The sequence below is a fragment of the Priestia sp. YIM B13486 genome, from assembly GCF_042787865.1.
Classification (GTDB): Bacteria; Bacillota; Bacilli; order Bacillales; family Bacillaceae_H; genus Priestia; species Priestia megaterium.
Window position 1 is genome coordinate 499277 of sequence record NZ_JBHZOZ010000003.1, and the last position, 114041, is coordinate 613317.

Consider the following 114041-nt stretch of genomic DNA (forward strand, 5'->3'; position numbering starts at 1 on the left):
ATTCAGACGATTGTAGAAAGCGCACAGGCAGCTTCCACATCAAGCTATATTCAAGCGTATTCCATTATTGGAGTAAAAGATAAAGAAACGAAGCGAAAGCTTGCTCAATTAGCAGGAAATCAGCCTTACGTAGAAACAAATGGACACTTCTTTGTATTTTGCGCTGACTTTCATCGTCATGATGTCATTGCGGAAATGGAGAAAAAAGATTTATCGACAGCGCTCGAAAGCACAGAGCAGTTTATGGTAGCTATTATTGACGTTGCCCTTGCTGCGCAAAATGCAACACTTGCTGCTGAATCAATGGGACTTGGAGCTTGTTACATCGGAGGTTTGCGTAACGAATTAGAAGAAGTAAGCAAATTGTTAAAACTGCCTCATCATGTAATTCCGTTATTTGGTCTAACGGTTGGACATCCAGCGGGTATTACGGATAAAAAGCCGCGCTTACCATTTAAACATGTGTATCATGAAGAAACATATGAGCCGAACGATGAGCAGACGAAAAAAGAATTAACATCGTATAACGAAGAAATTTCTGCTTATTACAACGAAAGAACAAATGGCAAACGCCAAGACACATGGACTGGTCAAATGGCCGACATGCTTTCCAATCCTAAGCGTATGTATATGAAAGAATTTGTTGAAAAGCAAGGATTTAACAAGAAATAAAAAAAGCTGGGACAAAAGTATTTTAGCCGAATTGAAAAGCGAACCGCTAATCAAAATTTTTGATTAGCGGTTCGCTTTTTTTTGTTATAAAAAAACTGAATATACCCGTTAAATGATCAATAAAAAAGAAGAGGCATAGCCAGCAATGGTAGAGAAATTTAACTATTTTAGTAAAAACAACAATAAAAAGCAGTAAAAAGTAGAAACGTTTCATCATATAGCCAAATTATCAGAAATATTACGATTAAATGTTCTGTTTTGTTAAGTTTTGTAATAAAAGTAGCATGGCTCTGTAACGGCTGTGAAATGTGAGGATGATATCATTCAATCATTGAGTAAATAAGGAGGTATTCGTAATGAAAAAATTTATATTTACTCTAGGAACAACAGCAATCCTTTCAGCAGGATTTGTAGGTGCAGCTTCTGCTTCTACAAGCGGAACGTATCACGTAGAAAAAGGTGATACGTTATGGAAAGTCGCTCAAAAGCACAGCGTGAGCGTAGACGAGCTAAAAGATGCAAATAACTTAACATCTAATATTATTTATCCAAATCAAGAATTAAACGTAGCTACTATAAAAGAAATGACGCACAAAGTTCAGCAAGGAAACACATTATGGTCCATCAGTCAGCAATACGGCGTGACGGTAGATCAAATTAAAGAATGGAACGGACTGAAGTCAGATTTAATTTATCCTGGCGAACAATTAAAAATTCAGTCTCCAAACGGCCAAGCTCAGCAATCAAGTCCTTCAGTAGCCCAAGCTGCTCCAGAAGCTCAGCAAGCTCAAGCGCCGGCTGAACAAACTCAAGAAGAACAGCAGCAAGCTCAAGCTGAACAAACTCAAGAAGAACAGCAGCAAGCTCAAGCTGAACAAGCCCAAAAAGAGCAGCAGCAGGCTCAAGCTGAACAAGCTCAAAAAGAGCAGCAGCAAGCTCAAGCTGAACAGGCTCAAAAAGAACAGCAGCAAGCTCAAGCTGAACAGGCTCAAAAAGAGCAGCAGCAAGCTCAAGCTGAACAAGCTCAACAACAACAACAACCTGCTGAATCGTCACAACAAGCCAGCGGCAAATCAATGACAGTTGAAGCAACTGCCTATACGGCTAATTGTGCTGGATGTAGCGGTACAACTGCTACAGGAGTGGATTTAAAAGCAAATCCAAATCAAAAAGTAATTGCTGTTGACCCTAGTGTTATTCCATTAGGTTCGAAAGTTTATGTAGAAGGCTATGGTGAAGCTGTAGCTGCCGATACAGGTGGAGCAATTAAAGGCAATCGAATTGATGTATTCGTTCCTGCTGAAGGTGATGCTCAACAGTTCGGAAGAAAATCTGTTAAAATTACGGTTATGAACTAAGAAGTTCTTTATAAAATTGCTAGTCTAGTATAGAAATACATAGCTAGTAAAGCAAAAGAGGTGCCTTATGGCACCTCTTTTTACTTTATAATACGCTTTGCGCCCGCATAGCTGTTTTTCCAGTACGCTGTTGAAAGTGATTGCGTTTTAACGCCGTTGCTGCTGACATAAATGAATTCTTGTTTGTCTAGGTAAATTCCTACGACTGAAACGGATTTGCCGTTTTTAAAGAAAACTAAATCTCCAGCCTGGAGGCTGTTTTGCTTTACGTCCGTGCCGCTTTTATACTGATCTGCTACTGTACGGGGGATAGAAATATTTGAACCCGCGTTTTTATATACATACTGTGTGTACCCTGATACATCAAAACCTTTTGGTGTCGTACCCCCATATTTATATGGCTTTCCAATTAGCGTTTTAGCATACGATACAATTTGCTGCTGTTTTGCACTAACAGAAGTTTGAGGTGCTGGAGCCGGCGAAGGTGCGCTTGCACTTTTCACTTTCAGCACTTGTCCAACTTTTAACGCATCTGTTTTTAAATTGTTTAATTTTTTTAATTCAGCTACCGTCATGCCGTACTTTTTAGCAACTGCTGTCAGCGTGTCTCCTTTTTTCACCGTGTAGGTGCCATTGCTATCAGCCGGTGTAGATGGAGCTGTTGGTGAAGGTTGAATATCTTCATCAAGCAAATAACTCATATTTGCGTTAAACGTTACTTTTCGCTTCGTTTTATAGCTCTTCGCTTTTTGCTGAAATTGCGTATTGTATGCGTTGATTTCTTTTTCGAAATTTGCAGAGATCTTATTAAATTCCGCGTCACTTACATCTCCGTACGCATAATCTTCAAGATCCACAATGTAATTATAAAGAGCAATTAAGCTGTCGTATAAATACCCTTGAAGCTGATCAGCTTCCGAATTAAGATGATTCATCGCGTAATTTTTATCAGTCTTTGTTAGAAACTGGTCAATTTGATCTGCAAGCTGATCATATGCAGCTAACGCTTTTTCGTCATCTTTTATTCCTTCAATTTCTTTTAGCTTTTTTTCTACGGTTTTATAAAATGGTGCGTAATAATCTGCTAGCGAATTAACGTCTTTTTGATAAACGCTGACAGAAGAAGCAGCATAAGCAGAGTGACTAAAAACAGGCGTTGTCACCGATGCTCCTACTAAAACGGATGCTGCTATAAATGGTACAAGTAGTTTCTCTTTTTTCATTTGTAAAGTCCCCCAAATATCCAAATAATAGTATAGCAGATAGATTATACTATATTAGGTTATAAAAGAACTAGTACTTTTCCTTTAATTTCATATTTTTTAGCAGTTTGCGTACCTGATAGAAGATAATCTAAGGAACAAAGAAAATATGTGATACAATGTACAAATATTCAGTTAAAAAGGAAGTGTACGATATGCAGCAATTTATCAAAGAAATAGCGCGCGGAAAAAGGGGATCAACTGACTTAACGTATGAACAAGCAAAAGAAGCAGCTCGCTTAATCGCTTCTGGACAAGCTACGGATGCTCAGATCGCTGCTTTTTTTATCGCGGAACGTATTAAAACTGAAAATGCAGATGAACTATTGGGATTCGTTCATGCTTTTCGTGAAAAAACAAAAGAAATACCGCTGTCTCAGCCGTTAAAAGATAAATCAATTGATTTTGCAAGCCCTTATGCAGGGAGGAATTCATTTTTTGCGACCATTCCTGTATCAATTTTATTAGCTGAAAGAGGTGTGCCAGCTTTTTTACACTGTACAGAAGCGCTTCCTCCAAAGTTTGGAACAACGATTGAAGACGTACTTCATTCATTACAGATCCCTCAAGCTCAAACGATTGAAGACATCGGTCATGCGTTTGAAACGTTAAAAATTGGCTTTGTAAATGCCGAAACAATCTCTTATCCTCTTAGCCGCATCAAACAAGTTCGTCATGAAATTGGTGTAAGGACACTTATTAATACGGTTGAAAAACTACTAAACTTATCGAATGCTTCTTCTTTAATGATGGGAGCTTTTCACCGTACGGCCATTAATAAGATTGTGCCTATTTTTGCTTCTCTGCATTTCAAACACGTATACGTGGTACAAGGGATAGAAGGATCAGAAGATGTACCTGTACATAGAAGCAGCTTTGTTTTTACGATCTCAGAAGGAGAGATGGAGTCGTTTATTGTCAATCCAAAAGAATACGGACTGTTCGTGGAAGAAGAGCACTTTGAAAAGAAAATAAGTGTTGAAAAACAAGCGGAATATGTGACGCGCATTCTGGAGGGTGAATCTTCTTCCGAACTGACTTACGTCTATAATCAAGTAGTATTAAACGCTGGCTTGCGCTATTATCTATTTGGTTATGAAGCTTCTATTGAAAAAGGAGTAGACTATGCAAAACGCCAGCTAGCTGAAGGTTTGGGCTGGAAACACCTGCAGAAGTGGAAAACACAAGCGATTTCAGAAGAGTAAAAGGTGAGCAAACATGCTCATCTTTTTTTATCGGAAGAGATAAATTCTTTGTTTTTTGTCAGAAAATTTACTATAATTAGTTATGTATTTGTGTTAGAAAATATCACATTTGATGTTAATTAGAAAATAGATTAGCAGAAAGGAAGCTTTCATTGAAACTTACGTCGAGAGAACAAGAAAAATTAATGATTGTCGTAGCTGCAGACTTAGCAAGACGCCGTCAGACAAGAGGATTAAAACTTAATTATCCCGAAGCAGTAGCTATTATTACATATGAAATTATGGAAGGAGCTCGTGATGGCAAGACGGTAGCACAGCTAATGCGAGAAGGGACCAAGATTTTAAAACGAGAAGATGTAATGGAAGGTATTCCAGAAATGATTCATGATATTCAAGTGGAAGCTACCTTTCCAGACGGAACCAAGCTCGTCACTGTGCACGATCCAATTCGTTAAGAGGAGGGGAAGATATGATTCCAGGAGAATATTTCTTAAAAAAAGACCCAATCACATGTAATAACGGTAAGAAATCAATTAGCGTGACTGTAATCAACAGAGGCGATCGACCTGTTCAAGTAGGGTCACACTTTCATTTTTTTGAAGTGAATGCTGCGCTCGAGTTCCCACGCGAAGCTTCGCTTGGCTATCATTTAAATATTCCGGCCGGCACAGCCGTTCGTTTTGAACCAGGTGATGCAAAAGAAGTGGATCTCGTTGCTTTCTCCGGAACAAGAGAAATCTACGGTCTTAACAATAAAACAAACAGATCGCTTTCTGATAGAAAGGAAGATGTATAAGATGAGTTTTCAAATGTCGCGACGTCAGTATGCAGATATGTTTGGACCAACCGTTGGAGATGCTGTTCGTTTAGCAGACACAGAGCTATTTATTGAAATTGAAAAAGATTTCACCACGTACGGAGATGAAGTAAAGTTCGGCGGAGGAAAAGTCATTCGTGACGGAATGGGGCAGCATCCTCTTGCAACACGAAACGAAGCAGCGGACTTAGTGTTGACAAATGCAATTATTCTTGATTATACAGGCATATATAAAGCAGATATTGGAATAAAAGATGGACTCATTCAAACTATCGGAAAAGCGGGCAATCCCCTGCTGATGGATGAAGTAGACATCATCATTGGTGCGAGTACAGAAGTGGTTGCAGCAGAAGGGGAAATTGTAACCGCCGGCGGTATTGATGCACATATTCATTTCATTTGTCCGCAGCAAATTGAAACTGCTCTTGCCTCTGGCGTGACAACAATGATTGGAGGAGGAACGGGACCGGCTACAGGAACAAAAGCGACAACTTGTACACCCGGAGCTTGGCATATTGAACGAATGCTTGAAGCTGCTGAAGCATTCCCAATGAATATTGGCTTTTTAGGAAAAGGGAATGCAAGTGCCAAAGAGCCTTTAATTGAGCAAATTGAAGCTGGAGCGATTGGACTAAAGCTTCATGAAGACTGGGGAACCACAGCATCTGCCATTGATACAAGCTTACAGGTAGCAGACGAGTACGATGTTCAAATTGCGATTCATACAGATACTTTAAATGAAGGCGGCTTTGTCGAAGATACGATTGCAGCGATTGGCGATCGAGTCATTCATACCTATCATACTGAAGGAGCTGGAGGCGGACATGCACCTGATATTATGGAAATGGCAAGCTTTCCAAACGTGCTTCCATCATCAACTAATCCAACAAGGCCCTATACTGTCAACACGCTTGAAGAACATTTAGATATGCTCATGGTATGTCATCATCTTGATCCCTCTGTACCAGAAGACATCGCTTTTGCTGATTCTCGCATTCGCAAAGAAACGATTGCAGCTGAAGATATTTTACACGATTTAGGTGTATTCAGTATGATTTCTTCAGATTCTCAAGCAATGGGACGTGTAGGCGAAGTAATTACAAGAACGTGGCAAACAGCTGACAAAATGAAAAAGCAACGAGGGAAACTTGATGGTGACAGCGAAGTTGGCGATAACGCACGTGTCAAACGCTATGTAGCTAAATATACGATTAATCCAGCTATTGCTCATGGAATTTCCGAATATGTAGGATCAGTAGAAACAGGGAAAATGGCTGACTTAGTCCTATGGGAGCCAGCTTTTTTTGGAATAAAGCCTGACTTGATTGTAAAAGGCGGTTTGATTGCACACAGCTTAATGGGAGATCCTAATGCTTCAATTCCAACTCCACAGCCGGTTTTATACCGTCCGATGTTTGCTTCTTATGGAAAAGCAAGAGCTAAAACATCTCTTACGTTTGTGTCAAAAGCAGCGTACGAGAACAAAGTGGGCGAGAAACTGGGGTTGCAAAAGCTGCTTAAACCGGTCAAAAATATTCGTCAATTAAAAAAAACAGATATGAAGTTAAACGGGGAAATGCCTAAAATTGAAGTTGATCCCCAAACGTACGAAGTAAAAGTAGATGAACAAATGATTACATGTGAAGCAGCAGAAGTTGTGCCTATGGCGCAGCGATACTTTTTATTTTGAGGTGAAAGAAATGGTAATCGAAAAAATTATCGGAAATATGGCAACATTAGAAAAACGGGCTCCGCATATAGAAAAGGTATATATCGAAAGTGATCACTTAGTAAAACGCGTTCAACGCGTTGTAACAGATCACGGTAAGGAACTAGGAATTCGTCTAAAAGAAAATCGCGAGCTCACTGATGGCGACGTGCTGTTTATGGATGAAAGCAATATGATTGTTGTTCAGGTGGTGGCAGACGATATTTTAACCATTCAGCCGATTAATATTCAGCAAATGGGAGAAATTGCTCATCAGCTTGGCAACCGACATTTGCCAGCACAGTTTGAAGGTGGAGACATGCTCGTACAGTACGATTATTTAGTCGAAGAATTGCTTCAGCAGCTTGATATTCCCTATAAGCGCGAAAAAAGAAAAGTAAAACAAGCTTTTAAGCATATCGGACACAGTCATGACTAATTCATTGCTTTCGCTGATTCAACTATGTGATTCAAATTTTCCATCCGGTGCATTTTCACATTCGTTTGGTTTTGAAACGTATATTCAGCAAGATCAAATTTGCAACACAGAAACCTTTCAAGAAGCGCTTCGTACATACCTTGATGTTCAGCTGACGTATACGGACGGCTTAGCATGCAGACTGGCTTATGAGTATGCGAATCATGACCAGTTTAACGAAATTATGAGAGTGGATCATGAATTATACGCTCTTGCTTTGTCAAAAGAAACAAGAGAAGGGACAAGACGCGTGGGCCAGCGCATGTTAAAACTTTGCTTAGAGTTATTTCAAGGCTCTTATTTAGAAAAATATATGAGTGAGGTAAAAGCAAAGAAGGCGTATGGACATCCTGCTGTTGTATTTGCATTAGCCAGCCTGCAGTTGAACATTACAAAAGAAGAGGCAATTTTAAGTCACTTGTACGCTAGCATTTCTTCGTTAATTCAAAATGCTGTTCGGGGCATACCGATCGGGCAAACCGATGGGCAAAAAACGCTCGTTCTTTTTCAGCCGCTGCTGCAGCACGCACTTCAGCATATTTTACAAGCAGATCAAGAGGAATTTGGTGCGGTGACACCAGGGTTAGAAATTGCTCAAATGCAGCATGAACAATTGCATGTACGATTGTTCATGTCATAAAAAAGGAGGGAAAGCCTTCTAACAATGAAGGCGTAAAAATGAATGCAATTAAAATTGGAATTGGTGGACCTGTTGGTGCAGGGAAAACAATGTTAGTAGAACGATTAACGCGTGCACTAGAAGGACAGCTAAGCATGGCAGTCATTACAAACGATATTTATACAAAAGAAGACGCGCAATTTCTAGTAAAAAACAGTGTTTTGCCAGAAAATCGTATCGTAGGAGTAGAAACAGGAGGATGTCCTCATACGGCCATTCGAGAAGATGCATCTATGAACTTTGCTGCGATCGATGAGTTAGTGGAACGTCACCCCGATGTTGAACTTATTTTTGTAGAAAGCGGAGGAGATAATTTAGCCGCAACGTTTAGCCCAGAGCTCGTTGATTTTTCGATTTATATCATCGATGTAGCACAAGGGGAAAAAATCCCGCGTAAAGGCGGTCAAGGAATGATTAAATCTGATTTATTCATTATCAACAAAACAGATTTAGCCCCGTATGTAGGAGCCAGTTTAGAAGTAATGAAAAAAGATACAATCCAAGCAAGAGGGCACAAGCCTTTTGTTTTCACCAATTTAAAAGAAGATAAAGGGCTCGACCAAGTAATAGAGTGGATTAAAAAAGAGGCCTTTTTAATCGGCCTTGAATCATGAGCTACACGGGTTATTTAGAGCTTCGAGCAGAAAGAAACAGCGAGCGAACCATTATTAAAGATACGTACCATTACGGTGCTTTTAAAGTTGCCAGACCTATTTACATGACTCCTGAATCCCCTTTTGTTTATATGCTTCACGTAGGTGGAGGATACGTAAGCGGAGACAAATATAAAACGATGATAACGGTAGAGAAAAATGCCCAGCTGACGGCTACTACTCAATCTGCGACAAAGGTGTACAAAACACCGAACGAAGCTGTTTTACAAGAAACGTGTATAACCCTTGAAGAACAAGCCATCATGGAATATATACCAGACCCGCTTATTTTGTATGAAAATGCTGCATTTTTCCAAGAAATAACGGTTCGTATGGCACAAAACGCTGCTTTGTTTATGTGTGACAGCATCACCCCGGGGTGGTCGCCGGATGGGCAGCTGTTTCAATATACCTCTATGCGTTCCAAGCTTAAACTGTATGTAAACGAGCAGCTGAAGGTATACGATCACTTATACTTGAAGCCAGAAAGCCATTTGCGCGGCATGATGAAAATGGAAGGGTATACTCATTTTGGATCGATTATCATTGTTCATCCAAACGCCGACGACGCATTTATAGCGAAAGTACATCAGCTGTGCGAAGAGGTTGGCTGTAAAGTAGGAGCTTCCGCACTTCCGATCCCTGGATGTGCTATTCGAATATTAGCTGCTAGTACACAAGAAGTTGAAGACATAATCGCTAAAGTATACGGATTGTTCCGACAGCATTTACTAAAAGCTGAAGTATCACTTTTGCGTAAGTATTAAAGAGGCTGGGACAAAAATATGTTAGTCGAAAGAAGATCCGAACGAGCTGGATTCTTAATGGAGAATCAAATTCGTTCGGATTTTTTTATTGGTAGGGTGAACGTAGGTTTCCTGTATGTAGCTCCTTCTAGCCGTTGATTAAAGGGCAAAGCGACGTCTTGCCCAGAAATAAACAGCTGTAGAACAGGCAGTCCAGATCATTTATCATACTTGTTCATCTTTAGATTGAATTGTTTTCATTATGTCTCATTCGCTTTTAGAACCACAGGCTAAACAATCCGTCGCTTACACCTAAATTATACATATAATAAAGGCCAAATATAATGCTGACAGCGCCTGTTACCTGCATCAAGCAGCGGTTTAACGTCACTTGTTTTTTAGTTGTAACGAATGGAATCCCAATAACCGTTGTAAATAACAGCATGCCAAGACAAGTGCCGATTCCAAAAATGATAATGTACAGAGCACCTTGCCATACGTGAGTAACGGTGCTCATCGTTAATACAACCATAGCTGCGCTTCCCGCCAGTCCATGAACAAAGCCAATGCCCAATGACTTTAAGTAAGACGTTTTTTCGTGATGCGTATGTACTTGTTTTTTGTAAGACAGAAACGATGTGAAACCGAGGTAAACGAGCATAATTCCCACTAAAAATTCAAGTGACATGCTCATACGTTCAGAAATACTGCTTTTTAACACCATTAAAATCATGCCAAAAATAAACAGCGTAAGCGTATGGCCAATCCCCCAGTATACTCCTGCAAGCGAAGAGCGCCACAGTTTTTTACTTTTTGAAGCAATGGTTGATACAGCGATAATATGATCTGGTTCTAGAGCATGCTTGATTCCTAAAAGAAACCCTAGTATTAAAATTGAAAAAAAACTTGTTTCCATGTCAGCTTTCTCATCCTTTCGTACGTATAAAACTAGTATATCGTACGATTTTGTTTTAATAAACAGAAAATTCTAAACAAAAATGTCTGGTCGAATAGCTAAACCATTTATCAATTTACAATAAGTTACAAATATTAAAGGAGATGTAGTATAAAAATTTTACATTTACAAAAACTATGAGTAAATTATTGTGAGGTTGATAACTATGGACAAAATTTCTACTGATATCATGCTGTGGAGTTCTTTTATACGTCAAAATGTTAGGACAGAACGTGACTAGACTAGAAGCTCTTTTATGGAGCATTGCGTTGCCGGGCTTTGGACAATTACTAAACAAAAAACATATAAAAGGAATTTTGTTTATTGTACTTGAATTTCTCATTAATATGGGCGCAAATTTTAATGAAGGCATTCGCTTAAGCTTTTTAGGAGAAACAAGGCAGTCCCTAGAAGTAATGAACATGCAGTGGTTAATGTTTTATCCATGTTTGTATTTTTTTGCAATTTGGGATGCTGTTAAAGAAGCAGAAAACGGCGCATCGAGATTTACATTTATTCCTTTTGTCTCCTGTGCTTATTTTGTTACAGTAGGCATTATGTATTCTTCAGTAACAACCATCAACGGTGTTTTTATAGGACCAATTTGGCTTCCTATGCTGTCTGTTATACCTGGACTTGTTGTCGGACTCATTGTCAAAAAGCTATTAGAAGTGTATATACATAAGAAAAAATAAACGTCATTACAATCTATACATCCGTAGATTTTAATGGACGTTTATTTTATTTTTGTTTATAAATAAGTAATAAAGTCTCTTATTTAGGGAACGTACTAACAGTGGCTGTTTTTACATAATTTTAAGAGAGCGCGGACTATTCATAAAAAAGAGCACATTGAAAATGGAGAGAATGGGTACAAGCTTATATAATAGCACTTTGACAAAAAGAAGCTGGAGAGAAGGTGGATAAAGGATGATCACAAATGGTATTTATCGTTTTTTTCTTATCTGGTACGTATGCGGAGTCGTCTTGCTTTCCTTCGATTTGCTGCCTTCATGGTTAGAATGGGCAAACGCGGTCTTTTTACACTTGAGCAGTCTTCTTGCTCTTATTTATCTAACTAAAGCTTATGGAGTAAGGCGGGCACTGCTCGTTGCGATATTTGTGACAGGCGCATCTATTTATATCGAAAGTCTAGGTGTTAAGTATGGATTTTTATTTGGATCCTACGATTATGAAAGAGATTTTGGCGCCAAAATTTTAGGTGTTCCTCTGACCATTGGTTCGGCTTGGTTTATGGTTGTGATTACAAGCAGAATACTAGCTTTAGGAATTATGAAACGTATGGAGCTGCCGTTTATTGTCCATGGAATTGCCTATGCAGTCATTAGTTCGCTTTTTGCTGTTATTATGGATTTGGCTATTGATCCTGTTGCCTATGTTGTTAAACAATATTGGGTGTGGGAAGGGGACAGCTTTTATTATAATATTCCTTTATCAAATTTCTCCGGCTGGTTTTTATTGTCTTTCTTCATTCAGCTGGTCGTATATTTCTTTTTAGCTAAGTCTCCTAAAGAGGAAAATCCGGTGTGGGAAAAAAGAATGGTATTTTTGTATAGTGCAGTTGTCATGATGTTTGTGATTGTAGCGTTAGCAAATGGCCTATGGCTTGTCGTATGTCTGACGATGATTCCTTTTCTTATTCTTTATATTGTGTATAAAAAGGAGACTCGCTTATGATTTACCCGAAGAAAAACTCAATATTTGAGCGATTTTTTCAACTGTTTGTCACATATCAGCTTAAAAAGCAATTTTATCGTATTCATTTACATATAGAAGGACTCCCAAAAGATAAAAAAATTTTATTAATTGCTAATCATTCCAGCTGGTGGGACGGTTTAGTGACATTTTATTTAAATAACGCGGTATTAAAAACAGATCTATACGCTATGATGTCCGAACAAGGAATGAAGGATTTTCCTTTTTTTCAACGAATCGGAGCTTTTTCAGTAAATGCAGCGTCCCCGAAGCATACGGTGGAATCGTTAAGGTTTGCCAGTAAGCTGTTAGAAGAGAAAAAAGCGGTGCTTATTTTTCCCCAAGGAAAAGAAGAGCATCTTGAAAAAAGACCGTTAACTTTTTCTGAAGGACCTGCTTTTCTTCTAAAGAAGCATTCTGACGTTGAAGTTATTCCCATTACGTATTATTATACGTTTCGCCATGATCAGCGACCGGAGCTTTTTATCTGGATAGGGCAAGCTGTTTTTTACGACTCGGCTAAGGCAAGAGAAGAGATAACCAACACGCTAGGCGGTACAGTCACTGCTCAGCTTGATCATCAAAAACAGAAAATAATTCAAGAAAACGATGAGGAATTTACGGTTTTATTAAAAGGAAAAAAGACGCTTAGTGAATGGTTAACGTGGTGGAAAGCGAAGGTGAAAGAATGATTTACTATATGCTTTTATTTATTTTTATGCTGCTTTTAACCATTGTAAATATTCAAGCAATGCCTAAATTAAAAAGATACGAGCTGGATTCCAAAACACCTCAGCCTCTCATTTCTATTTTGATTCCAATGCGAAATGAAGAACGAAATGTAAAGCGAATCATTTCCTCTATTAAAGGATTAACGTACAGCAATCTAGAATGTGTCATACTAGACGATCAGTCCACAGATCAAACACGACCACAGCTGTTGAAAGAAATTCACGGCGATCCGAGGTTTACCATCATAGAAGGAAAAGAGCTGAGAGAGGGCTGGGTCGGAAAAGTTCATGCCTGTCACCAGCTGTCGCAAGCTGCAAATGGAGACTATTTATTGTTTGTAGACGCAGATGTAGAACTAAAAGAACGTACACTAGAACATACTTTAGCCACAGCACAAGCGACAAAAGCCGCTCTTTTAACAGGTTTCCCTCGTTTTCCCGTAAAAACGTGGTTAGAAGCATTGGTTGTTCCGCTTCAGCATGTGGTTGTTTTTAGTTATTTACCGGTTGTCGTAGCTAATCGTAACAAGATGAGCAAAGCTTCCGCGGCTCACGGTGCTTTTATGTTTATAAAAAAAGAAGCTTACGAGGCCGTAGGAGGACATGAAGCCGTCAAATCTTCACTAGTAGAAGATGTCCACCTAGCCCAGCTTTTTAAGCAAAAGAAACACCGCGTCATTTTAGCGAATATTACCTCTAATGTTAGCTGTTATATGTATGAAACAACAGAAGAAGTATGGAACGGTTTTGCTAAAAACATCTTTGTAGGTCTGGGCCGCTCCGCTAAAGCAGTTTGGATACTAAGCGTTTTTTTTGCCTGTTACTACGTGCTGCCGCTTCCTTTTTTTATAGCAGGAATATTCACAGGCAACATGCTTTGGATTCTGCCTTTTTGCATTATGCTTTTTCAGCGGTTTTTAATTGACCGGTCGGCTCAGCAAAAAGGGCTTTTATTTTGTACGATGCCCGCGTCGGCAATTGTGCTGATGCTGCTGATGAATCATTCCATGAAGCGTGAACGAAAAAAGCAGGGATATGAATGGAAAGGAAGGCATTATCAATGAAAAAAGTACTAATAGTTGGGGCAGGATTAGGCGGATTAGCTGCAGGAGTTCTTCTTCAAACAAAGGGGTTCGATGTCACAATTGTGGAAAAAAACGAGCATGTAGGCGGAAAAATGATGCCTGTGCAGCTAGGAGAATATTCTTTTGATTTTGGGCCTAATACCATTACAATGCCCGAAGTTTTTCAGTGGTTATTTGAGCAAGCGGGTGAACGTCCAGAAGACTATATGCCTCTTGTCAAACTAACGCATCATACGAATAACTTCTTCACCGACGGCTCCCAATTTTCCATGTCTATAGATGAAAGAAAAATGATTCAGCAGCTTGAACGTCTCGATCCCTTTGCTGCGGAGCAATACCCTGCCTATTTGAAAGAAGTAAAAAGAATATACGACATTGCAAAAAGCCAATTTTTCTACCGGACATTTTCATCGTGGAAAGATTACACAAACCCTTCTTTATTAAAAGCATTGCTGCAAGTAAGGCCGTTTGAAACAGTAGATACGTTTCATCAGCGTTTTTTTCGAAACGAAAACATTCGAAATGCATTTAATCGATATGCAACCTATATCGGATCTTCACCTTATACATCACCCGCTACGTTTTCATTGATTGGACATTTAGAAATGAATGATGGGGTGTACTATGTAAAAGGAGGAAACCCTAGAATTGCAAAAGGGCTGGGACATGTGTTCCAAAAAGCTGGAGGGAAGCTGTATACAAACTGCAGCGTTACTGAAATAATCGTAAAAAATAAACGGGCTGTCGGAGTAGAAGTAAATGGAGAAGAAAAGATAGACGCGGATATTGTTATTGTGAACGGCGACTTGCTAAAGGCCTATCCGGCACTCGTAAAAGAACAGGATAGACCTCATTTTAAAAACAAAAAAGCAGCTGAATTTGAGCCTTCTATATCAGCTTATGTGATCATGGCAGCTGTTAAGAAGCGCTTTTCTCAGCTGATTCATCATCAAGTGTATTTTTCTCAAGATTATAAACAGGAATTCTATGAGCTATTTCAGCAAAAAACGCTTCCAACCGATCCCACCATCTATATTTGTAATTCTTCATATACCGATAACACGGTAGCTCCTGGTGATAATTTATTTATTTTAGTGAATGCTCCTGCTGTGAAAGAAGAGAATCAAGAAGAAATGAACGCTTACAGAGAAGTTGTCTATCGCAAGCTTTCTCAGTTTGGTTTAGATATCGAGTCTTCGCTTGTACATGAGCGAATTGTTACTCCATATGAAATTGAACAAACGTTCGGTGCATTTAAAGGTGCTTTGTACGGCGTGAGTTCAAACCGGAAAATGGATAGTTTTCTTCGGCCAAGCAACGTCTCAAAAGATGTTAAAAACTTATATTTTGTAGGAGGAACGACTCACCCTGGAGGAGGGTCTCCTATGGTCACGATTAGCGGCATCAATGTAGCTATGCTTATTTCATCTTCCTAATTGATAAATCAGGATTGTCAAAAAGTTTAGTTTTTTGGTACTATAAGAAAGTGCAGAGGCTGTTAACCTGCTGTTCTTACGGATGGAAAAAATGAAAAAACATGTTACATAACGAAGTTGAAAAGGTGATTACATAACTATATGATTGTATTTACGTGTCTTATTATTATCATAAGCATTATCCGTCCGTACTTGGAAAGCGTGACTGTTAAGCGAATTGCTTCAGAAGGCAAAAAAATTCGCTACTACAAAGAACAGTTCTTTTTTTATGTGCTAATTTTACTATTTTATATTGCGGTGATGGTATACCATAAGGTTCCAATTTCTATGTTAGGATTACAGGGAGTATATCTCGATACGATTCATCGCACGGCTCCGTATCCAGCGTGGATTGAATATTTGCTGCTTTTAATCTTTGCTGGCTTTATCATTCTGTCCATTATGCTTCAATGGATGAAAGATCATGGAGAAACGGTTTTTGTGGAACAGGAAATGCCCACGTCAATTGAGGCAACCGTTCCTAAAACGGAAAGAGAGCAAAAGTGGTGGCTAGCATACAGCGGTATCTCCAGCTTCGTAGAAAGCACCGTTTATTTTCCTAGCTTTTATTTATATAGTCACTATATATTAGCCATTGAAAACACATGGGTATTGGCCGTTTTAATTGGTATTGGTTATTTCCTATCACAGCTAGCTTTCCAGCTTGACCGTTTAAGTGTCCAGACGCTGTTAGTTGGTATCGGGCTAGGCGCTTTATTTATCATGACGAAGTCAGTTGTCATTATAATCTTGTACTATGGCTTTAGCTTTTTGATTTATGATATTTACCAGCAAGATCGCAATCTAGTAAAAAGCACAGATGATCACTAAGAAACAACACGGCATAAAGCTGTGTTGTTTCTTTTTTTTATAATTTATAAAAAAAGCTTGAAAAGCGCTTTCAATAGTCTTATAATTTAGATAAATCGATTTACTAAACCGGTTTAGTAAGTGGTTAGTTAGTATAATAAGAAAGGTAGGTCGATTTATGAACAGTATCATTATCCCGTTAAATGCATTTGAAACAACAGGCTTTCAGCACGCCATGATTGGAAAAATACATGAGCAGCAAGTACATGGAGTGGAAATTAGAAGAGAGTTAATGAAAAAAGTAGATCAAGAGATTGCGCTTATTGCTGAAGAATTAAAAACATGTCCACTTTTTACAGTATATTCGGCTCCAATTGAACTGTGGAGAGAAAATGGAGAGTTAAACACACAAGAATTAAAAGTTATTCTTGAAGAAGCCGTATCACTTGGCGCTCAGTGGGTAAAAGTTTCTCTTGGTTTTTATCAGCCCCAATCGCCTATGGCAGATTTACAGCAGCTATTAGAGGCATTTCCAGCTTTACGTCTATTTGTAGAAAACGATCAAACCAGTCACGGAGGCAACATAGCATCTCTCCACGCATTTTTTGATAACGCTTACGAAGTTCCTGTTTCCATGACGTTTGATATTGGTAACTGGCTCTACGTAGATGAACAACCCCAGGAAGCAATCAAAATGCTAAGGTCATTTGTGGGCTATATTCATATTAAACACGTCATAAAAAGCAGCGGAAAGCTAGTGACAACCGCTATATCGAACGATTCAAATGAAATGTGGAAAGATATTTTGAAAGGGTTTTCTCATTCGATTTTTAAAGCTTTAGAGTTTCCAATCGATGAACCGGAACAAATCCCCGGCTTCATTTCATTGGTGCAAGCAGCAGAACAGGAGGAAGTTCAATGAATTCATTAGACGTTATTACCTTCGGAGAAGCAATGGCGATGTTCATGGCAGAGCAGCCGGGACCGCTGCATGAGATTAAGCATTATACGAAAGAACTGGCCGGAGCAGAAACAAATGTAGCAATTGGTATCGCTCGTCTCGGTCTGCGCGCAGGCTGGGTGAGCAAAGTCGGCAACGATCCTTTCGGTACGTTTATTATGAAACGGCTACAAGAAGAATATGTCAACACCGATTGTGTATTAGTAGATAGCGAGCATGCAACAGGCTTTCAAATTAAATCAAAAGTGGAAGTGGGAGACCCGGAAGTTTGTTACTTCCGAAAAAATTCAGCAGCCAGTCACTTGCACTCCAGCGATTTTAATCAAAACTATTTTTTAGCGGCAAAACATATGCATATGACAGGCATACCGCTTGCTGTGTCAGCAAGTATGCGCGATTTTGCTCTACATGCACTTACATCGATGAAAGCAGCTGGAAGAACAGTTTCCTTTGATCCAAACCTTAGACCTACTCTTTGGGCATCGAAAGAAGAAATGGTTGTTACAATCAATGAAGCTGCTAAACAAGCAAACTACGTTCTGCCGGGTATTGAAGAAGGAAAAATCTTAACCGGCTACGAAAACCCAGAAGACATTGCTTCTTACTATTTAGATGCAGGCGTAGAGCTTGTCGTTATTAAACTAGGTGAACAAGGAGCCTTTTTTAAGACGGCTAAAGAGCAAGGAATGGTTGAAGGAATAAAAGTGAAACAAATAGTGGATACAGTCGGAGCAGGAGACGGTTTTGCAGTAGGACTGTTAAGCGGACTTCTTCAAAATGATTCTCTTACTCAGTCTGTAAGGAGAGCAAATGCTATTGGGTCATTAGCTGTACAAAGCCCTGGAGATAACGACGGATATCCAACTGAACAGCAGTTGCAAAGATATATGGAATCCCAAAAACAAGGAGTGAAGTGATAATGAAACAGCAGCTAGCAAAAAAAAGATGGCTTCGGTTAATTCCTATCGTATTTATTACGTATAGCCTTGCATATTTAGACCGTGCAAACTATGGGTTTGGAGCAGCGGCAGGACTGGCAGAAGATCTTCATATTACGCCAGGTATTTCGTCTTTATTAGGGTCGCTCTTTTTCTTAGGTTATTTCTTTTTCCAAATTCCAGGCGCTCACTATGCTGAAAATAAAAGCGCCAAAAAGCTGATTTTTTGGTCTCTGATTTTATGGGGAGCACTTGCTACAGCTACGGGTATGGTAAGCCACGTCGGATTTTTGTTTGTTATTCGGTTTGCTTTAGGAGTGGTCGAAAGTGCCGTTATGCCTGCTATGCTAGTGTTTTTAAGCCACTGGTTTACAAAAGCAGAACGTTCTAGAGCCAACACGTTTTTAATTTTAGGAAATCCGGCAACTGTTCTTTGGATGTCTATTGTTTCTGGGTATTTGCTAGAATCGTTTGGCTGGAGATGGATGTTTATTTTAGAAGGTTTTCCAGCTGTTATTTGGGCATTTTTATGGTGGAAACTAGTAAACGACGAGCCAAAAGATGCAGGCTGGCTGTCGAAAAAAGAAAAAGCAGATTTACACGATGCGCTGCAAAAAGAACAAGAAGGAATCAAACCTGTTAAAGGCTATAAAGAAGCTTTCAAAAATCGTACTGTCATTTTATTAAGCATTCAATATGCTTTATGGAGTATTGGCGTCTACGGATTTGTTATGTGGCTGCCGTCTATTATTAAAGCAGCGCCTAACATGAGTATAGTGAAAACAGGTTGGTTAGCGTCCGTTCCTTACGTATTAGCAGTTGTATTAATGTTAACGGTTTCATATCTATCAGATAAGTTTTTAAAACGAAGCGCATTTGTATGGCCGTTCTTATTAGTAGGAGCGCTTGCTTTTTACGGATCTTATTTAGTTGGCACAAGCAACTTCTGGCTTTCCTTTGCTTTACTCGTTATCGCCGGAGGAACGATGTACGCTCCGTACGGACCGTTCTTTGCGATTATTCCTGAAATTTTACCGCGTAATGTTGCCGGAGGAGCAATGGCTTTAATTAATAGCATGGGCGCACTTGGTTCATTTGCCGGTTCTTATATTGTAGGATTTTTAAATGGATCAACAGGAGGATTTGGCGCTTCCTATATCTTTATGGCAGGATCATTATTCCTTGCGGCAGTTTTAACCATTGTTGCAACGAAAAAGCCAAGAGAAGTTCAAAGTGTAAAGCCAGTCGAAACAACGGCTTAATGTAACGATAAAAAAGGAGAATTGAGATGCATATTGAGAAAATTACAAGTAGCGGTATTGTAGCGGTCATTCGAGGAGCAAGTGCTGAGCGAATTATTCCACTTGCCTACGCATTAAAAGAAGGCGGAGTAACAAACCTAGAAATTACAATGGAAAACCCTGCTGCCGTAGAGGTTATTAAAGAGTTGAAAAATGAATTTGACGACTCGATGTTTATTGGAGCAGGAACTGTTCTAGATGAAGAAACAGCACGAATTGCTATTATGGCGGGAGCGTCATTTATTTTTTCTCCTACGGTTAATGAACGAACAATTAAAACGGCTAAAAGATACGGTGTCATTAGCGTTCCGGGCGCTTTTACACCAACTGAAATACTAACAGCCTATGAATGCGGTGCAGATATGATTAAAGTCTTCCCGGCAAGCGTAGTAGGCCCCGCTTATTTTAAAAATATAGCAGGACCGCTTCCTCATATTCCATTAATGCCAACAGGGGGCGTTACGGCTGAAAATGCAGGAGCTTATATTAAAGCTGGAGCAGCTGCTATTGGGGCAGGAAGCACATTAGTGGATGGAAAGCAGCTTCCAACTCCTGAATACTTACTTCAAGTAACAAAGGAAGCGAAGCGTTTTACTAATGAAATTCAAGAAGCTAGGCTTGCGTACGCTTAATAAATAAAGCCTTCTGCTAGCAAGAAGGCTTTTCCTTTTTCGTTTTTTTCGTTTACACTAGGAGTAGCATAATTTTAGGGATTGAATGAAAAGGACGGATTATGATGCAAAAAGTTACAATGCTGGACGTTGCAAAAGCAGCAAATGTCTCCAAAAGCACCGTATCACAATACATTAACAAACGGTATGAATATATGGGCGAAGAAACACGAAAGAAAATTAAAGAAGCGATTGATACACTCGGCTATCAGCCCAATTATCTAGCAAGGAGCTTAAAACAAAAGCGAACGTCAATGATTGGGATTATTGTCGCGAATATTATGCACAGATTTTCTACTGAAGTCATTCGTGCAATTGAAGACTATTGCCATTCACAAGATATACATGCCATCATCTGTAACGCAGATGATGACCCTGATAAAGAAAAGAAATATATTAATATGTTAAAAGCAAAGCAAGTAGATGGCCTTATTTTATTTCCAACGGGAGCCAATACTTCTCTTTATGAGCAGATGATCAAAGAAGAATATCCGGTTGTTATTATGGATCGCAAAATTCATGATGTAAAAGGAAAAATTCCATCCGTAGTGGCGAACAACCAAGAAGCCACAAAACAGGCTATTTTGCATCTCCTCGAGCTTGGACATAAGCATATAGCGATTATTACAGAACCATTAACTATTACACCCCGGATTGAACGTGTAGAAGGGTACAAAGAAGCGTTAACATCAGCCAATATGCCTGTAAATGAATCCATGATTATCAACTGCAAAAAAGCGGACATGCAAAAAGCGCTTGAGAAGCTATTTGCAGCAGATAATTCGCCGACAGCGCTGCTTGCTGGAAACGATTTAGTATTCATTGAAGTGCAGAAATTTATTAAACAACACGGATTTAATATCCCAAATGATTTATCTTTAATTGTTTATGATAATATTCCTTACGCAGATGTAGCAACGCCTGCTGTTACGACGATTTCGCAGCCAGCTTTTGATATGGGAACAAAAGCAGCAGATTTACTTATTAAACAAATTTTAAAGGAAAAGATAGCTTATGAAGAGTACCAGTATGAGTGTGAATTAATTATTCGAGAAACAACTTTGTCGCATTAAACTAAAAAGAGCGCCTATGGCGTGCTCTTTTTAGCTCATCAAAATATTGGTTTTTTTTACGCAGCTACTAAACCGGTTTAGTAGAAAGTGAGGAGAAAAAATATGAAGATACAATTAGCATTAGATCGTGTCACAATTGAAGAAGCTATTATCCTTGCCAAGCTGGCAGAACCCTCTGTTGATTGGATTGAAGTAGGTACATCTCTTATAAAAGAGTATGGAATTGAAAGCATTTATAAAATCAAACAGGCATTTCCGCACAAAACGATTGTAGCAGATATCAAAACGATTGATAACGCAGAGTATGAGTTTACAATGTGCTACCAAGCAGGTGCAGATATAGCAACAGTAATGGGCGTATCACCTTTACCCACGATAGAGACGTGTGCAAATGTAAGCGAAAAATGGAATAAAAAAATGATGGTTGATTTACTAAACACATCAAGCAGCTCGCAAAAGCAAGTAGGTATTTATAGAAACGCTATTTTTTGCCATCATATCAGCAAAGACGAGCAAGAAAAAGAAGGAAAATCGCTGAGTCAAATAAATTTGCGGCAGTATTTTCATTCAGAGGCGCAAATGGCAGTGGCAGGAGGAATTAATCCAGCCTCAGCAGCGTCCTTACTTCACATGAAAGCGGACGTCGCGATTATTGGATCAGCGATTACAAAAAGTGCGGATGTGACAAAGGCATCTGCTGAATTTCAAGACTTATTTATGAGCAGGGGGAACGTATAATGACAAAAACACAAACGATCTTACATGAAATTACGACCGTAATAAATCACATAAAAGAGCCGCAAATAGAAGAAGTAGCGTTTTCACTTTACCAAGCGAAACGAATTTTTGTTATAGGCGAAGGCCGCTCTGGGCTAATGGGCAAATCATTTGCAATGAGACTGATGCATTTAGGTGCGACAGTATATGTTGTAGGGGAAACCATTACTCCTTCGATTGCAGCAGGTGACGTGTTGGTGGCCGTATCTGGTTCAGGAAAAACACAGCAAGTGGTGAGTGTAGCGAAAAAAGCTAAAGAAGTAGGATGTTCAGTTATCGGCATTTCAGCTAGTACAGAATCACCGTTAACTGCTCATACCGATGAGCTGCTGCACATTCCCGCTGCAACCAAATACCGAAGCGAAAATGAAGCAGCTTCCATTCAGCCACTTGGCTCGTTATTTGATCAATGTGCTCACGTTGTATTTGATACCATTTGTTTAGAATACGGGAATTTGAATCACACGGATCATGAACAGGCATTTAAGCAGCACAGCAATTTAGAATAAGAGGAAAGAGGCTAGAACAAAAGTAGGTTATTTAAAAGAAAATCCGAACGATGAATCGAGATTCTTCATAAAGAATCACATTCGTTCGGATTTTTTCATTGGTATTGATGAGCGTAGGTTTCATGTGTGTAGTTGCTTCTAGCTGTTGATTGAATCGATGTAGTTATGTCTCACTCTCTTTTGATACAGGTAAGTCGAAGTCTGAACGTTGACTTCACTTCAAAGTAAATAACAGCATTTTTATGCTGAAATTGCTATAATATACAAGCCGGTACATATACTAAGGCGACTGAAAATAAAGGAGTTTTGATTAATGACAAAAATAAAATTAATTTCACATAACGATTTAGACGGGGTAAGTCCAGCACTATTGGGTCGGTTAGCGTTTGGCGATGATAACTTTGATTACAGCACGGTAAGCATTGGCCGCATCAATGACACAGTGACACATTTTATTGAAGAAGAAAACGATGGAGACACAGCTTTATACATAACGGATATTAGCGTAAATGAGGAAGTAGCGGAAAAATTAAATGAGCTGGTAAAAAAAGGCCAGAAAATCACTCTTATTGACCATCATATCTCTGCTCTTCCACTAGCTAAGAAATACGATTGGGTTCATGTTATTGCAGAAGACGAAAACGGTAAAAAGACGGCAGCTACATCTCTTTTCTACGACTACTTAGTGCGCAACAACATGCTCCAAAAAACGGCGTTGCTTGATGAGTACGTAGAACTTGTGCGCTTATTTGATACGTGGGACTGGTTCCATGAAAATAACTTGAAAGCAAAGCGTCTTAATCACCTATATTATCTAATCCCGCATGAAGAATTTAAAGAAACCATTCTAGAAACGCTTCGTGAATCATACCATACTGAAAATCAAGAATTTACGTTTACGGACAAACACGAAATTTTACTAGAAGCAGAAGAAAAAAAGATTGAAAAATACATTTATGATAAACAAAAACAAATCATAAAAGAAAGGGTTGAAATTGATAACACAGCGTACAACGCAGGGATTGTATTCGCAGATACATATCAGTCTGAGCTAGGAAATGCACTGTGTCTAGAAAACGAAGATATCGACTTTTCCGTTATGGTGGACATGGGACGCCAAAAGATTGGGTTCCGTGCAGTAAAAGACGAAATCAACTTAGCAGAAATTGTTGGGCATCTTGGAGGAGGAGGTCACCCAAAAGCTTCTGGATGCAAGTTAACGGCTGAAACGTTTGCTCTTTTCGTCACGGATCACTTGTTTAAAGACGAAGAAAAAAGTGAATAAAGCGTATAAGGAGGAGATGATATGTCGTTTAAAGATTTAGTTGTTGTTGTCACCGGAGCTGCGAACGGAATAGGTAAAGATGTATCCCGCGCATACGCGAAACAAGGAGCAAAAGTGGTATTGGCAGATGTGGACGAAACTGAAGGAGAGCGTCACGCAGAAGCTATTCAAAGACAAGGCGGAGAAGCCATTTTTGTGAAAACAGACGTCCGAAAAGAAGGCGACATTTTAAATCTCGTTGAAAAAACGGTCAGTACGTATGAAACGATACATATTTTGATTAATAATGCAGGCGTTTCCCGCTGGAAATCACCGTATGAGCTAACCATTGATGAATGGGATGACATTATCAGTACGAACCTGCGCAGCGTGTTTCTATGCTCTCGCGAAGCAGCTAAGGTGATGAGAAAAAACGAAAGCGGAGGCTCCATTGTAAACTTAGCTTCTACGAGAGCTACAATGTCTGAACCTCACACAGAAGCCTATGCGGCTACAAAAGGAGGAATCGTTGCTTTAACTCATGCACTTGCCATTTCACTTGGTGATGACAACATCACAGTAAATGCTATTTCTCCAGGATGGATTGAGACATCTGACTACGATGGCCTTCGTGAAATCGATCATACGCAGCATCCGTCTAATCGGGTGGGAACGCCAGCCGATATCTCAAGAGCGTGTATGTATGTAACAAACGTTGAAAATGATTTTGTAACAGGAGCTAACCTCGTAGTAGACGGGGGAATGACGCGAAAGATGATTTATGAACATTAAGCATTAAGCATCTACGAAAAAAGACTGCCGTATTTAGCAGTCTTTTTTCATATAATCATGAAAAGAAAAAGATAATAATTTTTTCTTGACAGAACAAAATAATCATTGTAAAGTAAGTTACATAAAGTAATTAAATTTCAATTAATATTTTTTTAGTTTAATATCTCGAATTAGAGATATAAGAATTCATTATATCTTGTTTATCTCCTTTTGTCAGGGGGAAGGGTATAAACATGCAATTTAAGCTTAAAAAAACAAACAATTAGGAGTGTGGAAAATGGGTTTTTTAGATAAATTATTTGATAAATCAAGTGATCAACAACAGGTTGGAAAAGATTTTTATGAAGCAATTAAAAACCGACGTTCTATTTATGCAATTGATAAAAATGTAAAAATATCAGAAGAAAAAATTGAAGAAATTATCAACTTTGCGGTGAAACATACTCCTTCAGCATTTAATTCCCAAAGCGCACGCGTAGTCGTTTTATTTGGCGAACAGCATGATAAAGTATGGGATATTACGAGAGAAACGCTTCGTAAAATTGTTCCAGCTGAAAATTTTTCAGATACGGATCAAAAAATGAACTTATTCGGAAGCGGCTATGGAACAGTTCTTTTCTTTGAAGATCAAGAAGTAGTGGAAGGGCTCCAAAAGCAGTTCGCATCTTACAGCGAAAATTTCCCGGTTTGGTCTAACCAATCATCAGGCATGCTGCAGCATGTGATTTGGACAGCGCTTGAGCTCGAAGGCCTAGGAGCAACATTACAGCATTACAATCCATTGATTGACGATGAAGTAAAAGCAGCTTGGAATATTCCAAGCTCATGGAAATTAATTGCCCAAATGCCATTTGGTAATCCTGTGTCACCTGCGGGAGAAAAAGAATTTCAACCGCTAACTGAACGTGTAAAAGTATTTAAATAAGCAAAATAAGAGGTACGGACAAAATTATTTTAGTTGAAGCAAAATCCGAACGATGAATCGTTCGGATTTTTTCATTGGTACGGCAAGCGTAGTTGTTGCGTATGTAGCTGCTTCTAGCGGTTGATTTCGTTATGTCTCAGCCTCTTTTTTTTCAACAAATAGTTTGAATATTCTTTTATGTTTAACCTAAGAAAAATGCGGTTAAATAGGAGGAGTAGTCCTCAAATCTTCTGTGGAATTTATGCGCTATACATAAGCAATTCAACGATGTTTTACAAAAAAATAAAGTTTTTAACTTGGTTTTTTAGAGAATATTTGTTAACATATCCACTTGTGAGGTCTTAGTAAGAGGAGGATGATGTAAAGAATCCCATATCGGACGCAAGGGCGTAGATATGTGGAGTGGGAATTTTAAAGGAGGATTTTATGTCTGATCAAGGAAATCAAGGAAAATTTAAAAAATCAATATCGTTACTTGACCTAACGTTAATTGGGATGGGAGCTATTTTTGGTTCCGCCTGGTTATTTGCGGTTAGTAACGTAGCGTCAAAGGCTGGTCCGGCCGGAAGTTTTTCGTGGCTGATTGGCGGAGTCATTATTTTACTTATCGGTTTAGTGTATGCTGAACTTGGAGCAGCGCTGCCGCGTACCGGTGGAATTATCCGTTATCCGGTTTACTCACATGGTCATTTAGTGGGTTACTTAATTTCATTCATTACCATTATTGCTTACACAAGTTTGATTGCCATCGAGGTAACGGCTGTACGTCAGTATGTTGCGTTTTGGCTTCCTGGTCTAACTAAACATGGTTCTGAATCGCCTACTACAATCGGCTGGTTATTTCAGTTCGCGTTATTAACGCTATTTTTTATCATTAACTACGTAAGTGTAAAAGCATTTGCTAAGTCAAATGTCATTATATCTGTGTTCAAATATGCGGTTCCTCTTACAATTATCGTCGTGTTGGCTTATCACTTTAAATCAGCTAACTTTACAACTGGCGATTTTGCTCCGTTTGGTTTTAATGGTATCCAAGCAGCCATTTCAACAGGTGGCGTTATGTTTGCTTACCTAGGACTTCACCCTATTGTTTCTGTAGCCAGTGAAGTTAAAAACCCGCAGCGTAATATTCCAATCGCGCTCATTATCTGTATTGTACTTTCAGCGATTATTTACACAGCACTGCAAGTATTGTTCATTGGTAACATCCCGGCTGATATGCTATCAGGAGGATGGGGAACAATTCAAGAGCAATTCTCTTTACCATTTAAAGATATTGCACTTATTTTAGGCCTTGGCTGGTTAGTAACGCTTGTTATTTTTGATGCTATTTTATCACCAGGCGGTAACGGGAACATCTTCATGAATACAACTTCTCGTTTAGTTTATGCGTGGTCTCGTAATGGAACATTATTTAAACGTTTCTCAAAAGTAGATAAGAAAACAGGAATTCCACGTGCGTCACTATGGCTATCATTTGGAATGTCCGTATTCTGGACACTGCCATTTCCTTCTTGGGAAGCGCTAGTAAACGTATGTTCAGTGGCACTTATTCTGTCTTATGCGATTGCGCCAATTTCAGCTGCTGCATTCAGAGTAAATGCAAAAGACCTTAAAAAACCTTTTAAATTAAAAGGCATGAGCGTTATTGCTCCTGTTTCATTTATTTTCTGTTCATACATCGTATATTGGTCAGGGTGGACGACAATTTCTTGGCTGCTAGGATCACAGCTTCTAATGGTTGTTATCTACGTAGCGTTTAAGAAATACGTACCAACTGACGTTGTAAAATTTGCACAGCAGCTTAAATCTGCTTGGTGGCTAGTTGCTTATTATATTATTATGCTTGTTATCTCTTATCTAGGTTCATTTGGTGGAGGACAAGGTGTGCTAAGCAACCCGCTTGACTTAATTTTAATTGCCCTTGTTTCACTTGGTATTTTCTACTGGGCGAAATACACAGGTTTACCAAAAGCAGTTATCGATACAGATGATTAATAAAAAACACGGCATGAATTCATGCCGTGTTTTTTATTTGTAGAGCTACTTACTCTATTTATTTATTTATCAAACAGCCATGTTTTTAAAATAGCAGCATACTCACGAAAGTAGGCTTGAAGTTTAATTGAATTTGGTGTTTTTGCACCTAAAGGATAAACGTCAAAGCCTTGACGTTTGGCAATAATAGAGGCGCGAAATAAATGAAAATCACTGCTAACAAGCACGACTTTTTTGTGTTGAATATCAACTTTCTGTTTAGTAAAAGTAAAATTCTCAAAAGTAGAAGTTGACTGATTTTCTTTTATAATTCGATTCTTCTTAATTCCTTCTTTCCGCAGAAAACGATAGGCTGCCTCTGCTTCAGAAATTTCTTCATCGGATCCTTTTCCACCCGTTACGATAACTTTTGTTTGTTGATTGGCTTGTAAATAAGATAAGGCCGTCTTTACTCGTTCTTTTAAACTAGGAGACATTTGGTCACCATCTACTTTAGAACCTAAAACGAGCACATAATCTGCGTTTTGTGGAACAGGCTTGTGAGCAGTTTGATACATACAAAAAGATATGATTGCTATATAAAGAACAAACACGCTGATAAAGACATAAATGATTTTTTTCTTCAACTGTGAGCACCTTCCTAGCTATTCCATAAGATGTTTGGAAAATAATTGTTATTATAGCATACGAGACCCAAATAAGTATAAACACAGTAATATATAATAATAGAAGAAAATCGTTATTGTGAATGGGTATAAAATTCGTTACAATAAAGAATAAATGATTTTAAAAGTGCCTCTAAGGAGGATAATAGGGAAATCGGTGTAAATCCGGTGCAGCCCCCGCTACTGTAAATGTGGATGAACCTGCAAAGACCCACTAGTCAAGCTAGGAAGGGTGCAGAAGTAAAATGAAGCATAAGCCAGGAGACCTGCTTTTAAAAACCCCTTATTTTTCGGTGGGAGAAATAAGTCAAGACAATGTGTTAATGAGCGCATGACCAAACCTTGACTTCTACAGTTAAGGTTTTTTTATGTGGTAGGGAGTGGAAAAAGTGAAAAAAGGAAAACCGCTTATGATTCAAGGAACGCACTCAGACGCTGGAAAAAGCATGATTGCTACAGCATTTTGCCGTATTTTTAAAGAAGACGGCTATCAAACTGCACCGTTTAAATCGCAAAATATGGCGCTTAATTCATACATTACAATGGATGGAAAAGAAATTGGCAGAGCGCAAGGAATTCAAGCAGAAGCGGCTGGAGTAGAAGCAACAACCAATATGAACCCTATTTTAATTAAACCTACTCGTGATCATGAATCTCAAATAGTTGTTCACGGAAAACCGCTACGTAATATGTTTGCTTTTCAGTATCGGCAAGAATTTTTTAATGAAGGTTTGAACGTTATCACGGAAGCTTATAAAGAGCTTGCCAATCATTATGATCGAATTGTGATTGAAGGCGCTGGAAGTCCTGCCGAAGTCAATTTGAACGATCGGGAACTCGTAAATATGCGCGTTGCAAAAATAGCAGAAGCGCCTGTTGTGTTAGTAGGAGATATTGATAAAGGTGGCGTTTTCGCGAGCCTAGTGGGTACTCTTCAATTGCTTCCAGATGAACACAAGTCTAGAGTTATCGGAGTGTTAATTAATAAATTCCGAGGAGATTTAGAACTTTTAAAACCAGGGTTGAAGTGGTTTGAAGAATACACGGGTGTTCCGGTTCTAGGAGTTATTCCTTATATGAACAACGTGGAAATTGATGCGGAAGATTCGTTATCACTTAGAAATTACTCAACGCTTGTGAATCCCTTAAAAGAAATTGATATTGCGGTCATCTCGTACCCGCGCATCTCAAATTTTACAGACATCGATCCTTTAAGCTTAGAAGAAGACTGTCACGTGAGGCTTGTAACCAAGCCGTCGCAATTAGGTACGCCTGATTTAATTGTTTTGCCAGGAAGCAAAAATACGATTGAAGATGCTCAGTTTTTACAAGAAAGCGGCCTGGATCTAGCCATTAATCAAGTCTTGAACACAACGAACGTTCACGTCATTGGCATCTGCGGAGGATATCAAATGCTAGGGGAGACAATTACAGACCCTGATGCAGTAGAATCTCGGATTGAATCCATTAAAGGGCTTGGCTTGCTTCCGGTGGAAACCGTTATGACAACCAGCAAAAAAACAGAAAGAGTTTCTGGGTATGTCCAGTTAGAAAATGAAAGAGTTTCGATTGAAGGCTACGAAATTCATATGGGAAAGACGGTTTCTAAGAGCACCACGAAAGCTTTTGCAGTGGTAGAGCATGAAAAAGAAGGAACGGTTAAAGACAACGTTATTGGCACGTATGTTCATGATGTGTTTCATAACGATTCTTTGCGCAGAGCTTTGCTTAATCAAATTCGTAAACATAAAAAATTGCCGCCTATTACGGACACATTCAACAGTCGCCTGCAAAAAGAGGAGTCTTTTTCAAAAGCAGCAGCATATGTGAGAGAAGCCGTAGATATGGAAAAGCTGTATCAGTTAATAGACAACTATAAAAGTCCGGAGCAAACACAAAAAGTATAGCTTGTAGAGGCTTTCGCTTGTTTTTTTACCGAGAACTTTAGTACGCTATTCTACGTTGCCCAGTTCAACAGTCTAGCACTCGTAACAAATAAAAGATGATTGTTTCCAACTTAATGCATGGTGGAAGCATGGTTTATGGACAGGAAAATGAATGGTTAATGTAATATAAAACATCACGCCTCGTTTCCTAGAGGAGCTGAACGTATTGATTTTTAAACGTATTTTTTTAAACAAAGCATCTATTTTATACATAGTCAGTTTATTTATTGTATGTACTTCGATAATTATGGGCGTATTTATTGGTACAGTTTCGTTAACCGTAGGAGATACAATCAAAATTATTATTGGCCACCTTACCGGGCTATCCTTATATCACGGTCCGGAAAACATGGATTTAATCATTTGGCAAATTCGTTTTCCAAGAGTACTGGTGGCATTTTTAGTAGGAGCTTCACTTTCAATAGCAGGGGCTGCCTTTCAAGGGCTATTAAGAAACTCGCTTGCCGATCCTTATACGATTGGGGTTTCCTCAGGTGCAACCCTTGGCTCTGTCATGGCAATTTATTTTCATTGGAGTATTTTTGGTTTGTCTATCTTCACGCTGCCTGTAGTCGGCATTGTATCTGGTTTTATTACTCTTCTTTTAGTTTTTGGTATTACGAAACTCGCAAGCGGCAATTTGGCCAATGAAACCATCATCTTAGCGGGGATTATTTTATCATCCTTTATGAGCGCGCTTATTTCATTAATTGTGGCTCTTTCTCCCGAAGAAGATGTAAGGCAGGTTTTATATTGGCTAATGGGAAGCGTATCAATGAGAGGATGGTCTCATATTCAAATTTTAGGGCCGTTCTTTTTGTTTGGTACAATTATGCTGTTGTTACATGTAAAAGAGCTGAACGGCTTAGCATTTGGCGATCAATCCGCTCAGTTTATGGGAATAGACGTAAAGAAGAAAAAAAGAATGATTTTAATAGGTGCATCCGTATTAACAGGGGCTGCGGTATCAGTATCTGGGGCAATTGGATTTGTTGGCTTAGTTATCCCCCACGTAGTTCGTCTCGTAGCGGGAGCTAATCATAAGCATGTACTGCCGCTTTCTATTTTAATTGGAGGAAGTTATTTGGTTTTAGCAGATTTATTGGCACGAACGATATTAGAACCTCGTGAACTGCCGATTGGAGTTGTAACCGCCTTAATTGGTTCGCCGATTTTTACCCTGCTCCTTGTAAAAGAACGTATGCGGAAAAGAGGAATATCATGATTGAACTATATAATGTGACAGGAGGATACGATAAGCAGCAGCCGACCGTTCGTGACATCACGTTCACCGTAGACAAAGGTTCTTTTGTCGCTTTACTAGGACCAAATGGAAGCGGGAAAACAACGCTTATTCGCTTAATTATGAATGTATTGACCATTCAATCAGGAGAAGTGAAGGTGGAAGGAAAGTCAGTGAAGGCTTATTCACCAAAACAACTGGCGCAAAAAGTTGCAGTCATGACGCAAGAAAATCAAATTGGGCTAGAATTTACGGTTCAAGAAATTGTTTCACTTGGACGTTACCCTTATCAGGCAAAAGGATTGTTTAGCACTGTATCAGCACAGGATGAAGAAGTGGTGGAAAGCGTGATGAAATTAACAAACGTCTGGCACTATAGAAATCATACTTTTCAATCGCTAAGCGGTGGAGAAAAACAGCGGGTTTTACTGGCTAAAGCACTAGCGCAAGAACCTGACTACTTACTTCTTGATGAACCAACGAATCACTTAGATGTAAAACATACAATGGAACTGCTTCAGCTGTTAAAAACTTTACAGCAGGAAATGAGCTTGACGGTTCTGGCCATTTTGCATGATCTCAACATTGCCTCGCTGTTTGCAGATAATGCCGTGTTACTGAAAGATGGAAGAGTAGAAGAAACGGGGATGGATGCCATTTTTCAGGATGCAGCTACGTTAAAAAGAGTATATGGCGTTGATTTGCATGTATTTCACCATCCTGCTGTGAATAAGCGACAAATTGCTTTTGTGCCGCCGTATCAATATCCAGAGACGGACTTCCATGAGTTGTATAAGTTGCAAAAGGAACCGGGCAAGCTATGTTTATCCTTTGTTCGTCCTTTGAGAACTCTTTCGCTGGGTTCCAATGAAACAGGTCTAGACTGGTGTCAAGAAATTGTTCAACAGCAAAGCAGTGCTAACGCGGCGTGGAAATCTGCGTCTTTATCTAGTTATGAAGTTCGCTTAAAAGACGATAAAGGTTACTCGTGGCTGGCTGTGCTGACACATAGACAAAAAGAAAACGAAGTAAATATTGTTCTACTAACAAATGCGCCGTTTTCGGACGGGAACTTACTTCATGCTGCGATGAAGGTAATTGAGTACCGGGCTTTCTTAGGAAAAACAGGACGTATTGTTGTAGCATCATCTCATCATAAAGAAGAAAATCAAGAAGAAATTTCAGAGTTCTTGATGGAACGCCTCCAAAAAGAGCTACAACTATTTATGGAAACAAAAATGACCGATAATTGCTTTAAATAAGCAGTAGCGGTCATTTTTTATTCTTCGGAGTGATCATCAGATTTTTCTGTTTCACCTCCTGAACTCATCGTTGTTTCAGTTGTATGTTCATCAATCTTTTTTTCTTTTAGCTTAACAGAAAACAAGTCTTTGACTTCTTCATCTACTTGATCAGAGTCAGCGCTGTAAGTAGTGCCGATGTTTAAGTGACCGGTCAAATCTTTAATGCCTAGCTGGCCGAAATTATTACTAAGATCAATTTTGTCTAACAATACTTTTTCGACCATGATTTTTTCAACAACAATGGACTGCTTTGGCTGAGTTACTTCATCAATCTTTTTGTCAAGAGTTTTCACCATCTCATATAAGGCTGTATTAGACGATTCTTCCTTTAACGCAGAGAGCTGTTTTTGAATAGCTTCGAAATTAGGAGCTGACTGCATAGCCGAGAGTAAATGAGCTGTTTGCTCGTGCAGTTGAGACAGTGATTGAATAAGGTGAGCTGATTCATTTAATTGCTGATGAAGCTCTTCTATTTTAGGGATCGCGTCGGTTAAACGCGTCACTTGATCAATAATTCCCTGCAGGTTCAGCGCTGAATCTATCGAAAGAGCAGGCTTTGTGGATTCAGCTTCAGCAGAGGTCTTAGGCTCCATTTGGCTAGGCAACTTCTTTGGCTGTTGAGGGGTTTTTTTTAGATTAGACTGTTTTTTAGCTTTCATCTTTTCCGGTAATTCTTTCCGCTTTTGATTAGAACGTTGGTCTATGGGACCTGCTTTTTTTTGAGTTGGAAGGGAAGACGGGTTTATTTTACGGACTGTTTCAATTTTAGGCGATTGTTTAAACCACTTAGAAAACATGAAATTCCCTGCCTTTCATGCTACGTATAGTTCTGCACAATAAATTACAAATCAAATTTCACATGCAAAAGACCATCTTTAAATGATGCGTGACACGGCGCTTCCCCTACACCAGGCGGAAGGATAATTGATCGTTGAAACGTTCCTTCACGTCTTTCTTTGTGAAGAACATTTGCATCCTTCACGGTTAAAAGAGATGAACCGGATATGTGTAAAGTATTTTCATGCATGGTTAATTCGACGTCTGTTCGTTTAGCACCGGGTATTTCAATTACAACTAACAGTTGATTTGCCCATTCATATACATCAATTAAAGGATAATCTCGGTACTCATTTACAATTTGAGGAGAAGCATCTGCTTCCGTATCATTCTTTTCTTCATGATCATCATCAAAAATCTTTTCCCAAAATTTCGTATGGTTTTCTTCTTGTAACGTTTCTGCCCACTTTTTAAATTTTCCGTGATTCATATTTGTCACCTTCTTTAAAAAAATAAAACAAGGCCTTTTGCAGCTTTCTATTTTATATGTATGCATGAAAACAGAAAAAAACGTCCACTTTAATCTAAATCGTGGACGTCTATTTGAGACATAGGAATATTAACATGTTTAGGCATCCGGATTTCCAACACTCCGGAACGATAGATGGCGCGTGTGCCTTTTTTACGAACCGAACAAGGAAGCTGAATTTCTTCTTTGAAGGATTCTTCTCCATCTATTCCTTCAATCGTACACACATATGGCGTATGATAGACTTTAATGCTTGATACAATATCGCGGTTAGGGATTTTTAGCTGCACAATGCATTCATCTAATGTATTGATGACGTTTGAATCAAATCTTCTTGGCTTTTGTCCATGACCTTCAGTTCCCATATCCTGCTGTTCTTTCATCATGTCTTGGGCTTGCTTAAAGAATTCATTTCCTTGCATAAAATCCGGAAAAGAATGGGACATGGTAGAAGAAATCATTTGCTGAATATACTTATTCATGTCTTTAGATGCCATTCCTTTTGGGATATTTTCCATCATTCCTTTAAAAGGAGACTTTCCAAATGGAAACATATTTACACACCTCCTTGTAATGTGCCAAGTAAAACGACAAAATTGTTAAAGCTAAATTTGATTTCCAATTGGAGCTGAAGGGTTTGCAATTTGATCTTGATCACTTACATCAGGATCTAACACGCCCGTATTCATTTGAGAGCAAGTAGGAGAGAAGTTACCTAAAGAGAAATTCGCTCCGTTAAACTTGGAGTTCGCCGTGTGACTGTTTTGAATCGTGGAACCAAAATCAATATTTGCGTTTTGCGTGACACCGTTTGTTACGATATTAAAAACGTTAATTTGAAGAGGCATAAAGAGACTCCTTACTGTTTTTATTCATTCTACTCCAACGGTCTATTGCGTTCAGAGAGAATGTATTCACCGTTTGTCGTCATGCTGTTGACAAGCATTGCCCTATATCACTGCTGATAACCATTGACATGATCAACGTTTGCAATATCTGTTTGGTCATTTGTATCAGGATCGATATAAATGTTTCGCATTTTCGAGGAAGCAGGTGAGACATCGCCATAAGAAGAGTTCGTACCAGTGGATTTTGAATGAGCCGTGTGACTGTTATGGAGTGCTTCGCCAATGTTGACAGAACCGTTGCTTGAGATACTGTTGATCTTTAAATTATAAATGTTAATAACACTTGGCATACGCTCTCACCCTTTTCTATGGTTGATTAATGTATCCTATGATGATAAGTGCCTAAACGTTCACAATTCCTCATAACTAAAATCGCCTTTTCCGATTGAAGGAAAAAGCGATTGAGAGAGGATTACTTAATGATATGATGGGCTTATGAAATGGGTGCAATACGATAATTCTTTTTTTCTAAAATGTAAGAGATGCTTTGTTGGACAGTGGAAAATGTTCGCCAATTAAACTGAAAATCTACAAGCGAAAGAGCCATTTTTGAAGAAAGACCAACAATAAGGCAAGTGGTACCAATCAAACGCAAAGCATCGTGAAGCGTGTTAATATAATAACCGTGTTCTTCATCTAACGAATGAAGGGAAGATAAATCAATAAGCAAATAGCGCGCCTGTTCTTTTACAACTGCCTCCAATACCGTTTCAGTTAGCTTCTTACCACGTTCTATATCCATCTTACCGGTAATGGGCACAGCTAAAACCTCGTCCCATATTTTTAATAAAGGTGTGGACAAATCCTCAATTAACCGTTCTTTTTCAAGCTCTGCTTCGGCTTGATCTGTAAAGTCTAATAGCATAAGCAAGTAGCCATAACGCTCGCCGTCTTTTGTATCAATAGGGTGAATCACAGCTTCTGCTACGTATTGACTGCCAATCGTTATACGCGTTCGGTAGGTTGTATGAAGAGAGGTGAGTAATTTTTCCGCTTCTTCAGAATTGGAATGAAAGAAGTCCATATGCTTTCCAATTAACTCTTCGATATGAGATAACTGGTAGATTGGGAGTACTGGCTGGAGTGTTTCAATTGCTCTTGCATTCATCCACTGCACACGATAGTCTTTATCTGCAATGATCATGGTTTCTTGAATATTTTCTAAAATCAAATGGCCATTAAGCTTTTGTGGAAGTCGTCCAATTCCATTCATTCTCCATCTCTCCTTATGTGTGTATTAAGTTTATGTACATCTACTTTATATTTTACAGTGAAAAGAATAAAGAAGGCTATAAGAAATTTATTAACGTGTATAGGGATTATGGTATGTAAAAAAACGTTGGAGTAAGCACTCGATTCAATTAAAAAACTCCCCTGTGCAAAAGGGGAGTGCACCTTACTCATATGATTTAATAAAATCAACGTTGTATTTTTCAACGCTTGATAAGTAGGAATCTCTAAATGATGAATCAGGCGTATACCATGACTTTTCATAAAAATAGGCTTGAAGATCTTTCGATTTAAATACATACCCATGTCGCGCATAGATTTCATTTCGAGCTAGCCTTAGTTCACTCGAGCTCAAACTGCTAATATCACTATAGCTTAATTTGTAAGAATCCGAACCAGCAAGAATATAAGAGCTTGAAGTAGCATAAGAGCGCGGCCCAGGCACGATCACTTCTCGTTCTTTTATGACGGTTTTTTCCTTTTCGACGGGCGGCGTTTGTATATTTAACATAATACTTTCTTCACTTTGAATAGTGTAGGGACTGCTTTTGAACGTTGTGCCGTCTTTTTGCACTTCTGCATGAACAGTGACGCTTCCATCCGTGGCAACAGGCCCTATTTGTGATGAGCTATTCACCTGCAGTCCCGTGCTTTTTCCATTTACGAATAAAATAGCGTCATCTCTATTCGATGAGATTGTAACGTAAGCCCCTTTAAATACCACAGATATATTTTCTTCTTTTTGCCGGTGAAAATTTACAGTGGTTTGGTCTGTAAGTTTTCCATAAGAGCTTTCATAAGAAGCCGTAAGCGGGTAATTCCCAATCATAAAAGGCCCTATTTTTTGCGTTTGATTCTTGGATATCGATTGTTTTGTATCATTGACTGTAACTGTTGTATCCTCTGGCGTGGTGAGGGAGATATAATATGATGACGGCACAACCACGTACTGTTTTTTGAAGAGTAGTGAATGTTTCTGTTCTTTTATTGTAAAGTAGATACTCGATTTATTTTTTAAATCAGTTTCAACGTCTCGTAAAATAGAACCATCGGAAGTTGCGTCTAACAGAGCTTGAATAGATGTGTCATTAATAACTATAGTAGACTGCGAAGAGTCTAATAACTCTCTTAACACAGCTGTATCTTTCGATTCTAATGCCTCAATAAAGCGGTCAGCCGTCTTTTCTTCTGAGCCAGCGAAAAAGAAATAAAATACAAAAGTTAAAAGAAGGATAAGCGCAATACCCCCGCCAATATACCAGCTCTTTTTATGCTTAGCTGCAGCTGGGGACACGGTGAAAGAAAAGCCGCAGTTATTGCAAAATAATTGGTCTGTGCTTGCACTGGCCCCGCATTTTGGACATTGATTCATTCACACCATTCCTTTCTTTTTATTCCATTAAATGTATGGAATGCGTAGGTAAAACAGACCATTAAATTGGAAAAAGAATAGATTCAACAAGAAAGATAAACACACCAAACATGCACAGAAAAGGCGAGGTATGCTATGATAAGAACTATATATTAATCCGATAGGGACACTCTGTCATATAAAAAGGAGATGAAGCAAATGAGTGTTTCATTTGTAAATAAAAATCAAGAGTCTACGTATGAAAAATTGCAGCCTCTAGTCGAAAAATTTAAGAAACGAGCTTTTAAAATAGATGAAGAAGGTACGTTTCCCTTTGAAAATATTCAAGAGTTAAAAGAAGCGGGCTATACACGTCTTTCTCTCGAAAGCAAATATGGCGGAGATGAATTACGCCTTTATGATTTTTTATTATTTCAAGAATTAATTGCTCAAGGAGATGCTTCTACGGCTCTTAGTATTGGATGGCATATGGGGATTACAATGGACTTGCGTGAAAAAAAGCCTTGGAATCAGCAAATTCTCGATTTTATTTTTAAAGAAATAGAAAAAGGTGCACTTATTAACACCGCTGCTACTGAACCGAAGACGGGAAGTCCTACTCGAGGAGGAAAACCGGAAACGACAGCCGTAAAAACAAAAGAAGGCTGGCGAATCAATGGCCGAAAAACATTCACTACGATGTCTCCAGTGTTAAATTACTTTTTGGTAAAAGCAAGCATTGAAGGTGAAGAAGAGATCGGCTTGTTTTTAATTCCTCGTGAAACAAGCGGACTTTCAATAGAAGAAACATGGGATATGATTGCAATGCGCGGGACAGGAAGTCATGATCTTGTGCTAGAAAACGTCGATATTAAACACGACTTTCTTGTTGAACGCCTCAGTGGTTTTAAAAAGAATGAGCCAAGCGGTTGGCTGCTTCATATACCAGCTTGCTACATGGGTACAGCCATCGCAGCAAGAGATTATGCTGTCGCATTTGCTGCAGAATATTCGCCTAATAGTATTGAAGGAACGATTAGCGAGCTGCCAAATGTGCAGCGTTTAGTAGGAGAGATGGAACTTGAACTTATGCAGGCGCGTCACTTTATGTACAGCGTGGCAAGTAAATGGGATGAAACCGGCGACCGATCAGCATTAGCGGGAGAGTTAGCAGCTGTCAAACACGTAGTGACCAATAGTGCCTGTACGGTTGTCGACAAAGCAATGCGCATAGTGGGGGCGAGAAGCTTGCAGCGCAGTAATCCGCTGCAGCGCTATTATAGAGACGTACGTGCTGGGCTTCACAACCCTCCAATGGATGATATGACGATTATTAATTTAGCGAAGCAGGCGTTTGCTAGATAAAACTTAATAACATGTTAAATGATGAAAAACTGCTTATTATAGGCTATTCTATAATAAGCAGTTTTTTCGTTGCAAGAGGAGGAATTGAAGATGAAGTCCGTAAGAGAAATTCAGCTGACACCCTATAATATCGCGTGGGAAAAGGAATTTTCAAAAGAAGCTGCCACCTTAACAACTATAATGTCAGCTCAAGTTTTAGAGGTTCATCATATCGGAAGCACTGCTGTTCCCGGCCTAAGCGCAAAACCGATTATTGATTTACTTATTGAAGTGAAAGATATAAAGAAAGTAGATACATATAATCAGAGGATGGAACAGTTTGGTTACGAAGCGAAAGGTGAAAACGGCATAAAAGGAAGACGATACTTCCAAAAAGGCGGAAATCAAAGAACGCACCATGTTCATATTTATGAAAAAGGTCATCCAGAAATTAATCGGCATATATGGTTTCGAGATTATCTGCGAACTCACCCTGATACAGCAAAAGAATACGAAACGTTGAAAATAGAACTAGCGCATCGCTATCGCTTTGAACCAGAAAAATATGTGGAAAATAAAACGAATTTTATTCATAAAATAGACGTGCTAGCTTTAAAATGGAGAAAGGGAAGCAGCAATAGAAATAGGAAAGATGATCTTAGATAAAAAGGAGGAACGAGCTTGACTCCAGTTCTAAATCGACAGCCAAATACAGGAAAAAAGAAAAAAACAATATGGATCAGCCTGATATCCTTTGTTATTCTTTGTTTTGTACTTTGTACGGCAATTTCTCTTTATGTAGGCATAAGCCTGACAAAACTAGATAAAAATCCTGCTGTGAAAAATCCTGGTGATTACGGCATGCACTATAGCAATCAAGTATTTTTGAGCAAAGACGGAATAACCCATTTAAAAGGATGGATGATTGAACCAACGGAACAGCCAAAAGCGACCATTATTATGTCACATGGATACGGAAATAACCGTGAAGCACAAGGAGCTGGCTTTCTGCCGCTGAGTAAGGAATTTGTAAAAGCGGGATATCGAGTAGTCATGTTTGACTTTAGAGATTCAGGAGACTCAGAAGGAGATCAAACGACGATTGGTGTAAAAGAACAGCTCGATTTATTAGGCGTTATTCAGAAAATGAAAGAAACAACAAAAGAGCCAATTGTGCTCTACGGCATTTCAATGGGAGCAGCTACTTCTTTATTAGCAGCTTCTCAAGAGGACGACGTAAAAGCGGTGGTAGCCGATAGTCCTTTTAGTGATTTAACCTCTTATTTAAAAGAAAATCTATCTGTATGGTCTCATTTACCAAACTTTCCGTTTACACCGCTAACAATTGCTATTCTTCCTGTTATTGCAGATGCAAATCCTGCTGAAGCTAGTCCTATAAAAGCAGTCGAGCATATTTACCCTCGACCAATTTTATTTATACACAGCACAGGAGATACAAAAATTCCTTACACTGAAAGTGAAAAAATGGCTAAAACGCACCCGGATGCTTTTCACTTCTGGAAAACTGATAAAGCAGAACACGTGCAAAATTATCATGTATACAAAAAAGAATATGTAAAGCGCGTATTATCTTTTATTGAGCAATCGCTTTAAAAAAAAGAGGCTGGGACAAAAATATTTTAGACGAAATGTAAAACGAACCATTGATCAAGACTTTTGATCAGTGGTTCGTTTTTTTGTTGGGACAAACGTAGATTTCATGTGTGTAAATCTTTCTAGCAGTTGATTGGAGGGCAAGACGAAGACTCCTGCGGGAAAAGCGGAACAGGTGAGACCCCGCAGCGAAAGCGACGAGGAGGCTCAACGGCCGCCCGCGGAAAGCGAAGCCTTGCACGGAAATCAACTGCGGTGTCTCAAGCAGTTCAGCTCATATATCCCATTTGTTCATCTTTAGATGGGATTCATTCCGTGATGTCTCAACCTCTTTTAGCCGTTGATTTTACCTTGTTCTATAAGCTCAGCATATAAATTACGAAGAATGTAGGTTTTATAACTTTCTAGCTTTCTTCCATCAATTTTAGAGATATTGGCCGCTTTTAACTGCTGAACAAACCAGCCCTTGGAATACATATGAGCCATCGTTAACCACTCCTTTAAAAAGGTGCACTCTAAATAATTAACTATATTCATAAAAGGAAATAAAAAGAAGTGAACGAAGCAAATGAATTGACGTTCATTTTTTACAACGTTATACTGCTCTACAGCTACATAAAAGGAGGAAATGAAAAATGAGTGAACAGTATATAAACGTAAATGGCGTTAAACTGCACTACATAAGCAAGGGACAAGGAGATCTTATGCTATTTCTTCATGGGTTTCCTGACTTTTCGCATATTTGGCGACACCAGATAGATGAATTTTCTAATGATTTTCACACAGTTGCTTTGGATTTAAGAGGATATAATCTATCTGAAAAGCCAAGCGGACTGGAATCATACGAAATTGATGTGCTAGTAGAAGATATCCGCCAAGTGATTGAAGGTTTAGGATATAGCTCCTGCACGCTAGTTGTACACGACTGGGGAGCAGGAATCGGCTGGACATTTGCTTATCGCTACCCTGAATATGTACAAAAATTAATTGCTTTTAACGGTCCGCACCCTTATACATTTATGCGTGAGCTTAGAACAAATAAAAATCAGCAAAAAGCAAGTGAATATATGAAATGGTTTCAAAAACAAGAAGCACAGGACTATATGGAACGAGATAATTTCTCAGGTTTGCGTAAGCTTGTGATCGACCCAGGTGTAAAAAAAGGATATCTAACAGCTGATGATGTTCAAGCATACATGAACTCTTGGGAAAATGGATCTGTGCTGTCCATGCTAAGTTATTACCGCAACTTAAAGATTTTCACAGAAGAAGACCTTCAAAGAAAATCTTTGTTTCCGTTAGAAGAAGAAGTGTTACACATCCCGGTACAAATTATTTGGGGAAATCAAGATCCTACTTTTATGCCTGAAAACTTAGATGGTATTGAAGAATATGTACCAAACATATCTGTTCACCGATTAGCTGAAGCATCTCATGCTCCTCAGCATGAAAAGCCACAAGAAGTCAACGACGTGATGTGGAATTTTTTAAATAAGTAAAGATAAAAAGAGGCTCAGACAAAAGTAGTTTAGTTGAAAGAAGATCCGAACGATGAATTGAGATTCTTGATGGAGAATCCAACTCGTTCGGATTTTTTATTGCGCAGGTTTCATGTATATAGTGGCTTCTAGCTGTTGATTGGAGAGAAAAGCAGAAGGGAGGAGGCGCAGGAGCGTAAGCGACGAAAAGGCTCAGCGGCTGCCTGCAGAAAGCGAAGTCTTGAACGGAAATCAACAGCGGTGTTAAAAGTGATTCATACTAACTCATTTATCCCATTTGTTCGTCTTTAAATTGAATATATCTTGTTCTGTCTCAATTTCTTTTTCTGTTAAATTTAAAATATTTATTCAAAAAGTGATCCAAATGAAGAAGGTGCTCGTTAGGTAAGTAGAAAAGGAAGGAATTCTTAAGAAAAGGCGCTTAAAAACTTTTTTCAAAAAAAGTGATCTAGCTGAAGAAGGCGTTCGTTAGATAAGTAGAAAGGGAAGGCATTCTTCACGAAGATGACATTAAAAAAATTTTTAAAAAGAGTGATCCAACATCACTCAGCGATCGTTTAGTAAATAGAAAGAGAATACTTCCTAAAAAGGATCATTAAATGCGAGGGAACATGAAAGTTTAATATATAGAATATTCAAAATCTTCAATCCATTTAATGGTTTAAGATGTAGTAAGAATGAAAAAAGTGGCGTACATCAACTAAAAATGAGGAGAGTGGAAAATGATGAAATTAAGTAAAAAATTAATGATCCCTGTACTAGGAGCTTCACTATTGATGCCGACTATTGCAAATGCGGAGGAAGCAAAACCAACGGCAGTAACAAAAGCTTCAGATCTACGAGCGAACTTAGACTACCTATTATCTGAACACTTTACGCTTGCCGTTGCCGCTATGACAACAGCCTATGACGGTTCTAAAGATGCTGACGCTGCGTTCAAGGCATTGGATCAAAACGCCGTCGACATGGAGCCAGCCATTGCTTCTATCTATGGTGATAAAGGAGCGGCTGAATTTGAACGAATTTTCAGAGAACACAACAATTACACAGATGATTTTGTAAAAGCAACAAAAGAAAACGACAAAGAAGCCATGGCGGAAGTAGATAAAGAAGTAGATCAATTCGTGAATGAATTTGCTAAGTTTCTAAGCACTGCTACGGAAGGTAAACTACCTGAAGATGCTGCAAAAGAAGCGCTTCGTGTGCACGAAGATCAAGTAAAAGAAACGTTTGAAGATTATGTAGAAGGTGACTATGAGGCAGCCGCGAAGACATACCGCGAAGGATATCAGCAAATGTTTGCAATTAGTAAAGCGTTATCAAATGCAATCGTAACGCAAATGCCCGATAAATTCGACAATACAAAAGTAGATACACCAGCAGCAGATTTACGTTCTTCATTAAACAGCTTAGCAGCAGAACATTTTGCTCTAGCAACAATGGGAATGGAAAAAGGGTTTAACGGTTCAAAAGATTACGACTATGTTAGCTGGTTAGAAAATGCCAACACAGCAGATTTTAAAGCTGCAATCGGCTCAGTATATGGGGATGAAGGAGCTGCACAATTCGAAAAAATTTGGCAAGGAGATCACATCAATGCCCAAGCTGAATTAGTAAGTGCACAAGTAAAAGGCGATGAAGCAGGAGAAAAAGCTGCAAAAGATAAGCTCCATAAATTCGCGCAAGAATTTGGTACATTCTTAGGAACAGCAACAGATGGAAACCTTCCAACTGCAGACGCACAGGCAGCTATAAAAGCACACGAGGATACGGTTATTAAAACATTTGAACAATATGCATCCGGTGACTACGCTGGAAGTTATGATACGTATCGCGAAGGGTATAAATTAATGTTTGGTGTTGGCCAAGCTTTAGGTGAAGCAATCGTAAAACAAAACCCCGATAAGTTTGCTGAAACAGCTATGCCAACAGATATGCCGAAAACAGGTATGGGCGGGGCATCTGAATCAACGATGAACCCACTAACAGCGATCTATATTGCACTAGGTTCGTTAGCTGTGTTAACAGCTGGAGTGATTTTACGCAAGAAACCAGTAAGCAAATAATATTTTTCTCCTTTTCCTTATGATTTACAAGTCAAGAGTCCTGAAAAAAAGAAGAGAGGTTGTTCTCTCTTCTTTTTTATAAACAGCTGTGAAATGAGGTGACGATGTGAAAAAAGCGATTGTTCTCGCCTACTGTATATTAAGTTTAGTCCTCCTTGTTAGCGGGGGACTATATTTTAAAGAACAAATGGTAGAAGCAAAAGAAACAAAGCAACAGGCTGCAGCTAAACACAAAGAAAAAGAAGCACAATCAAAGGATCTAAAAAGCCGGGTAACGCTTGAAGAAGAATTTGCTGTACTAAAAAAGCATAAAACAGAAGCCAAACAGTTAAACAAAGAATTTAAAGGAATCATCCCTGAAAAAGTGTCCATTCCTGCTGTTCATGTGGAGGCTTCAATTGAACAAGTAGGAGTATTAGACAGCGGTGAAATGGCAGCTCCATCTACAGAAAATGGAGTTGCTTGGTTTGAACCAGGAGCTAAACCTGGCGTAAAAGGAAATGCTGTATTAGCAGGACACGTAGACAGTAAAACCGGACCTGCCGTCTTTTACAACCTAAAAAACTTAAAAAAAGACGATGAAATTACCGTCAGAGATGCACAGGGGACCACGCTTACTTTTGTTGTTAAACGTATAAAAAACTATCCGCGAGATAAGGCACCTCTAAACGAAATTTTTGGGTACAGCAACAAACGTAATTTAAATTTAATTACCTGCACAGGCACGTTTGACCGTGCGGAAGGAACCCATCAAGAGAGGTTAGTTGTCTATACAGAACTAAAAGCTGACCAAGCAAAAGAATTGGAGCGTGAAGCAAATGCACCACAACCTCCTACACATGTAAAGATGAGCGGTGATTTGCTTACGTGGTACGCGGTACGAGAAGGTAATATTATCGGCTATCGCATTTATAAAAAGAATCCAGGCGGAACATTTGTCCATATTGGCAGCGTTTCGGAATTTGAGCGAAAAAGCTTTGCTGACTCCGACGCATCTCAAGCTCGTTACTATGTAACAGCTGTTAATGAGTCAGGAAAAGAGTCCGCTCCGTCTAGTATAGCGAAATAACAAAAAGCTCTCTTCAAACGGAGAGCTTTTTGTTATTTTTGATTGTCGATTAAAAAGATATCTTCTGCCTTTCTATTTATCTAAATGCTATTAGTTTTAATAGATAAATAAAGATTCCTCAAAAATAATACTTGAATAATATAAATATTCAGATTATTATGTACTAATAGTCTTTTTGGTAATTAAAAGGAAAAATCTAAAAAGAATCTAAACGAAAAAGGAGCGAAAGTATGGCACAACCTAATTTGCAAACAGAGCAAAAATCACATCCAACAACCTTTCTAGATAAACTATTAGGAAGAGTAGAAGCATTCGGAAACAAACTACCTGATCCCTTTATTTTGTTTGTATGCTTAGCGCTTATTATCGTAGTAGCATCTGTTGCTATTAGTAGTATGGGAGTAACGGTGGTCCATCCCGGTACTAATAAGACTCTTCCAATTAAAAGTTTGTTGTCGCACGAAGGCATTCAGTATATCTTAACATCGATGCTGACCAATTTCACTGAATTTAAGCCCCTAGGACTTGTACTTGCTATGATGCTTGGGGTCGGACTTGCAGAAAAAGTAGGTCTGCTTGAAGTGGCCATAAAGAAAACGATTTTAAATGCTCCAAAAGCTCTTATTACATACGCCATCATTTTTACAGGAATTATGGCCAACTTAGCCGCAGATGCTGCTTTTGTCATCGTGCCTCCGCTTGCCGCAATGATTTTTTATACAGTAGGAAGGCACCCGCTTGCTGGATTAGCAGCAGGATTTGCTGGGGTGGGATCAGGCTTTACAGCGAATCTTATTATATCCGGAACCGACGGATTGTTATCAGGCATTTCTACTGAAGCTGCTAAAACAATTGACCCAAGCGCTGCTGTCAGTCCTGCAGCAAACTGGTATTTCATGGCGGCTTCTGTATTTGTTTTGACCGTTATAGGGGCGATCGTCACCGAAAAGATTGTAGAACCTAGGCTGGGCAATTATAAAGGAAAAAAACGCAATGATTTTGGTGAAATTAGTGAGGTAGAAGCAAAAGGGTTAAAAAACAGTATCGTTGCTACATGTATTTATGTCGCTGTACTAGCTGTTTTCTTATTTTGGCCCAACTCTCCTCTACGAAATGAAGACGGTGGAATTGTTCCATCTCCTTTTTTAGATGGTATCATTCCGATCACGCTGCTGTTTTTTGTGGTAGTTGGCTCTGTTTACGGAATAACAGTAGGAAAAATCAAAAGTTCTAGAGATGTACCTGCTTATATGACTGAGTCGATGAAAGATATGGCTAGCTATATTGTCCTTATTTTTGCAGCTGCTCAATTTATCGCTTACTTTAATTGGACTAATATTGGAACGTGGATTGCAGTAGAAGGAGCGGATGCATTAAAAGCACTAAATCTAACTGGACTTCCAGTTGTGGTTGGTTTTGTATTTTTAACTGTTGTTCTAAGCCTTCTTATTTTTAGCGGCTCCGCTCAATGGGCACTAGAAGCACCTATTTTTATTCCATTGTTCATGCTGTTAGGCTACAACCCTGGATTTATTCAAGCGGCATACCGAATAGCGGATTCTTCCACGAATGTAATCACTCCTTTAAATCCATATATGATTGTTATTTTAGCCTTTATGAAAGAATACGAGCCTAAGGCAGGACTTGGCACAATTATTTCACTTATGCTTCCTTATACTCTAGCTTTTTTAGGGATTTGGATTGTTATGTTGATTATTTTTGCTGTATTCGGTATTCCTCTGGGGCCTGGTGTATATATGTATTTGTAAAGAAAAATCCTCTTCTACTTCAAGAAGAGGATTTTTTTATGTCAGAAACTCTAACACAAATAAAAAATAGTTCAGCTTATGTGTACGTGGAAGAATACATAAGAAAAAGAAAACAGTATAAAAAACAAAAGTTTTCTGAATAAATTTGCAAAAAGTAGTTGCTAAATACATATAAATCAAATATGATAGTAAACATAACAAAAGATGTTATATAATCTAACATTAAATTTAGGGGTTATTTATTCGTACTTAAGGGGGAAATCATCATGCAAATGGGCGATTCAGTATTTATGTTTTTTTCAGCATTATTGGTTTGGATTATGACACCAGCTATTGCATTGTTTTACGGGGGCATGGTTCGAAGTAAAAACATGTTAAGTACCGCGATGTATAGCGTAGGTTCCTTAGCTGTTATATCCGTTCTTTGGATAGTAGCAGGCTATTCGTTAGCTTTTTCGACCGGTGGCAATGCTTTTATTGGTAACTTGGACTGGGTGGGATTAAAAGGAGTCGGGTTCACTCCAAACGGGGACTACAGTGCTACGATCCCGCATAATATGTTTATGATGTTTCAGCTGACATTTGCTGTACTAACAGTAGCTATTATCTCTGGGGCTTTTGCAGAGCGCATGAAGTTTTCAGCATTTATCTTATTTGCTATCCTATGGTCATTATTTGTATATGCACCAGTTGCACACTGGGTTTGGGGAGTTGGCGGATGGCTTCGTGAACTAGGAGCTATTGACTTTGCCGGAGGAAACGTCGTTCACATTTCGTCAGGTGTAGCAGGATTAATTCTAGCTCTTGTTGTTGGAAAACGAAAAAATGCCGATGCCGCAGCACCTCACAATTTACCGTTAACTCTTTTAGGCGGAATGCTGATTTGGTTCGGGTGGTTTGGTTTTAACGTTGGAAGTTCTTTAACTATTAACAGCGTTGCAATGACGGCTTTTATTAACACGAATACAGCGGCAGCAACAGGAATTATCGGCTGGCTTGTAGTAGAGTGGATTATCAATAAAAAACCTACGCTGCTTGGAGCCGTTTCGGGAGCGATTGCTGGACTTGTAGCTATTACACCAGCTTGTGGATTCGTTACACCGTTTGCCTCTATTGTAATTGGTTTTATCGGCGGTGCAGTTTGTTTCTGGGGTATCTTCTCACTTAAAAAGAAAATCGGTTACGACGATGCGTTAGATGCATTTGGTCTTCACGGTATTGGGGGAACATGGGGAGGTATTGCAACAGGTTTATTTGCCACAACTTCTGTAAATGACGCCGGTGCGAATGGTTTATTCTACGGAGATCCAAGTCTACTTTGGAAACAGCTGGTTGCTATCGTAGCAACATACCTATTTGTCGGTATTGCTACCTTCATTATCGTTAAAGTGGTTGGATTAATCGTATCTCTGCGTGCGACACAAGAAGAAGAAACACTTGGGCTTGATATTACGCTGCACGGTGAAAGAGCGTATCACGAATCGAATATGTAAAAGGGGTGGGCACAGTGAGTGATGTTTTAACGAAAATTGAAATTATTACACGCCCTTCAAAGTTTGAAGAGCTTAAGCAAGAACTGGCGAAAATCGGCGTTAGCGGTATTACAGTTACGGATGCACTGGGGTGCGGGTTGCAAAAAGGTATTACAGAGCTTTATAGAGGCGTTAAAAAACAAGACAACATGCACGCACGAATTAAAGTAGAAATTGTGGTGTGCGAAGTTCCGGTATCTGACGTTGTTGATAAAGCAAGAAAAGTACTAAATACAGGTCAGCCTGGAGATGGGAAAATATTTATCTATGAATTAAAAAATGCGATTAAGATCCGAACAGGGGAAGAGGGATCACAGGCATTACGAAATAATAGTTAAAGTCGGGGAGAAGTAGAAAACAAAGGGTCACATAAAAGAGGCTTGGACAAAAGTATGTTAGCCAAAGTGAAAAACGAACTGTTAGTCAACATGTTTGATTAACGGTTCGTTTTCTTTGTTATGTTAAACATACATCTGTTTCGTTCCTTCTAGCAGCTGATTGGAAAGAAAGGCGAAGACTCCTGTAGGAAAAGCGGAACAGACGAGACCCCACAGGAGCGCAAGCGACGAGGAGGATCAGCGACTGCCCGCGCAAAGCGAAGTCTTGCGCAGAAATCAATGGCGGTGTCACAAGCAGGTCAGCTCACGTATCTCATGTGTTAGCCTTTAGATTGGATTCATTTCGTTATGTCCCAGCCTCTTTTTTAGGTTAAATAGGTGCAAAGCATGTTTTCGTAGGGTGACATGCTTTTTGTTCCATGTACTAGCCATTGGGCGAACGCTTATGATGAACCCTACTATGCTTATGCTAGATGAACCTTCTATGGGGCTTGCTCCTATCATTGTAGAACAAATATTCGAAATCATTATGGAGTTAAATAAAAACGGCATGACGATTTTACTCGTTGAACAAAACGCTTATCAAGCGCTGCAAATCGCGCACCGAGGCTATGTGATTCAAACGGGAGAAATTATTCTGCAAGGGAAAGGATCGGAATTAATTCATAATGAAAAAATAAAAGAAGCTTATTTAGCTTAAAAAAACAAACCGCATCGCGTTTTAACGCTGCGGTTTGTTTTTGTTCACAAGGGATGATTTGGATAAAGCAGGTAAGCATTGCTATTATCTGGTTTAGTTTCTTAATTAAGTAGGGAACGTTTAAAATAAGATTATTGAATAAGTGAGTAATTAGGCAACCCCCTAGATGAAAGAAATGATTCAATTTAAAGCTTTTTTATAAAAAACAAAAAAAGTTGAAACTTTTTTCATTAAAAAACGTTTATAAAGTAATAGAAAAAAATGGGTACGGTTATTTACACTCAAAAAGGAAGTGAGAGCGTGGCGACGCTGAAAACTAATTATTTGACTGACTTATGCTTAATCTATAGAGAAAGTCAATTTTATGTACTGCAAATACCTAGTTTCTACAAAAAAATGGCTAGCAAATACTTTCAGTTTCAGCCTCAAGAAAAAATTATCGCGTATTTACACAGCTCTTTTATAGCAGGCCTAGATAAAAGGGGAATTTGCTTTACAGATAAGGGGATTTACTGGAAAAGCAGAGGGATGAAAAAAGGAAAAATGTTATGGGAAGAGTTCGCTAACATTCAATCCATTACCATTCGAAAAGAAGAAATGATTTGTTTTAATGACGTGGAGAAATTTCAAGTCAATCAAAACGATTACTCTGCTAGAAAGCTAGTATCTCTATTAAAAAAAATCAAGAAATTTATTCGCACTCATTCCCATGAATATATGTGTCAAGACTATATATATCCGTGTGTATCCTCAAAAGAATTAACTTCTATTTGTTCGTCTTTTCAAATTCATCAAACCCCTGATCCAAAAGATGTGTTGTCGGTAGAAGGACAGCTATGTGAAGAAGTTGAAAAAGAGATGCGAAACAGGCTCTACTTACCTGCTAAAGAAAAAATTGTAGCTCATTTAAATACATATCCTCTTCAAAAAACCGAGGGGATTACTGTTTGTTCTAAAGGAATTTATTTCTCAAAATCTTTTAAAACAGTTTACTACCCTTGGCACTTATTTCGCCACGTGAGTATCTCAGTGGAAACCGAGGAATTAAAAATTGCCAAAAAACATTCGTTATCTCTCAACTCAGCTGCCGTGTCAAGCGGGGAAGTAATGCTGTTTCTGAAACAGATTAAACAGCATGTGCAGGCTTTGCATGAAAAAGAAGTCGATATTAAACAAGATAATAAGTTTGCATGGAAAATGTTAATTTAAAAAACAGGTTACGCGTTACGCGTAATCTGTTTTTTTTATTTTGTAGTTCTTTAGAATCATTCATTTGGAATATTGAAAGACATCATACAAGTAAACAAGACTAGAATATTGGAAGTTAAGAAATTTTTTCCATGACTATAAGGTTAATTTTACCAAAATCTCTTTCCTGTTTGGATAATTATGCTAAAATAGAGCTCGAGTTTATTTTAAGGAGCTGACAACAAGATGGAACGTAATTATTCAATTGATTTTATTAAGTTTTTTGCTACAGTGTTTGTGGTTTGTATTCATGTTAATCCATCACATGACGATTTCTTTTTAGGGAACCAGGAAAATGTGCTAGATGTCATTGTTGACACATTTGCACGATTCGCGGTTCCTTTTTTCTTTATTGTATCAGGTTATTTGTTTATGAATAAAATCCAAAAGCATCCAAAGCCTTCTGCATACTTAAAAAAATACACGTGGAATATTTCAAAGCTTTATGCATGTTGGTTCATCTTTTATTTATTGTTTGGTGTAGTTCTGCGCTTATTTCAAAACCACGGAACATTAGTAGAACGAAAAGGTGCAGTAGCTGATTATTTAACATCATCCATCACATTCAAAGATATTTTTTATTATGGAAGTGACACAAGCGGATTTCAGCTTTGGTACTTGATTGCATTAATTTGGGCTGTTGTCATCGTTTTCTTATTTCAACGATGGAAAAAGATTGGCTTATTAATGTTTATCAGCACCGTATTATATGTAACTGGGTTATTTGGGCAGTCTTATTCTTTATTTTTTCAACTTTCTTTTCAAACGAGAGATGCCCTGTTCTTTGGTTTGTTCTATACAGTATTAGGAGCTATGTTTGCCCTTTATGGTAAGCAAATTCTGTCAGTATTAAACGCAAGGCCAACGATTTATTTAGCCAGCTTTTTTGTGTTTTCAGCGTTAGAGATCGTCGAGCGTTACTGGTTGGTTAATATCCAGCATAGCAAGCCCGGAGACTACTTTATTTCTACGATTTTTTTATCGGCATCATTGTTTTTATTCGTATTGAGCAGTCCAAGTCTTGGCAAAAACTCATTTTTTTCAAAGGTTGGGAAAAATTCAGTTGGCATTTATGTAGTGCATATATGTATATTAAATGAGACCTATCGATTGCTTCGTTCTATAGATTCTTCTTTCTTTACGAATAGTGTCGTTGCCTACGTACTCATCGTTCCAGCAGTTTTTTGGTGCTCGTACTATTTATATAGAGGAATTCAATGGACAAAGGGAAAATTACATGTAAAGCCGCACAAACATTCATTTACAAAGCTACAGCATAAATAAAAAGAGCTGGCTAACTAAGCCAGCTCTTTTTATGATGCAATAGCGTACAAAAGCTGCCTTTGCAGTTGAGGGGATAAAGAAATATTTTGATACAATTCGTAAATATGATGTTCGTTCCGGTGATAACAAATCCAATCCTCGTATGTTCCTTTTAAGAAGATGCGAAAAAACACGATTCGCTTATTCGTGCCGCCTGTTTTTAATTCAATTTTCAAATCATCTGTTTCTAATGTATACTGTACTGTAGAAGAGGAAAGAGCAAGTTTAGTTGTTTTTTTACTTGTTTTAATGAATTCGGCAAGTTCAATGATCTTCATTTTTTTACCTCACTCTATTGTAAATTAGGGGTATCTTATACGTATGATGTGGACAAAGAAAATAGAATCGTTTTTTTATAGTTTAGAAGAATGATCTTCAGCCCCTTCGTTAAGGGATTTGTATAAAAGGTTGACGTTTTCTTTGAATACAAATAAAATGCATATTAAGAAGTATTTCCCTCATTGTAACTACAGAAAAAGAAGAATTAAGGGGGCTCAATATGTTGACTGACTTAGTTGTAAGTCAAAAAGTAGTCAAGGTAAATGAATTTACTGTTGTAGGAGTGCCTATTCGAACAGATGAACCTGTGGAAGAAACGGGCACAGGTCTTATTCCCGAGCACTGGCAGACTTTTTATAAACAACAGTTAGCTAATAAAATTGCCAATAAAGTAAATGGTAATACATTTGCTCTTTATACAGAATTTGAATATGATCAAAAAATGGATTTTACATTTGCTCTCGGATATGAAGTTTTACCCGGCGGCGAACTGAAAGATGATATGAGAGAGTTCATCATTCCAGAAGGTGAATACATGGTGTTTACAACAGCTGTTGGGCCAGCTAGACAGGTAGTCGTAGAGGCTTGGGCTTATATTCGGGAGTGGGCTAAAAAAAATCATCGTGCCTATAAAATAGATTTTGAATTATATGATGAACGCTGTATTGATCCTGAGTACAGTCAAGTTGATATTTATGTTTCAATTTAATAGCTATTTTTGCTAAGTAGTTAAGATGCAGAGAAACGTTTTTGCTGCGTTCTTACTTTTAACGATAGGAATAAAAAGGGGTTTAGCGAGAGTGATCAGCAACGATTTATTACAAGCTTTAAAAGACGGATATAAACAGAGAATTAAATGGGTACTTATAAGTCAAATGGCACTGTTCATCACCGTAGCAGTCATACTTGTATCAAATTTTGTCACTAAATTTTCGTTTAACCAATTAAGCTTTATTTTTGTTTTGGTTAGTATAAGTTCGCTGTTATCAGGGGTAGAGCACGTATTGTTAAAACGTGAGAAGTGGCAATGGATTTTTGATTTTATTTTAGCTGCTTTTTTTATTGGTTTATCTATTTTTTTACACCGTTAAAGCGCCTGGTTCAGCGCTTTTTTATTTTGAGCAGCTCCGCACGCAATTTTCGGGCCTTTCTAGTATAAACAAAACAAAAATAGGTATTTATGACGAAAATAGTCAGAAAATTTAGTAAAAAAGTCTTGTATCTTGTCTTTATTTCGATTATGATAAGTTTACATCCTTCGTATTCACTTCTTTGGATGTCAGTACCTCTATTTTTACACTACAGAAAAGAGGTGAAGTCATTTCTTCAGTTTTCCTGCTAGCCTGCATACTAACCCTTTTAGCTATTTTATTTAGTAGCAACTACCCTCAAAATTAAAGGAGAGATCCACGCTTATGTCAAAAGCCCCTGTAAAAAACGAAATTGAACTTCAACTATCTGAAACGCACTTTTTTCAACTGCTTGATTTGATTTATTTAGGTAACTGGATGGTCACAGCATGTTCTGGAGTAAAGATGAGCATGCACAAGAATATACGGATGTAGAAAAACAAATGTTTTCTCATGCAGAGCCTTTCCTTGAAAAAGGACCTTTTCACACGCTAAACAGTGAGGTTATGGTTTACAGAAGAACATGAAGATTCTCTTCAAGATATTATTGGAGAATACGATAACGAAGTGTTTTGGGAAGCGCTAGCCTATCGCATGGCTAAACGAGATGTGATAGAACAAATAGGACCCATTAAAGAAATAAAAAATGAAGTTTTTATGCAAATTTTTCATCGAGAAATGGAGTATATACGAGAGTTTGAGACAAATGGAATTAAACGAATAACCATACCTCCTTTGCAGTAAAGGAGACAAATCGGCTTTCAAATTTGAAGGCCGATTTGCTGTTAAGCTGAAGCTTTTCTATTCCGTCTGAGAGGCGGGAAAGATCGGTATGTAAAGCTCCGCCATAACCATTCACACGGACCGTAATAGAAATAATAAAGCCACCACTTATTAAAAAAAAGCTGGAGTGTATATATAATAAGACAAATAATCGTGCTTTCTGTTAAGGTAAGAGTTCCGTATAAACCAAAGGCTCTAACCATCCACAGGCAAATTAAAGTTTGGCTAAGGTAAGTTGTTAATGCCATTGTTCCACTATACTTAAAAAGACCCAGCATCGAAGCGTAAGGAGAAAATTGCAGGAATAACAGTAAGGTGGTAAGATAAAAAAAACATAGAAAAATGCCGCTTAAACTTGTAAAAAGGTGAATGGCCGCCTGCTGATAGAGTCCATATTTTAAAATTTCTAGTTTTAAGATAGCGAGAATGATAGTTAAAGTAAAACCTGCCGCACCTGTTATTAACTGAATTTTCTTAAAAAAAGAACGATTTTGTTCGATACTATGTACTAATTCTTTTTTAGCAGTATATAAGCCAAATAAAAACATAGAAAATACGGGAAAGATAGAAAACGGTAGATTTAATAGCATAGGTACCACTTCAACATTCAAACGATAAAACAGCCAAGATAAATAGTCTGCTTGCCTGTAGGTAGATAAATATTGGACTAAGGCATGTTCATGTAAAATCTTATACTCCAACTGAGCCTCCTGCAAGACGTGGGCTGGAATAAAAAACTGCATGCAAGCCAAAAGATAAAAAAAGCATAGCAGGCCTATTGCCGACAGCAAAATCGTCTTGGTTTTTTGATTATAAAAAAACAACAATAAAAAACCGCCAATAGCATACACATGCAAAATGTCTCCATACCAGAAAAAGACAAGATGAAAAAGCCCGATTAATAGCAAAGAAGCCATTCTTCTTGACCATAAAGCAGCGGCAAAGTAATGCTTTTCTTCAGCTCTACGCAAAAAGATTCCGCATCCAAGTCCAAATAAAAAAGAAAAAATCGTAAAAAACTTTCCTTGAACAAACAGCAGCAGGAATAAATCAATATAAGCATCGATTCCTTTATATTCATAAGGAATATCGTACATTTGAAAAATAAATATCGGATAAGCAAAAGCAGGGATATTTACTAAGAAAATGCCTAGCAAAGCAATACCCCGAATAATATCAAGAACAACAAGGCGTTCGTTAAGGGGAAGTGGAGAAGGATTCATCACTGTCGCTCCTTTTTGTTAGATATGTACATCTTAACACGACAGTGGCAAAAAAATAGGTGGGAATATAAAAAAATAAGCGGAAAGATTCATAGCTTTATGAACAAAAAAGTTGGATAATAATGGTATGGTTATCCATATCAAATACGAAAGGTGGAGAAAAAGATGAAAACAGCACTTGTGTTAGGTGGAACTCGTTTTTTCGGAAAAAATTTAGTCCAGACATTGCTCTCTAAAGGAGTTAAGGTTACGTTAGCAACGCGAGGTAAAACCCCAGATGATTTCGGCGACCGAGTTGAACGGATTTTTCTTGATCGTGTAGAAAAAGATTCTGTAATCGAAACAACACGAGGAAGAAAATGGGATGTTATCTTCGATCAAATATGCTATTCTTCACACGGCGCAGCTGTGGCTGTTGAAGCTTTTCGTCATAGTACGAGTCATTATGTACTCACCTCGACTCTTTCAGTATACGGTTCTTTAGAAAAAACGTGTTATGAAGAAGATTTTGATCCATACAAGTATCCTATTTCATATACACGCCGTGAAAATATTTCCTACCAAGAAGGAAAACGCCAAGCTGAAGCGGTATTTTTTCAAAAAGCACCGTTTTCGGTAACGGCTGTCCGTTTTCCAATTGTAATGGGAAAAGATGATTATACGGATCGCTTACGTTTTCACGTAGAAAAAATTATGCATGAAGAAGAAATTGGTGTACCGGCTATTGAAGCAGAAATGAACTTTATTTCACAGGAAGAAGCCGGTGAATTTTTAGTCTGGTGTGCAGAGCAGAAGCTAAAAGGGCCGATTAACGCTTGTTCAAATGGTACTATTTCACTCAAAAATTTATTTTCATATATTGAACAAGCAGCGAATAAAACAGCAAAAACAACCTCTCGTTTAACAGATGAAAATAGTTCTCCTTACGGAGTAGATCATTCTTGGACGATGAGTAATGAAAAGGCTAGCTTTTGGGGATATTCATTTACAAACCTGCAGGACTGGCTGCCTTCATTAATCAAAGCTTTCGTTGAAAGCGAAAAGAAAGTACCTTTAAGTTAAGAAAAAACAAAGACTGCACCGTTTAGCAGTCTTTTTGCTGTGACAAGCAGAACATTTTTATTTTATACATAAAAAGGGTACGCTAGGTACACATCATTATATAGAAGGAAGAAGGATAAACTATGGCAAAACATCACTTTCATTTGCAAGCAAATTGGCCAGGAGGCCGAAATGAAGTAGGTACAATTGAATCAGGACAATTAAAAACAAAAATTTCCATTCCACCAGAAATGGACGGGCCAGGAGTGGGAACAAATCCAGATGAAATGCTGCTAGGGGCAGCAGCCACGTGCTACATCATCACGCTTGCAGCGATGTTCGAAAGAAGCGGAATCCGTCAGGAGGCTTTAACGATGGAATCAGAAGCTATTGTGGACGTAACGAATGGTGTATTCACATATGAAAAAATTATTCACAAACCTCACGTTATCATCACACCTGAACTTACGGCTCAAGAAGAAAAAATCAGTCGACTTATAAAAAAAGCAGAAACATCCTGTATGATTTCAAGAGCCATTCAAGGAAATGTTGAGATTGAATTAGAGCCTCAGCTCACAGTAAAAGCGTAATGAGTTCATTACGCTTTTCTTATGTTTATTTCTAAAAAAAGCACATTTAAGATTGTAAAATACTCAAATTTGAATATAATAATTTAAGTAGCTATCATTTCTGTTCATCAAAAAGATGACGTGAAAGGAGGAACTGAAATGGTTTCATCAGAAAAAAATATTCGTTTTATCGTAGCAGGATTGCTGCTCGGTATTTTTATGTCAGCCATGGATAATACCATCGTAGCGACGGCTATGGGGAAAATCATTTCTGATCTAGGTGGGTTAGATAAGTTTGTTTGGGTTACGTCCGCCTATATGGTTGCCGTGATGGCAGGTATGCCGATATTTGGTAAACTGTCTGATATGTACGGCCGTAAACGGTTTTTTATTTTTGGATTGACGGTATTTTTACTTGGATCTGCATTGTGTGGCCTAGCGCAAAGCATTGTGCAGCTAAGTATTTACCGGGCGATTCAAGGAATTGGAGGAGGAGCGCTTCTTCCGATTGCTTTTACTATTGTATTTGATATTTTCCCTCCTGAAAAACGCGGGAAAATGACGGGATTATTAGGTGCCGTTTTTGGCTCAGCAAGCGTATTTGGTCCGCTTCTTGGTGCATACATTACGGAATACATCAGCTGGCACTGGGTGTTTTATGTGAACGTGCCGATTGGACTTTTATCGTTATTTTTTATTGTGCGCTTTTATAAAGAATCAAAAAGTCATAAAAAACAAAAAATTGACTGGGCTGGTGCAGCCACTCTTGTAATTTCAGTAGTTAGTTTAATGTTTGCTCTTGAACTTGGAGGGAAAGAGTACGATTGGTCTTCTCCGCAAATTTTATCTCTTTTTGCTATCTTTGCTGTGGCGCTATCACTCTTCTTTTTTGTGGAAAAACGCGCGCAAGAGCCGATTATTTCATTTTGGATGTTCAAGCGCCGTTTATTTGCAACATCACAAATTCTCGCTTTCTTATACGGAGCAACGTTTATTATTTTAACGGTATTTATTCCTATTTTCGTTCAAGCTGTTTATGGAGGTTCTGCTACAAATGCAGGTTTAATTTTAACTCCTATGATGTTAGGCTCGGTAGCAGGAAGTGCTATCGGCGGGATTTTTCTCACAAAAACAAGCTTTCGAAACTTAATGATTATGTCCGTTTTTTCATTTGCAGTAGGAATGTTTTTATTAGGAACAATGGAACCTGATACACCTCGTTGGATGCTAACGGTATTCATGATTTTGACTGGGTTTGGCGTAGGATTTAGCTTTTCTCTTTTACCAACTTCGTCAACGCATAAGCTGGATCCACAGTTTAGAGGTTCTGCCAACTCAACGAACTCATTTGCACGTTCTTTAGGAATGACGCTGGGAGTTACGATTTTTGGAACGATTCAAAGCAATACATTTACAAATGAGCTGCAGCGCAATTTTCAAGGTATGGGAAATGGATCACAAGGAGCATTTTCTCAAATAGGAGATCCGAGTGCAGTTTTTCAATCAAGTGCAAGAAACAGCATTCCGCCTCAAATATTAGATAAGATTGTTGATGCTATGTCTACATCGATCACGTATGCATTTATGCTTGCTCTTATTCCAATTGCAGTAGCTATCATTACTGTCTTTTTAATGGGAAATGAACGAGTAGAAGTTCCCCCTAAAAAGCGGGTAGAAGCTAAGGAACCTGCAGCTCAAAAATAGAAAAAGCACGAAGATGTTCGTGCTTTTTCTACTAAATAAGATGCATGTCAAGAGGTGAAAGGTGTTATGAGTGTTAAATTAGTCATATTGGGTTTATTAATGGAAGGAAACAAGCACCCTTATGAAATTCAGCAAACCATTAATGAAAGACAAATGAAGCACTATATTAAACTGGCAAGCGGCTCTTTATATTATGCTTTTGATACGCTTGAAAAAAATCAGCTGGTGAAAGTAGTCGATGTGATTCGAGAGACGAACAGACCTGAAAAGACCGTTTATTCTATTACGGATGCAGGAAGAGAAGAATTTGAGCGCCTTTATTTTGAACAGCTATTAAAAAAAGAGCATATGCATAGACCAGTTTATGCTGCGCTTTCATTTACTTCTTACGTCGATCAAGAAAAAGTGGCTTCTGCTTTAGAAAAAAAGATTGAGGAAACGGCAGCTTATTTAGAAAAAATGCAAAATTTGTACCAAGTTAAAAAGGTGGATCATTCCATTGCAAATCTGTCGATCATTATGCGCACGATTATGCATTTGAAAGTAGAACTAACTTGGTTCACTCATTTACTCGAAGCGGCGAAAAGCAACAAGCTTACAGAAGTAGATGATGGTTATTTTGAAGACGTTGAAAAAATCGTAGATGAGTTTTAAAAAAGAAGCAAAACGCTGCTTCTTTTTTTTAATAGTCATAAAACATATTTCAAGCAATTTAATTTTGCCAAAAGCTAGGTCAATAACAATTAATTAACACCTGATTCGACCTTTAATCAGCTTTACTTATAAAACGCTTTCAAAAAGTAGTAAGACTATTAAAAAAGTAAAAAAAATTAAAGAAATATAGCGATTTCATTTTGATTGACGAGTAAAAGAGTGGTAAAATATAAGCAGATATCAGATACACACGCAGTGAGGTTTATCACTCGTTGTAAAGATGTCAGACGATAAGGTAATCGACATTCAAAATGGAAAGATTGTTGAGTACGACAATTATTATAACTCGTTGGGGGTTTTATCATGGGTAACGAAACGTCGAATAGAGGGGAGCCTTGGCAAGGATTTTTGGGTCCGAACTATGGCTATGTATTAGAACAGTATGAGTTATATGAAGAGCAGTCAGATCTAGTAGATCCAGAGTTAAAAGAATTATTTGATTATTGGGGTGCTCCTCCATTAAACGAAAGCGAGCAGGTTCAGCAAGCTGAATACGCACAGGCTGCACCTTCAGCTAACACATCTAAAATTGCATCGGCTATTAAGCTAGCGGAAAACATCCGTGCTTATGGTCATCTATACGCATCAATTAAACCTCTTGAAAGCGAGAAGAAAGATCCTGTCTTGCTTCACTTGGAAGATTACAATTTAACGCAAGAAGATTTGAAATCAATTCCGGTTGATATTTTATGTACGAATGCGCCATCACACGTCAAAAATGGTTTAGACGCAATTAACTATTTAACAGATGTCTACACAAAAACCATTGCGTTTGAATTCCATCACGTACATAACATGGAAGAGAATAAGTGGCTGACTGATATGGTCGAGTCAGGTGCTATTTTCCAACCTCTTTCAAATGAGAAAAGAACTTCTGTATTAAAGCGTTTAACAGAAGTAGAAGGCTTTGAACAATTTTTGCACCGTACATTTGTCGGACAAAAACGCTTTTCTATTGAAGGCGTAGATATGTTAATTCCACTTGTAGATGAACTGATTGCACGCTCAGTGGAAACAAGCCCAAAAACGGTTAATATCGGGATGGCTCACCGTGGACGCTTAAATGTATTAGCACACGTATTAGGCAAGCCGTATGAAATGATTTTTGCAGAATTCCAGCATGCACCTAACAAGGAATTAGTTCCTTCAGAAGGTTCAATCGGTATCAACTACGGCTGGACGGGAGACGTAAAATATCACCTGGGTGCCGACAAACAAATTAAAGCAGAGAACACAGTTCGAGCTCGTTTGACATTGGCTAGCAACCCTAGTCACTTGGAGTTTGTTAATCCGGTTGTGGAAGGGTTTACAAGAGCAGCTCAAGATGAGCGTGATGTGAATGGATACCCAAAACAAGATGTAAAAAAATCGTTCGCGATTTTAATTCACGGAGATGCTGCGTTCCCTGGTGAAGGTATAGTACAAGAAACGCTGAACTTAAATCAATTGACTGGTTATCAAACAGGTGGAACAATCCACATTATTGCTAACAACATGATTGGATTTACAACAGAAAGCGTCGATTCTCGTTCAACGAAATATGCAAGTGACTTAGCAAAAGGATTTGAAATTCCAATTGTTCACGTAAATGCGGATGATCCGGAAGCCTGTCTAGCTGCTGCTTACTTTGCTTATGAGTATCGCAGACGTTTTAACAAAGATTTCTTGATTGATTTAATTGGATACCGTCGATTTGGCCACAATGAAATGGATGAACCGTCTGTAACGCAGCCGAAGATGTATGAAATTGTGACAAAACGTCCAACGGTTCGTGCTATGTATGCAAAGCAGCTTGAAGAACAAAACGTAATTCAAAGCGGCCAAGCAGATCAAATTAATGAAGAATTACAAGCGAAGTTAAAAGCAGCTTATGAGAAAGTACCGCCAAAAGCTGAAAAGCAACATAGAATTATGGAAATGCCACAAGCAGTCTTCAAAGGAATTTCAGATATTGATACATCGGTTACAAAAGAAGAGCTGTTTGAAGTGAATCAAGAGCTGGTGAAATACCCTGAAGGATTTAACGTATTTCCAAAACTTGATCGCATCTTATCTAAACGTGCCAAAGCGTTTGAAGAAAATGAAAGCGTAGATTGGTCATTGGGTGAGGCATTTGCATTTGCTACGATTTTAAGAGACGGCACGCCAATTCGTATTACAGGCCAGGATTCTGAACGTGGTACGTTTGCACATAGACATCTTGTTCTTCATGATCATAAGACAGGGGATGTTTACTCACCACTACACGCAATGAAGAACGTAAGCGCTTCCTTTGATATTCGTAACAGTCCATTATCAGAAGGATCCGTTCTTGGATTTGAATACGGCTATAATGTATTTGCTCCGGAAACGCTTGTTCTTTGGGAAGCACAGTTCGGTGATTTTGCCAATGCAGGTCAAGTTATTATTGACCAGTTTATTGCAGCAGGCCGTGCTAAGTGGGGACAAAAATCTGGAATGGTCTTATTGCTGCCACACGGCCATGAAGGTCAAGGACCGGAACACTCAAGCGCTCGTCTAGAACGTTATTTACAGCTAGCTGGTGAAAACAACTGGACAATCGCAAACGTAACAAGCGCTGCACAATACTTCCACTTACTTCGACGACAAGCTGCCATTTTACAGCGCGAAGAAGTAAGACCGCTAGTAGTTATGACACCAAAAAGTTTGCTTCGTAATGCTTTTAGTGTGTCAAACCTTGAAGAGTTTACAAAAGGCTCTTTCCGCTTAGTAGTAGAACAGCCTGGATTAGGCAAAAAAGAAGATACAGTTGAACGAATCGTTCTGTGCAGCGGAAAAATCAGCAGTGAATTAACGGAACGCCTAAACAAAGCAGAAGATGATAAAGATTGGCTACACGTCCTTCGTCTAGAACAAATTTATCCGTTCCCAAGACGCGTAATTGCTGAAATCTTTGCTCGCTATAAAAATTTAAAAGAGATTGTCTGGTTACAAGAAGAGCCGGAAAACATGGGCGCATGGAACTATGTAGAAGATCGACTGCGTGAAGTAGCACCAGAAGGAGCTACGGTTGACTACATCGGACGCACAAGACGCTCAAGTCCAGCTGAAGGAGATCCAACAGTTCACAGACAAGAACAAGAACGTATTTTACAAGATGCATTAACTAAAAATGAAATTGCTAACGACGTTGTTACACGATAAGGAAGGGGAATGAACCATGGGAGAGATTAAAGTACCGGAATTAGCAGAATCAATTTCTGAAGGAACAGTTGCACAATGGCTAAAACAAGTAGGAGATTTCGTTGAAAAAGGCGATTATATCGTTGAACTTGAAACAGATAAAGTTAACGTTGAAATTACTGCTGAAGACTCTGGTGTACTAACGGAACTTCTTGCTGGCGAAGGCGACACAGTGCAAGTTGGTGAAACAATTGCACGTCTTGAAGCGAAAGAAGGAGCTTCAGCACCAGCAGCACCAAAAGCTGAAGAAAAACCAGCAGAGGAAGCACCAAAGCAAGAAGCGGCTCCAGCTCAGCAAAAAACTGTTGAAGAAGTAGCGCCAGCAGCTGAAGCGCCTCAGCAAGGAAATCAAAAACAATGGCTAATTGCTTCTCCTGCAGCTCGCAAAGCAGCAAGAGAACGCGGGATTAAGCTAGATCAAGTGCCAACTACTGATCCTCTTGGCCGTGTGCGCAAACATGATATTGATTCGTATGCAGACCAAAAATCAAATGAGCAAAAGCAGCAGGCACAAGCAAGTAAGCCAGCTAACCCGGTATCTCCGTCTCCAGCGGCAAGTGAAAATAGCGATAAACCTGTTGAACGCGAACGTATGTCACGTCGTCGTCAAACAATTGCCAAACGTCTCGTTGAAGTTCAGCAAACAGCGGCTATGCTAACAACGTTTAACGAAGTAGACATGACTGCTGTTATGGCTCTTCGCAAACGACGCAAAGACAAATTCTTTGAACAGCACGACGTAAGACTTGGCTTTATGTCATTCTTTACAAAAGCAGTAGTAGCAGCACTTAAAAAGTATCCATTATTAAATGCTGAAATTCAAGGAAACGAGTTATTAATTAAAAAATTCTATGATATCGGTATTGCTGTGTCAGCTCCAGACGGTCTTGTTGTTCCAGTTGTACGTGATGCTGACCGCAAAACATTCGCTGGTATCGAAGGATCTATCGTTGATTTAGCGAAAAAAGCGCGCGACAACAAATTAGCATTAAAAGATTTACAAGGTGGAACGTTCACAATTACAAACGGCGGCGTATTCGGTTCATTAATGTCTACACCAATTTTAAATGGACCTCAAGTTGGTATTTTAGGAATGCATAAAGTTCAGCTTCGTCCGGTAGCAATTGATGAAGAGCGTATCGAAAATCGTCCGATGATGTACATTGCACTTTCTTACGATCACCGTATCGTTGACGGCAAAGAAGCCGTAAGCTTCCTAGCTACTGTTAAAGAACTATTAGAAGATCCAGAATCTTTATTACTAGAAGGTTAATAAAAAGAACCTGCTATTTTCTTAGAGAATAGCAGGTTCTTTTATGTTCGTTTAATGCCTGCAACATAAGCAGGACCCAAAAAAGTCATGCTAGCGAGTGTCAGGGCCATTTCTCGCGGTGACTGCTTCATACCTTGTTCTAACCAGTGCTGAATAACTCCAAGATGCGCTGACGTTACGTAAGACATTAAATGTTCAAGTGGAACAAGCGGAGGCGTTTTATTATCCATAAGTTCTAATTTTTCGAGCATATTGGTTTTCATAACTTCTTTAATTTTAAGATGAAAGCCAGGATTTCCTTTTGGACCAAGCATAACCTGCATAAAAGGTGCATTTTCTTGAATATATTCAAAAAGTGTAATAATAAACGGCAAAGGCTGTTCTTTTAAATTAGCAGACACAATCTCATTGGGATTTGCTTTTTTGATAAATTCTTTTATCTCTTGAATAACTTCATTTTCGCTTTTTTCAAGCAAATCGTATTTATCTTGGTAGTGTAAATAAAAAGTTCCGCGATTAATATCCGCTTTTTTCGTCAAATCCCTGACCGTTACACCTTCAAACCCTTTCTCTTCCATTAATTCTGTCAAAGCATCTCGGATAAATCTTTTCGTTCGAATAATTCTGCGATCTGTTTTTGAATTCCCCACAGCTTTTAAACACCTACTTTTTTCTTTAATAATGAACAGTTATATGCTTTGTGTTAAGTAATCGACATTCCCGCTATTATTGCATATTGAGAATACAGGTAAATTTATTATAATTTACATAGTGATCACTAATCAACATCATGTACATTATCTTTTCGTTAACGTGTATATCCTTAAAATAAAAAGGAGAGATCTACATGAAATTAGGTAATCAAAAGCTTATATATTTTTCACCAATTATAGTAGTAGCTGTTATTTTTATCTTTATTCTAACCTTAATTCCTTCGGCAAGCTCAGCACCTAAGAATTTGCCAATCGCATTCGTAAATGCTGACGAAGGAATGACAGTTCCAGCAAAGGGTAATGTAAATATAGGAAATCAAATCGAACAAAATACGAAAGGGGCAAGTACCGAACAGTCTTCGGTTAAATGGATCTTTGTCTCAAATACTAAAGAAGTTGAAAAAGGGTTAAATAATCAACAATACTACGGGGCGCTTATCATTCCAAAAGATTTCACAAAAAAACAGTCGACTCTTCAGACGGCTAAGCCTGATGCACCTGCTATTAAATTATTAGTGAATCAAGGAATGAATACAGCTGCTTCAATCCTAGCAAGTCAGGTGCTAAACGGGGCAGTTGATAAGATGAATGAAAATATGCGCTTGCAGCTAGTGAAAAGATTTGAACAAAACGGAACGCAACTAAGTGCAAACCAAGCATTAGCACTCGCTGCACCGATTCAAAAGACAGTGATAAACGTAAACGAAACAGGGACTCATAGTGTCAACGGAAATGCCCCCGTTTCATTATTTCAGCCGCTGTGGATGGCAAGTATAGCCGGTGCTGCAATGGTCTTCCTCAGCCTTCAAAAAATCACGTTTTCTTCTCGTAAAGAGAAAATCGTTAACCAAGTAGGATTCGTAATCATCGGGGTTATACTTGCTTTAGCTGCTGGTTTTGGGCTTGTGTGGCTAGCTGAAGTAGTTGGAATAAGCGTTCCTTCATTTTTGGATACAGCACTATTCTTAGCTATTGCTTACTTCAGTTTTTTCACCTTGATATCAGCCGTACTTTCATGGCTAGGACTAAAGGGACTCCCGATTTTCGTTATTGTTCTATTTTTTGGCGCACCTTTGCTTTCAATGGCCCCAGAAATTATGCCTGATTTTTATAGAGAGTGGATTTATCCATGGCTGCCGATGAGATTTATGGTAGATGGCGTAAGAGAACTATTTTTCTTTGGAGAACATCTGACATGGAATCCTTCTGTATCTGCTCTAGCTCTTATCTCTTTAATAAGTTTGTGTGCTCTGTTTGCTTCTGCTTTACCTGCATCTTCTGTAAAAAAAGAGGAGTCTCGCTCAATATAAAAGATACTGTAACTGAATGAAAAGGAGAGATGATGATGAATCCACAAATCCTAATCGTTGGTGCCGGCCCTACTGGCCTCGTTATGGCCTATAATTTAGCCAGACATAACATTCCTTTTCGAATTATTGATAGAAGCGACGGACCTGGGCAAGCCTCCCGGGCAATGGCTATTTTACCGCGAACACTTGAATTTTATCAGCAGTTCGGTTTTGCAGATGAAGTCATAGACAGCGGGATTAAGATGGAAGATGTATACGTCCGAGTGAAGAATAAAATAAAAGCAAAAGTTCATTTAGGATCTTTAGGAGAAGGATTAAGTCCTTTTCCTTTTGTTCTTACATTTCCACAGGACGACCACGAGCGGTTTCTGCTTGAAAAATTAAAAAATTTTGGGATCGAAGTAGAATGGAAGACGGAGTTACTATCTCTAGCTGAACACGGAGAAGAGGTAAAAACTTTATTAAAAGCACAACAAGAGGAAACCGCTTATTTTAAGTATATTTGTGGATGTGACGGAGCACACAGTACCGTTCGCAAGCAAATGAAGATAGAGTTTAAAGGAGAAAAATATAAACAGCATTTTTATGTGATGGATGTTCACGGCTCTGGTGAAGTGATGAAGGATCAAAAAATCAGTATTTCATTTAGCAATGAAGAATTTTTGATTTGTATGCCCGTTAGAAGTAAAGGAACGTATCGAATGATCGGCATTATTCCTTCAACTTTTGGGGGGCAAAACGATGTAAAAGCTGAAAACATTTACGCTTTTATTCAACGAACATTTGGTGCTCAGGTTGAGGGTATAAATTGGTTCTCGACATATCATATCCATCACAGAGTAGCAAGTCGTTTCCGACAGGGGCGTATTTTTCTAAGTGGAGATGCAGCCCATATTCATAGTCCTGCAGGGGGACAAGGAATGAACACAGGAATTGGAGATGCAGTCAACCTTTCATGGAAATTAGCAGCTGTCCTTCAACACAAAGCGGCACTTTCCATATTAGATACATACGAAGAAGAAAGGTTGCCTTTTGCAGAGCTGCTTGTAAATACAACTGATCGCGCTTTTAAGCGAATGGTGGCACGAGATAAAACGAGTCAATTTTTTAGGAAGCATATCTTTCCGCCTGTACTATCCTTTTTATTTCGTTTCCCTTATCCCCGTCACAAAGCATTTACGATTTTATCTCAAATCCGCATTAAGTATCGAAATAGTGACTTAAGCAGCGGGCAAGGGACAAATGTGCAAAGTGGTGATCGATTACCTTATGTAGAAGGGAATTTTGAATCTTTACAGTCTTTAAACTGGCAAATACATGTCTATGGAACAGCAGCAGAGAAGCTAAAAAAGAGCATGCAAGAAAAAGACTTCTCCTTGCACGAGTTTTCTTGGAACCCTTACTTGAAGAAAGCAGGGCTTCAAAAAGATGCTCTGTACGTTATTAGACCGGACGGATACATTGGTTTTATTAGCAGCGAGCAGCGTATAGATCTGCTTCATCAATATTTGAATACGCATAAAATCCTTCCTTTTACAAATGAATATTAGATCTAAAAAAACGCCATCTTATATGGTGTTTTTATTTTTGTTTACAATTTCGAAACAACTTGGAGATGTTTTTGGGAAAGCTGTTTGATAAGATAGACGAATAGAAATATCAAATGAAAGTACGTGATACATTGAATAAAAAGATTTTAGTAGTTGATGATGAAAAAAGTATTGCTACAGCGGTATCCTATGCTTTCAAGCGCGAAGGATATATTGTAGACACCGCATCTGACGGTGAAGAAGCACTTGAAAAAGTAAAAAGCTTTCAACCTGACGTGATGATATTGGATGTGATGATGCCGAAATTAACCGGCTATGAAGTATGCCGAAAACTTGAGAATCGAAGAGGAATGGGGATTATCTTGTTAACGGTTAAAAATGATATCGTCGATAAAGTTCTAGGCTTAGAGTTAGGCGCAGATGATTATATGACCAAGCCTTTTGACGTAAGAGAACTTGTAGCTAGAGCTAAAGCACTTGTTCGGCGAATGGAAAAAAATGAAGCTCCTGAAGCTGTGGGAGAAATCACGGTGGGAAAAGTGAAGGTGAACTTAATTCAGCGCACGTTACATGTTGCCAATGAGTTAGTTAAGCTTACACCAAAGGAGTTTGATCTTATTGCTTTATTACTTGCCAATTTAGAGAGAGTGTACACACGAGAAGATTTACTAGATCTTGTCTGGGGAATGGATTATGCAGGCGGTACACGTACGGTAGACATTCACATGCAGCGCCTTCGAAAAAAAGTAGGAGAAGCAGAACCTTATTTGCTTCAAACGGTATATGGGGTTGGGTATAAAGCGACAGCAGGGATCAATGAATGAAAATCAGCCTAAAAGCTAAGATGGGACTCGTTCTTGCTTTTTTAATTATTTTAACAGTAACCGTACTGAGCGTACTTGTGTTAAAAGGAATTGAGACAAATCAGCGTGATCAGCTAGAAAGTGAACTTATTCAAAAAAGCAAAGCAGCGGAGCAGACGATTCATCAAAGTTATTTAACCGGTGACCCGTCTCTGAATACAGATTCTTTTCTTCAGCAAAAAGGACAGCGCCTTGCATCTTCGATTGCATCACAAAGCGGAATGCAAACAGTCCTATATAATCAAAAAGGACAGGAAGCAGGAAGCTCTATTCCCATCGGCCAAAAAGATGTGGATGTTTCTGATACGCTTAGCTATGCTTTGAAAGAAAAAATAGCCTATCAAATCTCGGGTTCTTCCCTTATTTACTTCGCACCTGTGTCAATCGATAATCAATTTATTGGAGCCATCCGTTTTGACCATTCCCTAAAAAATAATCAGCAGTTTATAGCTGATATTAGGCACTTATTTCGTATGGGAGGAACGATTGCAGCAGCAGCAGCTTTTTTAATTGGCTACGCTTATTTTTATCGCATTGCTTCGCTCATCGCTACCCTTCAAAAAACTTCACAGCAGATTCGAAAAGGCCATTATTTGACTGATGTGCCGTTTAAACGACGCGATGAACTTGGAGAGCTTAGTCAAGGCTTGTTTTTTATGAGTACGTCGATTGAAAAAAATATCGATCAAATGAATGAAGAAAAAAGAAAGCTTGAATTTGCTATTTCGAAACTGCAGTCTCTTGAACAGCAGCAAAAGCAGTTTATCGGTAACATCAGCCACGAATTTAAGACGCCTTTAACATCGATCAAAGCTTATGTTGACTTACTTGATATGTATCGAGATGATCCTCAGCTTATGGAAGACGGCGTGCAGAATATTCGTAAAGAAACGAATCGCCTTCATGAAATGGTAGATAAAATCTTAAAGCTTTCAGCGCTTGAAAAATATGATTTCGAGCAGCGACCAGAGCAAGTTGAATTGAAGCGGCTTCTAGAAGACATATGCGATCGTATGAAAGGAAAAGCAGCTAAATTTGATTTGACTCTTCATACAAATATCAAAGAAGCAGTTGTTTGGGCTGATCGTGAAAGCTTAATACACATTTTTATCAATTTAATTGACAATGCTATTAAATATAATGAACCAGGCGGAAAAGTGGAAGTAACGTCTTACACTTTAGAGAATTCTATTATTGTGGATGTAGCTAACACCGGAATAGGGATTCCACCCGAAGCAGAAGAGAAATTATTTCAACCATTTTTCACCGTAAATAAAGATCGGTCGCGTTTATCCGGAGGTACAGGCCTTGGCTTAGCATTAGCCAAAGATTTAACTGAAAAACAAAAAGGCGTTATCAAGCTGCACCATTCTGACTCTAAATGGACGATTTTCAAAGTGTCGTTTCCTTTGAAAACAGAGAAATGAGTTAGCTAAAAGGAGTGAACCGTTATTGAAACGGTATAGATTAATGATATGTATAGCAAGCACTTTTCTTATTTTAACATCATGCGGACAAAAAGAAAGCCATAGAGAAACCGTTGAAAAACCCGACAAGAAAATTACTGTATTGGACCAAGTAGATAAAAATGGAAAAATAGAAGTGAAAGATGTTCAGGATATTAACGGCGTAAGGGCGTTTCAATTTTTAAACGAAAACACAATGATCGTTAGTAAAGAAAATAAACAATTTCGTTCGCACGATTTCGGTCCCAAAGAGGTATATGCACAGAATTTAGCTACTTATAATCTAAAAAACAAGTCTACTTTTGTGTTGCATCCAAGCAATGAAATTCAACATGCGGCCAAGCTTTCTCCAAATGGTGAATATCTTTTTTATAAAGTAGCAAAAGGCGAAGATACATTTGGTTATATAATGAACCTTCAAACAAAAAAAACGGTTAAAATAAAGAATGTTCTTCTCTATCCATCAAGCGGAGAGTGGCTTAATAATTCAGAAGTAATGTTTATTACAATGGAAGGAAAGCTTTCTAAAGCAAATATAAAAGGAGAAGCAGAACCTCTGTTGCACAGAGACGATCGAATCTTAGATGCAGTTAAAGGAATAGGTGGTATTTATTATATTGGTGTAAACAACCAGCTTTTTTTTCTTCATAACGAACAGACGGACCCTGAAAAAATCCGAGATAATGTGATTTCGATTATCCCGTCTCCAAACGGAAAACAATTAGCGCTCGTTCAGCAAAAAGATGCCCAAACGAGAACGCTGTCTATCACAGATTTAAAAGGATCAGAGGCCTTTCAGCTTGCTCTGTCCACTCAAATTTTTGGCGTAAGCTGGTCTCCCGACGGTTCGAAATTAGCCTATAACTTTATTTCTGAAAAAGAGGGAGATAAAGGGATATTCATAGCAGATGGATTAACTGGAGATGTTACACACTTAAACGTAAATTTAGACTATGCCGCTGATCAGCTTGCTTGGAGTCAATCAGGAAATAAACTAGTTGCATCGAGCTTTACGCAAAATCAAGTTCATACGTATATTATCTTTTTGAAATAGACTGCTTAGGCAGTCTATTTCTATTTTTTCACACCTTGAATTTTTTTAAGAGTGTTTACAAGTTTGAAACAACTGAATAACAGACAGAAACATTTATATTTTATCCTTTCTGTATAGGCTTTTGTAGCGCATCAAAAGCCGTTTGAAAGGAGTAAGACATCATGAAATACTTTTTATTTATTTGTTCTTTAGCTTTTACGCTGATGATAGCAGGGTGCGGAACAAGCAATTCTTCATTAAAGCCTGCCAGAGAATTCACAAAAAATGGACAGGCTCAAAAACTAGAAAGCTCATCAGCTTTTCCAACTTTAACGAAACCTAATGTAGACGAAACAGTGGTAATAGCCAATCCAGGATCGATTACGGCTTTAGTTAATAAAAAGCATCAGCTTCCTGAATCCTATCAGCCTTCCGATTTAGTCTATGCCGACGTTCCGTTTATCTTCAACGAAAAAATAGAAAAACGAATGCTTAGAAAGCCTGCAGCACAAGCGCTTGAAGAACTTTTCGGAGATGCTGAAAAAGAGGGAATCAGCTTACTTGGTGTATCCGGTTATCGATCTCACGAGCGTCAAAAAGAGCTTTTTGCATTTTACGCAAAGCGAGACGGAGAAGAACAAGCACGCACCTATAGCGCCTACCCTGGAACAAGTGAACACGAAACGGGACTAGCAATCGATGTCACGGGAGGAAGTGGAATGTGTGCTGCCGCAGACTGCTTCGGTGCTACATCAGAGGCTCATTGGCTTTCAAAAAATGCGTATCACTACGGATTCATTATTCGATACCCTGAAGGTGAAGAACAGGTTACCGGCTATAAATACGAACCATGGCACCTTAGGTATGTAGGGAAAAAAGCAGCCGCATCCATTTTTAATCAATATGCAACGTTAGAAACCTATGCAAGTAAGAAAAAAGCTTAATCAAAAGTTCTATAACTGGAGAAAGGAGGAAAGAAAAATAAAAAGTCAGGTTTATCACTCTCACATATGATACAAACTGATACTATAACATGCTTGCTATAGAGGAAGGGTATCGATGTATAAAGATATTGCGATTGAACTGATATGTGGATTTTTAGCGCTATTTATTATGCTGAAGCTTTTAGGTAAGACGCAGTTTGCTCAAATCACTCCGTTTGACTTTATTACCACGCTCGTCCTGGGAAATATTGTGGGGGACGCAGCTCTTGAAAAAGGAGTAGAGCTAACTGAAATTCTTTATAGTGTTTTGATTTGGGGGCTTCTGATCTACGCAGTGACAAAGCTATCTCAAACCTTTACAGGATTTAGAGGGATTCTTGAAGGAAAGCCTTCAATGATTATTTATAAAGGGAAAATCCTTTATAAAGAGCTTAAGAAAAACAACTTGGACTTGAATCAGCTTCAGCATCTAATGAGACAGCAAGGGTATTTTTCACTGTATGAAGCAGAATACGTCATTTTAGAAACAAATGGAGAGGTGAGCGTCGCTCCTAAACATGAATTCGGCCCTCCGACGAAAAATGATTTAAACATCCCTTATTCTCAAACCAATTTACCGATTGCTTTAATCATGGATGGAAAAGTAGTGCCTGATAATTTGAAAGAAGCAAACGTAGACGAAAAATGGTTAAAAAAACAGCTTGCAATCAAGAAAATTAAAAAATACAGCGAAGTTTTTTATGCTGAATGGCAGCAAGAGCGAGGACTAGAGATAACAAAATTCTAAAAACCCTTTCCTTAAAAGGAAAGGGTTTTTAGCTTTCTTTTAATAGCTTAGCAAAATCTTCAACCGTTGTAGAATACGTGACATACAGACGGGGAATAAGATAGTTTTCATTCTTTTGTCCGCTTTCAGTGAAAAATTTTGGAATTGTTGAAAGACCAAATGTATAATTCTTTTTTGTTTCTTCCACTACACGGCTATTGACCTTTCCGTAAGGGTAAGCAAGAGCAATAACGGGCTGGCTCGTAATGGCTTCAATTTTCCGTTTTGAATTACCTAGCTCATAGGATAAATTTTTCGTCTTAGTTAAATCCGGATGAGTAGCAGTATGAGACTGAATAGAAAAAAATCCTGAATCAACAAATTTTTTTAAATCCGCTGGCGACAAACGGTTGGGACGGCCGATAAAATCTGAAATCACAAAAATTGTAGCCGCTGGATGAAATTGAGTGCTGGCTGCTCTTTGAAAAATGGGCAAGATAGTAAGATTATTTTTATATCCATCGTCAAATGTAATAAATATAGGTTTTTTCACACGCGTTAGTTCCTGCCATTTTTCAAATGTTAGCGGCGTATATCCTTGCTTTTTAAGATAAAGAAGTTGTTTCTCAAAATTTTCAGGCGTCACATACAGTTCTTTTTCCCCGTGGCCTGTGTAGGTATCAATAGAATGGTAAATCAATACAGGCACTTTCACTTGGCTAAAAGCGGGGGAAGGGAAAATAACAGTTAGCACTAAGATAACAAAAACCGAAATTTTTCTCATAACAATCCTTTCTGTTGCACAGTGGTGACGAGACTGTTTTAGTATGTCAAAAGAAAAGGAATGTATAAGCCAAGCTTTCTTTTTTACAAATATAAGCCTTCTTTTTTAAATATTTTATGCAGAACCAAGTGCTCAGCAGAGTTCACAACTGCAAACTGTTTTTTGGAAAGAGAATGGGGAGAAAAACGCATTAACTTAGTAAAGTCTGCCGGCAGCGTAGTAGATGAAACATCAGTAGAGAGTATAGGGGCAGACAAAGGTGTTTTCGAGCCGATGTGAAACCCCCAATCTCCAAAAGAAGGAATAATGGTGTGGTAGCTCAACGTATAAAACTGAGAAGCTTTCATCGTCTTATTAATGCTCCAAAAAACGATAGGTGTGTCTCTAGGAGAATTTGACTGACATACGACCAAGCCGCTGCGCGATAGTGAACGGTGGAGAAGTGCGTAAAATTCTTTTGTATAAAGAGCACTTATTTTTTCGTTAGTAGGATCAGGAAAGTCAATAATGATGATGTCATAACACGCTGAATTCAAAGAGAGGTAGTCAACAGCATCTTGAATATGAACGGTGACACGAGAATCTTCAAATGAGCGTTGATTTAACTTCTTTAATTCTTCTACATTCATCGCAGCATTTACAACGTCAGCATCTATTTCCACAAGGTCTATTTCTTTAACTTCTTTATATTTAAGGACTTCTCGTAAAGCTAAACCATCTCCACCGCCTAGAATAAGAATGCGGTGAGGACGTAAGGAAGCTGCAAAGATAGGGTGTACAAGAGCTTCATGGTACGCATGTTCATCCAATGAACTAAATTGCAGCTGTTCATCCAAATACATTCGAATATCCGATGCTTTAATCAGCTGAATATCTTGAATACGGTTTTTTTGATGAAACAAAATGTCATGCTGGCCTGATAAGAGTTGCTTTAGACTAATGTGATCTGAGTCATCTCCACGATTGAGAAGACGAGTGTTTTCAGCATGCTGACGATTTTTTGTTGGAGTTTCGGCGTATTGAATTCCGCGAGAAATCGAATACACAACAGCTTTTTTTGAAGCTAATTGCTTCAGCAACGCATAACCGATTTCAATTATTTTTTTGTCTCCGCACGTATAAAAATCTAATGAAGCGTAGTTTTCCTCCGGCCACGTATGAATAGACAAGTGAGAGGTAGCTAATACGAGAATGCCTGTAATGCCTTGGGGCATAAACTGGTGAAAATAACAGTGCAAAACTTCCATCTCTGCATCTAGTGCAGCTTCAACAAGAATTCTCCTTAAGAGTGAAGGGTCGTTTAATATCACTTCATCGCATTCGAACGCATCCATTAGCAAGTGTTTGCCTTTAATATCCACTACTTCAGCCTCCTTTTTGAGCATTATTTTCACTATCTTATGAAACTTTTTCAAAAAAGGAAACGTAAGCATGTTATTTTATGAATATTTTCGGAAAATAACAAGTTATCTTCCCATAGAAAAGAAACTGGGACAGACGTATTTTCTATGGGAAGATCCGAACAATCAATCCAGATTCTTAACGGAGAATTCAACTCGTTCAGATTTTTTCATTGTGATGGTGAACGTAGATTTACCGTATGTAATAGCTGTTAATTGTAAGGCAAGGCAAAGCCTCCTGCGGGAAAAGCGGAACAGGTGAGACCCCGCAGGAGGCTAAGCGAAGAGGAGGCTCATTGGCCGCCCACGGAAAGCGAAGTCTTGTGCGGAAATTGACAGCACTAGCTTACTTATCCAATTTGTTCGTCTTTGCATTGGATTGATTTCGTTATGTCTCAATCTTTCTACTCTTTATCAGTATTAAACCAGCCTTTTCGCTTGAACCATAAAATTAACCCCAGCGTTATCAGTCCCATGAAGCCAAGCACAAAGAAATAGCCATAGTGCCACTTTAGCTCAGGCATATTTTCAAAATTCATTCCGTATACGCCAACGATAAAGGTAAGGGGGATAAAGATAGATGAAATAACAGTCAGTGTCATCATGATTGAATTCATCCGGTTTGAATTAAGAGAAAGATAATTATCGCGCATATCAGACGTCATTTCCCGATTTGATTCAATCATATCGGCTAATTTTAATAAGTGGTCATAGACATCTTTAAAATACCTTTTTTGTTCAGGGTGAACATCTAGGCGTTCAGAATTTATAACACGGTACAACAAATCGCGCATAGGCAGAATAGTTCTTCTGATTTTTAGCAAATCACTTCGAAGTTTGAATACATCTTCCATTAAAACAGAAATGGATTTTTTTGCATCTATGTTTTCTATATCATTCAGCTCATCTTCAATCTGATATACAGTGGGGAAATATTCATCTACCACTTTATCCATCACAGAATAAGCAAGATAGCTTATTCCTTTTTCTTGAATCAAAGGTGTATGAAGCAACTTTTCCCATACTTTATCAATTGCAGCTGACGGGTGAAAATGAAAAGTAACCATATAATTTTCGCCGATAAAAAGGTCAACTTCTTCAGCTTCTAACGTTTGACGATTTAACGAATGAAGGACAAAAAAACTGTATCCTTCATAATAATCGAGTTTTGGGCGCTGCAGAAAATGAAAGCAATCTTCAATCGCTAACGGATGAAAGTGAAAGGATGATTGAAGCAGCAGCGCTTCTTCTTCAGAAGGGCAGTTAAAGTCAATCCAATAGTACTGAATAGAGGGATCGTGAATCTGATCTAATTGTATATGTTTCACAAGTTTGTCATCGTTCGTAAGAGCTAACGTTCGTATCATTTGAAAACTCCTTTGTGTTTTTATAGCTATTTTCAATGTAGCATAAAATCATAAACTACACGTATTTAAAAGAATAATTTTCTTTCTTCTCTTTTCATAAAACTAGTAAGGGTGAAAAAGTTGAATTATAATGATAGTAGTAGCTGGTATGGAAAGGGGAATCGTTTTGAATAAAAATGAAGCACTTCGAATGTTTTTTTTAAAACATGCAGATCAACTTACGGAAGAATGGTATGAAAGCATTGAAGACAATGACCCAGAATCGGTTTATGCATCTACTCATCCGGAAGTCATTTCAGTATTAAAAGATCAAAATAATGAATTCCATTTATACATAGCCGATGTATTTATAAAAAGTGAAAAAGAATTTTTTGATTCATTTGAAACGTGGATTTTAAAGATTGCGGAAGACGGAGAGCATGTAAGAACGCCTATTCATTATATTATTCGAGAATTTTTCCGAGTTAGAAAACAGTATTTAACGTATTTAAATCAATTTGTAGAAGAGTACGAGCAAGATATTACGCAAGAAGAACTAGACGAATGGAACGAACTGATTGTACGCGTATTTGATATCACCGTTTATAAATTTGTAGAAGAGCACCATCAGCATTCAAAGCGGTTGCTTGAAGCACACAAAGAGCTGATCAATGAGCTGAGCTCGCCAGTTATTCCATTAAGCGATCATATTGCGATTCTTCCGCTTGTTGGGGATATCGACACAGCAAGAGCGCGCCGAATTTTAGAAAATACGTTAACTCGCTGCGCTGAACAGCAAGTGAATCACCTTTATATTGACATTTCAGGAGTAGTTATTGTTGATACGATGGTTGCTCATCAGATTTTCCAGCTGATTGATGCATTAAAATTAATAGGTGTAGAATCAACTATCTCTGGGGTACGTCCTGAAATCGCGATTACCGCTTCTCATTTAGGTTTATCGTTTGAAAATATATCAACAAAATCAACCCTTGCTAACGCGATGGCTTCACGTATGAGGAAATAAAGAAAACAAGAATTACTTTTAATTCTTGTTTTTTTTATTCCAATTCATACTTGACATATAGGTTAAAGAGGTATTATGATTTTACTAATTTAATAAATAAAAAGAGTCGTATTACATACGCTAATATAAAAATGCATCTCTATAATTAGCGGACAAGAATTAAACAAACAATATGAAAACGTTTTATATAGAATACGAGAATATTTAGGAGGAAATAGAAATGAACATCTTATGGTTTTTCCCTACAGCAGGCGACGGACATTATCTAGGCACAACCGAAGGAAGCAGAACAAGCGACATTCACTACTTAAAGCAAATCGCACATGGACTGGATTATCTAGGATATGACGGCGCTTTGTTGCCTACTGGTTCAAATTGTGAAGATTCATGGGTGATTGCATCGGCACTTGCTTCCGTTACGAATCGGCTGAAGTTTTTAATTGCACTTCGCCCGGGTGTAATGTCTCCAACACTTTCAGCACGGATGGCTTCGACATTTGATCAAATGTCAAACGGCCGACTTATGTTAAATATTGTGACGGGAGGAGATCCCGTGGAGCAAGCAACATACGGCAACTATTTAAGCCACGATAAACGCTATGAGTTAACAGATGAATTTTTAACGATTTGGCGAGATGTAATGGAAGGAAAAAAAGTGGATTATAAAGGAGAGCATGTTGATGTAACAGGTGCGTATATTCCATCGCCTCCTGTCCAAAAACCGTATCCTCCGCTGTACTTTGGCGGGTCTTCTCCAGCAGGAAAAGAAGTAGGAGCAAAGCATGCAGATGTATATTTGTTATGGGGAGAACCGCCTGCGGTGATTAAAACAAAAATTGATGAGATGAAAGAAAAAGCTGCAAACGAAGGCAGGGACATTCGCTTTGGTATTCGCCTGCACGTTATTGTAAGAGAATCGGAAGACGAAGCGTGGGAATCTGCAGATAAATTAATTAAACATGTTAATGATGATACGATCAAAGCGTTTCAAGATAAGTTTGCCTCATTTGACTCCACTGCCCAAAAAACACAGTCAAGTTTGCACAGTGGCACAAAAGATAGAGGTGCACTGGAGATTGCTCCGAATCTATGGGCGGGAATTGGCTTAGCACGAGAAGGTGCTGGAACTGCTCTTGTTGGCAGTCCTGAAATTGTAGCGGATCGGTTAAAAGAGTACAAAGAGCTAGGAATTGATACGTTTATTTTATCAGGCTACCCGCATCTAGAAGAAGCATATACGTTTGCTGAGCTAGTATTTCCACATATTCAAAAAGAACGAAGCAAGAGATAATTCTTGCTTCGTTTTTTTAAATCGCAAAAAAATAAATACCCCAGTTGACTTATAGGAATTATAGGTGTACTATAAAGATAGTTCATTTAGTCAGAAAATTTGTGGTAAAGGGTGAAGAAAATGGAACGTTATGACGTAATTCAAGGCGCAGAATCTTTTTATTATAAAGGCAACGACATTGGTATACTTGTTTCTCATGGATTTATGGGGACTCCTCAAAGTATGGAATATATCGGAAAAGAATTAGCTAAAAAAGGTTTTACTGTGTACGGTTTGCGACTAACGGGACATGGTACTCACTACTATGATATTGAACAAACAACGTATCAGGAATGGAAGCAAGACTTTTTAACTGGGTATCAGCGTTTGAAGCAAGAATGCCGTCATGTATTTATTTTGGGTCAGTCCATGGGAGGCACTCTTACCTTTCATACAGCAAGCCAAGGATTAGACCTTGACGGAGTTATTGCAATTAATCCGGCTATGACGTCCATTCCTTCAATGGAGCCTTATCGCTCTCGTCATACGCCTCGTTATTTAAAAGAAGAGCATCCTGATATTAAAGATCCAAACGTACATGAAATTACGTACGATAAAGTGCCCGTGCGCTCTATGCGTGAGCTGCTTTCTTTAATGGATGAAACAAAAGAACGCTTATCTTATGTAACGTGCCCGGCTTTAGTACTAACATCAACAGTTGATAACGTAGTACCGCCTGAGAATTCAGCTTATATCTTAAACCATATTCAATCAGCAGAAAAAAGGCAGCACATGCTTCGAAACTCTTACCATGTTGCGTCGATGGATTTTGATAAAGACACAATTGTTGCACAAACGGCACAGTTTGTACAAGCAACAGTTGCCAAAAAAAAAGTGCATGAGCGAATTTTTTAATTTTTAAATTCGCTCCGTTTCTTTTTTACTTCAAGTAAGATAAAATGAATCTTGAATGAAAACAAAGGAGTGTACATACATGATTCATTTAGAATGGAACGATCGTCCAACCATTAAACAAGTAAAATGCATACATACAGATGCAAAAAAATTCGTGGTTGAAAATATCTTAACAGCAGGAAAAACATATGATGTGAAAAATGAAACAGAAGAGTTTTATTTTGTTGTTGATAACACTGGCCAAGTCGGCGGCTTTTATAAAGAATACTTTGAAGGCTAAACAAAAAATCATCGTCTCGGCGATGATTTTTTTATTGCAATAATTACTTGGAGCTTTTCTTAATGAAAACGAATGAACATACTTTTAAAGAGAAATTCCATATATCTAATCATTTCGAAAAAAAGCTTTATGATAAAAATAGGATGTAAGACCTAAAATCTTCCGTTTCTTGTTCTGATTAAAAGGGTAACTGACTATAAATACCCATGACAACAATTATTTTACAATGTAAAATGAAAGCGACGCTTAACAGAAAAAGGAAAAGAGGAGGTCATACGATGAAAAAGCGTAATACAGCAGCTTTTACATTTTTAGCATGGACAGCTTTTATTACAGCACTATTAGCTATGTTTATAGGAATTTATACCTTAGATGCATCATTACCGGTAAAAGGTTATTATGCCGTTGGAACTTTATACTTAACAATGTCTGCTTTTGTGCTCCAAAAAACCATTCGTGATAACGAAGAAGATACGGCGCACGAACGCAAATATGACAAAGCAGAAGAAGAATTGTAGAGCTGAGCGTTGGTATTATAAGGTTTTACTTTATTTACCTGCGGAATTAATCCTTTTAAATCTTTGTTGATAAAAACACGACATAAAACAAGGCAACTTCCGTCATGTATTAAAAAGATACGTGAGGGGGTTGCTTTTTCTTTTGCGCCAAAAACGAAAATTAAAAAGAAATAAGATACGTAATTCTTTAATTACTATTGAGGATGCTAAACAAGTCGTTATTAAAATAAAAGCCCTAGAAGGAATGTCTAAAATAACTATCCACTTATACGATTTAGTTTTTAATGATCTAAAGCTTTATTTCGGAGAAAACAAAATGCTACATGACATAGAAGTAAATGAGGCGAGAGAGTTTTTAAGTTGGCAGTTAAATGAAAAAATTCTTCATGAAAATAGTAATATACGTCAAATCAGTACCAAAGGATTGAAGCCTTCTTCCGCAAATACTTATTTGATCAAGTTACGTTCTGCTTTCAGTTTGCTTATTAAAGAGGGGTTCTTAACTAAAAATGTGTTTCATGAGATAAAAAATATTAAGTTTCCTCAGAAAAAGGTGAAAACATTAACAGCAGAAGAGATAAAACAAATATTAAACTCTTTTAATAAAGACTACTATAGTCAATTTCGTTCGTATGTCGCTCTACATACGTTGTTGGACTCCATGGGGCGTGTAAACGAAGTTTTACATTTAAGAGAAGAAGACATCGACTTTGAAAGACGTTCTATTACGTTTCAAAATACAAAAAGCAATAAGTTTCGCATCGTTCCTATCTCTAGAAAAACGGTAAAGTTGTTGCAAGAATTAATTGTAGAGAATAAAGAGACATTCGAATCCGAGTATATTTTTCTTACAAATCACGGTAAGAGATTGTGCGCAGATACTTTTAGAACACACGTGAACCGTATTTTAAAAGAAAATAATATAGAAAAGCAGTTTCATCCGCACCTATTGCGTCATACAGCCAGTGAGATGTTTCTTCGCCAGTCGGGGAATATACGAGTTCTACAACAGATTTTGGGACATGCAGATTTGACCATAACGAGTAGAATTTATGCACATGTTCTTGACTCAACGATTAGAGATCAACATGATAAATATTCGCCAATTAATTTAATAGATGAATCTACGAAGAAGGTTGTAAAACGCCATAAAAATAGAAAAAAATAAAAAAGAGGACATCTGCACAAAACAGACGCCCATCTAATCAGCAATTAAATGGTAACGAAAAAAGCGTAGGAAGTCAACGCTTATTCAAGTGTGGCTATAAAACCAAACATATGTGCCTATTTGTCCGTTTAACAGGGGAGAATACGATATGAAAAAGAAAAAAGGTATCACAATTATCGCAAGCGAACAAACATATAGGAACCTGTCGCCTTTTAAAACGATTGACCAGCTTAACGAAGCAGTACGTCATTATAGAGAACAATTTTGCGATCAGCTAAATAAAACGCAGCTTTTGGTATTAGATGTATTGAAGTGTCATTCGGCGAAGTATACAGGTGTTTCATTTCTTACGAAAGCCAGCATTGGTAAGTTAGTAGATAAAAGCCGTGCGACAATTATTCGAGTCTGTAAGCATCTAGAAGAGCTTGGAGTTATTAAGCAATACGATATGAAACGTAGCTCAGATATGCAGCAGACGGCTTGTGCAATCGTTATTCAGCCGATTATAGAGCGAGTACAAGAACAAACAAAAATCGATAATGCAACACAAGAAGCAGCCGAAATGCAACACCAAAAAACACTACATAAAACAACAAATAATAATAAAGCAATACGTAAAGAAAGCGTAACTAATAAAGCAATTCCGATGCCTAAATTTATTCCTAGCGAATTTGCTGAACTAGCATCGCTATATTACAACGATACTAAAACGGTATTTGAACTATGGGGGAAGATTCGACTTGCATATATTCATAGCAAAATCGATCAGCCTTTAGAGGAGTTAACTTCTGTAGCAGTCGTAGCCTTTCGTGAATCTATTGCAGCTTTTAAATTGCGTAAATTACGTAAGGAAAGCTCGTTAGACTCATTGCGAGGATACCTTTACGGGACAATGCGTAAGATGTTATTCGACTATGCGGTTAAAAGTAATCCTAATAATTCTTTTAATGTATTCTCTACTATATGCACTATATAATAGAAAGCGATTTTTTATGTGGAGATATTACTGACATTATTTAAATCAAAAGGAAAAACCCTCTCTTGCAATGAGGGTTATCTATAAAGGATTACTAAATTAATTTGATCTAGAGTTTTCAATTATTCGTTACTAATTACTACTTCAGCTGCTACACCTGACATCGCAAATATTTCTACTACTTTAGTTGGGTTTGTTGATGGATCTCCATAGTAAGCGTCAAGAGCATCAATAAACCATTGAGGTTCGGCTAGTATTGTATAACCTTTAATTTCTAAATTAGATATTATCTCTTGAGTCATAACTAATTTTTGAGCAGTAGATAATTGGACCCAATCGTCACCATCTGCTGTAGAAATATCCGTATTAGGCGAAGAAATATTATCAGTAGAGATGTCTGCATCTACACTAGTATCAGTCTCATCAGTAGAGATGTCTGCATCTACACTAGTATCAGTCTCATCAGTAGAAGTTTTGTCTTCACTACTACATGCTGATAAAACTAAAATAAGTAATACAAAAAAACATGAATAATAAAACTTTTTCATTAATAAATCTCCTTAAATTAGGAATATGTTTGATATAGTTATTATCGTTAATAGTTAAACCATTGTTAGTGATGTGTCTTTTTTTATTTGAGTATTAAGTGGAGATAAACCTCTGAATTTTTAGAGTATGATTAACCTTTTTGGAGCATTCTAATATTGAATCTGTCTAATTCATTTTGAGAGATATCTTCAGTTAATGTATCGAGACCTGGGTAGATGAAAGATTTTGTTATACCTAAGTTTCTTAACTCTTTAAATATCTGTGCACAGCAATTGTAGGGTATAAAAATTTTATGATACTTCTGTTCAAGCACTGTATAGTAATCTAGTGGCCAAATAACATCCCCATGCAATGTAAAATTACCTGACTGGAATCTAATGCGTTCATCTATGTAATTCCCTAATACACAAATAGGTAATAACTCTCTTTCATCTGAAGCTTCGGAATAATTACGCCATTTTTCAGGATTTGATGCTATATCAATAGGTCTAGAAATGCCTTGGGTTTCCTGATTAATTTCTGCTGGATTCATTACAAATACTGCGGCTCCATCACTTGCAAGTTCATTATGCTCAAACTCAGAAAGACACTCTTTAATGCTTAAATTAGACTTTATAGGCGCTTTTTCCAGAGCAAAATAAAGAGCAACTAAAGGATTTAATGACCAATCTAAAAGTCTTGTAGGCAAACCATGGTGTTGAGCTAAAAACATCCACTCAAAATCATTTTTAGGTTCATGTTTTAAATAAGGAAAAGCCTTTCGTTTAAATTCTTGGAGCATATTCCCCAAACTAGGTCCAATATGTATATCTCCCTCGCTAATACTTGATGTAGAAATATCATAACCCCTAACATTTTTATCAGGGCGCATATTGCGAAAGCCAGAAGGTGTCAAACGCCACTCCGAATCACTATGTCCTCTATACCATAATTCCTCACCCTGATATTTTTCTAAATTATTAATAGATGAAATTACCTCTACAAATTCACTTAAACTTGTAGCCGTGTGTTGTATGAAAATTTGTCCCATATATTTCTCCTTTGTTTTATAATATATATATATAATACTATATCTTGTACTACTTAATAAGTATATCAGTCTATAATAATGGAATAAATTTGATTATATTTATTAGGATATTCTTAATTCGATTCCAAGACAAAATAATTATGGGGTACTAAAGACAGCTGAGGATTAATTCCATTGGACAGTAGGTGCTTACAGAGTATTAAAGAATTTAAAAAGGATGAGTATATGGAAAATTTAAAAGGGATTCTTTTAACACACGATCATGACATGCTATACAAATCTATGGGGAGTTTATTTTCAATCGAGCCTATTTACATCCGACATTACATAACGAGTAATTGTATGAAAATAGTTAGATGCAATGAAGATGAAATTAATCTTCAACACTTTTTTTTCTTTGTACATAAATTCACTGATAAGGAAATTGATTTGGATATGAATATGAAAGGTATTACGCTTTCTCATTTAACAACTCGCCTAAATAGAGATGAAATTAGTAAAGTGCCGCTTCATAATTTGTTTGATGCCTTAACTATGGATACTTGTTTAAGTAAGTTTTTTTATGAACGTGGATTTTCATTTCGAAAGGAAAAGAGCAAATTGAAAGTTATTTATGGAGGGAAAATTATAGACTGGTCACACTTTTTTGAGACTTTTAATAGTGGTGCAGCTAGAATGGTATCGAATAGGTTAGAAGGGAACAGTAAAGGTGTAACTGACAAATGTGTAAACGGTTTTCTGTTTGGAGGCGAAATTCATAAACATGGGGATGTAAGACACATACGACGCTGTCCTGAGATATTGGATAATATGTTGAATGTATTAAAAAGAACAGACCTAATTGAGGAGTGGATAGAAAAATCAGCCCCTTATATTATAAGTTTTAAGGCTAAAATTGAAGATATAATCATTGACCATGATGTGTATTATAAATTTAATAATAAACAGAAAAGATTTTATATTTTAAAGGCTTGTTTACTTTATTTAGCTAAGAGTTTTCTAGAGCAATGGGATGCTTATGATAACCATATAATTAGACTTAAGGATGATTTAAACGTATCCGCAACTGACATCTTTGACGTAAAAAAAATATAATTTTAATTATATAGTTAAAAAGAAAGCTGCCAGATTATATGCGGAAGAATGTTCTGTTAATTAATTCGTTAGAAAATTTATAGGTCCGAAGCCACATCATCGTTAATGCAACGTTATGTTAACATTATCGTAATATTAATAAGCATTTCCGAAAAAATTTTAGTATACATGATGTAGCAACGGACCCTCTATCGATAATATTTTATTTAAATGTTTCTAAAAGCCGTTCTAAAAGTTGTAACCTAACTAGATCACGGTTAAACTCTTTTAATGTTTTACATATATGAGCTTTAGAGTTTACAGGTTTAGTCGTGCGCATCCCGTGTATTAACATTAATCTATAGTAATCGTATTTTGTATAGTAAAGCTGATTGCCATTACGTACTGGTGAGAAGAAATCATTAAACTCATCTAGTCTTCCATACAAAGTAGAATGAGGTATGTTCGATTTTCTTACAAGTTGTGCTTTAGTATAAAGCTCCATTTTTTATTGCCTCCGATTGTTATGAAGAGAGTCCGAAAGCATATCGATATTTTACATTTGTTACTTCTAGCGCACAACATACGATTATCCTATTTTATCTTTCAGCAGAGGAGCTGAGGATTGTTGTATTTTTGTTTTCTAATTATCTCTATATTAGGTTATATAATAAGTCTTTTCATTGAAGAGGTGTTTTATCTTTTCTTTTTACATTTAAAAAAGGAGCTTATACTCATGGCATCTTGGACAGATTATTTAGATTTTACAGGGTCAATTTTAAGTGGGGGGATTGGTGGTCTAATGACCTACCTTGGCGTTAAATTTACTCTAGATAGAGCAAAAAAGGACAAAGATGAGGAGGACATTAGAAGTTCAGTAAAAGATACTCTTAAATTAATCAGGATCTTAGAAGATAATTCAAGAGAAATTGAAGATGTCAACAATAATTATCAGAAATTTTTCAATAAATTTCCCTCTAAAGAACAATATGAAAGTGGTTTTACTAATAACTTATTACATGAGCATATTAAAGAATTAGTTGGTGCATTTAAGACAAAATCTAAAGAATGTAGAAATGGTTTTGATAATCTATATTATGACGCCTTAGAAACCGCTTCTCTTATAGACAGGGAAGCAATGTTAGCAGTAACAAATACATTTGGAGAAATAAGGGAGGGATTATATGATAATGAGGCTCTCACTAAGCCAATGACAACCATACAACAGCATTATGAATTTTACCAAGCAGACTATAATTCATTAGAGTTAATGCATGGATTGTTACGGAAGCTGCAAAATCAATTCATTGAGAAGTTAGATACCGAGTTGCACTATTACTATAAAGAATATAAAGATAATGTAGGAAAAAACAGAAACGCTGTATAGTAAATAAGCTATCGTATGTAGTTGTACCATGTAAACCAACAAATAAACCTTAATTATCTCTCGAAACTAAGCTATATCAATGTTCTACACAAGTTTTTTAGAATTACATACGTTTACATTTTATCGGTTTTCAGCCACTTCTAGACTGTAGGAGAAGGGGGATAGAAAAACAGGGGGGGGGAAGACTTAATGTCATTAATACTCTTAGCCATCGCAAAAAGTATCTAGCCGATAAGGTCAAAGGTTTAGACTAAGTCGGCGAGGTACGAATACCCTGCGGAGGTTTTATATATGAACTATGTGGCAGTTTTTTATTATGAAGAGAACAGACGGATTCACGTTAGATTCCCTAGTTTAATTAAGGCGGGCTTTCCTGCGTCTACAGGAGGAGATAATAAGCGAGAAGCTCTCGCAGCAGCAAAGGATGTTCTCGTTATTATGAAAGATATCTCTGAGAAGGATAAGAAACCTTTACCGAATGAGTTAAAACTTGAGGAAGTAAACGTAAATCGAGGATTTGAGGATTTAGCAGAGCCGCTACGCATAGAAATCGAACATGTAGTACTTTAAAAGGACGACCTTTTCTCTTATACGGAGGAAGGGTCTTTTTTCTTTTGTTTATACGAATGTATGAATTTGTATATTTTCGTACATATGAAACGTTGATTTTACTTGCTTTTTAGTTTATAATCGTTTTAACATAACGAAATCGTACATTCAATGTATTAATAAATAGGAGGAATCGAAAAAATGGCAGCTACTACATACGACGTTCAACCGCTTCGCACGAAAGAGGAAATCGATGATTTAAAATGGAGCCTTCGTAGGTATTGCAGCGAACGAGACTATTTCCTTTTTGTGTTCGGAATTAACACAGGTTTGCGGGTATCAGATATATTGCCACTTAAGGTCGGGGATATTAGAGGGAAAACTCACGTTACAATTGTTCAAAAGAAAAATGGTAAGTCTCGAAGAGTATTCATTAAGAATCTTTCGGCAGAGATAGAGAACTATACAAAAGGAATGAACGATGAAGACTATCTTTTTCCTTCTCGCAAAGGTAATAAGCCAATAAGTGAGACGCAAGCATATAGGGCTCTTGTTAAGGCGGGAGATCAGCTAGATCGGTCGGATATTGGAACTCATACTATGCGAAAGACTTTCGGTTACCATCATTACAAACGAAATAAGGACATCGCAGTTTTACAAGAAATCTTCTCGCATTCAGCTCCGTCTATCACCAAAAGATATATCGGCATTACTCAAGAAGAACTGGACGAGAGTATAGATTTCGTTTTATAGGGCGGTAGGGCTTAATAGGCTCCACCGTCTTTTTTAATACACCGATATAGGACGGTACACTTCTATAGGGCTATATACGTCTGTACAGACGACTACACTAATATGTCATACTGAAGGGTTTAATAGTCAAAGAGACTTAAACGGAAAACTCTGGCTTCTCATGGCTATGTATTTATGGTTGGGTAAGATCGCATATAGGTCGGCTAATAAGTGAATATACATCTAACTATCGTATGGTATACGCCTGTAGATAAAGCAGCAGCTTACTCGAGTGTTAATCGATTGCTCATTGATTCTACTTGTCTATCTTATCGATCCGCATCGACTGGAAGGTTTGTAAGTATTCGAATAGCTATCGATTAATCGTTGTATCGAGGAAGAGAAGGGATCGACTCTTCTTGTCGTTGCTCTTTTATGCATGATCTTATTCACTCATGGATGCGAAAAGACAACCGAAGAATGCTTACTTATCGAATGCATAAAGTCATTGATTCCTTGAGTAAACGGACAAGATCGTTCGAGCGTTGACAATAAAGGCATTAAAGAAAGCAACAAATGTAACTCTTCATGCCTCTGTTACATTGTGTATGCAACGTTGTGTATATTGTATGCAAACTAAATCCGCAAAAACTGCTGACTCCCAGAGGGGTCTCCCACGTACGCTGGGACTACTGGGCACACATTGCATAATTTATTTTTGAACTCAGGGTGTTGTTCATTCATTGTGTATCAGATCATAAAAGCCATTCGCTAAAAGATACGACATGCTTCATGTCACGATAACCATCTTTTAGGAGGAAATAAAATGACTATATACGATAAGAAAAAGAAATATGAAAAGATGACTTTCTATAAACGTCCAAAGGATACGAGATACTATCTATATCTCTCAGGAGTGAACGCAGGAACGCTGATGATTTACGATATTATTTGCGATTTTTATAATTCGGACTTAGGGTATGCGTACCCGTCGCAAGATAGATTAGCACTAGAAAGTGGAATGGGTCGAGACACGGTCGGGAACCATATTAAAAAGCTGCTGGACTGCGGTCTGATTGTGATTCAAACAGAAAAAAGAAGTCGTACCTATAATAGATATCGATATATTCCACAGATGCCTTTAAATAAGTACGAGCTATTTCGCAAGTATCCGAAAGCTCTTAAAAAATACGAGCAAGCTGAAAAGAAAGTGGAAGATCGATATGCAGAGGTAGAGACGATCACAAACTCAAAGGACCTTCGCCTCTAATGCGAAAAAATATGCTGTATGGGACTTTTCTTAAACCATGCAGCTTTTTTCTGTTTGCTATGTGGGATTTTCCTACCATATCTAGACTTATTAACTAGAATTACATATCTAGACTTAAAATATTGCACTCGCAGTAAACTGCTTGTGCTATCGCATAATAAACATTAAGGGATTTATAAAGATATACGCAGAAATTCATTATAGAAGCTAGGCTGGTAGGAATAGAATTTATAACTGTATAACATAGTTAGGATGCGGATTTAAAAGATAAAAAATATCTTCTGGTATACATATTTTAAGGTCTAACTCGCCTACTATTATTGAGAGGGCCTTCTCTCCTATAGTACTAAAGCGTGGGGATTAGATTTCCTCCTAGAATCTCAAAGTCTCTATAATGTGGCATTCTCCTCACACGTACTCTCTTATGAATAGTCGCCTAAACGGCGGCTTTTTCTTTTTCATATTCAATCAAAGGAGGTAAAGCAATGACATATAAAATATCGCTTACTGGAAAGGACCTCGTGCGTTATAGAACGGCCCAGGGATTAAGTAGAAATGAACTATCGACGAAGCTCGAAATCAGCTATCCATATCTATCGAAAATCGAATCGGATCAGATCGTTCTATATAAAAATACAGAGGAACAAATTCGGGAACGACTCGGGCTCTCTGATTATCGTTTAGAGAAGCTGCGTAGTACGTTTAAACAATTACGACAAATCTAACAAACAATAAATTACGGAGGCTTAAAACATATGACAAAACATATTATCGAAGCAGTAAAGGAAAACATCGATATGGCAAGTAGTATCCATTCGAGTATCAATGAGCTAGTTACTATGGATTTAGAGGAGTATCATGCTGAAAGATCTAAGGTATTTAATAATCGGAATCTTTCACAAGAGGGTAAGCAAGAACAGTACAAGGCAATAAGAAAGAAATATGAGCGTCAGTTCTTAGAATTAGCTAAAGCTATGACAGATACGTACCACAAGCACGTTAAGGATGCGAAGGAGCAGGCGGAAAAAGTCATGATCGCAGAAGTTCCGAAAGCTTCCGACCATAATCGGAAATTATTCGACCAAAAGACAGAAGCATTAAAAGCGAAGGTTAACTTTTCACTCAATTTAGCTGATGCGAAGAAGGCTCTAGAAGAGATCGTTTCTATCGCAAACGAGCCCGAATTAGCGGTCGAAGCAAAGTCCCAGCTCATGCAATTGTCGCAACAAGTCATGAGTCTAACGGCAACTGACAATGAATTACAGAGCACTAAGTACGAATTAGGTGAGATGTACAAGCGATTAGCGGAAAAAGCCATGACAGAGGAAGCTCGAGAAGCATCGCAACTTCTGGAGTATACAGGTCGCATGGAATCACGCTCATTATTTTCACCTTTAATTACAGGAGCTATTCAAGAGGTATCACTAGATGCTGCAAAATACATGAATGATCCTGATAAATATCTTAAAAGTCTAGAAGGAGGAGACGAGAAATGAGTCGTAGATCATTCCCGATCGTTCGTAAGTGTTCGTGTTGCTTACGATACAAAGAACTGCACGATTTTAACAAGGATTCCCGCACATCACTGGGAATCTCTGCTCAATGTAAAAAATGCAGCAATAGAAAGAAACTCAATAGATATCATAAGAGAAAAGCGAAACAAAAGGAGTTATATCTAACGGGAGCCTAATGCGGGCTCCTCTTTTTTTGTTTTTTCTACTATGTGGTCGCCACCTTGCTTCTAAGGAGCTTTAGAACGAAATTAGAATCGGTCTTTTCTGTATGTATATCCGACTATATACCCGACTCAATGTAAAATTAAGGCGTTGTTAAAAGATAATAGATGCTAAAGTCGGATGAGTGCGGTATTGTAATATGAAGGGCCGGAAAATGAGTGATTTATGACGTAAAAAAATGTGACCGAAATAGTAAGGCCAAGAATACAGTCTATGAATGGCTCCGAGAATTTAGTGCGTTCCTCCCAAAAGTTAAAAACGGCCAGACGGTTTATTATAAGCCGCAAGCGGTCAAAGTTCTTCTTGCCGTGGAGCAAATGTAGGAACAAGGTTATGATAAAACGCAGATAGCGTTAGAGCTCTCGAACATGGGCTTGTCTATGGGTGCAAATGGAACTGTCAATACAGTTCGAAAGATAAAAGAACAGGAGGGGCAAGCGGGAAATGGAGATGCTCTCATGACACTAATGCAGACGTGGCGACTATGGAACGTATGACTGAGCTAGGAAAGTCGGTTGAAGAGTCAAAAGCGCAACAACTCGAGCGAAAGCGCTTAAATAAGGAACTTGAGAAAAAAATCGAGGAACAAAGTCGTTACATATCGGATAAGTTCGGGGAGAGATCGAAAGATCGTCGAGTCGATGCGTGAGGTCCAAGAGGTCAAAGGAGAAATTGCAGCTGGAGATGAGGTGAGAAAGAATAGACGCTTTTTTGAGGATTTTTGGTTGATAGGAGGCAATGAAATGTTTAAGTTCAAAAAGATTATTCACTGGATGATTGGTACCATTATTGCGCTCTTTCTTTGTGGCATCTTTTTTACCATTTTTGATGATGAAATTGCTAAACTAATGCTTTCTCATAATGATACAAAAGGTATTAAAACCGAATGGATTGGTTTTTGGGGAAATATGTTTGGTTCCCTTATTCAGGGCATAGCAACGGCTGCTGGGATTGTTGTTTCAGTGCATCTATTTAACAAAGATAAGAAGGTTAACAAAACAACAGAAGATGAACAAAGAGAAAGAGAGGAAAAAGAAACTTTCATCAAAGATTTCGGAAAGATACTTTCCGCATATGATAGGATGCTTTATCTTGTGACACATTATGATAATCTTAACAACTATTACGAGAATAATACATTTATGGAACTAGAAGGGTTAACTCACGAAATAAGTAATGGAGAAGTTACTGCAAGAGTCAGTTTAATGCAAAGAGAAATATCTGGTTATAAACGAAATAGGGAACAAGGGTTAACCTACTATCCTGAAGATACATCATATCAAGATGCAGACGGTAAGATTAGAAGGAATATGGAGCACTTAATGACTCTTTTAAACTCCAAAAGGAGACTTCACATGGAACAGTTTAGTAATTTAACAGGCATAGATTTATCAGAGGAAGTCATCTGGGATAAAGGAAGAACATTTGAAGGATATTTGGCCGAGGGAGTATCGGTTTCTGCTACTGTTACAGCTCGAGCCACTGTTATTAAGAATGGGGCCGAGGAATAGATTCATAATCTTGTAAACGAGAAGTGAAAAGATGCGGTAAAACCTAGTCAGAAAATAAGTGATTTATTACATGAAAAGTTGCGACCAAAGCAACAGGAGCTTCCGAAGAGAAGCATAATAATACGGAATTTTTTCACAGGTATTTGACAAGTGATCAAATATTTTATTAATTACTGGATAAGGAGAAAAACTTATGAAGTTATCTGATTGGATTACGTTAGGTGTAGGGATAGGAACAATATTATCAACGTTTTTAGGTGCATGGTTAGGAGCATACATATCGGGGCGTAATGCGGGAAAACAATCTGTTTCGACACTAGGTTTTCAACTAAAATATGAAATGTTGACAGCTGAAATTAAGGATATAAAAAATAAGACAGTTGCTATTGTTGACATAAATAGAAAACTAAAGCATCTTATGGGAACGATTGAGGAAACCTCGAATCTAATAAAGGGTGTCTCTCAAAATAATGAATACTATTTAAACGAACTAAAGTTAAAAATAAATTTTCTAGTGGAAGATATATGTAACAGCAATGAAGTAAATCTTTCAAATAATGCCTTACGTAATTTTATAGATATAAAGGTTGTATGTAAACAGCTCCCTTACATATATGAAACCATTGTAAACGAAAAGATTATTGAAACAAGATTATATGCAATTGATTCACTAGCAAAAGTTACATCTCAGATACTTAAGGGAGTTACAGAGATAGAGCGTGAAGTAACAATTGCATTAAAACTAAAAGAAGAAAAGACAAAAGAAATCGAAAGTATATCTAAGGATATTTATAATCTCTTGGATGAGAAATGACAAAAAAGGTGAAACCCATCTAAAAAATGAGTCGCAATCATAACAAAAGAGTAGATGATATATAGGAGGACGAACCATGAGACAGCTCTTAGGGAATTGTGAAATCACCAACATAAAATGTAAGTATCATTTTAGTGGTAATAAATTTTTCTTAATTCCAATAGAGGAAAGAGGGATTAGAGAACTAAACCAAATTTTCCAGAAAGGCGAAATAAAATATATTGAGCTTCCTAGTAGTTATGATGAAGGAATTTGTGACTACCTTTATTTCTCAGAATACAACTATGTAGTTGGCGGATTTTCTCTGGATGTAGATAAGTATTTTGAGTACTATTCTAACGAGGAAGTAAAAGGCATTGTTGTTACCTCAGATGCATTAAATTTCTATGTGAATCCTGCTGAGTATTTTTACGATTTGAAAATACAAGGCAACTATAAAGAATTAGACTTACTATACCAATCTAAAGACATCCACGAATTTAATTTTAATTTTGAGGGAGTTAAAATTGTTGCAAGGTTTATGATTGGAGGTATATTGCATAGAGGCATTTCAAGTGATATGAAACTAAACTCGAAGTTAGAATTAAGTTTTGAGCCGACTAATGACAGAGAATTTATTATAAGGCTTCAAGATGCGGTAAAAAAATGTTTTAAATTTGCTATGTATAATGATGAAATTGCATTTAATAACATCGAGCTAATAGGTAATTCGGAAAAACGCTCTAAGAGTGGTTGTATTATACTACCTGAACATAAAAGTAATGTTAACTTCAAAGGAATAAGCTTTAAGTCTAACTATTACTACTTAAAAGATTATCTAGGATCGTTCTTTGAATTAGTTGCAAATGATAATAATCTTTACCCAGCGCATTTAAAGAACACGGATACTGAATATTTTAATTCAACTGAAACGAGGCTGGCTAATATATTTGCTGCTTTTGAGAGTGAATATAGAAAGTTACCTGAAGAAGTTAGAGCATGTGATACTACTTCGGTTGAACCATTCAGAAAACAAGTATTAGGTACTCTTTCAGGAATCGAAGCAAATAATCAAGAAGAAAAGCAATTTTTAGACCAAGTAATTTCTAGAACTAAGGAACTCGGAAAAGTCTATGGTTCAAGAAAAAAAATACTAACTGCTTTCTCATATGTTGAAGACTGTATTTCTTCTTCTCTTAAAACATACGGAATTGATCAAAAAGCGATTAATTATTTTTCAAGGCATATACCTGAAATGAGAAATAAAATTGTACATAACAATTACGAGGGGAATGTTGGTGATCAACGTGGCATTAGTTTAATGGAATGGATTACATATGCAATGCTACTTAAAAGAGGAGGGATACCTTCAGATAAAATTGAATATATTCTAGGGAGAGTTTTTCAAAGTAATCTACTAGGATTTAAATAAAAAGTACTAATTTCGGGATTTTTATCGATAAAGCTTGATAAAAAACGTACATAAATGGTAAGATATGCTTAAATACATGAACGGAAGTCGATTTATCAATGTTTTTCGTATTTATATCGTTCTGCTTTTGTGCTTCAAAAAACCATTCGTGATAACGAAGAAGATACGGCGCATGAACGCAAATATGAGAAAGCAGAAGAAGAATTGTAGAGCTAAAAAAAGAGCATTTTTCTAGCTCCTTGAAAAACATCCCCATTTTTGGGAGATGTTTTTTTATATAAAAAAACAGGGAACTTGTCACTCCGTGTCGTATTAATAAAGAAGGAGGCGATTAAATTGACACAACTAATGATTAATAACGTAAATTTTCACGTTGATATGTTTGAAGAAAAAATGATTACTGATGCGAATACAGGTGAAGAGTTGAAAAGGCTAAACTTTTCTTTTTCGGTTGTAGGCAAAGCAGCTTATGATAAATATGATGTATTTTTTGAGGATCCGTATTTTGAAGTAACAAATATGGAGACAAAAGAAACGCTAACACTAAAAAACATTTCGCATAGCACATTTTATCAGTCACCTGAAATTACAGATCATACGAATATTGTTTTCAGGGTGAAGCTGCAGCAAGAACCTGTTAAAGCAAAAGAACAAGTAAAAAATGAACAGCCAACAGAGAGCACGGTAAACGAAATGCTTTTATCTAGAATAAAGTTTAAGGCTCTTGTCGAAATACTTGAAGAAAAAGGACTTCTAACAGAAAATGAATTGTATACTAAAATTGAAGAAGTAGCAGAACGAGATTTTGATATTCTGCGAGATGAATTAAGTCATTCTAAAAAAGAGGTAAAAGCGTAAAAATACCCCACTCTGCAGGGGGATTTTTTATTTATATCCATTAATGTATAACCCTTTTGATAAATCGTTCATATATTACATCACGATGAAAATAAAAAGGGTGAGGATAATGCCGATTGTTATTAATCATGTAGTGATTCCAAACGTTACAGGAGGAGTCGTTACGTTTGGCGATACGTACTATGTTTCTCCAAAAAGTAACAGTAAAACTGCACAAGGTTCAGGTTCTTCAAATACAGGAATTTGTGTAAATACAAATTCGGGACTTTCTAATACAAATACGCTCGATCCCGATGGTTCTGATCAAAACGGCTTCGGAAACGGATAAGGAAAGAGATGTTTTACTCTTCTTTCTATACGCCTTTTCAGTATTCGTTCTATCCGTATTTTATGCCTTCTTTTGCACGTCCAATTGGATTTGTCGTTTCACCTGATGGAGCGATGGACAACTGGTGGGGCAAAAAACCATCTTGGTGGGGAAAAATCACGCCTTCAGCAGGCGTTTTTCCTCCCATTACCCAGTATTATACGGGCAGTTTAGTTCCTTATAGTTTAAGGAGCTATTATTAATATAAAAAAGAAGTTCAGATTAAGCCACATTGTTAGCGTCTATTTCCTGAAAATAGGCGTTTTTTTCCGTTTTACTTGATTCAAAGTTATTTTTGCTGAATAATAAGGAAAAGAGAAATTTTAGAAGTAAGCTGTAAGTAAGGAGATGTTCTAGCATGACAGATAAATGGAGAGTTCATAAAATAAAAAGTGATTGTGAACCTTGGCTATTTTTAGAAGGCTGGGAAAAAGATATTATTGAAACTATTGAATTTGAAAAAAAAGAAGAAGCGCTTCGCTACTATGCGATGATGATTTATGAATTTCATCAAAAATATGCAAGCGTGCGTAGCGATGAACTAGCGCTTTTTAGCTTTTGGAACGAAGGCGAAAAGGAATTTTGTGAAGCCTGTGATGATGACCTTCAAATCTTCCACGGTGTTTTATTCGCTAAAAACGACGAAGTCTATCCCTTAGAAGAAGATGAAGAAGGATTAAAAATACTTCGTACTAAATAAAAACGTCCTGCGGGGCGTTTTTTTTATATAAAAAATGAACGATTTCAATCGCTAAAGCGTCATATAGGTGATGAAACAAAAAGGAGGGGTGACCGCTTTGGAACAAGATGATTTCATCCTTGTCCAAAAAGCATTACAAGGTGATGATGATGCCTTTTCATTATTATTTCAGCGCTATCATTCATTTTTATATAAATACCTTTTAAAGCTGACATTAGATGAGGACTTATGCAGTGAATTGTGTCAGGAAGCAATGATGAAGTGTTACGTGAATCTTTCTTCATACAAAAATGAAGCAAAGTTTTCGACTTGGATGATATCCATTGCTTCAAGACTGTACATGGATTATTTGCGTAAGCAAAAACGGGAAAAAAGCAGTCTCCAGCGAATAAAGCAGTCTTTATCGCACCAGCTTCAGTGGAAAGCTAAATACAAAGGAGTGGAATGGAGCGAGATGTTTTCCGATTTTAATGAACTCGATTCGCGCTTTCGAATTCCTGTCTTGCTTCGACATTATTACGGATACACATACGATGAGATTGCCCATATGCTGAATATGCGAGCAGGAACGGTCAAATCAAGAGTAAATAAAGGAGTAAACATACTGAGAAAGGAGTGGAAAGAATGAGAGAAGAAAATAACAATCAGTCCTTACATTCTTTAAAAAAAGATTGGGAGCAGCTAGAGAGTTTAGCAAGTCATGAACGTATTTCTCTTCATGCAATTCAAGAACAGCTTCTCATTAAAAAACAAAAGCAGAAAAAAGCTTTCCGGAAAGAGTTATGTTTATTTACATTAACAGCACTTGTTATTTTAACGGTAATGGCAACTGCTATTTTACAAATACCCGCCTTGTTTATTGCTATTGAAGTAATTGGGATCATTGTTGCTCCTATTTCTTTTATCGTTTTTCACTATAAACGAAAAAAGGAGATGTTTTTATAATGAATGAAAAATGGATTCTTGTGCTGTTTATTTCACCATTTCTCCTTCTTCAAAGCTTTCTACTTTTTATCAATGCAAAAAAACGCGGCGCTCATCCATGGTTTTGGGGAATATGGGGACTGATTCAAATTCCAATGCCGACGCTGTTTTATTGGTTTTTTATTATTTGGCTTCCAGCACGAAGAAAAAGGGGGATGTAAATGAAGGACATTAACTGGTTGTTAATTGCTCCAATTCTATTCTTACAATTGCTTTTAATGATTCCAGCGTTAATAAGCTGCATAAAGCAAGAAGAGACAAACGGGCCAAAATGGTTATGGGGACTCATCATTTTATGTGTAAGTACAGTTGGGCCCGTTTTATATTTTGTTTTAGGACGTAAAAAACAGTGAGGTGGAGCTAAGATGTTTATGCAAGTAGAAAGACTGACAAAAGCGTATCGTAATACAACTGTTGTGAATAACCTTTCATTTAATCTCGACAAAGGAAAATGTGCAGCGTTGTTAGGCCCTAATGGTGCAGGTAAGACGACTACTTTGCATATGATTGCAGGTCTTACTGCACCTAATAAAGGGAAAATTTCTTTTGAAGATAAACAGCATCAAGACGTACGATCATTTATTGGCTTTCTGCCACAGCATCCTACGTTTTTTAATTGGATGACGCCTCAGCAGTATTTAACTTTTTTAGGTCTTTTATCTAACATTTCAAAAAATGTGCTTTCCCACCGAATAGATGAAGTACTTGAAACTGTAGGTTTAAAAGGAAAGGAAAAGCAGAAAATTGCTGGCTTTTCTGGAGGAATGAAACAACGTTTGGGCTTGGCGCAAGCCTTGTTACATAAACCTGAACTGCTAATTCTAGATGAACCGGTTTCGGCTTTGGATCCTGAAGGCAGAAAAGATGTCCTACTGATTATCGAAACATTAAAAAAAGATACGACCATCCTTTTTTCAACTCACATTTTGCATGATGCAGAACAAATATGCGATAACATTATTATGATTAAAAAAGGACGTATGAAATGGAATGGAACAAAGAGTTCGCTGCGCCAAGAGTTTACGGCTCCTGCTTTTACGATTGAAACAGAAGAAAGGCTCCCTGGATCACTTAGCAGTCTGCCAAGTGAACAGGTGCTGTTTCATTCTCCTTATAAAGCCACTGTAGGTGTAAAAGATACATCTCAGCAGCAGCAACTGCTTCAACTGCTTGTTGATCAACAAGCAAACCTTGTTTTATTTGAACGAAAACAGCATTCTCTCGAAGATGTGTATCTAGAGGTGATGAACAAATGAACACATTTGGAGTCTTATTTAAAAAGGAACTGCATGAATTATTTGCGAACGGCAAAGGAATTTGGCTGCCAATCTCTCTAATTTTACTAGGCATCACACAGCCTTTAACGAATTATTATATGCCACAAATCATTAACATGGCAGGGAATTTACCAAAAGGAGCAATTATTCAACTTCCTACGCCCACCGGTCAAGAAGTAATGCAAGGTGTCCTTTCACAATATAGCACAATAGGAACTTTACTGATTGTACTAGCAAGCATGAATATAATTTCAAATGAACGACAAAATCATGCTGCTGTTCTTGTTGTGATGAGACCGGTGAGCGTCCTTCAATACATTATGAGTAAATGGGCTGCGCAAATCGTACTCGTCATTGGCTCAACGTTTATAAGCTATATAGCAGCATGGTATTATACAAATCTTTTATTTTCATATGTGGATTGGACTCATATGCTAGTTAGCTTTCTTTTATACAGCCTGTGGCTAATTTTTATCTTGTCCGTTTTAGTGGCAGCTGGAACATTCCTTTTACAAAGCGGAGGAATTGCTGGAGTAAGCATTTTGATCATTGCGTTACTTTCATTTTTGAGTACTTTGTTTACGAATCAATTAAAGTGGAGTCCTGCAGCGCTGTCACAATACGCCGCTCGCCTGCTTGAACAATTGCACTGGTCACAAAGTGTCACCTATACCGTAGTTGTTACGTTAATGAGCAGTTTTTTTCTTTTAATCGCTGCTGTTCATAGATACAAAAAAGTGGAATACGTATAAAAAGACTTCTTTAACGAAGTCTTTTTTCTAAGGGATTAATTGGCAAATCCATGCAATATAAAGAGCAGCAGGTACTAAGAGAATTTGGGCACATACTGTCCCGCACAAACGAGAGATGACGAGTGTACCAACCATTTTATTCATAGATTGCTTAGTGGATTCACCTTTCATTACCTTTTCAGTTAAAATGGCTACTTGCGGATCTACAAACACAGCAAGGGTAATCATCGCTAGTCCGTTAATAAGACCAGAAGACATCAGAATTGATTTAGAAAGAGTAGGCTCCAGCGTAGAAGCATAAAGAGTGGAAAGAACACCTACTGTATAAATGGTCGTAGCCATTAAATTCAAAAGAAGCAACCGCTTGGGCACTCCGCCTATTCGCAGCTGAGACAGCATAATCCACCTAGGACGCTTCACGTGTTTTTTTGCTTTTTCCAGCGTATGTATGGAAGTAATGTTTTTCATCATTTTGGGTACAGATCCCGCTACTTCTAAATGTGAAATCATTCGGGAGAAAATTGATACAAAGCTAGGAATTAAAAGAGCACCTGCGATTGTACCAATAGAAGCCGCGAGCAAGATAGTTTGAAGCTGATGAAGCAGAACGGGCAAATCTTCTTTAGACTGGACCGCATCTCCTAATTTGCCGGTCAGCGGAGCTTGCACCATATTAGCTGTTCTTGACACAATGACAATAATATTAAAAAGAGATAAAGCCACGACTAGTTTTCCAGTTTTTAAGCCCGCAAGTCTCACAGAGTAGGCTAGTGTTTCAACCATATGGATAATGCCTACAAACACACAAATAATCAGTAATTTTTCCATCATAATAAGCAAGTTCCTTTCTTTGGCACACGCACTTCCTTATTATGTATAATTTTGGTTCATTTGTAAATAAAAAGCCGCTTGCTACCAAAAGTAGCGAGCGGCTTTTTATTATCGATGCTGGTTAATATCACGCAGTATATCTTTGCTAGCCTGATAATCTTTTTCTCGTTCTTTTTCCACCTGTAGACGTTTGTCTAGTTTACGGCTATATTCAGCATACCCCACGCCGTGAGAAAGCTGCATGGCCTTTTCCATTTCTGACGTGTACGTTAGGTGAAGTGCGATAATGAATCAATCCTTTCAGCATTTTTCACTTGTGGCACATGTATTGCTGCTCAAGTGTTTGGATGTTTATGATTCTTGAAGTCTTTCTAGAAATCGTTTTCCCTGTCGCTCTGGATCTAAACATCAAATGATTAAAATTTCATAACATTCCAGGTAAAAGCCTTTTTTTCTTGCGTAGTATCCCATATAATAGCAGGAACAACGTTTTTAAAGGAGTTATATATGAACAATACAAAACGAGTATGGTTTGATTTACTTTTTTATATCGCTATTCCTTACCTAATATGGAATCAAGGAAAAGACATTATTGGTGATTACTATGCCATTTTGCTTTCAACAGCACCAGCGTTTGTGTATACCATTTATACATTTATTAAAGATCGCCAGTTTAACGTAACAGGATTGTTTATTGTCATTACGCTGCTGGCACGTACCATTATTGATTTAATTTCAGGAAACGCAGCAACGATGTTAAACAATCAAGTATACTTTATGATTGGACTGGCTGTAGTTGTCCTTTTTACCATTGTGATAAAAAAGCCAATTGGTTTGTACTTTTTTGTAGATACGGCTTACTTAATGGGCTATAAGCGAGAAGATTCTCTTAAACTCTTCCACCAGCCTGATTTATTCAAAATGATGAACTGGCTTACAGTACTATTCGCAGGACGCTATGTATTTTTAGCGATTGTAAAATACGTATTGATTCAAAAGTACGGAGTAGAAGGGTACGGGAACATGATTGTATTCCGTCAGGCCGTTACGTGGGCATTCTCCATTTTAATTGCTATCTACACGTATTTTATCTATAAAAAAATTCAAGATAAAACAGGGATGGATAATCCAATGAATCCAAATGTAAATGAATAAAAAAGAAGCGTGCGTTTAACTAACGTACGCTTTTTTGTTACAAAACAGTGAACAGTGCTCGAAACACTAACATCTCATTTAAAATTAATAGTAAAATAACGCTATTAAAAACGGGATGAAAGTAGGTCAAGAAATGAAACTATTATTAGCATGTCAAAAGCAGCCTTATCGGATTTTAGAAATGATTATGGTGTTTTTCACTTTAATTTTTGCTGTACTGTCGTTCTTCGATTACCGTCAGCTGTTTTTTCTTGTGTTTACCCTTGGAATTGTATTTGCTATTCGGGCGTTTGAAATGCAAGAAGGTGAGAAAAAGACTCAAGGAAACATCTGGCTGCTTGTCGGTGTTGTAATGATTTTGCTAGACATAGTTTTATTTGTTGTATATGCCATTAATCGATCTTAACTAAAAGAAAAAAGCTTCCGTTCAGAGGGGTACCTCTAGATACGGAAGCTTTTTTTGATTAAGGAATCATCCACGATAATACATTGGATTGTAAAAATGTTAATACGCAGACAATCAGCAGTAAAAATAAGCTGTGCTTCACCGTGAAACGAAACAAATCGGACTCTTTTCCAGCCAACCCGACCGCAGCACAGGCAACGGCGATGGACTGCGGTGAAATCATTTTACCGGTTACTCCACCAGAAGAGTTTGCTGCAAGCGCAAGAAGCGGATCCATTCCAATAGATGTAGCCGTGATTTTTTGCAAGTTGCCAAACAATAAGTTGGCTGAAGTATCTGATCCTGTAATAAAAACACCGAGCCAGCCGAGTACAGGAGAGAAAAAGGGAAATAACGCGCCTGTTTTAGCTAACAGCAGTCCTAAGGTTGTACTCATTCCAGACGCATTTGTCACGTAAGCAAATGCCACAACGGACATAATGGTAAGCAGCGGCAACGCTAATTCTTTGCACGTCTCGTTAAACGTAATGAACCAGTCTTTCCAAGAGATGTTGACGATAAATTTTGTGACAACAGCAGACAACAGGATAGCTGTGCCGGCAGCGCCTAGTAATTCTAACTTATAAACTGCCGCAATCTGTTCTCCATTTCCATTTAAAATTAAATTATTTAACCAAGGTACTTCTGGCATAAACGTTAAATAATGTCCGATGGAATTGATAGCGCTTAAAAAAGCGTTAGCTCCTTCATAATGTCCTGTCAAAGCGGTTTTAATTTGAGGAATTCCCCATATAGAAATAAAGATCGTTAAAATTAAAAAAGGTGACCACGCCTTTGCAATTTGAGCCCCCGTGAATGCGGGTTGATCTTGAGTTTCTCTTGGCTCAGCCGAAGCGGAAGCTACTTCATGTGCTGCTTTTTCAGATTGAAAGCGAAACGTTGTTTTCGGTTTCCAGAATTTTAAGAAAATAGCGAGCGCAAAAAGTGAAACGAGTGCCGATAAAATATCGGGAAGTTCCGGTCCTAAAAAGTTAGAGCTGACAAACTGGGTAAGGGCAAAAGAGATGCCGGATACTAAAATAGCAGGGAGTACTTCTACTGTTTTCTTAAATCCTGCCATTACAAAAACCAAATACAGGGGAATAAATACAGAAATAAAAGGAAGCTGGCGGCCTACCATTTTAGAGATTTCCATTGCCGCTACTCCAGTAGGACCTTCCATAGCCGTGATAGGAATACCGATTGCACCAAAAGCAACGGGTGCTGTGTTTGCTAATAAACATAAGCCAGCGGCATACAGCGGATTAAATCCTAAACCTACCAGCAGAGCTGCTGAAATAGCAACAGGTGCTCCGAAACCAGCGGCCCCTTCAAGAAAAGCCCCAAACGAAAAAGCAACCAACAAAGCTTGAAGTCTGCGATCTTCTGTAATAGATACGACAGAGGTACGAATAATATCAAACTGACCGGTTTTTACGGTTAGTTTGTAAAGAAAAACGGACGTAATGATAATCCATCCAATCGGCAGTATACCGTATACGGCTCCTTGACTGGCTGACATAAAAGCCATGCTAGCCGGCATTTTATAAGCAAATATTGCAACGGCAAGTGCGACCAGTAAAGTTGTAACTCCAGCCATATAACCTTTCATTCGTTTAATAGCCAGAGCCCAAAAGAAGTAAAGAATAGGAATCAAAGCGATTAATGAAGACCAAATGACGCTGTTTCCTACAGGAGTGAACTGCTGTGTCCATGTCATAACTAACACCTCATTTTCAAATTAGTAAACTATAAATTTAGTAAAACGAAACCATTAAAACTACGATGATAAGGTCATCTGATGACTTATGTAAAAATGAATTCGCTTACATTATATTCTAATCCTTTTAGGATAGGCAAGTACTAAAAGAAACTTTTTTTCAAAAGAATGGACATTTTTTTGGTGATAAGAAGAAAATACTGGTTGAAAATCCCAAGAATAGGTGATTTAATGATTGTAAGCGCTTAAAATATATCTTTTCATCTATTCTACTAATTATCCTTCTTATTAATCTACTACTTTTAGTCGTATTATATATGGCACTTCTTTATGTTATTAGTGAAACGTTGTTTGCTATTACAAAACGAGAGGAGTCAATTTATTGAGTACGTTGAAGCTTCCAGGTCATTTAAAATCCATTTTATCTCATCCTTCCACACTTGAAGAACAGCATATGAATCACTTCCTTGGAAATAACGGGTCCCTGCATATTAAGCCAACTTCAGAACAAGAAATAGCAGCCGTTTTAAAGTATGCGACGGAACACGGAAAAAAAGTCGTCATTGAAGGGAACGGTACAAAAAAAGGGTTTGGGGGACTTATAGATACAGCAGACCTTTTGCTTTCGCTGACTGAATACAGCGGAATTGTTGAACATACAGTAGGTGATATGACGGTTACTGTAAAAGCTGGTACACCGTTTGGAGAGCTGCAAACGTATTTAAAAACGCACAATCAGCAAGTTTCACTTGATCCAGCTCTAGGAGACTACGCTACAATCGGCGGAGTTATTGCAGCGAATGGAAGTGGTCCAAAGCGCTTGTCTTATGGATCGGCTCGAGATGCAGTAATCGGTATGAGAGTCGTATATTCAGATGGAACCATTGTTCGCTCAGGGGGAAAAGTCGTCAAGAACGTGGCTGGCTATGATATGAATAAGCTGTTTATTGGTTCAATGGGAACGCTCGGCGTTATATCCGAAATAACGTTAAAGCTGCGTCCGCTGCCCAAGTATCAAAGCATTGTCTTTATTTCTTTTTCAACAGGCAATATCGAAGAAATTCATGCGTTTGTTAGCAAAGTCTTAGATTCCATGATAGAGCCCGTTGCTTTGGAATTATTAAATCCTTCTCTAGCTGAAGATGTAATAGGGCAGCATCTGTTTACACTTGTAATCAGCTTTGAAGATGTGGAAAGTTCCGTTCATTATCAAGAGAATTACATCAAAAGTATTCAGCCGTCTGATACGATTTTAAAAGTGCTGCATGAAAAAGAAGCCGAAGTATTTTGGGGATTTTTTAGTAACATTAGTCCAAATGGTGCATGCTGTTCTTCTGAAGAGGAAACGGAAGCCGCGCTAAAAATTGGCGTACCAAATATGAATGTACTCGATGTAATAAACAAAAGTACCGCATTAAAAACGTCCCGTCCAATGCTGATAAAAGCACATGGAGGAGTTGGACATGGTCTTTGTTCGGTCTACATAAAAGGCTCAGAAGATGCCATTCTTTCCGTTGTTACTTCATTTACTGAAACTGCCAAAACGTACGGAGGATATGTGGTCGTTAACCATTTGCCTTTTATACTGCGCCAAAAAGTAAATGTATGGGGAGAAGAACCTTCTCATTTTCCGTTACTAGCAGGAATTAAAGCAAAGATGGACGCTAAAAACGTGCTTAACTATAAACGATTTATAGGAGGAATCTAAGTGAATTCAGCGAAAGCCGATATCAAAGATGCTCCATGTCAAAGCGTTAGCAATTATTTGTGGAAAGACGCGCCAGACGAAAAAAAATGGGCGGATTGTGTACACTGCGGAATGTGCTTGGAGTCTTGTCCTACTTATGAAATAACGGGGCAAGAACAGCATTCACCAAGAGGACGCGTGCACCTTATCAAATCGGTAGCAGAAGGAAAAATAAGCGTGAATGAGCAGTTTACAGACCCTGTGTTTGCCTGTTTGGATTGCCGGGCCTGTACAACTGCTTGCCCTGCAAATGTAGATGTTGGCGGACTCATTGAAGAAGCTCGCGGCCAAATTCGCCAGGCAATGCCTTTGACGGGATGGAAAGGCATGATCAGCAAGTTTTTTCTAAAAGAACTTTTTCCTCACTCTCATCGCTTAGAAGCTGCAGGAAGCTTATTGAAGCTGTATCAAAAAAGCGGAATGCAAAAAATGATGCGCACAACAGGCTTGTTAAATATGATGCCGACACATCTAGCGGACATGGAACATGTAATGCCTAAAATTACCCGTTCTGTTCGAAAAAAATATAAAAAGAAACGCGTTCTAAAAGCAAAAGCCGAAAGAAAAGCAGAAGTTGCTTTTTTAACCGGCTGCATCATGGACGTCATGTTCAGTGATATTAATGAAGCGACTCTTAATGTATTACGAAGAAATGGAAACGACGTCGTTATTCCTCCATCTCAAACGTGCTGTGGTGCTTTGCACGTTCATGCAGGAGACCGAGACATGGGAAGACAGCTTGCAAAAAAAAATATAGAGGCGTTTCAGCATGCCGATACCATTATTGTAAACGCTGCGGGATGCGGCTGCATGTTAAAAGAGTATCCTGAACTATTTAGAGAAGAAGAGCAAGAGTGGCTTGAAAAAGCTGAAGTCTTTGCTGAAAAAGTCCAGGATATTTCAAAATACCTTCACGATACGGGATATCGCCCCCCGCAGACAAAGCTGCATAAGCGTATTACGTATCACGACGCTTGCCATTTAGCTCATGGTCAAGGAGTTAGAGAAGAACCAAGAGATATTTTACTTTCTATTCCGGGAGTGGAAATGGTTCATATGGCTAATGCGGACCGATGCTGTGGAAGTGCAGGAATTTATAATTTAACAAATCCTGATATGGCGGGAGCTGTGCTTCAAAGTAAAATGGAACATATGCCTCATGACGTAGAAATGATTTCAATGGGAAACCCGGGATGCATGCTGCAGATGGCAGTAGGAGTGAAAAAATATGGACGAAGTCAGCAGATTGTTCACACGGTACAGCTTTTGGAGTGGGCCTATCAAAAAGAAGAGGAGGAAGCACATCGTGTTGAAGAAAAATAGAATAAAAGATCTTCACGTAAAAAATCTTTCTCAACTAGTAGATGCTCATTCTATTTTGCATCATAAAGAAGATTTGCTTGCGTACGACTGCGATGGGTTTACCATTCATAGACATTTGCCTAAAGCGGTGTTATTTCCTCAAAATACGAAAGAAGTTTCTAGCATTGTTAAATACTGCAATGAACATGATTTGCCTTTTCTTGCAAGAGGAGCAGGCACAGGACTGAGCGGGGGAGCGATTCCTCTTAATAACGAAGTGATTATTAGTTTAGTGAAAATGAAGCGCCTTCTTAGCGTCGACTATGAAAACAGGCGTGCCGTTGTAGAGCCGGGATTTATTAATCTTAAATTAACCAATTCAATCTCTGAAAAAGGATATTATTATGCACCGGATCCTTCGAGTCAATATTGCTGCACCATTGGTGGAAATGTAGCGGAAAACGCAGGAGGGGCACACTGTCTTAAATATGGAGTAACCACCAACCATATTTTAGGGCTAGAGGTGGTGCTTCCAAATGGAGATGTGATTGAGCTTGGCAAGCAAGGTATTCCAGATGAACCGGGATATGATTTATTAGGGCTTTTAACAGGATCAGAAGGGACGTTAGGAATCGTTACAAAAATTACGGTACGCATTTTGAAAAACCCCGAAGCAAAACAAACGGTTCTTGCTTATTTCGACCGCGTAGAAGACGGCAGCCAAGCGGTATCAGACATTATATCAGCCGGCATTGTGCCTGCCGCGCTTGAAATGATGGATAAAACCGCCATTGAAGGAGTGGAAGCTGCTGCGTTTCCAGTCGGACACCCTAGAGATATTGAAGCTCTTTTATTAATTGAAGTAGATGGCATTTCAGCCGGTATCGAAGAGCAAATCCTTCGTATTTTAGACGTATGTAAAAAACAAAAAGTACGGGAAGTGAAAGTAGCTGAAAGTGAAGAAGAACGCGCGAGGTGGTGGGCAAATCGTAAAACAGGATTTGGAGCGATGGGAGCTATATCCCCTGACTATCTCGTACAAGACGGCGTTATTCCAAGAAGTAAACTGCCTCAAGTGCTGAAGCGAATTAACAAAATTAGCGAAGAATCTGGCCTTCGCATTGCCAATATTTTTCACGCCGGAGACGGAAACTTGCATCCGCTTGTATTATTTGATGCTAGAAAGCCGGGGGAAACTGAAAAAGCACTCGACGCCGGAAGCGCATGTTTACAAGTCTGTGCAGAAGCAGGAGGAACGATTACCGGCGAACATGGCGTGGGCATTGAAAAAAAAGAAGAAATGCGATTTGTTTTCAATGAAGATGAAATTCAAGCACAAACGAATATACGAGAAGTATTTAATCCTAAAAATCTATTAAATGCAGGAAAGCTGTTTCCAAGTCCGAGCCGCTGCGCTGAAGTCAAAAAAGAAATGAAAAAAGTAGAATATTTTTAGAAAATTCTTGAAAATATATTCGCTCGATGATATGATTTTTTTAACAAAAAAAAACGCTGTTTCGTAATAAGAAACAGCACCGCATATGTTCGTCTTAACCATTTTGGCAAAAAGAAATGAAAGCGTGTCCAAATTTAAAAATGTAAAAGAGTAAGAGGAGGAAACAGACGGTGACAAACTACAAACAAGTTGGAAATCTGAAAGTAGCTCCAGTTCTCTATCAATTTATCAATGAGGAAGCTCTTCCGGGCAGCGGCCTAAGTACAGAAAATTTTTGGTCTGATTTTGAAGCGTTAGTAACCGAGTTAACACCCGTAAATAAACGTTTGTTAGAAAAGCGTGATCAGCTGCAAGCTCGAATTAATGCATGGCATCAAGAAAACCCTGACGGTGACTTTAGCGAATACAAATCGTTTTTAACGAGAATTGGCTATTTAGAAGACAAGACAGAAGATTTTCTTATTGGTACAGAAGGAGTAGACAGCGAAATTGCCTATCAGGCAGGACCGCAGCTTGTTGTACCAGTAAATAACGCCCGGTACGCTATTAACGCTGCTAATGCACGCTGGGGAAGTCTCTATGATGCTCTTTACGGCACTGATGCAATCAGTGAAGAAAATGGAGCTTCGCGCACGAGTTCTTATAATCCAATTCGAGGAGAAAAAGTTATTGCGTTTGCGAAAAATTTTCTTAATGAAGTTGTTCCGCTCGTTCAGTCTTCTCATGCGGAAGTGGTTCAGTACAGCCTTGAAAATGGAAAGCTTGTCGCTCAATTAAACGATGGCAGTTTAACCGAATTACAGGAAGAAGAGAAATTTGTAGGGTATCAAGGAGAAGAAGAAAGCCCTGATGCTCTTTTATTCAAAAACAACGGCCTGCATTTTGAAGTTCAAATTGATCGTACGGATTCGATTGGTAAAACAGACGATGCGGGTGTAAAAGATATTTTAATGGAAGCAGCTCTTACGACGATTATGGACTGTGAAGATTCAGTAGCGGCAGTAGACGCAGAGGATAAAGTAGATGTTTACCGCAACTGGCTGGGATTAATGAAAGGTGATTTGACGTCTACTTTTAAAAAAGGAAGTCAAAACATGACAAGGCGTTTAAATCCAGACCGTACCTATATTTCTCCGGACAAGAAAAAGATTTCACTGTCTGGCCGTTCGCTTATGTTTGTTCGAAACGTTGGGCATTTAATGACAAACAGCGCTGTTTTAGATCGAAATGGCAACGAAATCTATGAAGGTATTTTAGACAGCGTGATTACTAGTTTAATTGCCAAACACACCTTGCTTAAAAACGGCACGTATCAAAATTCTAAAAAGAGCTCTATCTATATCGTTAAACCGAAAATGCACGGCTCCGAAGAAGTCGCTTTTGCCAATACGTTATTTAATTCAATTGAAGATATGCTAGGGCTTGAGCGTCATACAATTAAAATTGGCGTAATGGACGAAGAGCGCCGCACGACGCTTAATTTAAAAGCGTGTATCAAAGAAGTAAAAGACCGAGTGGCTTTTATTAATACTGGATTCTTGGATCGAACAGGTGACGAAATTCATACCTCAATGGAAGCAGGCGCTGTTATTCGTAAAAATGATATGAAAACGTCTAAATGGCTTCAAGGCTACGAGCAGTCTAATGTAAATGTAGGCTTAGCAAGCGGATTCCAAGGTCGCGCTCAAATCGGAAAAGGAATGTGGGCAATGCCGGATATGATGGCGGAAATGCTTAAACAAAAAGTGGGGCATTTAAAAGCAGGAGCGAATACGGCATGGGTGCCTTCACCAACCGCAGCAACGCTTCATGCTCTTCACTACCATCAAATTGATGTAAGAGATGTTCAAAACAAATTGCTTACTCAGTCTACTGATTTACAAGATGACATTTTGCAAATTCCTGTGGTAGAAAAACCAAATTGGAGCAAAGATGAAATTCAGCAGGAGCTCGACAACAACGCTCAAGGAATACTTGGGTATGTAGTGAGATGGGTCGACCAAGGAGTAGGGTGCTCAAAAGTACCTGATATTAATAATGTAGGGCTAATGGAAGACCGGGCAACGCTTCGTATTTCCAGCCAGCACGTGGCTAACTGGCTTCATCATGGAATTTGTACAAAAGAACAAGTAACGGAGACGCTCAAGCGAATGGCAAAAGTAGTGGATCAACAAAATGAAAATGATCCTCTGTATCAGCCAATGGCATCGAACTACAGCACATCCATTGCTTTTCAGGCAGCCTGCGATTTAGTATTTCAAGGCTATGATCAGCCAAACGGCTATACGGAGCCCATTTTACACCGCCGCCGTATCGAAGCAAAGGCAAAAGCAGCTATAAAACAGTAAAACAAACGGCCTGTCAGCATAGAGATGGCAGGCTGTACTTACACCTTCAGAATCTGACTATCTACTATTCTTATTAAAATTAAGCAAATGGGAAAAGGAGCTACGTTATGAAATTTGTAAGGTTCGCTGTACAAGATAGCCGTCATACAGGTGTACTAAAAGAGGATACGATCAGCGTCATTAAAGGAAATATATTTGAGAAATGGGACTATACAGGGCAGACTTTTTCACCGAGTGAAGTAAGGCTTTTGGCTCCTTTAGAGCCGAATCAAATTATTGGAATAGGCGCAAATTATGCAGCTGCAAAGTCGGAGCTGCCAAGAGAAATGCCTTCTATTCCTGTCTTCTTTTTTAAGCCCATATCCTCTGTGATCGGTCCAAACGAGGCCATTGTCATTCCAACCGCGATTAAGCACGTCAAGTTTGAATCCGAGCTTGCGGTTGTTATTGGAAAAGAAGCGAAGAACATCGCAAAAGAAGACGTGCTGGACTATATATTTGGGTATACAATTGGAAACGATGTAACGGCTCCAGATTATTTTCATGAAGACGGGCACTGGACCATTGGAAAATCCTTTGATTCATTTACGCCTCTTGGCCCCGTAATCGAAACGGAGCTTGATTTTAAATCCATTCATGTAAAAGCGTTTTTAAATGGCGTTGAAAAACAAAATAGCTCGACAGATTTAATGATTATTTCCGTTGAGCAAATGATCGCTTACCTTTCTACTGTTATGACCCTTAAGCCGGGAGATGTAGTTTTAACAGGAAGTCCGGTCGGCGCGGAGCTGGTAAGCGCAAACGATGTCATTGAATGCACCATCCGAGAAATTGGAACCCTCCAAAATCCGTTTGCTGCAGAGAAAGAACGTGTAAACGTATAAGAGTGATAAAAAATGCCCGGCAGTAACACAACACATAAAGGAGAGAAAAAAATGGAGAGAGAAAATATGGTGAAGTCTGTAAGCCGGGCGTTGGATATCGTCACAATTGTCAGCATGGAAAGAGAAGGGGTAGGCGTCACAGAAATTGCAAAGCAAATGGACATCAACAAAAGCTCCGTATACCGTATTCTAACTACTCTCGCTCAGTACGGCTATATTGAACAAGATCAAGAAACCGGGCGGTACAAGCTTGGGTATAAGTTTTTAGAAGTAAGTTCAAAGCTTTTAGATTCTATTGATTTACGAACGGAAGCAAAGCCGTTTTTGCAAGAACTTGAAAGTGAAACAAATGAAGTTATTCATCTTGTTGTCTACGATCAAGGTGAAGTAGTGTATATTGAAAAATTAGAAGGCAATCAGACGCTGCGCATGCATTCAAAAGTAGGGAAAAGAGCCCCTATGCACTGCACGTCTGTCGGTAAAGCTATCCTAGCTTTTTTACCGCTTAACACGGTAACAAGCATTCTTGAAAGAAAAGGCTTACCAGCTCATACCGATCACACCATTACAGATGAAGAAAGCTTTCTTCGAGAACTTTCAGAAGTAAAACAAAAAGGATATGCGCTGGATTTAGAAGAAAATGAATATGGAATTACCTGCATCGCAGCGCCTATTTTTGATCACCTTGGTCAAGTCGTTGCTGCAGTCAGCATTTCCGGTGCTACGATGCGTATGACAAATGAGCGATTAACGTATCTTCAAGAACGCATGGTTGATATAGGCAAGAACATTTCAGAGCGGCTCGGCTACAAAACTGAATCTGTGAAAGACAAAAGTTTGTTCTGATTCTTCGAGAACAAACTTTTGCTATATAATAATCTGTAAAATAACGTAATTATATTATGTAAACTACAGGCTAGGATTTTTAATTGATGTTTTATTCATGATACAATAAAGTCGTTAGAATATATACGTAAAGGAGATAAATTATGGAACAGTTTGAGCGCAATATTGAAAAGTACGCCGAGCTGGCTGTAAAAGTCGGTGTAAACATTCAAAAAGGGCAAGTATTAAACATTAATGCCGATATTTCTTCCGCTGATTTTGTTCGTGAAATTGCGAAAAAAGCGTACGAAGCCGGAGCAAAGTCTGTGGATGTAGACTGGCATGACGATCATTTAGTTCGTTTGAAATATGAAAAAGCAGATGAATCTGTATTTAATGAATTTCCTGCTTGGAAAGCTCAAGCAAGAGAAGAGCTTGTGAAAAACGGAGGCGCTGTTTTATCTGTAATTTCAAGCGGTCCTGACTTACTAAAAGGAGTAGACGGCAAACGTATTGCTGCGTTCCAAAAAGTAAGCGGAAAAGCAATGAAAAAATTTCGTGAAGCGATCCAATCCGATAAAATCAGCTGGTCCATCGTAGCTGTTCCTTCAAAAGACTGGGCAGCTAAAGTATTTCCTGACGTTCCAGAAGAACAGCAGCAAGAAAAACTATGGGAAGCTATTTTTAAATCCGTGCGCGTAGACCAAGAAGATCCAGTGGCCGCATGGGAAGAACACAACGCTTCATTACATACAAAAGTAGACATTTTAAATGAAAAGAGATTTGCTAAGCTTCACTATAAAGCGCCAGGAACAGATTTAACAATTGAGCTTCCTGACAAACATATTTGGGTTGGCGCAGGCAGTGTTAATGAGGAAGGCAACTCGTTCATGGCCAATATGCCAACAGAAGAAGTATTTACACTTCCAAAAAAAGACGGCGTAAACGGTCAAGTAACGAGCACAAAACCGCTTAGCTACGCAGGAAACTTAATTGAAAACTTCACGTTAACATTTGAAAACGGAAAAATTGTTGATGTAAAAGCAGAAGAAGGCGAAGAAACGTTAAAGCACCTAATTGAAACAGATGAAGGTGCCAAATACTTAGGAGAAGTAGCCTTAGTACCGCATCAATCGCCAATTTCTCAGTCGAACATCATTTTCTACAACACACTGTTTGACGAAAATGCATCCAACCACTTAGCGATCGGCAGCTCGTATTCCTTCTGTTTAGAAGGTGGAAAAACGATGTCTAAAGAAGAGCTATCACAAAACGGAGCAAACGACAGCATCACCCACGTTGACTTCATGATTGGCTCAGCTGAAATGGACATCGACGGCATTAAAGCTGACGGTACAAGCGAGCCTATGTTTAGAAAAGGGAACTGGGCGTTTTGAATTAACTAAATTAACAATAATAAAAGCTTCTGCGCTATATCCGCAGAAGCTTTTATTATGACCGCAAAATCTCTGTAAAACTGAGATTTATATATCTTACTCGCTATTACGCTTTAAAACAAAACGATAGCAAGTTATTTTTAAGTTTGTACATCAGTTGTAGAATCAGGAGCAAAGTTAACAACTTCTAAAACTATAGGAGAACCTGTTAAAACGCTAGATCCTGCAGGAACAGTAATAGCTAAAGAACCGACACCTGTAGCTCCTGGCGTATATGTGGAAAGGCCAGCCATTTGTAAAACGCCGTTGATATATACATTGTAATAGCTGTTATCCGTAGCTAAAGCTGGAAGTGCAGTAGCCGCGCCACCTGTATCACCAAAAAAGTCAGCGGCATCTATTGTTAAAGTGGCTGCACCTGTAGTTGTAGCAGTTGCTGTATAAAAGAAACGTGAGACGGTCGGACTGGCGGTTACAGTGGTAGTAGCGGCTATAGCGAGTTTCATAATTTGAAGAGGCATAAACGTGTTACCTCCTTTCATGTTCTATCCTTCAATATATGCATTTGTTCCTTCTAAGGAATAGGTTTAATGGCATAAATTTAATTCTTAAAGACTATAACTAAACTAAGTACATCTGTGAAGGAGAGTTTTTCTTGAAGAAAAAA

General features: G+C 38.1%; 123 protein-coding genes, 1 pseudogene and 1 riboswitch (2 of these 125 running past the window's edge). Of the genes and pseudogenes, 100 read left to right on the top strand and 24 right to left on the bottom strand.

The features are described 5' to 3' along the window. Window positions 1-672, top strand: the 3' portion of a protein-coding gene (gene nfsA / locus ACFX4G_RS10965) for an oxygen-insensitive NADPH nitroreductase (RefSeq protein WP_043981519.1). The gene continues 78 nt to the left of window position 1, outside the view; only the last 672 of its 750 coding nucleotides appear in the window; the start codon falls outside the window, past its left edge; it ends in the stop codon at window positions 670-672. A gap of 356 nt (window positions 673-1028) precedes the next feature. Continuing rightward, window positions 1029-2030 (top strand): 3D domain-containing protein, encoded by a 1002-nt coding sequence (locus ACFX4G_RS10970; RefSeq protein WP_377574567.1) that lies wholly within the window; start codon window positions 1029-1031, stop codon window positions 2028-2030. 80 nt (window positions 2031-2110) lie between these two features. Here ACFX4G_RS10970 and ACFX4G_RS10975 read toward each other — a convergent pair whose 3' ends face one another. Next, window positions 2111-3253: a C40 family peptidase gene (locus ACFX4G_RS10975; protein ID WP_377574570.1), complete on the bottom strand. Its 1143-nt coding sequence runs from the start codon at window positions 3251-3253 to the stop codon at window positions 2111-2113. Between the two features lie 194 nt (window positions 3254-3447). Between ACFX4G_RS10975 and ACFX4G_RS10980 the strand changes: the two genes are divergently transcribed. The 8 genes from ACFX4G_RS10980 to ACFX4G_RS11015 all read left to right on the top strand — a co-directional run bounded on the left by ACFX4G_RS10980 (window position 3448) and on the right by ACFX4G_RS11015 (window position 9599). Continuing rightward, entirely contained in the window at window positions 3448-4497 is a 1050-nt protein-coding gene (locus ACFX4G_RS10980) for an anthranilate phosphoribosyltransferase (protein WP_377574574.1), read from the top strand. A 152-nt stretch (window positions 4498-4649) separates the two neighbouring features. After that, entirely contained in the window at window positions 4650-4952 is a 303-nt protein-coding gene (locus ACFX4G_RS10985) for an urease subunit gamma (protein WP_013057659.1), read from the top strand. A 14-nt stretch (window positions 4953-4966) separates the two neighbouring features. Next, complete coding sequence (locus ACFX4G_RS10990) at window positions 4967-5293, top strand: urease subunit beta (RefSeq protein ID WP_013083758.1); 327 nt, start codon at window positions 4967-4969, stop codon at window positions 5291-5293. 1 nt (window position 5294) lies between these two features. Continuing rightward, window positions 5295-7004: an urease subunit alpha gene (gene ureC, locus ACFX4G_RS10995; RefSeq protein WP_377574577.1), complete on the top strand. Its 1710-nt coding sequence runs from the start codon at window positions 5295-5297 to the stop codon at window positions 7002-7004. 10 nt (window positions 7005-7014) lie between these two features. Continuing rightward, window positions 7015-7461, top strand: a complete 447-nt coding sequence (gene ureE / locus ACFX4G_RS11000; RefSeq protein WP_043981524.1) for an urease accessory protein UreE — start codon at window positions 7015-7017, stop codon at window positions 7459-7461. After that, on the top strand, window positions 7454-8140 hold the full coding sequence (locus ACFX4G_RS11005; RefSeq protein ID WP_097825190.1) for an urease accessory protein UreF: 687 nt from the start codon (window positions 7454-7456) through the stop codon (window positions 8138-8140). The genes ureE and ACFX4G_RS11005 overlap by 8 nt, the downstream gene beginning before the upstream one ends. A 38-nt stretch (window positions 8141-8178) precedes the next feature. After that, window positions 8179-8793 (top strand): urease accessory protein UreG, encoded by a 615-nt coding sequence (gene ureG, locus ACFX4G_RS11010; protein ID WP_043981526.1) that lies wholly within the window; start codon window positions 8179-8181, stop codon window positions 8791-8793. Further along, window positions 8790-9599, top strand: coding sequence for an urease accessory protein UreD (locus ACFX4G_RS11015; protein WP_377574580.1), 810 nt, complete (start codon window positions 8790-8792; stop codon window positions 9597-9599). The genes ureG and ACFX4G_RS11015 overlap by 4 nt, the downstream gene beginning before the upstream one ends. Window positions 9600-9855: 256 nt before the next feature. On the opposite strand, the gene ACFX4G_RS11020 is transcribed toward ACFX4G_RS11015, so the two are convergent. Beyond that, entirely contained in the window at window positions 9856-10494 is a 639-nt protein-coding gene (locus ACFX4G_RS11020; RefSeq protein WP_016764672.1) for a HoxN/HupN/NixA family nickel/cobalt transporter, read from the bottom strand. Window positions 10495-10766: 272 nt separating this feature from the next. Here ACFX4G_RS11020 and ACFX4G_RS11025 point away from each other — a divergent pair, with 272 nt between their 5' ends. The 17 genes from ACFX4G_RS11025 (at window position 10767) to ACFX4G_RS11105 (ending at window position 27559) form a co-directional block, all read left to right on the top strand. Further along, entirely contained in the window at window positions 10767-11228 is a 462-nt protein-coding gene (locus ACFX4G_RS11025; protein WP_013057650.1) for a hypothetical protein, read from the top strand. A gap of 235 nt (window positions 11229-11463) precedes the next feature. Beyond that, window positions 11464-12231, top strand: coding sequence for a carotenoid biosynthesis protein (locus ACFX4G_RS11030; protein ID WP_377574583.1), 768 nt, complete (start codon window positions 11464-11466; stop codon window positions 12229-12231). Further along, window positions 12228-12941, top strand: a complete 714-nt coding sequence (locus tag ACFX4G_RS11035) for a lysophospholipid acyltransferase family protein (RefSeq protein WP_097825186.1) — start codon at window positions 12228-12230, stop codon at window positions 12939-12941. The genes ACFX4G_RS11030 and ACFX4G_RS11035 overlap by 4 nt, the downstream gene beginning before the upstream one ends. Further along, entirely contained in the window at window positions 12905-14044 is a 1140-nt protein-coding gene (locus ACFX4G_RS11040) for a glycosyltransferase family 2 protein (protein WP_377574586.1), read from the top strand. The genes ACFX4G_RS11035 and ACFX4G_RS11040 overlap by 37 nt, the downstream gene beginning before the upstream one ends. After that, window positions 14041-15501, top strand: coding sequence for a phytoene desaturase family protein (locus ACFX4G_RS11045; protein WP_043981531.1), 1461 nt, complete (start codon window positions 14041-14043; stop codon window positions 15499-15501). Before ACFX4G_RS11040 ends, ACFX4G_RS11045 begins: the two co-directional genes overlap by 4 nt. Window positions 15502-15642: 141 nt before the next feature. Next, window positions 15643-16371 carry a hypothetical protein gene (locus tag ACFX4G_RS11050; protein WP_377574589.1) on the top strand — a complete coding sequence of 243 codons (729 nt, stop codon included), beginning with the start codon at window positions 15643-15645 and terminating at the stop codon, window positions 16369-16371. Window positions 16372-16528: 157 nt separating this feature from the next. After that, on the top strand, window positions 16529-17272 hold the full coding sequence (locus ACFX4G_RS11055) for a sugar phosphate isomerase/epimerase family protein (protein WP_377574592.1): 744 nt from the start codon (window positions 16529-16531) through the stop codon (window positions 17270-17272). Continuing rightward, window positions 17269-18228 (top strand): sugar kinase, encoded by a 960-nt coding sequence (locus ACFX4G_RS11060; protein WP_097825181.1) that lies wholly within the window; start codon window positions 17269-17271, stop codon window positions 18226-18228. The genes ACFX4G_RS11055 and ACFX4G_RS11060 overlap by 4 nt, the downstream gene beginning before the upstream one ends. Window positions 18229-18230: 2 nt before the next feature. Then, entirely contained in the window at window positions 18231-19511 is a 1281-nt protein-coding gene (locus ACFX4G_RS11065) for an MFS transporter (protein WP_028409101.1), read from the top strand. 26 nt (window positions 19512-19537) lie between these two features. Then, window positions 19538-20182 (top strand): bifunctional 4-hydroxy-2-oxoglutarate aldolase/2-dehydro-3-deoxy-phosphogluconate aldolase, encoded by a 645-nt coding sequence (locus ACFX4G_RS11070; protein ID WP_028409100.1) that lies wholly within the window; start codon window positions 19538-19540, stop codon window positions 20180-20182. Between the two features lie 101 nt (window positions 20183-20283). Next, complete coding sequence (locus tag ACFX4G_RS11075) at window positions 20284-21294, top strand: LacI family DNA-binding transcriptional regulator (protein WP_097825180.1); 1011 nt, start codon at window positions 20284-20286, stop codon at window positions 21292-21294. A gap of 102 nt (window positions 21295-21396) precedes the next feature. Beyond that, entirely contained in the window at window positions 21397-22032 is a 636-nt protein-coding gene (hxlA, locus tag ACFX4G_RS11080) for a 3-hexulose-6-phosphate synthase (RefSeq protein ID WP_377574596.1), read from the top strand. Beyond that, on the top strand, window positions 22032-22580 hold the full coding sequence (gene hxlB / locus ACFX4G_RS11085; RefSeq protein WP_377574599.1) for a 6-phospho-3-hexuloisomerase: 549 nt from the start codon (window positions 22032-22034) through the stop codon (window positions 22578-22580). The genes hxlA and hxlB overlap by 1 nt, the downstream gene beginning before the upstream one ends. A gap of 313 nt (window positions 22581-22893) precedes the next feature. Next, complete coding sequence (locus ACFX4G_RS11090; RefSeq protein WP_097825178.1) at window positions 22894-23865, top strand: DHH family phosphoesterase; 972 nt, start codon at window positions 22894-22896, stop codon at window positions 23863-23865. Window positions 23866-23886: 21 nt separating this feature from the next. Next, window positions 23887-24636 (top strand): SDR family oxidoreductase, encoded by a 750-nt coding sequence (locus tag ACFX4G_RS11095; protein WP_377574604.1) that lies wholly within the window; start codon window positions 23887-23889, stop codon window positions 24634-24636. 277 nt (window positions 24637-24913) lie between these two features. Further along, window positions 24914-25561, top strand: a complete 648-nt coding sequence (locus ACFX4G_RS11100; RefSeq protein ID WP_050689790.1) for a nitroreductase family protein — start codon at window positions 24914-24916, stop codon at window positions 25559-25561. A 426-nt stretch (window positions 25562-25987) separates the two neighbouring features. Continuing rightward, window positions 25988-27559: an APC family permease gene (locus ACFX4G_RS11105; RefSeq protein WP_013057634.1), complete on the top strand. Its 1572-nt coding sequence runs from the start codon at window positions 25988-25990 to the stop codon at window positions 27557-27559. A gap of 62 nt (window positions 27560-27621) precedes the next feature. Here ACFX4G_RS11105 and ACFX4G_RS11110 read toward each other — a convergent pair whose 3' ends face one another. Beyond that, window positions 27622-28185, bottom strand: a complete 564-nt coding sequence (locus ACFX4G_RS11110; RefSeq protein ID WP_097825176.1) for a YdcF family protein — start codon at window positions 28183-28185, stop codon at window positions 27622-27624. A 147-nt stretch (window positions 28186-28332) separates the two neighbouring features. Next, window positions 28333-28512: riboswitch (cobalamin riboswitch) on the top strand. Window positions 28513-28604: 92 nt separating this feature from the next. On the opposite strand from ACFX4G_RS11110, the gene ACFX4G_RS11115 reads away from it, so the two are divergent. The 3 genes from ACFX4G_RS11115 to ACFX4G_RS11125 all read left to right on the top strand — a co-directional run bounded on the left by ACFX4G_RS11115 (window position 28605) and on the right by ACFX4G_RS11125 (window position 32675). After that, window positions 28605-30131 carry a cobyric acid synthase gene (locus ACFX4G_RS11115; RefSeq protein WP_043981541.1) on the top strand — a complete coding sequence of 509 codons (1527 nt, stop codon included), beginning with the start codon at window positions 28605-28607 and terminating at the stop codon, window positions 30129-30131. Window positions 30132-30336: 205 nt separating this feature from the next. Further along, window positions 30337-31395, top strand: coding sequence for a FecCD family ABC transporter permease (locus ACFX4G_RS11120; protein ID WP_377574608.1), 1059 nt, complete (start codon window positions 30337-30339; stop codon window positions 31393-31395). After that, the gene (locus tag ACFX4G_RS11125; protein ID WP_377574612.1) at window positions 31392-32675 is read left to right on the top strand and encodes an ABC transporter ATP-binding protein; all 1284 of its coding nucleotides are present in this window, start codon (window positions 31392-31394) and stop codon (window positions 32673-32675) included. The genes ACFX4G_RS11120 and ACFX4G_RS11125 overlap by 4 nt, the downstream gene beginning before the upstream one ends. A gap of 17 nt (window positions 32676-32692) precedes the next feature. Here ACFX4G_RS11125 and ACFX4G_RS11130 read toward each other — a convergent pair whose 3' ends face one another. The 7 genes from ACFX4G_RS11130 to ACFX4G_RS11160 form a co-directional block, all read right to left on the bottom strand. Continuing rightward, complete coding sequence (locus tag ACFX4G_RS11130) at window positions 32693-33514, bottom strand: hypothetical protein (RefSeq protein WP_377574615.1); 822 nt, start codon at window positions 33512-33514, stop codon at window positions 32693-32695. Window positions 33515-33558: 44 nt separating this feature from the next. Beyond that, window positions 33559-33984, bottom strand: a complete 426-nt coding sequence (locus tag ACFX4G_RS11135) for an Hsp20/alpha crystallin family protein (RefSeq protein ID WP_028409089.1) — start codon at window positions 33982-33984, stop codon at window positions 33559-33561. An 89-nt stretch (window positions 33985-34073) separates the two neighbouring features. Further along, window positions 34074-34577, bottom strand: a complete 504-nt coding sequence (locus ACFX4G_RS11140) for an Hsp20/alpha crystallin family protein (RefSeq protein WP_013057627.1) — start codon at window positions 34575-34577, stop codon at window positions 34074-34076. Between the two features lie 51 nt (window positions 34578-34628). Continuing rightward, window positions 34629-34871 (bottom strand): spore germination protein, encoded by a 243-nt coding sequence (locus tag ACFX4G_RS11145; RefSeq protein WP_013057626.1) that lies wholly within the window; start codon window positions 34869-34871, stop codon window positions 34629-34631. Window positions 34872-34978: 107 nt separating this feature from the next. Further along, window positions 34979-35221 (bottom strand): spore germination protein, encoded by a 243-nt coding sequence (locus ACFX4G_RS11150; RefSeq protein WP_013057625.1) that lies wholly within the window; start codon window positions 35219-35221, stop codon window positions 34979-34981. Window positions 35222-35364: 143 nt separating this feature from the next. Continuing rightward, window positions 35365-36144 (bottom strand): STAS domain-containing protein, encoded by a 780-nt coding sequence (locus ACFX4G_RS11155; RefSeq protein WP_097825173.1) that lies wholly within the window; start codon window positions 36142-36144, stop codon window positions 35365-35367. 183 nt (window positions 36145-36327) lie between these two features. Next, a complete protein-coding gene (locus tag ACFX4G_RS11160; RefSeq protein ID WP_230183495.1) occupies window positions 36328-37533 on the bottom strand; it encodes a TcaA 3rd/4th domain-containing protein in 1206 nt (401 codons plus the stop codon). A gap of 198 nt (window positions 37534-37731) precedes the next feature. Here ACFX4G_RS11160 and ACFX4G_RS11165 point away from each other — a divergent pair, with 198 nt between their 5' ends. The 4 genes from ACFX4G_RS11165 (at window position 37732) to ACFX4G_RS11180 (ending at window position 40845) form a co-directional block, all read left to right on the top strand. Continuing rightward, window positions 37732-38877, top strand: a complete 1146-nt coding sequence (locus ACFX4G_RS11165) for an acyl-CoA dehydrogenase family protein (protein WP_097825171.1) — start codon at window positions 37732-37734, stop codon at window positions 38875-38877. Between the two features lie 90 nt (window positions 38878-38967). Further along, entirely contained in the window at window positions 38968-39522 is a 555-nt protein-coding gene (locus tag ACFX4G_RS11170) for a GrpB family protein (RefSeq protein ID WP_377574620.1), read from the top strand. Window positions 39523-39537: 15 nt separating this feature from the next. Beyond that, complete coding sequence (locus ACFX4G_RS11175) at window positions 39538-40470, top strand: alpha/beta hydrolase (RefSeq protein WP_043981547.1); 933 nt, start codon at window positions 39538-39540, stop codon at window positions 40468-40470. A gap of 129 nt (window positions 40471-40599) precedes the next feature. Further along, on the top strand, window positions 40600-40845 hold the full coding sequence (locus ACFX4G_RS11180; protein ID WP_097825169.1) for a hypothetical protein: 246 nt from the start codon (window positions 40600-40602) through the stop codon (window positions 40843-40845). On the opposite strand, the gene ACFX4G_RS11185 is transcribed toward ACFX4G_RS11180, so the two are convergent. Then, complete coding sequence (locus ACFX4G_RS11185) at window positions 40804-40956, bottom strand: YflJ family protein (RefSeq protein WP_097825168.1); 153 nt, start codon at window positions 40954-40956, stop codon at window positions 40804-40806. The genes ACFX4G_RS11180 and ACFX4G_RS11185 overlap by 42 nt on opposite strands. 149 nt (window positions 40957-41105) lie before the next feature. On the opposite strand from ACFX4G_RS11185, the gene ACFX4G_RS11190 reads away from it, so the two are divergent. The 10 genes and pseudogenes from ACFX4G_RS11190 (at window position 41106) to ACFX4G_RS11235 (ending at window position 51975) form a co-directional block, all read left to right on the top strand. Next, window positions 41106-41969 carry an alpha/beta fold hydrolase gene (locus ACFX4G_RS11190; RefSeq protein ID WP_097825167.1) on the top strand — a complete coding sequence of 288 codons (864 nt, stop codon included), beginning with the start codon at window positions 41106-41108 and terminating at the stop codon, window positions 41967-41969. A gap of 135 nt (window positions 41970-42104) precedes the next feature. Beyond that, a complete protein-coding gene (locus ACFX4G_RS11195; RefSeq protein WP_176521349.1) occupies window positions 42105-42260 on the top strand; it encodes a hypothetical protein in 156 nt (51 codons plus the stop codon). A 431-nt stretch (window positions 42261-42691) separates the two neighbouring features. Continuing rightward, on the top strand, window positions 42692-44035 hold the full coding sequence (locus ACFX4G_RS11200) for a hypothetical protein (protein ID WP_014459522.1): 1344 nt from the start codon (window positions 42692-42694) through the stop codon (window positions 44033-44035). 106 nt (window positions 44036-44141) lie between these two features. Then, a complete protein-coding gene (locus ACFX4G_RS11205; RefSeq protein WP_377574625.1) occupies window positions 44142-45104 on the top strand; it encodes a class F sortase in 963 nt (320 codons plus the stop codon). Between the two features lie 230 nt (window positions 45105-45334). Next, entirely contained in the window at window positions 45335-46873 is a 1539-nt protein-coding gene (locus tag ACFX4G_RS11210) for an AbgT family transporter (RefSeq protein ID WP_377574628.1), read from the top strand. Between the two features lie 266 nt (window positions 46874-47139). Continuing rightward, the gene (locus ACFX4G_RS11215) at window positions 47140-48366 is read left to right on the top strand and encodes an ammonium transporter (protein WP_013057612.1); all 1227 of its coding nucleotides are present in this window, start codon (window positions 47140-47142) and stop codon (window positions 48364-48366) included. 14 nt (window positions 48367-48380) lie between these two features. Beyond that, a complete protein-coding gene (locus tag ACFX4G_RS11220; protein WP_013057611.1) occupies window positions 48381-48743 on the top strand; it encodes a P-II family nitrogen regulator in 363 nt (120 codons plus the stop codon). Between the two features lie 421 nt (window positions 48744-49164). After that, window positions 49165-49443: pseudogene (locus tag ACFX4G_RS11225) on the top strand (ATP-binding cassette domain-containing protein); the annotation flags it as partial. Between the two features lie 300 nt (window positions 49444-49743). Continuing rightward, the gene (locus ACFX4G_RS11230; RefSeq protein WP_097825165.1) at window positions 49744-50652 is read left to right on the top strand and encodes a hypothetical protein; all 909 of its coding nucleotides are present in this window, start codon (window positions 49744-49746) and stop codon (window positions 50650-50652) included. 225 nt (window positions 50653-50877) lie between these two features. Beyond that, window positions 50878-51975: an acyltransferase gene (locus ACFX4G_RS11235; protein ID WP_097825164.1), complete on the top strand. Its 1098-nt coding sequence runs from the start codon at window positions 50878-50880 to the stop codon at window positions 51973-51975. Between the two features lie 29 nt (window positions 51976-52004). Here the strand turns inward: ACFX4G_RS11235 and ACFX4G_RS11240 are convergent, their stop codons facing one another. Further along, complete coding sequence (locus ACFX4G_RS11240) at window positions 52005-52292, bottom strand: hypothetical protein (RefSeq protein ID WP_097825163.1); 288 nt, start codon at window positions 52290-52292, stop codon at window positions 52005-52007. Between the two features lie 221 nt (window positions 52293-52513). Between ACFX4G_RS11240 and ACFX4G_RS11245 the strand changes: the two genes are divergently transcribed. The 4 genes from ACFX4G_RS11245 to ACFX4G_RS11260 all read left to right on the top strand — a co-directional run bounded on the left by ACFX4G_RS11245 (window position 52514) and on the right by ACFX4G_RS11260 (window position 54167). Further along, complete coding sequence (locus ACFX4G_RS11245; protein WP_013083710.1) at window positions 52514-53002, top strand: GyrI-like domain-containing protein; 489 nt, start codon at window positions 52514-52516, stop codon at window positions 53000-53002. Window positions 53003-53093: 91 nt separating this feature from the next. Next, window positions 53094-53384: a hypothetical protein gene (locus ACFX4G_RS11250; protein WP_013057601.1), complete on the top strand. Its 291-nt coding sequence runs from the start codon at window positions 53094-53096 to the stop codon at window positions 53382-53384. A 324-nt stretch (window positions 53385-53708) separates the two neighbouring features. Next, window positions 53709-53858 (top strand): hypothetical protein, encoded by a 150-nt coding sequence (locus tag ACFX4G_RS11255; protein WP_377574632.1) that lies wholly within the window; start codon window positions 53709-53711, stop codon window positions 53856-53858. A 63-nt stretch (window positions 53859-53921) separates the two neighbouring features. After that, on the top strand, window positions 53922-54167 hold the full coding sequence (locus tag ACFX4G_RS11260; RefSeq protein WP_377574635.1) for a hypothetical protein: 246 nt from the start codon (window positions 53922-53924) through the stop codon (window positions 54165-54167). A 41-nt stretch (window positions 54168-54208) separates the two neighbouring features. On the opposite strand, the gene ACFX4G_RS11265 is transcribed toward ACFX4G_RS11260, so the two are convergent. Next, complete coding sequence (locus ACFX4G_RS11265; RefSeq protein WP_377574638.1) at window positions 54209-55429, bottom strand: DUF418 domain-containing protein; 1221 nt, start codon at window positions 55427-55429, stop codon at window positions 54209-54211. Window positions 55430-55594: 165 nt separating this feature from the next. Between ACFX4G_RS11265 and ACFX4G_RS11270 the strand changes: the two genes are divergently transcribed. The 6 genes from ACFX4G_RS11270 to odhB all read left to right on the top strand — a co-directional run bounded on the left by ACFX4G_RS11270 (window position 55595) and on the right by odhB (window position 63934). Further along, window positions 55595-56491 carry an NAD-dependent epimerase/dehydratase family protein gene (locus tag ACFX4G_RS11270; RefSeq protein WP_025751263.1) on the top strand — a complete coding sequence of 299 codons (897 nt, stop codon included), beginning with the start codon at window positions 55595-55597 and terminating at the stop codon, window positions 56489-56491. A 122-nt stretch (window positions 56492-56613) separates the two neighbouring features. After that, window positions 56614-57060, top strand: coding sequence for an OsmC family protein (locus tag ACFX4G_RS11275; protein WP_377574642.1), 447 nt, complete (start codon window positions 56614-56616; stop codon window positions 57058-57060). A 138-nt stretch (window positions 57061-57198) separates the two neighbouring features. Then, the gene (locus tag ACFX4G_RS11280) at window positions 57199-58743 is read left to right on the top strand and encodes an MDR family MFS transporter (protein ID WP_043981557.1); all 1545 of its coding nucleotides are present in this window, start codon (window positions 57199-57201) and stop codon (window positions 58741-58743) included. Between the two features lie 66 nt (window positions 58744-58809). Next, window positions 58810-59397, top strand: coding sequence for a PadR family transcriptional regulator (locus tag ACFX4G_RS11285; RefSeq protein WP_013057595.1), 588 nt, complete (start codon window positions 58810-58812; stop codon window positions 59395-59397). A gap of 363 nt (window positions 59398-59760) precedes the next feature. Beyond that, window positions 59761-62622, top strand: coding sequence for a 2-oxoglutarate dehydrogenase E1 component (gene sucA / locus ACFX4G_RS11290; RefSeq protein ID WP_043981558.1), 2862 nt, complete (start codon window positions 59761-59763; stop codon window positions 62620-62622). 16 nt (window positions 62623-62638) lie between these two features. Then, window positions 62639-63934 carry a 2-oxoglutarate dehydrogenase complex dihydrolipoyllysine-residue succinyltransferase gene (gene odhB / locus ACFX4G_RS11295; protein ID WP_014459542.1) on the top strand — a complete coding sequence of 432 codons (1296 nt, stop codon included), beginning with the start codon at window positions 62639-62641 and terminating at the stop codon, window positions 63932-63934. 41 nt (window positions 63935-63975) lie between these two features. Here odhB and ACFX4G_RS11300 read toward each other — a convergent pair whose 3' ends face one another. Beyond that, a complete protein-coding gene (locus tag ACFX4G_RS11300; protein WP_377574645.1) occupies window positions 63976-64584 on the bottom strand; it encodes a TetR/AcrR family transcriptional regulator in 609 nt (202 codons plus the stop codon). A gap of 197 nt (window positions 64585-64781) precedes the next feature. Between ACFX4G_RS11300 and ACFX4G_RS11305 the strand changes: the two genes are divergently transcribed. From ACFX4G_RS11305 to ACFX4G_RS11335, 7 genes are all read left to right on the top strand, one after another. Then, window positions 64782-65957, top strand: a complete 1176-nt coding sequence (locus ACFX4G_RS11305) for a YhgE/Pip domain-containing protein (protein ID WP_097825158.1) — start codon at window positions 64782-64784, stop codon at window positions 65955-65957. A 35-nt stretch (window positions 65958-65992) separates the two neighbouring features. Further along, the gene (locus ACFX4G_RS11310; protein ID WP_255255809.1) at window positions 65993-67507 is read left to right on the top strand and encodes an FAD-dependent monooxygenase; all 1515 of its coding nucleotides are present in this window, start codon (window positions 65993-65995) and stop codon (window positions 67505-67507) included. Between the two features lie 131 nt (window positions 67508-67638). Further along, a complete protein-coding gene (locus tag ACFX4G_RS11315) occupies window positions 67639-68331 on the top strand; it encodes a response regulator transcription factor (RefSeq protein WP_043981650.1) in 693 nt (230 codons plus the stop codon). Next, window positions 68328-69797 (top strand): sensor histidine kinase, encoded by a 1470-nt coding sequence (locus tag ACFX4G_RS11320; RefSeq protein WP_318331202.1) that lies wholly within the window; start codon window positions 68328-68330, stop codon window positions 69795-69797. The genes ACFX4G_RS11315 and ACFX4G_RS11320 overlap by 4 nt, the downstream gene beginning before the upstream one ends. 25 nt (window positions 69798-69822) lie before the next feature. Next, window positions 69823-70890, top strand: a complete 1068-nt coding sequence (locus ACFX4G_RS11325) for a TolB family protein (RefSeq protein WP_377574650.1) — start codon at window positions 69823-69825, stop codon at window positions 70888-70890. A 161-nt stretch (window positions 70891-71051) separates the two neighbouring features. Next, entirely contained in the window at window positions 71052-71813 is a 762-nt protein-coding gene (locus tag ACFX4G_RS11330) for a M15 family metallopeptidase (RefSeq protein ID WP_377574653.1), read from the top strand. A 115-nt stretch (window positions 71814-71928) separates the two neighbouring features. Further along, on the top strand, window positions 71929-72600 hold the full coding sequence (locus ACFX4G_RS11335) for a DUF421 domain-containing protein (protein WP_047932399.1): 672 nt from the start codon (window positions 71929-71931) through the stop codon (window positions 72598-72600). Window positions 72601-72628: 28 nt separating this feature from the next. Here the strand turns inward: ACFX4G_RS11335 and ACFX4G_RS11340 are convergent, their stop codons facing one another. The 3 genes from ACFX4G_RS11340 to corA all read right to left on the bottom strand — a co-directional run bounded on the left by ACFX4G_RS11340 (window position 72629) and on the right by corA (window position 76130). Beyond that, window positions 72629-73363 carry a polysaccharide deacetylase family protein gene (locus tag ACFX4G_RS11340; protein ID WP_318331205.1) on the bottom strand — a complete coding sequence of 245 codons (735 nt, stop codon included), beginning with the start codon at window positions 73361-73363 and terminating at the stop codon, window positions 72629-72631. An 83-nt stretch (window positions 73364-73446) separates the two neighbouring features. Next, window positions 73447-74724: a polyamine aminopropyltransferase gene (locus ACFX4G_RS11345; RefSeq protein WP_377574657.1), complete on the bottom strand. Its 1278-nt coding sequence runs from the start codon at window positions 74722-74724 to the stop codon at window positions 73447-73449. A gap of 443 nt (window positions 74725-75167) precedes the next feature. Further along, window positions 75168-76130, bottom strand: coding sequence for a magnesium/cobalt transporter CorA (corA, locus tag ACFX4G_RS11350; protein ID WP_043981566.1), 963 nt, complete (start codon window positions 76128-76130; stop codon window positions 75168-75170). A 130-nt stretch (window positions 76131-76260) separates the two neighbouring features. Here corA and ACFX4G_RS11355 point away from each other — a divergent pair, with 130 nt between their 5' ends. The 7 genes from ACFX4G_RS11355 to ACFX4G_RS11385 all read left to right on the top strand — a co-directional run bounded on the left by ACFX4G_RS11355 (window position 76261) and on the right by ACFX4G_RS11385 (window position 82263). Next, entirely contained in the window at window positions 76261-77136 is an 876-nt protein-coding gene (locus ACFX4G_RS11355; protein WP_097825150.1) for an STAS domain-containing protein, read from the top strand. A 220-nt stretch (window positions 77137-77356) separates the two neighbouring features. Continuing rightward, a complete protein-coding gene (gene ssuD / locus ACFX4G_RS11360) occupies window positions 77357-78427 on the top strand; it encodes an FMNH2-dependent alkanesulfonate monooxygenase (protein ID WP_075420825.1) in 1071 nt (356 codons plus the stop codon). Window positions 78428-78547: 120 nt separating this feature from the next. Continuing rightward, complete coding sequence (locus ACFX4G_RS11365) at window positions 78548-79321, top strand: alpha/beta hydrolase (protein ID WP_097825149.1); 774 nt, start codon at window positions 78548-78550, stop codon at window positions 79319-79321. A gap of 79 nt (window positions 79322-79400) precedes the next feature. Then, on the top strand, window positions 79401-79601 hold the full coding sequence (locus ACFX4G_RS11370) for a DUF6501 family protein (RefSeq protein WP_377574662.1): 201 nt from the start codon (window positions 79401-79403) through the stop codon (window positions 79599-79601). A 278-nt stretch (window positions 79602-79879) separates the two neighbouring features. Beyond that, the gene (locus ACFX4G_RS11375) at window positions 79880-80119 is read left to right on the top strand and encodes a YiaA/YiaB family inner membrane protein (protein ID WP_013057577.1); all 240 of its coding nucleotides are present in this window, start codon (window positions 79880-79882) and stop codon (window positions 80117-80119) included. 142 nt (window positions 80120-80261) lie between these two features. Next, entirely contained in the window at window positions 80262-81287 is a 1026-nt protein-coding gene (locus ACFX4G_RS11380) for a tyrosine-type recombinase/integrase (protein ID WP_353636592.1), read from the top strand. Window positions 81288-81435: 148 nt separating this feature from the next. Continuing rightward, window positions 81436-82263 carry a helix-turn-helix domain-containing protein gene (locus ACFX4G_RS11385; protein ID WP_377574665.1) on the top strand — a complete coding sequence of 276 codons (828 nt, stop codon included), beginning with the start codon at window positions 81436-81438 and terminating at the stop codon, window positions 82261-82263. A 122-nt stretch (window positions 82264-82385) separates the two neighbouring features. Here the strand turns inward: ACFX4G_RS11385 and ACFX4G_RS11390 are convergent, their stop codons facing one another. Together ACFX4G_RS11390 and ACFX4G_RS11395 are read right to left on the bottom strand one after the other, a co-directional pair. Beyond that, window positions 82386-82811: a hypothetical protein gene (locus ACFX4G_RS11390; protein ID WP_377574667.1), complete on the bottom strand. Its 426-nt coding sequence runs from the start codon at window positions 82809-82811 to the stop codon at window positions 82386-82388. Between the two features lie 131 nt (window positions 82812-82942). Further along, window positions 82943-83842, bottom strand: a complete 900-nt coding sequence (locus tag ACFX4G_RS11395) for an FRG domain-containing protein (RefSeq protein WP_334036430.1) — start codon at window positions 83840-83842, stop codon at window positions 82943-82945. 225 nt (window positions 83843-84067) lie between these two features. Here ACFX4G_RS11395 and ACFX4G_RS11400 point away from each other — a divergent pair, with 225 nt between their 5' ends. Then, a complete protein-coding gene (locus ACFX4G_RS11400) occupies window positions 84068-84937 on the top strand; it encodes a hypothetical protein (protein ID WP_334036428.1) in 870 nt (289 codons plus the stop codon). A gap of 202 nt (window positions 84938-85139) precedes the next feature. Here ACFX4G_RS11400 and ACFX4G_RS11405 read toward each other — a convergent pair whose 3' ends face one another. After that, complete coding sequence (locus ACFX4G_RS11405) at window positions 85140-85421, bottom strand: hypothetical protein (RefSeq protein ID WP_353636589.1); 282 nt, start codon at window positions 85419-85421, stop codon at window positions 85140-85142. A 231-nt stretch (window positions 85422-85652) separates the two neighbouring features. On the opposite strand from ACFX4G_RS11405, the gene ACFX4G_RS11410 reads away from it, so the two are divergent. From ACFX4G_RS11410 to ACFX4G_RS11510, 21 genes are all read left to right on the top strand, one after another. Continuing rightward, on the top strand, window positions 85653-86303 hold the full coding sequence (locus ACFX4G_RS11410) for a hypothetical protein (RefSeq protein ID WP_334036424.1): 651 nt from the start codon (window positions 85653-85655) through the stop codon (window positions 86301-86303). Window positions 86304-86594: 291 nt separating this feature from the next. Further along, on the top strand, window positions 86595-86873 hold the full coding sequence (locus ACFX4G_RS11415; protein WP_353636588.1) for a type II toxin-antitoxin system HicB family antitoxin: 279 nt from the start codon (window positions 86595-86597) through the stop codon (window positions 86871-86873). 180 nt (window positions 86874-87053) lie between these two features. Beyond that, complete coding sequence (locus tag ACFX4G_RS11420) at window positions 87054-87605, top strand: site-specific integrase (protein ID WP_377574672.1); 552 nt, start codon at window positions 87054-87056, stop codon at window positions 87603-87605. A gap of 210 nt (window positions 87606-87815) precedes the next feature. Beyond that, window positions 87816-87968 (top strand): hypothetical protein, encoded by a 153-nt coding sequence (locus ACFX4G_RS11425; RefSeq protein WP_353636586.1) that lies wholly within the window; start codon window positions 87816-87818, stop codon window positions 87966-87968. A 442-nt stretch (window positions 87969-88410) separates the two neighbouring features. After that, on the top strand, window positions 88411-88854 hold the full coding sequence (locus ACFX4G_RS11430; protein WP_377574677.1) for a helix-turn-helix domain-containing protein: 444 nt from the start codon (window positions 88411-88413) through the stop codon (window positions 88852-88854). A gap of 521 nt (window positions 88855-89375) precedes the next feature. Then, window positions 89376-89579, top strand: a complete 204-nt coding sequence (locus ACFX4G_RS11435; protein ID WP_328230732.1) for a helix-turn-helix transcriptional regulator — start codon at window positions 89376-89378, stop codon at window positions 89577-89579. Window positions 89580-89609: 30 nt separating this feature from the next. Continuing rightward, complete coding sequence (locus ACFX4G_RS11440) at window positions 89610-90350, top strand: hypothetical protein (protein WP_377574681.1); 741 nt, start codon at window positions 89610-89612, stop codon at window positions 90348-90350. A gap of 608 nt (window positions 90351-90958) precedes the next feature. Next, complete coding sequence (locus tag ACFX4G_RS11445) at window positions 90959-91087, top strand: hypothetical protein (RefSeq protein ID WP_377574684.1); 129 nt, start codon at window positions 90959-90961, stop codon at window positions 91085-91087. Between the two features lie 246 nt (window positions 91088-91333). After that, window positions 91334-92101: a hypothetical protein gene (locus tag ACFX4G_RS11450; RefSeq protein ID WP_353636581.1), complete on the top strand. Its 768-nt coding sequence runs from the start codon at window positions 91334-91336 to the stop codon at window positions 92099-92101. Window positions 92102-92294: 193 nt separating this feature from the next. Further along, a complete protein-coding gene (locus ACFX4G_RS11455; RefSeq protein ID WP_353636580.1) occupies window positions 92295-92915 on the top strand; it encodes a hypothetical protein in 621 nt (206 codons plus the stop codon). A gap of 76 nt (window positions 92916-92991) precedes the next feature. Continuing rightward, complete coding sequence (locus tag ACFX4G_RS11460; RefSeq protein ID WP_353636579.1) at window positions 92992-94326, top strand: hypothetical protein; 1335 nt, start codon at window positions 92992-92994, stop codon at window positions 94324-94326. Between the two features lie 336 nt (window positions 94327-94662). Then, a complete protein-coding gene (locus ACFX4G_RS11465) occupies window positions 94663-95184 on the top strand; it encodes a hypothetical protein (RefSeq protein ID WP_097825147.1) in 522 nt (173 codons plus the stop codon). Between the two features lie 109 nt (window positions 95185-95293). Beyond that, the gene (locus ACFX4G_RS11470) at window positions 95294-95512 is read left to right on the top strand and encodes a spore germination protein (RefSeq protein ID WP_013083687.1); all 219 of its coding nucleotides are present in this window, start codon (window positions 95294-95296) and stop codon (window positions 95510-95512) included. An 8-nt stretch (window positions 95513-95520) separates the two neighbouring features. Continuing rightward, window positions 95521-95754, top strand: coding sequence for a hypothetical protein (locus ACFX4G_RS11475; protein WP_050690561.1), 234 nt, complete (start codon window positions 95521-95523; stop codon window positions 95752-95754). Window positions 95755-95909: 155 nt separating this feature from the next. After that, window positions 95910-96251 carry a DUF1033 family protein gene (locus ACFX4G_RS11480; RefSeq protein WP_013083686.1) on the top strand — a complete coding sequence of 114 codons (342 nt, stop codon included), beginning with the start codon at window positions 95910-95912 and terminating at the stop codon, window positions 96249-96251. A 70-nt stretch (window positions 96252-96321) separates the two neighbouring features. Then, the gene (sigY, locus tag ACFX4G_RS11485) at window positions 96322-96879 is read left to right on the top strand and encodes an RNA polymerase sigma factor SigY (protein ID WP_223260193.1); all 558 of its coding nucleotides are present in this window, start codon (window positions 96322-96324) and stop codon (window positions 96877-96879) included. Further along, window positions 96876-97196: a YxlC family protein gene (locus ACFX4G_RS11490; RefSeq protein WP_097825145.1), complete on the top strand. Its 321-nt coding sequence runs from the start codon at window positions 96876-96878 to the stop codon at window positions 97194-97196. The genes sigY and ACFX4G_RS11490 overlap by 4 nt, the downstream gene beginning before the upstream one ends. Then, a complete protein-coding gene (locus ACFX4G_RS11495) occupies window positions 97196-97396 on the top strand; it encodes a hypothetical protein (RefSeq protein WP_013057570.1) in 201 nt (66 codons plus the stop codon). Before ACFX4G_RS11490 ends, ACFX4G_RS11495 begins: the two co-directional genes overlap by 1 nt. Next, entirely contained in the window at window positions 97397-97588 is a 192-nt protein-coding gene (locus ACFX4G_RS11500; RefSeq protein ID WP_013057569.1) for a PLD nuclease N-terminal domain-containing protein, read from the top strand. Between the two features lie 12 nt (window positions 97589-97600). Further along, a complete protein-coding gene (locus tag ACFX4G_RS11505; RefSeq protein WP_377574689.1) occupies window positions 97601-98491 on the top strand; it encodes an ABC transporter ATP-binding protein in 891 nt (296 codons plus the stop codon). After that, a complete protein-coding gene (locus tag ACFX4G_RS11510) occupies window positions 98488-99264 on the top strand; it encodes an ABC transporter permease (RefSeq protein WP_377574692.1) in 777 nt (258 codons plus the stop codon). Before ACFX4G_RS11505 ends, ACFX4G_RS11510 begins: the two co-directional genes overlap by 4 nt. 27 nt (window positions 99265-99291) lie before the next feature. Here the strand turns inward: ACFX4G_RS11510 and ACFX4G_RS11515 are convergent, their stop codons facing one another. Both ACFX4G_RS11515 and ACFX4G_RS11520 read right to left on the bottom strand, forming a co-directional pair. After that, window positions 99292-100095, bottom strand: coding sequence for a lipid II flippase Amj family protein (locus ACFX4G_RS11515; protein WP_377574695.1), 804 nt, complete (start codon window positions 100093-100095; stop codon window positions 99292-99294). Between the two features lie 108 nt (window positions 100096-100203). Next, window positions 100204-100350 carry a YuzK family famiily protein gene (locus ACFX4G_RS11520; RefSeq protein ID WP_014459567.1) on the bottom strand — a complete coding sequence of 49 codons (147 nt, stop codon included), beginning with the start codon at window positions 100348-100350 and terminating at the stop codon, window positions 100204-100206. Window positions 100351-100602: 252 nt separating this feature from the next. Between ACFX4G_RS11520 and ACFX4G_RS11525 the strand changes: the two genes are divergently transcribed. Beyond that, window positions 100603-101250: a VC0807 family protein gene (locus tag ACFX4G_RS11525; RefSeq protein WP_043981572.1), complete on the top strand. Its 648-nt coding sequence runs from the start codon at window positions 100603-100605 to the stop codon at window positions 101248-101250. A gap of 133 nt (window positions 101251-101383) precedes the next feature. After that, window positions 101384-101656 (top strand): hypothetical protein, encoded by a 273-nt coding sequence (locus ACFX4G_RS11530; protein WP_230183522.1) that lies wholly within the window; start codon window positions 101384-101386, stop codon window positions 101654-101656. A 58-nt stretch (window positions 101657-101714) separates the two neighbouring features. Here the strand turns inward: ACFX4G_RS11530 and ACFX4G_RS11535 are convergent, their stop codons facing one another. Further along, the gene (locus tag ACFX4G_RS11535) at window positions 101715-103415 is read right to left on the bottom strand and encodes an L-lactate permease (protein ID WP_377574698.1); all 1701 of its coding nucleotides are present in this window, start codon (window positions 103413-103415) and stop codon (window positions 101715-101717) included. Between the two features lie 382 nt (window positions 103416-103797). Between ACFX4G_RS11535 and ACFX4G_RS11540 the strand changes: the two genes are divergently transcribed. The 7 genes from ACFX4G_RS11540 to ACFX4G_RS11570 all read left to right on the top strand — a co-directional run bounded on the left by ACFX4G_RS11540 (window position 103798) and on the right by ACFX4G_RS11570 (window position 113374). Then, window positions 103798-105123 carry an FAD-binding oxidoreductase gene (locus tag ACFX4G_RS11540; protein WP_377574701.1) on the top strand — a complete coding sequence of 442 codons (1326 nt, stop codon included), beginning with the start codon at window positions 103798-103800 and terminating at the stop codon, window positions 105121-105123. After that, window positions 105124-106485: a (Fe-S)-binding protein gene (locus ACFX4G_RS11545; protein WP_097825138.1), complete on the top strand. Its 1362-nt coding sequence runs from the start codon at window positions 105124-105126 to the stop codon at window positions 106483-106485. It abuts the gene before it with no gap. After that, a complete protein-coding gene (locus ACFX4G_RS11550; protein WP_230183525.1) occupies window positions 106469-107920 on the top strand; it encodes an FAD-linked oxidase C-terminal domain-containing protein in 1452 nt (483 codons plus the stop codon). Before ACFX4G_RS11545 ends, ACFX4G_RS11550 begins: the two co-directional genes overlap by 17 nt. A gap of 170 nt (window positions 107921-108090) precedes the next feature. Then, complete coding sequence (locus tag ACFX4G_RS11555; RefSeq protein WP_377574705.1) at window positions 108091-110268, top strand: malate synthase G; 2178 nt, start codon at window positions 108091-108093, stop codon at window positions 110266-110268. A 107-nt stretch (window positions 110269-110375) separates the two neighbouring features. After that, window positions 110376-111152 carry a fumarylacetoacetate hydrolase family protein gene (locus tag ACFX4G_RS11560; RefSeq protein ID WP_097825135.1) on the top strand — a complete coding sequence of 259 codons (777 nt, stop codon included), beginning with the start codon at window positions 110376-110378 and terminating at the stop codon, window positions 111150-111152. Between the two features lie 51 nt (window positions 111153-111203). Further along, window positions 111204-111998: an IclR family transcriptional regulator gene (locus ACFX4G_RS11565; RefSeq protein ID WP_013057552.1), complete on the top strand. Its 795-nt coding sequence runs from the start codon at window positions 111204-111206 to the stop codon at window positions 111996-111998. 143 nt (window positions 111999-112141) lie between these two features. Continuing rightward, window positions 112142-113374: an aminopeptidase gene (locus ACFX4G_RS11570; RefSeq protein WP_377574709.1), complete on the top strand. Its 1233-nt coding sequence runs from the start codon at window positions 112142-112144 to the stop codon at window positions 113372-113374. A gap of 140 nt (window positions 113375-113514) precedes the next feature. Here the strand turns inward: ACFX4G_RS11570 and ACFX4G_RS11575 are convergent, their stop codons facing one another. Further along, window positions 113515-113895, bottom strand: coding sequence for a DUF4183 domain-containing protein (locus ACFX4G_RS11575; protein WP_097825134.1), 381 nt, complete (start codon window positions 113893-113895; stop codon window positions 113515-113517). Window positions 113896-114029: 134 nt separating this feature from the next. On the opposite strand from ACFX4G_RS11575, the gene ACFX4G_RS11580 reads away from it, so the two are divergent. Further along, window positions 114030-114041, top strand: the 5' portion of a protein-coding gene (locus ACFX4G_RS11580) for a DUF4183 domain-containing protein (protein WP_230183529.1). 351 nt of this gene lie beyond the right edge of the window; 12 of the gene's 363 nt are visible here — the first part of the coding sequence; it begins with the start codon at window positions 114030-114032; its stop codon lies off the right edge, out of view.

What these genes read in the sequence shown, in the direction of transcription:
- ACFX4G_RS11385 (WP_377574665.1), top strand. Translation starts at nt 81,436, where the DNA reads ATGAAAAAGAAAAAAGGTATCACAATTATCGCAAGCGAACAAACATAT.
- ACFX4G_RS11040 (WP_377574586.1), top strand. Translation starts at nt 12,905, where the DNA reads ATGGTTAACGTGGTGGAAAGCGAAGGTGAAAGAATGATTTACTATATG.
- ACFX4G_RS11105 (WP_013057634.1), top strand. Translation starts at nt 25,988, where the DNA reads ATGTCTGATCAAGGAAATCAAGGAAAATTTAAAAAATCAATATCGTTA.
- ACFX4G_RS10980 (WP_377574574.1), top strand. Translation starts at nt 3,448, where the DNA reads ATGCAGCAATTTATCAAAGAAATAGCGCGCGGAAAAAGGGGATCAACT.
- ACFX4G_RS11270 (WP_025751263.1), top strand. Translation starts at nt 55,595, where the DNA reads ATGAAAACAGCACTTGTGTTAGGTGGAACTCGTTTTTTCGGAAAAAAT.
- ACFX4G_RS11305 (WP_097825158.1), top strand. Translation starts at nt 64,782, where the DNA reads ATGAAATTAGGTAATCAAAAGCTTATATATTTTTCACCAATTATAGTA.
- ACFX4G_RS11375 (WP_013057577.1), top strand. Translation starts at nt 79,880, where the DNA reads ATGAAAAAGCGTAATACAGCAGCTTTTACATTTTTAGCATGGACAGCT.
- ACFX4G_RS11165 (WP_097825171.1), top strand. Translation starts at nt 37,732, where the DNA reads ATGAGTGTTTCATTTGTAAATAAAAATCAAGAGTCTACGTATGAAAAA.
- ACFX4G_RS11015 (WP_377574580.1), top strand. Translation starts at nt 8,790, where the DNA reads ATGAGCTACACGGGTTATTTAGAGCTTCGAGCAGAAAGAAACAGCGAG.
- ACFX4G_RS11500 (WP_013057569.1), top strand. Translation starts at nt 97,397, where the DNA reads ATGAAGGACATTAACTGGTTGTTAATTGCTCCAATTCTATTCTTACAA.
- ACFX4G_RS11520 (WP_014459567.1), bottom strand. Translation starts at nt 100,350, where the DNA reads ATGGAAAAGGCCATGCAGCTTTCTCACGGCGTGGGGTATGCTGAATAT.
- ACFX4G_RS11560 (WP_097825135.1), top strand. Translation starts at nt 110,376, where the DNA reads ATGAAATTTGTAAGGTTCGCTGTACAAGATAGCCGTCATACAGGTGTA.
- ACFX4G_RS11140 (WP_013057627.1), bottom strand. Translation starts at nt 34,577, where the DNA reads ATGTTTCCATTTGGAAAGTCTCCTTTTAAAGGAATGATGGAAAATATC.
- ACFX4G_RS11185 (WP_097825168.1), bottom strand. Translation starts at nt 40,956, where the DNA reads ATGGCTCATATGTATTCCAAGGGCTGGTTTGTTCAGCAGTTAAAAGCG.
- ACFX4G_RS11060 (WP_097825181.1), top strand. Translation starts at nt 17,269, where the DNA reads ATGAATTCATTAGACGTTATTACCTTCGGAGAAGCAATGGCGATGTTC.
- ACFX4G_RS11570 (WP_377574709.1), top strand. Translation starts at nt 112,142, where the DNA reads ATGGAACAGTTTGAGCGCAATATTGAAAAGTACGCCGAGCTGGCTGTA.
- ACFX4G_RS11525 (WP_043981572.1), top strand. Translation starts at nt 100,603, where the DNA reads ATGAACAATACAAAACGAGTATGGTTTGATTTACTTTTTTATATCGCT.
- ACFX4G_RS11150 (WP_013057625.1), bottom strand. Translation starts at nt 35,221, where the DNA reads ATGCCAAGTGTTATTAACATTTATAATTTAAAGATCAACAGTATCTCA.
- ACFX4G_RS11285 (WP_013057595.1), top strand. Translation starts at nt 58,810, where the DNA reads ATGAGTGTTAAATTAGTCATATTGGGTTTATTAATGGAAGGAAACAAG.
- ACFX4G_RS11030 (WP_377574583.1), top strand. Translation starts at nt 11,464, where the DNA reads ATGATCACAAATGGTATTTATCGTTTTTTTCTTATCTGGTACGTATGC.
- ACFX4G_RS11535 (WP_377574698.1), bottom strand. Translation starts at nt 103,415, where the DNA reads ATGACATGGACACAGCAGTTCACTCCTGTAGGAAACAGCGTCATTTGG.
- ACFX4G_RS11530 (WP_230183522.1), top strand. Translation starts at nt 101,384, where the DNA reads ATGAAACTATTATTAGCATGTCAAAAGCAGCCTTATCGGATTTTAGAA.
- sigY (WP_223260193.1), top strand. Translation starts at nt 96,322, where the DNA reads ATGAAACAAAAAGGAGGGGTGACCGCTTTGGAACAAGATGATTTCATC.
- ACFX4G_RS11125 (WP_377574612.1), top strand. Translation starts at nt 31,392, where the DNA reads ATGATTGAACTATATAATGTGACAGGAGGATACGATAAGCAGCAGCCG.
- ACFX4G_RS11235 (WP_097825164.1), top strand. Translation starts at nt 50,878, where the DNA reads ATGGAACGTAATTATTCAATTGATTTTATTAAGTTTTTTGCTACAGTG.
- hxlB (WP_377574599.1), top strand. Translation starts at nt 22,032, where the DNA reads ATGACAAAAACACAAACGATCTTACATGAAATTACGACCGTAATAAAT.
- ACFX4G_RS11055 (WP_377574592.1), top strand. Translation starts at nt 16,529, where the DNA reads ATGAACAGTATCATTATCCCGTTAAATGCATTTGAAACAACAGGCTTT.
- ACFX4G_RS11070 (WP_028409100.1), top strand. Translation starts at nt 19,538, where the DNA reads ATGCATATTGAGAAAATTACAAGTAGCGGTATTGTAGCGGTCATTCGA.
- hxlA (WP_377574596.1), top strand. Translation starts at nt 21,397, where the DNA reads ATGAAGATACAATTAGCATTAGATCGTGTCACAATTGAAGAAGCTATT.
- ACFX4G_RS11355 (WP_097825150.1), top strand. Translation starts at nt 76,261, where the DNA reads ATGATAGTAGTAGCTGGTATGGAAAGGGGAATCGTTTTGAATAAAAAT.
- ACFX4G_RS11495 (WP_013057570.1), top strand. Translation starts at nt 97,196, where the DNA reads ATGAATGAAAAATGGATTCTTGTGCTGTTTATTTCACCATTTCTCCTT.
- ACFX4G_RS11160 (WP_230183495.1), bottom strand. Translation starts at nt 37,533, where the DNA reads ATGAATCAATGTCCAAAATGCGGGGCCAGTGCAAGCACAGACCAATTA.
- ACFX4G_RS11390 (WP_377574667.1), bottom strand. Translation starts at nt 82,811, where the DNA reads ATGAAAAAGTTTTATTATTCATGTTTTTTTGTATTACTTATTTTAGTT.
- ACFX4G_RS11050 (WP_377574589.1), top strand. Translation starts at nt 15,643, where the DNA reads ATGATTGTATTTACGTGTCTTATTATTATCATAAGCATTATCCGTCCG.
- ACFX4G_RS11275 (WP_377574642.1), top strand. Translation starts at nt 56,614, where the DNA reads ATGGCAAAACATCACTTTCATTTGCAAGCAAATTGGCCAGGAGGCCGA.
- ACFX4G_RS11265 (WP_377574638.1), bottom strand. Translation starts at nt 55,429, where the DNA reads ATGAATCCTTCTCCACTTCCCCTTAACGAACGCCTTGTTGTTCTTGAT.
- ACFX4G_RS11155 (WP_097825173.1), bottom strand. Translation starts at nt 36,144, where the DNA reads ATGAATGGAATTGGACGACTTCCACAAAAGCTTAATGGCCATTTGATT.
- ureC (WP_377574577.1), top strand. Translation starts at nt 5,295, where the DNA reads ATGAGTTTTCAAATGTCGCGACGTCAGTATGCAGATATGTTTGGACCA.
- ACFX4G_RS11415 (WP_353636588.1), top strand. Translation starts at nt 86,595, where the DNA reads ATGAACTATGTGGCAGTTTTTTATTATGAAGAGAACAGACGGATTCAC.
- ACFX4G_RS11210 (WP_377574628.1), top strand. Translation starts at nt 45,335, where the DNA reads ATGGCACAACCTAATTTGCAAACAGAGCAAAAATCACATCCAACAACC.
- ACFX4G_RS11340 (WP_318331205.1), bottom strand. Translation starts at nt 73,363, where the DNA reads ATGAGAAAAATTTCGGTTTTTGTTATCTTAGTGCTAACTGTTATTTTC.
- ureG (WP_043981526.1), top strand. Translation starts at nt 8,179, where the DNA reads ATGAATGCAATTAAAATTGGAATTGGTGGACCTGTTGGTGCAGGGAAA.
- ACFX4G_RS11100 (WP_050689790.1), top strand. Translation starts at nt 24,914, where the DNA reads ATGGGTTTTTTAGATAAATTATTTGATAAATCAAGTGATCAACAACAG.
- ACFX4G_RS11130 (WP_377574615.1), bottom strand. Translation starts at nt 33,514, where the DNA reads ATGTTTTCTAAGTGGTTTAAACAATCGCCTAAAATTGAAACAGTCCGT.
- ACFX4G_RS11330 (WP_377574653.1), top strand. Translation starts at nt 71,052, where the DNA reads ATGAAATACTTTTTATTTATTTGTTCTTTAGCTTTTACGCTGATGATA.
- ACFX4G_RS11135 (WP_028409089.1), bottom strand. Translation starts at nt 33,984, where the DNA reads ATGAATCACGGAAAATTTAAAAAGTGGGCAGAAACGTTACAAGAAGAA.
- ACFX4G_RS11370 (WP_377574662.1), top strand. Translation starts at nt 79,401, where the DNA reads ATGATTCATTTAGAATGGAACGATCGTCCAACCATTAAACAAGTAAAA.
- ACFX4G_RS11460 (WP_353636579.1), top strand. Translation starts at nt 92,992, where the DNA reads ATGAGACAGCTCTTAGGGAATTGTGAAATCACCAACATAAAATGTAAG.
- ACFX4G_RS10975 (WP_377574570.1), bottom strand. Translation starts at nt 3,253, where the DNA reads ATGAAAAAAGAGAAACTACTTGTACCATTTATAGCAGCATCCGTTTTA.
- ACFX4G_RS10990 (WP_013083758.1), top strand. Translation starts at nt 4,967, where the DNA reads ATGATTCCAGGAGAATATTTCTTAAAAAAAGACCCAATCACATGTAAT.
- ACFX4G_RS11310 (WP_255255809.1), top strand. Translation starts at nt 65,993, where the DNA reads ATGAATCCACAAATCCTAATCGTTGGTGCCGGCCCTACTGGCCTCGTT.
- ACFX4G_RS11450 (WP_353636581.1), top strand. Translation starts at nt 91,334, where the DNA reads ATGTTTAAGTTCAAAAAGATTATTCACTGGATGATTGGTACCATTATT.
- ACFX4G_RS11255 (WP_377574632.1), top strand. Translation starts at nt 53,709, where the DNA reads ATGTCAAAAGCCCCTGTAAAAAACGAAATTGAACTTCAACTATCTGAA.
- ACFX4G_RS11170 (WP_377574620.1), top strand. Translation starts at nt 38,968, where the DNA reads ATGAAGTCCGTAAGAGAAATTCAGCTGACACCCTATAATATCGCGTGG.
- ACFX4G_RS11320 (WP_318331202.1), top strand. Translation starts at nt 68,328, where the DNA reads ATGAAAATCAGCCTAAAAGCTAAGATGGGACTCGTTCTTGCTTTTTTA.
- sucA (WP_043981558.1), top strand. Translation starts at nt 59,761, where the DNA reads ATGGGTAACGAAACGTCGAATAGAGGGGAGCCTTGGCAAGGATTTTTG.
- ureE (WP_043981524.1), top strand. Translation starts at nt 7,015, where the DNA reads ATGGTAATCGAAAAAATTATCGGAAATATGGCAACATTAGAAAAACGG.
- ACFX4G_RS11145 (WP_013057626.1), bottom strand. Translation starts at nt 34,871, where the DNA reads ATGCCTCTTCAAATTAACGTTTTTAATATCGTAACAAACGGTGTCACG.
- ACFX4G_RS11075 (WP_097825180.1), top strand. Translation starts at nt 20,284, where the DNA reads ATGATGCAAAAAGTTACAATGCTGGACGTTGCAAAAGCAGCAAATGTC.
- ACFX4G_RS11245 (WP_013083710.1), top strand. Translation starts at nt 52,514, where the DNA reads ATGTTGACTGACTTAGTTGTAAGTCAAAAAGTAGTCAAGGTAAATGAA.
- ACFX4G_RS11515 (WP_377574695.1), bottom strand. Translation starts at nt 100,095, where the DNA reads ATGATGGAAAAATTACTGATTATTTGTGTGTTTGTAGGCATTATCCAT.
- ACFX4G_RS11455 (WP_353636580.1), top strand. Translation starts at nt 92,295, where the DNA reads ATGAAGTTATCTGATTGGATTACGTTAGGTGTAGGGATAGGAACAATA.
- ACFX4G_RS11005 (WP_097825190.1), top strand. Translation starts at nt 7,454, where the DNA reads ATGACTAATTCATTGCTTTCGCTGATTCAACTATGTGATTCAAATTTT.
- ACFX4G_RS11430 (WP_377574677.1), top strand. Translation starts at nt 88,411, where the DNA reads ATGACTATATACGATAAGAAAAAGAAATATGAAAAGATGACTTTCTAT.
- ACFX4G_RS11400 (WP_334036428.1), top strand. Translation starts at nt 84,068, where the DNA reads ATGGAAAATTTAAAAGGGATTCTTTTAACACACGATCATGACATGCTA.
- ACFX4G_RS11440 (WP_377574681.1), top strand. Translation starts at nt 89,610, where the DNA reads ATGACAAAACATATTATCGAAGCAGTAAAGGAAAACATCGATATGGCA.
- ACFX4G_RS11215 (WP_013057612.1), top strand. Translation starts at nt 47,140, where the DNA reads ATGCAAATGGGCGATTCAGTATTTATGTTTTTTTCAGCATTATTGGTT.
- ACFX4G_RS10970 (WP_377574567.1), top strand. Translation starts at nt 1,029, where the DNA reads ATGAAAAAATTTATATTTACTCTAGGAACAACAGCAATCCTTTCAGCA.
- odhB (WP_014459542.1), top strand. Translation starts at nt 62,639, where the DNA reads ATGGGAGAGATTAAAGTACCGGAATTAGCAGAATCAATTTCTGAAGGA.
- ACFX4G_RS11420 (WP_377574672.1), top strand. Translation starts at nt 87,054, where the DNA reads ATGGCAGCTACTACATACGACGTTCAACCGCTTCGCACGAAAGAGGAA.
- ACFX4G_RS11480 (WP_013083686.1), top strand. Translation starts at nt 95,910, where the DNA reads ATGACAGATAAATGGAGAGTTCATAAAATAAAAAGTGATTGTGAACCT.
- ACFX4G_RS11395 (WP_334036430.1), bottom strand. Translation starts at nt 83,842, where the DNA reads ATGGGACAAATTTTCATACAACACACGGCTACAAGTTTAAGTGAATTT.
- ACFX4G_RS11410 (WP_334036424.1), top strand. Translation starts at nt 85,653, where the DNA reads ATGGCATCTTGGACAGATTATTTAGATTTTACAGGGTCAATTTTAAGT.
- ACFX4G_RS11090 (WP_097825178.1), top strand. Translation starts at nt 22,894, where the DNA reads ATGACAAAAATAAAATTAATTTCACATAACGATTTAGACGGGGTAAGT.
- ACFX4G_RS11365 (WP_097825149.1), top strand. Translation starts at nt 78,548, where the DNA reads ATGGAACGTTATGACGTAATTCAAGGCGCAGAATCTTTTTATTATAAA.
- ACFX4G_RS11470 (WP_013083687.1), top strand. Translation starts at nt 95,294, where the DNA reads ATGCCGATTGTTATTAATCATGTAGTGATTCCAAACGTTACAGGAGGA.
- ACFX4G_RS11510 (WP_377574692.1), top strand. Translation starts at nt 98,488, where the DNA reads ATGAACACATTTGGAGTCTTATTTAAAAAGGAACTGCATGAATTATTT.
- ACFX4G_RS11020 (WP_016764672.1), bottom strand. Translation starts at nt 10,494, where the DNA reads ATGGAAACAAGTTTTTTTTCAATTTTAATACTAGGGTTTCTTTTAGGA.
- ACFX4G_RS11045 (WP_043981531.1), top strand. Translation starts at nt 14,041, where the DNA reads ATGAAAAAAGTACTAATAGTTGGGGCAGGATTAGGCGGATTAGCTGCA.
- ACFX4G_RS11565 (WP_013057552.1), top strand. Translation starts at nt 111,204, where the DNA reads ATGGAGAGAGAAAATATGGTGAAGTCTGTAAGCCGGGCGTTGGATATC.
- ACFX4G_RS11190 (WP_097825167.1), top strand. Translation starts at nt 41,106, where the DNA reads ATGAGTGAACAGTATATAAACGTAAATGGCGTTAAACTGCACTACATA.
- ACFX4G_RS11065 (WP_028409101.1), top strand. Translation starts at nt 18,231, where the DNA reads ATGAAACAGCAGCTAGCAAAAAAAAGATGGCTTCGGTTAATTCCTATC.
- ACFX4G_RS11200 (WP_014459522.1), top strand. Translation starts at nt 42,692, where the DNA reads ATGATGAAATTAAGTAAAAAATTAATGATCCCTGTACTAGGAGCTTCA.
- ACFX4G_RS11505 (WP_377574689.1), top strand. Translation starts at nt 97,601, where the DNA reads ATGTTTATGCAAGTAGAAAGACTGACAAAAGCGTATCGTAATACAACT.
- ssuD (WP_075420825.1), top strand. Translation starts at nt 77,357, where the DNA reads ATGAACATCTTATGGTTTTTCCCTACAGCAGGCGACGGACATTATCTA.
- ACFX4G_RS11280 (WP_043981557.1), top strand. Translation starts at nt 57,199, where the DNA reads ATGGTTTCATCAGAAAAAAATATTCGTTTTATCGTAGCAGGATTGCTG.
- ACFX4G_RS11475 (WP_050690561.1), top strand. Translation starts at nt 95,521, where the DNA reads ATGTTTTACTCTTCTTTCTATACGCCTTTTCAGTATTCGTTCTATCCG.
- ACFX4G_RS11240 (WP_097825163.1), bottom strand. Translation starts at nt 52,292, where the DNA reads ATGAAGATCATTGAACTTGCCGAATTCATTAAAACAAGTAAAAAAACA.
- ACFX4G_RS11095 (WP_377574604.1), top strand. Translation starts at nt 23,887, where the DNA reads ATGTCGTTTAAAGATTTAGTTGTTGTTGTCACCGGAGCTGCGAACGGA.
- corA (WP_043981566.1), bottom strand. Translation starts at nt 76,130, where the DNA reads ATGATACGAACGTTAGCTCTTACGAACGATGACAAACTTGTGAAACAT.
- ACFX4G_RS11335 (WP_047932399.1), top strand. Translation starts at nt 71,929, where the DNA reads ATGTATAAAGATATTGCGATTGAACTGATATGTGGATTTTTAGCGCTA.
- ACFX4G_RS11575 (WP_097825134.1), bottom strand. Translation starts at nt 113,895, where the DNA reads ATGCCTCTTCAAATTATGAAACTCGCTATAGCCGCTACTACCACTGTA.
- ACFX4G_RS11405 (WP_353636589.1), bottom strand. Translation starts at nt 85,421, where the DNA reads ATGGAGCTTTATACTAAAGCACAACTTGTAAGAAAATCGAACATACCT.
- ACFX4G_RS11490 (WP_097825145.1), top strand. Translation starts at nt 96,876, where the DNA reads ATGAGAGAAGAAAATAACAATCAGTCCTTACATTCTTTAAAAAAAGAT.
- ACFX4G_RS11445 (WP_377574684.1), top strand. Translation starts at nt 90,959, where the DNA reads ATGGGCTTGTCTATGGGTGCAAATGGAACTGTCAATACAGTTCGAAAG.
- ACFX4G_RS11035 (WP_097825186.1), top strand. Translation starts at nt 12,228, where the DNA reads ATGATTTACCCGAAGAAAAACTCAATATTTGAGCGATTTTTTCAACTG.